Genomic DNA, 115,343 nt, shown 5'->3' on the forward strand with positions numbered 1-115,343 from the left:
TTTGTATATGTTTTATTTAACTGTTTGCAACCCCTCAAATTAAGTCAGCTTTACGCTGGCTTTTTTTGGTTCAGTGCATTAGCTTTATCTTATAGTCAAAATTAATGCTTAACTCTACTAAATCATTTCATTAATCAGCCTAGAACCTTAACGTATGAAACATTCCTCTCAGTCTTTGATGGCTAAAAATATCCAAGCTCCGTATATGGGCAATAGGGGCGACGCTGATGTTTCTGGTTGTAAGAGTCTAGATACTATCTGAAGTTACGCACCACTAATAGCCTTAAGCTGGGCAAAAGCCGACTGATTAGCAGAAATTAGTAACTTCGTACGCAAAGCGAAATGATTCAACTTGGTTTTGATTTTCAAACACTCAAGCTTAAACACCGCATACGTGGCTAAAAACATATGATTAAACCGAGCCCTTTGGCTATGAGCAGGCGACTTACCCAAATTGGCATTTTGCTTTAACGACTTATGATACACTTCAACCTGCCATCGTTTTTGATAGCCGTTGATAAATTTATCCTTGTTGCATTGCAAATCTGAGCATACTAGATATAACACCCCTATGCTACCGTCCTTGTTTGTAAAGACTCGGCGTAATAACAAGACTTCATCATGATAGTCATTTAAAAAGCCGCGAACAGGGGTATTATCGGGTAGATTAGATTCATCAATACGTACAAAGTTACCTTTTTCTCTATCATCCGGGGTTAAAGCCACCAAGCGATTTGACTTTAACACAAAGATGAAATGCTTGTTAGCTTTACGAATATGTTTGAATGTTGCTTTGGCTGAAAACCAAGAATCGGCTAATACATAGTCGAATTTGACTTGGTTTTTGATTGCCCTATCAAACATATCAAGCAGTTGCTGATTTTTGGTTTTATCACTTTTACGTTTAACGTTGCCTTTGTCATCGGTAAAGATATTGGGTTTGGTGATGATGTCAAAGCTTAAGGGTATGTCGATGTCTTTGCGATGATACAGACAGTTCAATAGGTTAATGCCTTTAACATTTTTGTTTTGGGTGTGGTCGTAGTGCCAGCAGTTGATGTCGTCGACGCTTGTGTGCGGTTTGGGCTGTATGGTGTCATCAAAGATGAGATAGCCGATGGCATTGGGTGTGGCATTTTCATGCTGTCTTAGCATGGGTTTAATCAGTTGCCATTGTTCTTTGGCGGCGAGTGTTTCACTGTTTAGAAAGCGGGTGATGCTGTCATGGTAGATGCTCCCTTGTAGTAGATTGGCAAGTCCTGTGGCGGTGGTTTGCCCAAAACTTGCGATGAGGTAGTCGCTGTAGAGTTCTATCATGTCTTTGTTCATTTGTTTACTCTCTCTGACTGCTTTTTTTGTTATGATAGCGCTTTTTTAAAGGGCTGCGTAACTTCAGATACTATTAAAGGTAGGCATAAATTAACCGTGAGGCATTTGAACATACGTCATTTTATTTCCAGTATTTCCGTCATTATCCTAAGTATTGTTTATCTGCCAGCTTATGCGGCTAGTCATTCAGCGAATGACAATGCAACGATCAACAATCAAAACGAAACAACAGCGCCCATCTCCGAGGCGCCAGAAAACATCGTTGACTATGCATCGCAACGGATTGATAAGCTCAAAAAAGAGGGAGTCAGTGTCTCTGCGCTTGCCGAAGAGGTCATTAGTCCGTTTGAGAAAAAAACCGAACAGCAAGCAGGAGTATTACAGGGTGATTCCGGTCTGACTGGCGACTATAACGAAAGTTATTATGCCTTAAATAAGCTCAATGTCGGCTTGCCGCCGATATCTGAGCCACCGAATTTATCGACACCACTGGCAACGCTAGAGTTTTTTCAATCGGCAGTTATCAAGCAGCAGTATGATTTGGCCGCTTATGCGCTCAATATGAACTTGATTGACGAGGAGTTGCAGCGTAATCAAGCAATAGAGCTTGCCAAACAGCTCGATTTTTTATTGATGGAAAAAAAGCTGTATGCGTTTGATAAGTTGCCCGACCGTCCTGATGGTTTGATAGAACCGCCGCTTGGTAGTAATAATAGTATCCAAGGCATCCCTCGGCGCTCAATCCAGTTGGGTTATATCGACTATCGAGATCGCCGTGTACCGCTGCATCTTGAGCGCGTACGTATCGATGACAGCCCGCCTTTTTGGGTGTTTTCCGCGCAAACGGTCGCCAATATCAATAATCTGTATGAGCAATATCAGCCTGCCAAGTTTGAGCGTTATTTGCCCGACTGGACCAAATTAAAAGTCTTTGGCATTGCCATTTGGGAATTTATCGCCTTATTTTTGTTCTTTTTCTTTACCATGGGTGCTGGTTGGTTGCTCAGTAAAGCCGCTGGTAAACTGCTCAATTGGTACGTTTTAGATAAAGAGGGCAATCGGCTCGCCACCATTCATCATAACGGCGTCGAGGACTTGGTCAATAAGCTGACCGTGCCTTTGACGTTTACCATCAGTTTTTCCGCGGTTTATACCTTGGTATCGGGCGGTTTTCCTTATCTAGATGCGCTTGCCTCATCGACACGCCCCATTATTTGGATTGGGTTGGTGCTAAGCGCTATGTGGCTGGGTACACGCGCCATTAATTTCTTTGCCAATCGTTATAAAGATTTGCAAATCGAGAATTTAAGCGAAGAGCAGTTTGATAAAGGCCGCAGTCGCCGCACCTATGTGTCTATTTTTCGCCGCGTTTTTATCTTTGTGATGATTTTAGGCGGTATTTGGATAGGTTTGAGTGAATTTACCAATATTGATGGTTTGGGTAAAACCTTACTCACCTCGGCAGGGATTGCGGGTGCGGTGATAGGTATTGCCGCCCAGCCTATCTTGGGTAATATCATCGCAGGCATGCAAGTCGCCATTACCCAGCCGGTGCGTATCGGCGATACGGTGATGATGGAAGGTGAGTGGTGCACAATCGAGGATTTGGGTTATACCTATGCGGTACTAAAAACTTGGGATGAGCGCCGTTTGATTGTGCCGATGCGGCATTTTATCACTGAGATTGTCGAGAACTGGTCACATACCGAGTCGCATCAAATCTCAGTGATTTATTTATATGTCGATTATGGCGCCAATATCGAAGCGATACGACAAAAATATATTGAGCTGGTCAAAGACAGTGAGCTATGGGATAGTGACACCGAGCCTGAGATGTATACGGTATCGGTAACAGAGACCAATATCAAGCTGCGCTGTAGCCAAGCGTCCGATAGTCCACTCAATGCTTGGTTACTTGAATGTGAAGTACGCGAGCAAATGCTAAGCTACTTATATAGCGAACAAAAGGATTATCTACCAGCGGAACGTTTTATCGTTAAAACAGAAACATAGTAACGATGTAAGAGCATGGCAAAATAAAGGCATCATCTAGCAAAATAAGCTGACAAATATGTTATGCGAAGGCTTGCTTTATTTGTTATAATATGGCGTTATTTTTAAGGGATAATTCAGTTATTAAGCGTCGGGTAATCAGATGTTAGAAGGTTTAGAAGCGCGATATTAGCAACTCTACTTTCCTAAGCATTTTATTACCGCTGATAAACAGATAACATGCCGAGTGATATCCGTATTTAAGGTTTGTTCCTCATGGTTTTTTCACAATTCTAGCCGCTTTATTTTGGCGTATTGATTTTGATAAAGCTTTTGTTTATCGACGTGATACTGCATTGCCCACCCATCAAAATAACCACCACTAGGGGTCTGTATGTTGCGAATTGTCGATGAAGCCTTAACCTTTGATGACGTTTTATTATTACCAGCTTATTCTGAAATCCTACCAAAAGCTGCTGATTTAACGACCCGCCTAACCAAAAATATCACTTTAAACTTACCGATGATTTCGGCTGCGATGGATACCGTCACTGAATCTGAGATGGCCATCACTATGGCGCAGCTTGGTGGTTTGGGTATTTTGCACAAGAGCATGGATATCGATAAGCAGGCCATGCAAGTACGTCGCGTGAAAAAATTCGAAGCCGGTACAGTTGTTGATCCCATCACCGTGCACCCAGAGATGACCATCGGTGAGCTATTAAGATTGACTCAAGATAACAACATCTCAGGGGTGCCTGTGGTTGAGAAGGGTACTGATAAAGTCATTGGTATCGTTACCCATCGTGATTGGCGCTTTGAAACCAATTTGTCACTACCAGTTAGCCATATCATGACGCCAAAAGATCAGCTGGTCACCGTCAAAGAAGGTGAGAGTAACGAAAATATCAAAAAACTTCTTCACGAGCACCGTATCGAAAAAGTGATTGTGATTAATGATGATTTTCGTTTGCGTGGTCTGATTACGGTCAATGATTTCTCTAAAGCAGAAAATAACCCTAATGCTTGTAAAGATGAGCAGGGTCGCCTGCGCGTTGGTGCGGCTGTCGGTACTGGCGCTGATACCCAAGCCCGTGTTGAAGCTTTGATTGCCGCTGATGTCGATATCATCGTTGTCGATACCGCGCATGGTCACTCAAAAGGCGTGATTGATAAAGTTTCTTGGATTAAAAAGCACTATCCAAACGTTCAGGTTATCGGCGGTAATATTGCCACAGGTGATGCCGCTAAAGCATTACGTGATGCTGGTGCAGACGCGGTAAAAGTAGGTATTGGCCCTGGGTCTATCTGTACCACGCGTATTATCGCGGGTGTTGGTATGCCGCAAATCTCGGCAATCGATAGTGTCGCAAGCGCACTACAAGACAGTATTCCACTGATTGCTGATGGCGGTATCCGCTATTCAGGCGATATGGCAAAAGCCATTGCTGCTGGCGCGTCGTGCATCATGGTTGGTTCACTAATGGCGGGTACCGAAGAAGCGCCAGGTGAGGTTGAGCTGTTCCAAGGCCGTTACTATAAAGCCTATCGCGGTATGGGTAGCTTGGGTGCGATGTCAGGTCAAAACGGCTCATCAGATCGCTATTTCCAAGATGCCAAAGACGGCGTAGAAAAGTTGGTACCAGAAGGTATCGAAGGCCGTGTTCCTTATAAAGGCCCAGTTTCTGGTATTGTCAATCAGATGATGGGTGGCCTACGTTCATCGATGGGTTATACTGGTTGTGCGACCATTGAAGAGATGCGCACGAAGCCGCAGTTTGTCAAAGTCACTTCAGCGGGTATGAAAGAATCTCATGTCCATGATGTGCAGATTACCAAAGAAGCACCTAATTATCGCGTTGATTAATCATTTCTTAACGCTAGTTATATGTAGGTTATCGGCTCTGTAGCGTTGCCGTGACACCAAGATACAAACAGCCAACAATGCTTTATTATTGTTGGCTGTTTTTTTTGTAAAATACAACATTAAACTCTTCTATCTATAACTTAGACGCCTTTTTATTATTTAGACGCCTTGTCTCGGTTTAAGGCTTATACTTGATGTATTTTAAAAACACTTCGCTAATGCTGGAGTGAGTTTTTAGTAGCCTTAAAAAGAACAAGGCGCATAGAAAGAGAGCAAAAAAAGAAAATTTATAGCAGCAGCCAGTTTTAAAAGAGTTTCTAAAAAAGCGATTGTCTATCAATTAGCTTCTTTTAAAACAATGACAGTCTGCGCGCCCGTTTGATTTTTTACTTTATAAAATTGAGGAATAATAATAATGAGTTACTTTGGCACTGATGGTATTCGCGGCAAATTTGGTGAGTTACCGATTACCCCTGATTTTATTTTGAAGTTAGGTTATGTGACGGGGTTGGTGCTGATAGAAAATAATAATAACCCTGCGCGCAAACCCAGTGTGGTGATAGGTAAAGATACGCGTCTGTCGGGCTATGTGATTGAAGGGGCGCTGCAGGCAGGCTTTAATGCGGCTGGGGTTGACGTCCATATGCTAGGGCCGCTACCGACGCCTGCTATCGCGCATTTGACCCGCAGTTTTAACGCCGATGCTGGTGTGGTGATTTCTGCTTCGCACAATCCTTATTTTGATAATGGCATCAAGTTCTTCTCAGGTGATGGCAAAAAACTAACTGATGAGATGCAAAGCGCGATCAATGATAAATTGACCACGATCATGGACGCCTCAAATTCCGCTAATAAAGCCATCATGCCAATCCTTGATCCAGCACAATTGGGCAAAAACAATCGTATTAATGATGCGAAAGGCCGCTATATCGAATTTTGCAAAGGCAGCTTTCCTTATCAATATGACTTGGACCATTTAACCGTCGTCGTTGACTGTGCCAATGGTGCAGGTTATAGCGTTGCGCCGCGTGTTATGCGTGAGCTTGGCGCCAATGTTATCGCAATTAATAACAAACCCGATGGTATCAATATCAATGCCAATTGCGGCTCGACCCATCCTGAGAGTCTGCAAAAAGCGGTACTCGAATATGAAGCCGATGTCGGTATTGCTTTAGATGGCGATGGTGACCGTATCGTGATGGTCGATGAAGCCGGTGAGCTGGTCGATGGTGATGGTATTTTGTATGTACTTGCTACCCAAGGTCAAACCAAAGCCGAAGGTGTCGTGGGTACCTTGATGAGTAACATGGGCTTAGAGTTGGCGTTAAAAGACGCTAATATCGCCTTTACCCGTGCAAAAGTAGGCGACCGCTATGTCATGCAAGAGCTTGAAGCCAATGGTTGGATATTGGGCGGTGAGCCATCTGGTCATATTTTATGCTTGGATAAAAGCCGCACGGGTGATGCCATTATCGCAGGCTTACAAGTGCTGGCAGTGATGCAAGCACGTGGTAAGGCACTTAGCGATTTGACCGAAGGCTTTGAAGTGTTACCACAAAAACTGGTCAATGTACGCTTATCGCAAATGCAAGATCCGTTTGAGCATGAAGAGCTTGTCGCAGCTTTTGATAAAGCGCGCGCTACTTTAGAAGGTCGTGGTCGCCTGCTTATCCGTCAGTCAGGTACAGAGCCGATGATTCGTGTTATGGTTGAGTCAGACGATGAAATTGAATGCGATGTGATGGCCAATGATTTGGCCGATAAAATCAAAACGGTTTTAGGCTAAACGTCTTGGTTAAATAGACTTATATTAATAATATTCGAAAGTTAGCGAGAAACAATCATGAGTATGGATTTTACTGATCAGCGCCTATCGTATGAGAAAGGGCAACTCGACCAGCAGTCAGTACCAGATTCACCATTTGAGCTGCTACACACATGGATGAATGAAGCGATAGCAGCAGAAGTGCAAGAACCTTATGCGATGAGTTTAGCGACGTGCGGCGCAGACAATAAGCCCAGCGTGCGTATCGTTTTGCTGCGCGAAATTACTGACGCAGGCATCGTGTTTTATACCAATTACGAAAGCGCCAAGGGCCAAGATATCGCCGAAAATCCCAATGCCGAAGCGCTGTTTTTTTGGCATAAGCTTGAGCGTCAAATCCGTATCAGCGGCAATATTGCTAAAATAGACGCTACTAAATCAGCGGCTTATTTCCAAAAACGTCCGCATGATAGTCAAGTGGGCGCTTGGGTTAGCCAGCCGCAAAGTGGCGAGGTTGCCAATCGCGATGTCATGGATCAAACGTTTGAGCAGTTGCAAAATGAGTATCCAGCAGAGAGTCAAGTGCCGACTCCTGAGTTTTGGGGTGGCTATGAGATTACGATTGAGAGTATTGAGTTTTGGCAAGGCCGCGCTAATCGTATGCATGACCGCATTGTTTATACGCAAGATAAGACTGGCACGGGCGACGCGGTAAAATGGACCACCAAACGTTTGTTACCGTAAGCTTGATCGTTTTAATGACAATCTATTACAAATAAAGAAGCCTCTTTAAAGCTGGTTTGACAGTTGTTTAAAGAGGCTTTTTTTTGCGCTGTTTTTTAGTCTAATTTCTTGCATTAACTTTTTGCTTTGGTATCGACATTCACTGACACTGACATACCTGGACGTAACTGCGCAAGGTTAGGCTGGTTTTGGGACAAGTCAATTCTAACGGGAACGCGCTGAGCAATTTTGATATAGTTACCCGTCGCAGGGTTGGCCGCGCCGGCACTAAATTCGCTGCCCGTCGCTGGTGAGATATTACTGACACGACCGCTAAACTTGGTACCGCCAAGGGCATCGACATGAATGGTGGCGGGCTCACCAATACGCATATTGGCCACTTGCGTTTCTTTAAAGTTAGCAATAATCCATACGCCTTTTGGTACGATATACATCAGCTGCGTACCTGCGCTCACGTATTGTCCTTCTTTGACACTGATTTGACTCAGCTGCCCAGATTCTGGTGCGCTAATAACGGTATTGTCTAAATTGATCTGAGCTTGCTTGGCACCGGCTTCTGCACTTTTAATATTGGCATCTAAAGATGAGCGGCTACCGCTGGTCTTCTCGCTTGCCTCACGAGCCACTTGTAAATTCGCTTCTGCTTGTTGCACGTTGGCCTGCGCTTTTGCAAGTTGCGCTTTGATATGCGCCACTTCTGCCTTTGATACCGCGCCGATAGCGTCTAAACCTTGATAGCGTTTGACATCTTCACGCGCACTGTCGACGCTGACTTTAGCGCTATATAAGTCCGCCTTGCGTGCTTCGATTTGCGCTTGGCTGGTTCCTGTATCCTGCGCATTACTAGCGCGATTGGTCACAGCGATTTCAATGTTTGCCTGCGCCTGCTCAAGCTGCTGCCTAAAAGTACGATCGTCTATTTTGATTAATAAATCACCTTCTTTAACATTGGCAAAATCCTCAACCGCCACCTCAGTCACGTAGCCAGATACTTGCGGACTGATAATGGTGGTTTGGCCTTTAACAAAGGCATTATTGGTCTGCTGGACCGTCGGGGTAAAAGGCGGCAGCTTCCAAGCGTACAAAATTAATGCCACACCAATAACAATCAAGGCGATTAGTATGCCTAAATTTAAATAAGACTTCTTCTTTGGCGACCAGCCGTCGCTGCTAGGAATCGGCTCCTTTGGGGGCATAGGCGGCATGGACGACTCATCACTGTCAGTAAGACTCTCATTAACAATACTCTCGTCATTAACAATACTCTCGTCATTTGCGAGACTGTCGTTAGCTGATTTATCTAGATTGACCGCAGCATTTGGATAATTTGTTGCATCAGGAGCATGATTGTCGTTGGTTAGCGCGTCAGAGGCGGGCTTAGGGTTTTGGTTAAGCTCATCAGATTTTTCTTGACTCATGCCGCGCTCCTAAAGTTTGAATAGTTATCATAAGTTTTTTGCATTAATTAATATGTTAAGTGGCATTTTTAAATGAAGAAAATGCTTTAATTATTTGGGCTATTTTGCTTCGCGCATTTTTGCAATCGCTGCCAATTCTTTAGCCAATGGATTACGTTTATGGTAGCGATGATACAAGTAATTTAGTAATAAAATCAGCGTTGTGATGGAGGCGATAGTTGCCATAAGAAAAAATAAATCAGCATAGGCGGCGACCGTCGCTTGGCGCTGAATGCCTTGCAATACTTGTCCCATCGCTGCGACATTTGCTTGATTGGCATCCGTGATTTGGGTAGATAACATACGACCTGCGCCTGCAACTTGTGCCATTAAGGCCGGGTCGCCTAAATTAAGTGAGCTGACCATATCAGCGTAGTGTATCTGTGTACGTATGGTGGTAAACGCTTGAATCGCTGCCGCGCCTGCAAGTCCGCCAATAGTCTGCGAGATGCTAAAAATAACCGAAAAACTTATAATGTAAGCGGGGCCGTTAGCGATAGCGCGAAACATCCCTTCAAAAACCATGGGACCCATAAAGTAAACGGCAGCAAAGGCAATCATAAATTGACTGACATAAAACATATAAGGGGCAGAATTTAGCGCAATATCTGTATCTAGCCAGGCGCCAACCGCAATCAGGGCGACAGCGAAAATGACTGGACGGCGTAAATCCATCGCATTGGTCCTAAAAATACTGATGACCAAGGCCAGAACGCTGGCGGCAAGTATCACCGCATAAAAGGTAATCAACTGATCATTTCCGTAGCCCAAATTGGCCAGTAAGCCTGCTGCACCGACATTTTGCTCGGATAATAAAATACGCATCACCGCGCCGGTTATCGTAAAAGCGATGATATTGCGGCTACGCATCCAGCGGACTTGTAACATTGGGTTTTTACGGTGCGTTTCAATCCATAAAACGATGCTAATTGTCACCAACGCAATGATGAGCGGATAGCTCAGCCAAGGCGTCGTCCACCACTGGATACGCCCTTGTACCAAAAAGACTGCTAACGCTGCAAGACCGCTGGCAAAAAACGCAAAGCTTAAAAAATCCAGTTTTTCGAATACTTTTTCGGTATTGCCAGGTGGTAGCTCTAAGATATTAATCAGGGCAAAGCAAATCAGGGTTAAGCCCAATTCAAACAAAAATAGCGTTTCAAGCTGGCCGTCGACCGCAAGATATGGCGAGATAATCCTTGAGAGAGGAATGCCAAATTGTACTAAGCCAAACCCCAAAATCAGACCGCTAATGCGTTTGGCGGTTGGCATACCTTGCAGGCAATAAAAAATAGCCAATACCGTCATGGCACTAGCAACCATACCACTTAAGCCGCGGGCGATGATTTCTAGATAATAAGGCTCAATGATAATAGCGCTGGTGTCTAAGAGATGGCTACTGACTAACCATTGTAAACTGGTGGCCGCCAACAGTGAGAACAGGGTGATTTTGCTAAAGAGCGCCATACCAAATTGCTGACGGATTTTGTATAGCAGCACGGTGATACAAGCATTGGTCATATTATAGGCGACCGATATCCAGCCACCTTCGACTGGCGTCAAGCCCATTTCACCTTGGATTTGGGTCAGATTCGCTACCAATAAACCATTTTGAAAGCTGGCGGTGATGCCAATAAAAATACCAATCAATAGATAAAATACTTTACGGCGAGTAGGATGGTCGGGTGTGGCGGGAGAACCCACCATAAAGGGTTGTTCGTGCGGTTTGAATTGGTATTCATTGCTCATTGTCTATCGCCACCTGCTAAAAGTAGAAAGATAAAGTGACATCGTAGGACTCTTAGACGAGCAATAATTGGACGAGCTATTATCAAATTGAGCCATAAGTGCTTCATTTAGTAGCTATAAAAAATAAAAAACAGTCAAAGGACTGTTTGCATTATTTTATCATGATTTCAATTTGAGACTACTTGGTGATTGTACTTTTTTAGTTTAAAAAGTGAGGGCATCAGAGTTATGTTTATGCTTAAAATTATAAATAATTCTACTTTTATTTAGAGTTTTTACTCGAAGGTCTTCTTAGCTAAACTTAATTTTAAGACTAACAAATGTCGATTTTTTATAAATATGGCGCTTGACTGAGCTAGGCTCTGGGTACAAACTATGATGCTGATATATCCTCTCTTTTAGAGGCGTAATGACAGTATGATAAGAAATACAAGGTCGTATTTAATGGTCGTTACAAGGAAAGTAAAATGGATTTTGCCCACATTATTCCGCCGAAAGCTCCGAGTGCGTGGCTTGATATGGACGCGCTCGATCATAATATAACACTGGTCAATCAAAAAACTAAGGCCGTGCAACTGCGCTTGGCGACCAAATCTATTCGCTCTATCGATGTTCTGCACTACATTAAAGACAAATCTCCTAACTTTATCGGCCTGATGTCTTATGCGGCCGACGAATCAGTGTATCTGTTAGAAAATGGCTTTGATAATATTCTCTGCGCCTATCCAACTCTAGATGCGAAAAGTGTCGCCGCAACTTTTGACTTTACCAAACAGGGCGCAACCATGATTTGGATGGTCGATCGCCCAGAGCATGTGGATGTGCTTAATGAAGTTGCCAAAGCGCACGATGTCATTATTGATGTTTGTCTCGATATCAATATGTCGATGCCGCTGCCCAAGCTGTATTTCGGTACCAAGCGTTCGGCATTAATGAGCATCAAAGACGTAAAAAAGCTACTACAGCATATCAAAAAATATCCCAATATTAAGGTCAGTGCGGCAATGGGCTATGAGGCACAAATTGCGGGTTTGCCCGAGCATTTACCGGGTAAAACTGTGTTGTCGCCTGCGATTCGTTTACTAAAAAGCCGCTCACAAAAACAAGTGAGTAAGCGCCGCCGCTCAATCGTTGCCTATCTGGATAAACAAGGTTATACGCTTAAGCTCGTCAATGGGGGTGGCAGTGGCAGTATGGGTTTCACTTCAAGCCAGCCTGAGGTTAGCGAAATAACGGTCGGTTCTGCCTATTATAAACCGGCGTATTTTGATTATATGGATAGCATGCATGAGTTTCAGCCTGCCGCGGGCTTTGTGCTGCCTGTGACGCGTCAGCCGGAAAAAGGCGTGATTACCTGTCATGGTGGCGGCTTTATTGCCTCAGGTGCGACAGGTGCCGATAAAGCACCGGACATTCATTATCCCAAACATTTATCCCTATTAAACGATGAAGGTTTTGGTGAAGTACAAACGCCGATGGCTATTGGCAAAACGGGCAATGATGATGAGATGCCGCGTCTTAATATTGGCGATATGGTTTGGTGCCGCCATGCAAAAGCAGGCGAGCTGTGTGAACATTTTAATGAACTCATTTGTTATCGACAATCTGGCCAGCCTACAGGGCCAGCAAACAAAGTAAAAAAACAGCAAATCATGATAACTTACCGAGGAGAGGGCAAATGTTTTCATTAAGGCAGTGGCAAGGAAGCAATGATTGGCAAAATTGGGTAGGGTACGAGCGTGCGGCCCCTGAGCAAAAACTCACGCCCTCATCGGTTGCAGAACTACAAGAGATTGTGAAAAATGCACGGGCAAATAAAAAGCGCGTTAGAGTCACCGGCGCGGCGCATTCTTTTAGTGGCTGCGCGAAACCTGAAGAAATTGCCGTCAGTTTATATAATATGCGCGGGCTTATCTCAGTCGATAAAGAGGCGAAGCTTGTCACTTTACATGCTGGTACTTACTTATATGAGATTGGCGCAGCGCTCAAAAAGCATGGTTTGGCGTTAGAAAACATGGGTGATGTGCAAGCGCAAACCATTGCTGGTGCTGCCAGTACCGCAACTCATGGCACAGGGATTACTTTAGGCTCGATTGCCAATCAAGTGGTAACGTGGGAGTGGGTCGATGGTAAAGGCGAGCTGCACACCCATCATCGCGGCGACCCGAAAACTGACGAGTTGGGTAATGCCTTACATGCCAGCCTTGGTATGCTTGGTATCTTTACCAAATTAACGCTTAAAGTGGTCGATATCTACGGACTTAAAGAGTCCAACGAAGTCTTAGGTTTTGAAGAAGGGTTGGCACGTTTTCATGAAACCGCGCACAGCCATCGTCATCTAGAATGGTTTTTGTTTCCCGGCACCAATAAGGTTCAGCAAAAGACGCTGTCAGTCATAGCACCCAAAGCGATGACGGGCACGCAAAAACTCAAAGATCATTTTGACAGTGTGGTCACTTTAAATGGTGCTTTTTATGTACTGTGCGAGCTGGCTCGTATGAAGCCGTCGCTGACCAAAAAGGTCAGTGAAATATCAGCAAGCTCCATTCCTAATACCAAGCGTGAAGGCTATAGCTACGAGGTGTTTCCGACACCGCGCGGCGTTAAGTTTAATGAGTCTGAGTATTTTATCAAGTTATCTGACTTTGATGAATGTATCTCAGAGGTCAATCATATTTTATTAAACGACAATAAAGGCTCGCACTTTCCTATTGAGGTGCGCACGCATAAAGGCGAGACAGGCATGCTTAGTCCTACGCAGGGGGAGGATTGCGCGGTATTATCGTTCCATGTCTATAAGGGTATGGACTGTGAGCCATTGTTTAAATGGCTGTACGAGTATATGAAAAAATGGCAGGGTCGCCCGCATTGGGGCAAAGTGAATAAATTGAGCCGTATAGAGCTGCAAAGCTTATATCCTAAGCTCAATCGCTTTTTAGAGATTCGCCGAGAGTTTGACCCTGATAATGTCTTTATGAATAGCTGGCTTGAGCAAAAGTTTTGCCTTAAGCCCTTAACAGCTTAGCCATAAAAAAACAGCTCATAAAGAGCTGTTTTTTCATATTAAACCATTGGGTGGTGTATCAGAAAGTATGCTGAGTTAATAAAGGAGAGTGACAGCCGAGGCAAGATGATATATTTGAGGTTATGAAGACACAAATAGATATCAACTGCCCCGACTGTCACAGTCCCAGTTTAAAGAAAAATGGCAAAAAAAGCTATGGCAAGCAAAACTACCAATGCAAAGCCTGCAAGCGTCAGTTCATTGGTGATCATGCCTTAACTTATAACGGCTGTCACTCTAGAATAGAAGATAAAATACGGCTAATGACAGTGAGAGGCTGTGGCATTAGAGACATTGCTATTATAGCCTCAGTTAGCATTGGTAAAGTGCTAAGCACCATAAGCTCATCCGTATATAAGATTGCGCCTAAGCAGAGCTACTATGAACGCTTAGAAGTTGATGAGTTCTGGACTTACGTGTATCGCAAGAAACGTAAAGTCTGGCTTATTTATGCTTATGACCGTGATACGGGTGAGATTGTCGCTTATGTCTGGGGCAAACGTGATTTGAGAACGGCTAAGAAGCTAAGAGCACGTCTAAAGCAGCTCAAAGTCAGCTATGACTCTATTAGTATGGACAATTGGGATAGCTTTATAACGGCTTTTAAACCAGATCATAAGCGAGTTGGCAAACAGCATACGGTAGGTATAGAAGGTAATAACTGTCGCTTGAGACACCGATTACGTCGAGCGGTTAGAAAGACTTGTTGCTTCTCAAAAAAGCTTGATAATCACTTTAAAGTATTCGATCTGGTGTTCTTTTATGTCAATTATGGCTACGTCTGATGCCAGCATACTTTTTAGAACACCACCAACCATTGAAATGTCTTACTTAGCGCTTAATAGAGTCATCATAGTTGGCTTCCAAACGCATGGCGCGTTGGTAGCTATCAATGCTCGTCAGTTGCAAAGCATACTGTTTGATATGGGTGTAGTCTTCTAACGCACCGCGTTTAGCGAGCATGATTAAATCAAACGACAGCATGAAGTCAGCGCCACTGAGTTTGTTGCCGACGATAAACGTTTTGTCTTTCAACTCGTCATCTAAGTAGCTCAGGAGTTTGTGCTTTTCTTGAGCGATATAACGGGTCAAAAACGCATTGTCGCCAACGCCTGCTTTAGTGGTAAACAGCTCAAGCAATAACGGCAACATCAGCGAGCTTTCGGCAAAGTGAATCCACTGCAAGTAATGACCATAATCAGTGCTGTCGGTCGCAGGGCGTAATTGCTCTGGCGCAAAACGCTCAATCAATAGCTCGATTATCGCCCCAGATTCTGCGTAAAGCTCGCCATCCATCTCAATAACCGGAGATTTACCGAGTGGATGAATTGCTTTTAGGCTATCAGGTGCTAGATGCGTGTTGGCATCGCGCTGATGGCTAATGATTTCATAAGGTTGCTCCAATTCTTCTAGTAGCCATAGCGTACGTAGTGAGCGTGATTGATTAAGATGATGTAAGCGAATCATGATGTCAGCCTTTTTGCTGTATTTTATATTAAGCGTTCAGTTTAGCCAGTAAGCGTTTGGCAGCTTCTTCTGATGAGGCTGGGTTTTGGCCGGTAATCAATAGACCGTCTTCGACGACATACGATTCCCAATCTGCGCCTTTTTGATAGTCACCACCATTGGCTTTTAAAACGTCTTCCAATAAGAAAGGTACGACGTCAGTGAGCTGTACACCTTCTTCTTCGGTATTGGTAAAGCCAGTAACTTTTTTACCTTTGACCAAATACTCACCGTCGATTTTGACGTTTTTCAGCGCTGCAGGAGCGTGACAAACAAAAGCAACCGGCTTGTCTTGCTTAACAAAGTTTTCAATCAACTCGATAGAATTTTTATCGACTGCCAAATCCCACAATGGACCATGACCGCCTGGATAAAAGACAGAATCGAAGTCTTCGGCTTTTACGTCAGCAAGCTTTTTGGTATTGGCAAGACGTTCTTGCGCCTCTTTGTCTTCTTTAAAGCGTTTGGTGTCCTTGGTTTGCGCATCTTCCGTATCGCTACTCGGATCGAGTGGTGGTTGACCGCCAGCAGGAGAGGCTAAGGTAATATTGACGCCAGCATCTAAAAAAGCATAGTAAGGGGCGGCAAATTCTTCGAGCCAAAAGCCGGTCTTTTTGCCAGTATCACCTAATTTATCGTGTGAGGTTAGTACCATTAAAATATTCATAACTGTCCTTATTTATTATTGATATTGGTATTGATGCTTGTTGGTATCCATCGTTAAGTATTGCTGAGAGATTCTATTGCTCTTAGAATTGCACTATTTAAAATGACCACTACTGAACGTCGGCAACTTTAACCACGGTTTTACCGAAGTTCTTACCCTCTAACATGTCAAAGAAAGCTTGCGGCGCTTGTGCTAAGCCATCGACGATATGCTCTTTGGTTTTAACTTTACCCGACTCAACCCATTCACCCATGGTTTTTAAGAACTCTGGGAAATAATCGCCGTACTCTTCAAAGATAATAAAACCTTTGATAGTCAGGCGTTGGCTCAGGATAAGACCCATCAACATACCGAGACGGTCTTTGCCATCAGGAAGGTCGGTCGCATTATATTGTGACACCAAGCCGCACACTGGGATACGCGCATGAGCATTTAGTAATGGCAATACGCCATCGAGTACTTTACCGCCAACGTTTTCGTAATAGATGTCGATACCATCTGGGCAAGCGTTTTTCAGCTGTTCGGCAAAGTCGTCGGCTTTATGGTCGATACAAATATCAAAACCTAATTCTTCAACTGCATAGGCACATTTTTCCGCACCGCCTGCTACACCAACGGTACGCAAGCCTAAATGCTTGCCGACTTGTCCGACCGTTGCGCCCACAGGACCAGTTGCTGCTGCGACGACTAAGGTTTCGCCTTGTTTTGGTTTACCGATATCGGTTAAACCCATGTAGCCGGTAAAGCCTGGCATACCAAGGACACCTAAACCATACGAAGGGTTGGACATATTCTTATCAAGTTTTAGCACGCCTTCGCCATCACTGACGCTATAATCCTGCCAGCCTGAATTTGATACCACCAAATCACCAACGGCAAATTTATCGATATTAGATTCGACCACTTGGGCGACCGTACCGCCAAGCATCACATCGCCGACTTCTAGTGGGTCAGCATAGCTTTTTGACGCGCTCATACGTCCGCGCATATACGGGTCAAGTGACATATAAACCGTGCGTAGTAGCATTTGCTTGTCGTTAGGCGTTGGGATGTCGCTGGTGGTCAGCTCAAAGTTATCTTTAGTAGGAGCGCCATTAGGGCGGCTGGCAAGTTTGATTTGACGATTTTGTTGCTGGTTTTGTTGTTCATTAAAGCTCATGTTAAAGCTCCTTATTCTAGTTATTGGTTGTAGTTATTGGTTTTTTAAAGTTTTAAAATTCTTAAAGTCAGTAGCCATACTAAGGTGGATGGCTACCGATTGTTGGGGATAAGAAAGTTACGATGATAAGACTTTAAATGATTAGGCTTTGCTCGTCACGGCGCGTTCTAAGATGCGGCGTGATACGTCTAAATCATTTTTACCATGTTCGCCCAATTTCACCATTTTGTGTGCTTCAAGTTGCTTAATGATAGGGTCAATCGCCGACTTATCTAACTCAGCATCTTCTAAGCTCACTGGCAAGCCAAGCTCGCGGAAGAAGTTCTCAGTGTGCACAATAGCAGTTTCGATGATGGTATCGTCGTCTAAATCTGTATCTGTAATGTTCCAAACGTTACGCGCATATTGGAGCAATTTGTCTTTTTTACTGTCTTTAAGCTCACGCATGACTGACGGCAGTACAATCGTGAGCGTGCGAGCATGGTCAATCGCGTGTAGAGAAGTCAATTCATGACCAATCATATGCGTCGTCCAATCTTGTGGTACACCAGTACCAATTAGACCATTCAACGCCATGGTTGCTGTCCACATGATGTTTTTACGCGTTTCTAAATTCTCTGGATCGGCTTTGACCGCTTTACCTTCCTCGATAAGGATTTTCAATAAACTCTCAGAAAAGGCATCTTGCACTTTGGCATTAATAGGATAGGTAAGGTACTGCTCCATGACGTGAACAAAGGCGTCAGCGACACCGTTCATCACTTGGCGCTCAGGTAATGTCAAGGTTTTGGTAGGGTCCAAAATTGAGAATTTAGGGAAGGTAAGCGGGTTACCAAAGGGTAGTTTTGCTTGACGTTCGCTATAGTTAATTACGCCGCCAGAGTTCATCTCAGAACCGGTCGCTGGAATGGTCAATACTGCGCCTAAATCAATCGCTGAGTCGATGTTTTTGCAATAGCTGGTCAATGCGTCCCACGCTTTTTCACGAGAAACCGTACCATCTGTGCTACCTTCTTCAGTTAATGAAGACACAAGGGCGACAAATTTACTGCCATCAATGACTGAACCGCCACCAACGGCCAATAAGAAATCAATATTATGCTCATTGACCATGTCAGCGGCTTTTAGCAGCGTGGTAAACTCTGGATTGGCTTCAATACCGCCAAACTCAAATACTTCACGGTTGCCGTTAGCACCTAGCGCATTTTTTACTTCATCTAAGGTGCCAGTACGCTGCGCTGAACCACCGCCATAAGTGATTAATACACGTGCATCGGTTGGCACCAGTTCTGACAATTTTTTGATTTGACCTTCGCCAAAGACGATACGAACGGGATTGTAATATTGAAAGTTATTCATAGTTTTCCTAATTTGCCTAGTTGCTAATGAGAAGTTTTAAGATGGTTTTAACCAATACAAATTTTAATGAGTATCGAGCTTTTTTATATTAAATATGGTTATAGCGTTTATTACTATCTGTGCGCATTGTACAGTAATTAGACCGGTCGTCTAGTAATTTATTATTAATTTTACAAAACTATCGTATAACCGAAAATCTTCATTGATTAGCTAGCGGTCTAAATAGTTGCTCATGGAAATCCTGAATAATATTTAGCGACCAAGTTGCGAGGTGGTCATCAGCCAAACTTCTGCCAATGGTGTATCGGTTTGACTGATTTTAGCGATTAAGCTGGCACCTAACCACGCAAAGTACCAACGCTTAGCCATACTTTCAGCGGCGATATTATCAGGATGAGGAATTGAACGATCTGCCCAGCCGGCTTTTATTTGCTCAGCAATCCAATTAACAGTTTGCTGATAACCTGCATACAAGGCTTTACGCATGGTTTCTGAGATATCAGCCACTTCAGCGCTGAGCTTAACTACCAAGCATTTTTCATGGTCGCAGCCGTTTTGCTGGGTGTCATACCAGTTCTGAAAATAGTTATAAATCTTTTGTTGCGCGCTAATATCTTCAGCTGCAATCGACTCTAAGCGCCTTTTATAGTTAGCAAAATAATGCTCGATGATGGCTTCACCAAAAGCTTCTTTTGAAGCAAAGTAATGATAAAACGAGCCTTTAGGTACACCGGCAGTATCGAGTATTTGTTTGATACCGACAGCGGTAAAACCTTTTTGGGCAATAAGCTTATAACCTATCGCTAACAGAAGCGCCTTCGTATCGGATGGAATAGGGGTGGTAATATCAGACATGAAGAGGATGTTCTCCTTAGGGTATTATTTGGTTATGTAATCGAATGGAAATCAGTTAAATAGAAACCAGGGTTGAGAGCACTACTTTGACAATAGTTTTAAGCGTTACGTTTTCTCAACAATACATAATGATATATTATTCTTGTTTTTGTGCTTACTATGGTAGCATTAGACCAGTCGTCTAGCAAGTTACGTTTGGTAAGAAGGCTTTTATTTATTAACGCAACTTATAAATGAATTCTTTTATCAATGAAACCTTTTATCAACGTTGAGCAGCAAGTTTTTTGCACAATAGTTGTGCCGACTGTTTATAAAGTGATACAACCTAGGGTTTTATACGCCAATCTCAACTTATCGTAGGCTTTTGATTTTTATAGAATTTAAAATTCTAATTGTTTTAACTGAAATTTTAAAAACTAAGTAAACCAATACCTTAGAAAAATAAGTTGAGAGTGGGGTGTTTTATATAAGTTTCTATCTAGAAAATACTTTTAATTGAATGGCTCTTAAAAACAAACTTAAAATAAATAAGGATAATTATGTCAACCGATACTAAGCATACTCAACAAAGCGCGTATAACGATTTTCATTTGCAATATATCGCCGGTACTTGGCAAAAAGGTCAAGACGATAGCGTCAATACCGATACCAATCCTTTTAATGGCGAAACCTTGGTAGAGATTCAGCAAGCAACCGATAAACAGCTCGATGAAGCTTTTCAGGCGGCAACCAAAGCACAGGCAGAATGGGCGAAGCAAACGCCAGCCCAGCGTGCAGCGGTATTATATAAAGTTGTCAATATTTTTGATGAGCGTCAAGAAGAAATCGTTGAGTGGTTAATTAAAGAGTCGGGCAGTACCCGTATTAAAGCCATGGTCGAGTTTGGTAGTGCGCGTGCGATTACGCTTGAAGCGGCTACTTTTCCTAACCGCGTGCATGGCGAGATTCGCCCTTCTAATACGCCGGGTAAAGAGAACTTTATTTATCGTGAGCCGATGGGCGTGATTGCCGTGATTAGCCCATGGAACTTTCCTCTACATTTAACCCAGCGTTCTATTGCGCCTGCGTTAGCCTTGGGTAATGCCGTGGTGCTCAAACCTGCCAGTGATACGCCGATTACTGGCGGTCTACTATTGGCAAAAATATTTGAAGAAGCGGGTCTGCCAAAAGGGCTGCTGAGCGTGGTCGTTGGCGCAGGTAGCGAGATTGGCGATGCGATTGTTACTCACGATATTCCAAGCTTGGTGTCATTTACTGGTTCAACGGCGGTTGGCAAACATATCGGCGAGCTTGCTAACAGCGGCGATTATATAAAGCAAGTGGCGCTTGAGCTTGGTGGTAATAGCCCATTTGTGGTGCTAAAAGATGCCGACATCGAACAAGCGGTAAAAGCAGCAGCCTTTGGTAAATTCCTGCACCAAGGACAAATCTGTATTGCGATTAATCGCATCATTGTCGAAGATGAGATTTATGATGATTTCGTTGAGCGTTTCCTCGCTCACGTAAAAACCCTAAATGTCGGTGATCCTAGCAAAGAAGACACCGCAGTTGGCCCTATCATCAATAAAAAACAAGTCGAATCGCTACAAGAAAAAATCGCCAAAGCGCAGAAAGAGGGCGCTAAGATGCTATTAAGTGGTGAGATTAAAGGTCAGGTGGTGCCGCCGCATATCTTTAGTGAAGTGACGCGTGAGATGGACTTATCCTGTAACGAAGTTTTTGGCCCTGTGGTTGGTATCATTCGTGCCAAGGATGAAGATGATGCGCTGTCGATTGCCAATGACTCTATGTATGGTCTATCGAGTGCGGTCTTTACCCAAGATATGGAAAAAGGTCTGCGTTTTGCGCGCGGTATCAAAGCAGGCATGACCCATATCAACGATATCTCGGTCAATGATGAAAGTAATGCGCCGTTCGGTGGCGAGAAAAACTCTGGTATCGGACGCTTTAATGGTGAGTGGATACTAGAAGAATTTACCACTTTGCATTGGATTTCAGTACAGCATAAACCACGTGAGTATCCGTTCTAATCAACGTATTTTGGTTAGACGTATTTAATTAAACGTACTGCTATGAAAAAAGACCGCCTTGATGGTGGTCTTTTTTCTTACTAATAATGTCGTGACTCTAAAAGTTGATTATTCTAATGTTGCTTAGTATGAAAACCCAATAACGCTTCGATTTCCTCGATAGACATACGGCGGGTCAGTGCTTGCTCTTCTACCGTCAAGCGATTGGCGTGCTCTTTAATCATGGTATGGATACTGCGCGCGACCTCTGATGTCGTGGCATAATACATTTGTGGTTGTTGTTCGGTCAGTAGGGTTAAAAAACGATTAACAATTTTGCGTTTTTCAATTGGTGCATGTGCTTCTGTCATGACATTCTCCTCAAGGTGGACCATTTATGTAGTCAAATTAGCCGTGGTCACTATTGATGATGGTAATAATGAAAGCAAATATCAAGGTGCTGGCTACTTTAGCGCTTAGTTCGTAGCGCGTCGCTTTTAGAATTTACATTTATACCGCCGTAAATTCGCCGATATCAGTCATTTGCGATAAGTTATTTAATAGCCGTGGTTTAGCATAAATGATAGAATATAGATTAATATAATATAAGTTATCTAGTGTAGCGCGTTATATGAGTCAAAGGTGTATATAATAGGTGCGTTAATCTACCGTAGCAGTCATATAGTTTCAGTTGTATTATGTATAACATTCATTTAAAATATATCTTTAAGACATACCTTCTAACTTTGACTATAAGAAGTCTGTTATGCAATCAATCAATTTACCTACCAAACCGCCAAGCTCGCCGCATCCTATTCTCAACTTGAGCTTTCGGATATTTTTTAGTGCCGCGACTTTGTTTGCTATTATCACAATGACGCTATGGGCGTTTGTGTTTACCGGACACACGGATATCGATGCGCAAACGTTAAATCCGCTGTATTGGCATGGTCATGAAATGATTTATGGTTATGCGCTGGCAGTCGTGGCGGGTTTCTTATTGACCGCAGTGAAAACCTGGACGGGTGTGATGATGCCGCATGGTTATAAGCTGCTCGGTATTTTTATGTGTTGGTTGCTGGCACGCTTGGGCTGGGTAGCTTTCGGCCTCGGTATCACGGTAGCTGGTAGCGGGGCAGCCTTACTATATGCCGCGGCGATATTTGATTTATTGTTTGTCGGCTGGATGGCGTTTGTGATTTCTCGGGCAGTGCTACAAGTAAAGCAATATAAGCAGATGGGTATTTTAGCCAAGCTTACGCTTCTAACACTCGGTAATGCGCTATGCTATTGGGGCATTATCAGCGCCAATATGAACTTGACCAAGTTAGGTATCTATTTAGGTTTTTACTTGATTATCGGCCTAGTGTTGACCATCGGTCGTCGCGTGGTGCCGTTCTTTATCGAGCGTGGTTTAAGTATTCCAAACGCTAAAGGTGAAAAAGAAGAAGTCACAGTACGTAATAATAAAGCACAAGATATCGCAAGTTTACTGTTTTTCTTTGTTTTTTTCCTCGTTGATTTATTTTACCCCAATAAATACTTGCTGACCATCAGTGCCCTTGGGGTCGCAGTGGTCAACATCGTGCGCTTGGCCGGCTGGTATCATCGCGGCATTTGGCAAAAACCGCTTCTATGGTCGTTATATATCGCGTTTTTAGGCATGTGTCTGAGTTTTGTGTTATACGCACTACAGCCATGGCTTGGTTACAGCCACAGTATCGCCGTCCATGGATTATCCATCTCTGGCGTTGGTATGATGACAGTGGCAATGATGGCGCGGGTATCGCTCGGTCATACAGGTCGCAGTATCCATCAACCGCCCAAAATCGTCAATCTTATGTTTGCACTGATGGTTCTGGCGTTTGTCAGTCGAGTATTTTTACCATTAGTCGATATGAGCCATTACTTGTTATGGATTATGACGGCGCAAGGTGCTTGGATTGCTTGTTTTGCACTATTTTGCATCAGTTATTTACCGATGCTGGCACGCCAACGGCCAGATGGCTTATTTGGTTAATAAGGTTTTTACGTGATCAACGTTATTTGACAACGTCAAGTTAATATTCATCTCAAACAGGGGAGCGCAAAAAATGCGACTGACCAACTATAGTGATTATGCGCTGCGCTCATTAATATATTTGGCGATTAAGCCTGAGCCGCATCTATTGGCAAACATCAGTGATATTGCCAACAGCTACAATATTTCTAAAAGTCATTTGACCAAGATTATCCACCAACTGGGGCAGCTTGGTTATATCGACAGCGTACGCGGTAAAAATGGCGGTATTCGCTTGGCTTGTCGGCCAAAGGATATCAATTTGGGCGTATTGATTAAGCAAATTGAGCCAGATTTTAATTTGGTTGAATGTTTTTCGACTGATTTATTAGTAACTGCCAAACCCGATGCTAATACTAATAGCACGGCGAATAGTCCGGTTATTAGTGAAGACAGCGGGGTCGCCAAAGATTTGGCTTTGACGCTTATCGACGAAGAGGCCAGTGCGGTGGTCAAATCAGGCTGTATCATTAGCCCTGTCTGTCAGTTAAAGCAGGTATTTTTTGAAGCGCTGACTGCTTTTATCAATGTCCTTGAGCGCTATACACTGGCGGATATTATCAGTAATGAGTCAGAATTGGCTGAGCTATTGTTTTATAGAAATAACCTCAATGGCTTTGTAAAATAGAAGCTTTATATAGTCAGTGCAAAATAAAAGCGATACGTTATAGCTATGTGCGACTGGTATAAATTTTCCTTGCTTGCTGTTATCACAGAGGCTACGAAAAATTCATCCCAGTCGCACTGTATCAATTTTAAAGTGATTCTACTATATATAAAATCGCCACAAAAAAAAGGCTGCCCCACTAGTAATAATATGGGTAGCCTTTTTTATTATCAATTTCTAATTCATTCAACTTAAGCATCTAAACGTTTAAGCTTTTTCAAGCTTAGGACGTGCTTTTTCGATGGCTTTTAATAAAGCGTTTTCAAACTCGCCTTCCTTAAACTTAACCAAATAAGAATGCGCGGCGCAAAAGTTTCGTACCTCACGCCATTCGTGGGCAAGATTGGTCGCCCAATCGCAGTATTGCTTGCCAGCATCAGGCTCATCTTTGAGCGCTTTTTTGGTGGTTGGGTGCAATAGTAGCTCAGGCAACACCGCTTCTAGGAGTTTGGTTGGCGGACTCATAAAGGTGTCATCGACGTGTAGGCTTTTACTGGCAGGATGAAAGGCCAACAGCGACCCTGCATGAATCATCTCATTAGGTGAGATATAGTGAATGCCTTCTGACATAGAAAACTTTAGCTCAGGATAACGCTTGGCGACGGCCTCGCTTTCGACCAAATCGTCTGCCCATTGCACCTCAGGGATTTTTTTATGATGACGGCGACTGCCATAAAAAGTCGCTTGCGGGAAATCTTTTACCATCTGCGCGCAGTGAATCGTATGAAAGGGATGGACGTTGAGCACAGCTTCAACATCTTGCCCATTATTGGTTAAGGTCATTACCTCATCGCGTACGTCGCCAGTAAGCTTATAGCTATCTAAAAAGACAAAACGCCCTGAATCTAACTTAATCAGTGAGCATTGGGTGCCTATATTAAGGACGCCGCCTATGCGAAACGTACCGCGAATATTCCAAAATCCTGCGCCTAAATCATGCATTTTATCGGTCATTAATATTCTTCCTTAATCATTATTTTATGAGTTTTTTTAATTGTTAGTCATAGCAATAAATATGGATAGTTTTTGATTATGGTTTTTTAAGCGTGCAAAGTCTGTAAGCAAAGGGATATCAGGACTATAAATATGTAAGTTTGAAAAAGATGAAGGAGAAAAAATATTAAATACAAGGCAAATTAAGAGCAGTGCTTATCCACAATCTTTATAATCGTAAGAAGATATACGGGGGCTGTTGCCATAGTTTTCGTTATGGCATAAAAATTTATCGAAGCGAGTATCACCATTGATGTAGCGATGCATCCAAGCAATACCCGGTTTGCTGAGTAATATCTCATTAAAGCGATAGCTTGGACAAAAGTGGCTGCCGTTTTTTATTTCAATCTTCATTTTTGGCCCAGCAGCATGATTATAAAACGGACTGCTGTACTTCTTATTAGAGGCAATGCGGTCATTTTGGCAGGTAATAAATAACGCGGGCGTGTCCATAGTGCCGTAGTCTTTATCATGATAAGGCGTTTGCGGAATAATGGCGCGAACGTCACTGCGCTGGGTTGCTAACTGCAGCGCGCCACCACCGCCCATTGACCAGCCGATGGCGCCCAAACGTGTGCTATCTATTTGCGCACCTACCGTACTATCGCTAAGAATATGATCGAGGGCGGCGCTCAACTGCGTCGCACGGCTATTTGGATCATCATAAATAGAGTTAGTGTCGATAGTAATCACCACAAATCCCCAAGATGCCAGACGCGGACCCCACCATTTAATCGATGCTTCATAAGACACATAACCGGGAATCACTGCGATGCCGCCTAACAGGCCGCAGTCTCCAGCATTGGTAGGATAATGAATGGTGCCGCCGCCAAAGCCATTTGCTAACTGACGAGGAATGGCTTTACTTGCCACCGTAAAAGGACCATTATCACGCGTAGCTGATAGCTCAGCTGCGGTAATGACACTATCAGCGATACAGTTTGATCTGGAGGCTGTAAATGTTGTGGTGGTTAAAGTTGCTTTACTTGCAGGCACTTTGGCTAATGATGCAGGGGTTAATAATATTTCGTTTGAAGTCGCTTTGGTTGCTGTAGTTGGTAAGGTAATGGTTGATTGCTCTTTAATTGAAAAGGTTTGAATTGAGTCTGTTGGTTGTGCTGCGACTGCTGCCATATTCACAGAAATAATCAGTGTGCCGGTTAGGGCAATCAATCTTAGATAAAAAGGGTTGTTTAACATGATAAAGGGTCTGTTAGATGATGGTTGGTTTTAATAGCAAAGCAAAATAATAGTAGACAGTAATCTATTCGCTGTCAAAAATAACAGTCACCTCTACAGTGCTAAAACGGCTTTTATAAAGCGGCATTTAAAAAGCTGGCGTGAATAACATACCGAAACCTGAGTCTGGTATTTGCTGTGATAAAATCACCAATCAGCCATCTTTTTATAGCCAGTTATAAGTTTTATGCTAGGCATGATGTAATTGCTACCACTTATTTCTATCACCCATGCGTCATTTAGTACGAGCCAGCACAAAAGTCAGCTCTAGCTAAAAAAGCACTCAATATAGTAAGTCATACTTTGAACAATCATATAAATAACAGTATAAATAATGATAGCGATGTTAATGGCAAAGCCGCTGGTATTAGCCAAGATAATAGCGTCAGCAATCGCCGTATGAACACACCCTTTGCCGCGCCTTCATGGGTACTTAAGCTGACGATTGGCTTGATTGGGGTGTTTGCTTTTTTGCAGGTCTATTCTATTCAAGCTATTTTACCGGTCTTGATGATGGATTTCACCGCAACTGAGGTGCAGGCGGGCATGATTGTTGGTGCCACCATATTGGCAATTGCTATCATGTCCCCATTTTTGGGCATGCTGTCTGATGCAGTAGGACGCAAGTCATTTATCGTTGGGGCGTTATTGTTTTTAGCGATACCCACTGCGTTAATTGCCCAAAGTCCAAATATCGGCTGGATGGGCATGTGGCGCTTTATGCAGGGATTGTCTGTGCCCGGTATTACGGTGGTGACGATTGCTTATATCGGCGAAGAGTTTGAGGGACGGGCGCTCACTGAGCTGATGTCATTTTATGTGTCAGGGTCGGTGCTCGGCGGCTTTATGGGGCGCTTTTTACTTGGGCACTTGCACGAGCTTATCGGTTGGCGCGCTGGCTACTATGTGATGGCAGGTATGACGCTGATCGGGGCGCTATGGGTGGGTAAAATGCTGCCCGCATCGCGGCACTTCGTTGCTAATCCCAACTTTCGCTCAGCCATGCAGACCCTCGGTGAGCATTTGGTCAATCGCTATGTTGTCACTTCCTGTTTGCTTGGTGCTTGCGTGTTGTTCTCGTTGGTTGGCTGTTTTACCTTTATTAATCTGCATTTGGCCGATACACCTTATGAATTAAGCACAGGTGCGCTTGCCAATATTTTTGCGGTGTATTTAATTGGCGTTGTCATCACCCCATTATCGACGACGTTGCTGCGCCGCTTTGGTTCAGCGCGTACGGTTCGCGTGGCAGTTATTATCTCGATGTTTGGCGTGCTCTTAACGCTCGTGACGCCGCTTTGGGGCATCGTACTGGGGCTTGCCATCATGTCTAGCGGCGTCTTTATTACCCAAGCGGCCACCATCAGCTATATTGCGGTCAATGTCAAAAAAGGACGCTCAATGGCGTCAGGCTTATATTATATGGGCTATTACGCGGGTGGCACGATGGGTGCGTGGCTCTGCGGCATCGCTTACGCGCGTGGACAATGGTCGCTGACGGTTTGGTTATTATTGTTTGTACAAGTGCTGGCTCTATTGGTCGCTAGCATTGGGATGGTCAAAACAACGGCTCGCGCGGAGTAATATAGATTTTTACTACCCTTTAACATACACTTTTAACCTCACTCGACCCTATAACCTAACTTGCCATAACACAATAACCTAAGTATTTAAACGTCAATCAAAGAACCTATAGTCGTCAGCGACTTACGCAAGCAGGCTTTACATGGCCTAGGTTTTTTCTTACTATCGATAGAGCTTATCAAGAATGACGATAAGTATTGCCATCCATTACAGCCACGCGTATACCGATAAAAATGCTCTGTTTTTATAGGTGTCTTAAACCCTATTAAAAGTGCTTTAAAATAATTAAAATCACCCACAAGGAAGTCAAATTTATGTCAAATATTTATCATAGTGCGCCGTCAGCCTACGATTATCCGTTAATCGTCAAGCAACTCTTAAACCGTGCCAAAACGGTGTCGCTAGAGCAAGAAATTATTTATGCCGATAAAAAACGCCTCACTTATAAAGAGTTGTTTGAGCGTATCAATCGTTTAGCTAATGTTTTAGCCGACCTAAATCTTGCTGCCGGTGATGTGATTGCGGTGATGGATTGGGACAGTCATCGCTATTTAGAATCGTATTTCGCCGTACCGATGTCAGAATATATTTTGCAAACCGTCAATATCCGCCTGTCACCTGAAAAAATCCTCTATACCATCAACCACGCTAAGCCAAAAGTATTGCTACTAAACTCTGAGTTTGCGCCATTGGTGAAAGACTATCAGTTTGAAAACTCTAGCATTGAGCATATTATTTGGCTTGATGACAATGGCGTGTCACATGAAGGCGTCTTTGGCGGTAACCAAAATCGCGTCACTGGAGAGTATGAAGCATTGTTAGAGGCCGCCAGTAGCGAGTTTGATTTCCCAGATTTTGATGAAAACACTATTGCCACGACTTTTTATACTTCAGGTACAACAGGCGATCCAAAAGGGGTGTTCTTTAGCCACCGCCAACTGGTCTTGCACAGTCTGACGGAAGCCGCGACCTTGGGTATGCTGCCCAATAAACAAGGCGTCAGTTACGGCGATGTTTATATGCCGATGACGCCGATGTTCCACGTTCATGCGTGGGGCTTCCCGTTTACCGCCACAATGGTTGGTTTAAAACAAGTCTATCCCGGACGTTACGCGCCTGATGCCTTGATGGATTTGATTATCAATGAAAAGGTCAGTATCACCCACTGCGTACCAACGATTTTGCAGATGGTACTCAAAGAAGCGCAAGAGCGCGATACCAGTTTTAATGGGTTAAAAATGATTATCGGTGGTTCGAAACTGACGGAAGGCCTAGCGAGAGCAGCATTAGCGCAAGATATTGAGGTTTATACTGGCTACGGCATGTCTGAGACTGCACCACTTATTAGCTTGACAGAATTTAGCCTAAATGAGCCTGAGATGTCTGAGGACGAAGATATCGCACGCCGCTGTATGACGGGTAAGCCAGTACTGATGGTGGACGCTCAAATATGGAATACTGATAATGAGTCCGTCGGTACGGGCAAAGACAATACCGGCGAGTTGGTGCTGCGCGCGCCTTGGCTAACACAAAGCTATCTGAAAAATGACGATGCTGGTAAAGAGCTGTGGGAAAATGGCTATATGCATACCCAAGATATCGCCTATATGCGTCCTGATGGTTATATTAAAATCACCGATCGTTTAAAAGACGTCATCAAGTCAGGCGGCGAGTGGATATCGTCATTAGAGATTGAAACGATTTTATCCTTGCATCCCGCAGTCGCTGACGTATCGGTGATTGGTATCCGTGATAAACAATGGGGCGAGCGTCCGCTAGCTTTGATTGTACTCAAACCTGCCTGTCAAGATACTAACGCCGATGACATCAAAGCGCTTGCCGAACAGGCGGTAGCGCGGGGAATTATTCCTAAATACGGCGTGCCAAGTCAGTTTAAGTTTGTCGACGAGCTGCCAAAAACCTCGGTCGGTAAACACGATAAAAAAGTCATGCGTGAAATGTACGATGAGCAGAAATAAGACTTCATTAAATAGTCAGCTGTTTAAAACGCTTGCGTTAAGCAAAATATCAAATGGCTGACATGCGTAGTAGTTGACCTTTATCTCTAGCTCTGCTACATTTCAAACCGATACATAATGTATCGGTTTCTCAGTTCTGGCAGGGACAGCCAGTTTTATACTATGATAGTATTGAATAAGAGCGTATCTTATAAAGCGTCATATTATAAATATGATCTCTATAAAAGCGCTTTTTATAGTTTATAAAATCATCTCTTATAAAAGCACTTTTTATAGTATCGCTTGTTATAAAAAATACAGCATTACCCATCGTTTACGCTAAGGACAGCCATTATGAACGAGCAAGCCATTCGTCGAAATTCTCAACAAACCAGCCAGCCAGCTATAAATCACAATAATAATCAAAACCTTACTCAATCCTCTAGCCAAGATTCTCACCCATCATTTGATAGCACGCAAAGCTTTGCCGACATTTATCAATCCTCTATTGATAATCGCGAGCAGTTTTGGGCGGAGCAAGCCAAGCGGATTTATTGGCACAAAGAGCCTGAGCAAACCCTTGATGACAGCAATCTGCCATTTGCCAAATGGTTCGTCGGCGGTGAAACCAATCTTTGCTACAACTGTGTCGATCGCCATCTTGCAGAGCGTGCTGAGCAAGATGCCTTTATTTGGCTATCCTCTGAAATTAACCAAGAGTTAATCGAAACTTTTCCTGCCGTAGTTGATGCTTTTAATGATTTGGGCAATAACGTTGAGCTTTATACTGATTATACTAAGCGGCGCCTGACTTATAACGACCTTTATAAAGAAGTAAATTACTTCGCCGATGTGCTACAGCGTCATGGTATCGAGAAGGGCGATCGCGTCATCATTTATATGCCGATGATTTTAGAAGCCGCTTATGCCATGCTCGCCTGTGCGCGTATCGGTGCGGTGCATTCGGTGGTGTTTGGTGGCTTTGCAGCCCATAACTTGGCCATCCGTATGGATGATGCTGAGGCAAAAATGGTCATCACTGTCGATGCGGGTCTACGCGGCGGTAAAGTGATTAATTATAAAAGCCTCGTTAATCAAGGTGTTGAGCAAGCGACAATCAAGCCCGAGCATGTACTAGTGGTCAATCGTGGTGTATTACCGTTCGAGCCAAAATCTATCGATGTCGATTATGCAGCCCAGCGCCGTATCAGTTGTGAGGCCAATGCTATTGTTGAGCCAGTTTGGTTAGAGTCCAATACGCCGTCGTATCTTCTGTATACTTCAGGCACCACTGGGACGCCAAAGGGTGTGCAGCGCGATACCGGCGGTCATGCAGTGGCGCTAACGACGTCGATAGACTATATCTATGATGGCAAAGCGGGCGAGACCTTTTGGGCGATATCAGATATCGGCTGGGCAGTTGGGCATTCTTATACCATTTATGCGCCGTTGCTGGCTGGCATGACCAGTGTCATGTATGAAGGCTTGCCGCATCGTCCAAACCCAGGTATTTGGTGGCGGATTGTCGAAGCAAATAAAGTGAATATTCTATTTACCGCACCGACGGGTGTGCGTATGCTGAAAAAACAAGATGAAACATGGATGACGCGCTATGATGTCTCTAGCCTTAAGTCATTCTTTTTGGCAGGCGAGCCACTCGATGAGTCAACGGCCAATTGGTTGACCAAGCATTTAGGGGTGCCGATTTTAGATCATTATTGGCAGACAGAGTCTGGCTGGCCAATTTTAAGCAATACGCCCAAATTTAATCATAAACCGCACAAACAAGGATCGCCTGGTTATCCAATGTATGGTTATGATGCCCACGTCATCAATGAAGAAACTGGCGAGCTTTGTAAAGCTGGTGAAAAAGGCTTACTCGCCATTCGCGCACCACTGCCGCCTGGTTGTCTCACGACTGTATGGCGTAATGATGAGCGCTTTATCAGCAGCTATTTTGGTCTGTTTGATGGCAAGCACTACTCAACCTCAGACTATGCCGTGACCGACGACGACGGCTATTTTTATATCTTAGGACGCACCGATGATGTGATTAACGTCGCCGGTCATCGTATTGGCACGCAGGAGATTGAGGAAGCCATCAGTACCCATCCAGAGATGGCCGAATGTGCGGTCGTGGGTATCAAAGATCAATTAAAAGGCGAGTTGCCGATTGCTTTTTGTGTGCTAAAAGACCATGAGCAAGTGGCAACGACCGAAAACCGTTTCCGTATTGAGCAGCAAGTCATCGGTGCGGTAGTAAAATCCTTGGGCGGTATCGCTCGTCCAGCGGCGATTTATTTCCCGCAAGCATTACCCAAAACGCGCTCTGGCAAAATCTTACGCCGCGCTATTCGTGCTTTAGCGGAAGGTAATGAAACGGGCGATATGTCAACGCTTGACAATCCAACGGCGATTGATGCGATTAAAAAATCGATGAAAGATTATTAATCTAATAGCGTATTAATTGAAAAAATTCAGTCATCTTAATATCGGGAAAAGCTCATGTACCATCATGGGCTTTTTGGTTTTTAGACTGATAAATTTTATAGATGGCGACTATCGCAAATAAAAGTTTGATAAAGCGCTTGACCCTAAAATTGATTTATTGCTATAGTCAATAACGATACGAAATAAATCATTTTAAAAAAATATTTAAAGGGTAATAATGGACAGTTTTTATCCCTTTTAACAATATACTTGTATGAATACTTTTTTATAAATACTGGCCCACCATTAAATGGTGAGCAAACAAACAAGATAAGGATATCTTATGCATCACGTTCAGCAGCTTATCGATGGTCAATTTGTTGATTCTAATACCAGCGAATGGATTGACATCACAGATCCCGCCACCCAAGAAGTCATCGCCAAAGTTCCGCAAACGACTGACGATGAAATCAATCAAGCCGTCGCTGCCGCCCAAAAAGCGTTTCAGACATGGCGTAAAACGCCTATCACCACACGTGCGCGTATTTTTTTAAAGTATCAAGAACTGATTCGCGAGCATATGGATGAGCTGGCAGAAATCTTAACCGCAGAGCAGGGAAAAACCATTGCTGATGCGCGCGGTGATGTATTTCGTGGTTTAGAAGTGGTCGAGCATGCCGCAGGTATTGCCAATCTGCAAATCGGCGACTTCGTTGAAAACGTCGCAACAGGCGTCGACACCTATAGTATCTGGCAGCCACTTGGTGTCTGTGCTGGTATCACGCCATTTAACTTTCCCGCGATGATTCCACTATGGATGTTCCCAATGGCGATTGCGACGGGTAACACCTTTGTCCTTAAACCTTCTGAACAAGATCCGATGGTAACCATGCGTTTGGTTGAGTTGGCAGTTGAAGCTGGCGTCCCTGAAGGCGTGTTAAACGTCGTGCACGGCGGTAAAGCAACCGTTGATGCCATTTGCGATCATCCAGATATCAAAGCAGTTTCATTCGTTGGCTCAACCAACGTCGGCAAGCATGTCTATGAGCGCGCTAGTCAATCTGGCAAACGTGCCCAGTGTATGATGGGTGCCAAAAACCATGGCGTTATCCTACCTGATGCCAATAAAGAACAAACGCTCAATCAGCTAGCGGGTGCCGCCTTTGGTGCAGCCGGTCAACGTTGTATGGCGCTGTCGGTCGTGGTGCTAGTGGGTGAAGCAGGTGAATGGATTGACGATATCAAAGCCAAAGCAGAAGGCTTAGTGGTTTCAGCAGGCAAAAACGACAAGGATCTAGGTCCGCTCATTTCACCTGCCGCAAAAGCCCGTGTTGAGCATCTGATTGGTACAGGGGTAGAAGAGGGCGCTAGTCTACTTCTTGATGGTCGCGGCATCACGGTTGAAGGGTTTGAGAAGGGCAACTTTGTAGGGCCGACTATCTTTGATAACGTCACCGCGGATATGCAAATTTATCAGCAAGAAATCTTTGGCCCAGTACTGTGTATCATGCGTGCAGCTGACCTTGATGAAGCGATTGAGCTGCTTAATGCCAATCCAAATGGTAATGGTACGGCTATCTTCACTCAGTCAGGCGCTGCTGCGCATAAATTTCAACAAGATATTATGGTTGGTCAAATCGGTATTAACTTGCCGATTCCTGTGCCACTACCGATGTTCTCATTCTCAGGCTCACGTGCTAGTAAGCTTGGCGATTTGGGTCCTTATGGTAAGCAAGCGGTACAGTTCTATACTCACACCAAGACGGTCACTGCCCGCTGGTTTGATGACGAGGCAAGCCGCAGCGTCAATACTACTATTTCAATGTAGTCGTCAATCGACTATATTTGCAGCGTCCAAGCAATATAGCGACACTCTTGCTCAGTATTTTTTAGCAAAAGCATGATTTATGATTGTCGTTATAGCGCTGCTATACTGTATAACCAGCACGGTTTAAACCACGGTAGACTGACGGCTTATAACCTTTTTTCCCATATTTGCTATACATGCACAAGGATGACCCTATGGATTTTTCATTGACCGAAGACCAAATCGCCTTTCGCCAAACTGCCAGACAGTTTGCGCAAAAAGAGCTAAAGCCCAACGCGGCTGAATGGGATCGTACTTCGCACTTTCCAGTCGATGTCATCAAAAAAACCGGCGAGCTTGGCTTTTTAGGGCTGTATACCAACCCAGAATATGACGGCTTAGGGCTACCACGCCTAGATTCTGCCATGGTGTTTGAGGAGCTGGCCTGGGGTGATACCGCCGTTGCCGCCTATATGAGTATCCATAATATGGCGGGTTGGATGATCGGGGAATATGGTAGCGACGCTTTGTGTAAAAAGTATTTGCCCCATATGGTCAGCGGTGAATGGCTTGGCAGTTACTGCTTAACAGAGCCGAATGCCGGTTCTGATGCCGCCTCATTACGTACCAAAGCCGATAAGCAAAGCGACTATTATGTGCTTAATGGCGAAAAAACTTTTATATCAGGGGCAGGTTCAACCGATGTGCTAGTGGTCATGGCACGTACCGGTGCTGCAGGGCCAAAAGGGATCTCGGCATTTGTGGTAGATGCCCACAGCGCTGGTATCGAATATGGCAAAAACGAGCATAAAATGGGCTGGAAAGCGCAACCAACGCGAACGATTAGTTTTAAAGATGTCAAAGTGCCCGCTGAAAATCTCATTGGCGAGGAAGGCCAAGGCTTTCGTATTGCGATGAAAGGCTTGGATGGCGGTCGTATCAATATTGGTATCTGTGCAGTTGGCACGGCGCAGTCGGCGCTAGAGACCGCGACCAATTATGTGCAAGAGCGTAGCCAGTTTGGCAGCCCGATTGCCAGCTTACAGTCAGTACAGTTTAAACTTGCTGATATGCTCACCCAAACCATTACTGCAAGGCAAATGCTATATTTAGCGGCTAGCAAAATCGATAATAATGACGCGCAAGCCTCTACCTACTGTGCCATGGCAAAGCGTCTGTCTACTGATCTTTGTTTCGATGTTGCCAATGAAGCCTTACAGCTGCATGGTGGTTATGGCTATCTCAATGAATATCCGCTTGAGCGCCATGTGCGAGACTTGCGTGTCCATCAGATTTTGGAAGGCACCAATGAGATTATGCGGGTGATTGTCTCGCGCCAGCTTATGCAAGATGATGCGTTGAGTCAATTACGCTAGCCCAACAATATTATAAAACTGCTTTATTAAGCGTTTTGAATAAAGCCATTTTATAGAAAGATAATAACAAGGATGTTCCATGACCGATTATACCAATTTAAAGCTCTCAATCGACGGCCATATTGCTACCGTCACACTGAATAACCCAACAGCCCATACCTGGACGATGGACAGTCTGCCAGCGCTCAAGCAACTGGTCACTGACCTCAATGCCAATGATGATGTTTATGCCTTAATTATCCATGGCGATGGGGAAAAGTTCTTTTCAGCAGGTGCAGATTTAAACAATTTTTCAGACGGTGATAAAGGACGTGCGATAAGTATGGCTATCGCGTTTGGTGAGGCATTCGAAGCCTTATCAGCCTATCGCGGTGTCAGTATCGCGGTTATCAATGGCTATGCGATGGGCGGTGGACTTGAGTGCGCGCTGGCTTGCGATATTCGTATCGCAGAAGCGCATGCACAGATGGCGTTACCAGAGACGGGCGTGGGCTTATTGCCCTGTGCAGGCGGTACGCAAAACCTACCTTTACTGGTTGGTGAAGGCTGGGCAAAACGGATGATATTGTGCGGTGAGCGCGTCGATGCCGAGACAGCATTGCGCATTGGCTTAGTCGAAGAAGTCACGGCAAAGGGTGGCGGCTTATTAGCGGCCCAAGCCTTAGCGCAAAAAGTCGCTAGACAATCTCCTGTTGCCGTCAGTTATTCGAAACAGCTTATCCAAGCGGCAAGAAATACCCCGCCTGCCCAAAACCTTATCCATGAACGTGAAGCTTTTGTTAAGTTATTCGACACCAATGATCAGCGCGAAGGCGTACAAGCATTCTTAGAGAAGCGCACACCCAATTGGCAAAATAAATAGCCTGTAGGGATGTCTTAATATTTACTTTACTCATTTTAATTTTGGTAGGTCTCTTTTATGACAGCAGTAACAGAAAACATAGAACAAGAAGCGCCGGTCCTATTCAATACTGAGCCGACAGAGTGCGGTCACCTGATTGGCATAATGATGTTAAATACGCCAAAGTCTCTGAATGCACTCAGCGTTGAGATGTGTCAATTATTAGCCAAGCAGCTAGAGCAGTGGCAAAACGACGATCAGGTAGTGGCATTGGTGTTAAAAGGGGCAGGTGACAAGGCGTTTTGTGCTGGCGGTGATATCCGTAAGCTGTATGACAGCATGTCCAGCAGTGTGCCGCTACCGAATCCTTATGCGACAGAGTTTTTTGGTCATGAATACCGTTTGTATCGGCAGATGCATTTTTATCCAAAGCCATTAATCCTCTGGGGTGACGGCATTATCATGGGTGGCGGCATGGGTCTGATGGCAGGTTGTAGTCATCGTTTAGTCACCGAGCGCACGCGCTTTGCCATGCCAGAAGTGACCATTGGACTGTTCCCTGACGCCTCTGGTAGTTGGTTCTTGCAGCGCATGCCTGCTAAAACAGGTTTGTTCTTAGGGCTAACAGGTGCGATGTGTAATGGCAGTGACGCTTTATTAGCCAATCTTGCAGAGTATGCTGTTGCCAGTAGTGATTACGATGCTGTCATACAACGTTTAAAACAGAGTAATTGGCAAGGAGCAGCTGACAACAATGATAAATATCGTAATAATAGCGCTCATAGTATCGTTAGTCGTGCGCTTACCGCACAGCCTGTTGCTGAGTTGCCTGCAAGTAAGCTTGCGATATATTGGAAACCTATCCAGCAATTAATGAACAGCGGCGGCTTAGGAGATATTGATGCACTTCTACAAAGTGACGAAGCGCTTGAAAAATTAGATACAGACTTTGCAGCAGATAGCTGGACGCAGCGCGCAGTAGCTACTTATCGTCACGGCTGCCCTGTAACTGCCGCTTTGACCTATGCGCTTTACCACAAAGTCACCGACTTATCGCTTGAGCAAGTCCTGTATTTAGAGACCAACGTAGCTGTGCATTGTGCCGCCAATCCTGATTTTAAAGAAGGCGTACGTGCGCTACTGATTGACAAAGACCGCAATCCGCAGTGGTCACGTTCACTGGCAGACTGTCTCAATAGCGAAGGGCAGGCGTATATACATCAGCACTTTGTGAATCCTTATGCTAAAGGTGAGCATCCGTTAGGCGATTGGTTGGGTGAAGACGCTTTAGGCAGCCAGCTTGTACGCTAAGAGCTTATCGGCTCATTATAAGAATCAGGTATAAATTAAAAAACGTAAAACTATGTGTAGCACTGTCTGCATAAGCAATCATCAAGGAGCGATGAGATGGGTACAAAGGATTTGAATTTAAGTAATAAAGACACAAATAATACCGCTGCGAGCGATAATCATACTACTAAGCCAAATATAGCCTTTATTGGGCTTGGCAATATGGGCGCACCGATGGCAGAGAACTTGTTAAAGGCAGGTTATACGCTATCGGTTTATGATTTATCTGAAGAGGCAACCGCGCGCTTGCAGCAAACAGGTGCCAGTGTGGCTGATAGTCCTAAAGATGCTGCGAGCAATGCACAAGTTATCATTAGCATGTTGCCTGCGGGCAAGCACGTCCATTCTGTTTATCTAGGAAATAATGGCGCTGATGGTTTACTAGCAGAATTACCTAAGGGTACGTTGGTCATCGATAGCAGTACCATCGCAGCAGCTGATGCAAGATTGGTGGCAGAAGCAGCAAGTAAGGTTGGTATCGACTTCTTAGATGCGCCAGTCTCCGGTGGTACAGGAGGCGCCATTGCTGGCACTTTAACTTTTATTGTCGGTGGTAGTGACGATGCATTCGCTAAAGCCGAACCAATACTCGCCGTTATGGGCAAAAACATCTTTCATGCAGGCGAGCATGGTGCCGGACAAGTGGCGAAAATCTGCAATAATATGCTGTTAGGTATTCTCATGGCAGGGACGGCAGAGGCGATTAATTTAGGCGTAAAAAACGGTCTCGACCCTAAAGTGCTATCAGATATTATGCTACAAAGCTCGGGCCGTAACTGGACGCTAGAGGTTTATAACCCTTATCCGCAGGTGATGGAAAATGTGCCCTCTAGCAACGGTTATAAAGGCGGCTTTATGAGTAAACTCATGCAAAAGGACCTTAATCTTGCGATGCAAACGGCTAGGGATACCGATGTTGAAACGCCGATGGGAGCCAAGGCTACTGAGCTTTATGAATCTCACATAGTAGAAAATGGCGATAAAGATTTTTCTAGCATCATGGCGCGTCATGACAGTTCGGTCTTGTCTTAAAGCACGAAACGCTTCAAATCCTTAATCAATTTTGCATAGAGTGTTTTTCTAATTGCCATCATGTTATTAACAAAGCATAAAAAAGGTCTGCGCTAGTTTTATGACGCAGACCTTTTTACTCAGTCATATTTTTTCTTAATGTCACACACCCTAGTTTTGTAGCTCATACACCAATGCTTGAATATCATGCGCTGCCTTTTGTAAGCGCGGCACATGCTCCATTAGCTCATCTAATGACACGCGAATGGTTGGTGCGTGGATATATAGTGACGCCAGATAGCGAGATTTTTTGTCTAGCACAGGCACTGACACCGCTACCATCTCTGAGATAAATTCCTCATTATCGATACCAATGCCTGTCTCTGCGATACGATCAAGCTCGGCATTTAATGTATCAATATCGGTAATCGTATTTTTGGTAAATTTATCTAACGGTAGGCCTTGTAGTATTTTAGCGCGGCTGGTCGCAGACAACTGGCTTAAATATAACTTACCCGTAGCCGTACACCACATCGGTGATTTCGCGCCGACAGGCAGATATATTTGCAAAGGCAGCGAGGTGTTAGCGCGATTGGTATACATCATGTCCATCTGGTAAGGAATGGCGATACCGCAAGTCTCCTTAATCTCATCAACCAATTTTTGTAAAATAATTTGCCGCTCATTAAAAAATTGACGTTGCTGCCAAAGCTCAACGCTCAAATTACGCACCCGCTTGCCAGGAATAATACCGCCGCCAATATCGACGGTCACAAACCCTTCATCGACTAAGTTTTGAATCAAGCGATGGATAGTAGGTTTTGGGATATCAAGCTCTTGCGACAGTTCAAGTGGTGAGAGGGGTTTTGACGCATAAGACACCGCTTCGATAATCTCTAAAACACGGGTAATCGACGAAACTTTTGGCATAAAAATGGCTCAATAAGAATAATAAAGGTAAAGCGAAAAGTAGAAAAAATCATTAATATGCTAATGAAAAGTCCAAAAATGCAAATACTAAAAAGACATCTATTAATAGCTCTAATTTAGCATAATAACGCAATCAAACAAGCTATCTTATTAGATATAAACGATATATTTACGTTTTTATAGTTCAGACTAATTTCCCGCACTTCTGTTCTAGATCTTATTTTGGGTAGCATTGGATACGTTAGCTCACAAACCACAACAAACTGTAGTAATAAACTCTATAACTGTAATTGAGTTAAAAGGGGAGGTAGGTCATTATACTGACATGTTTTGTAATACCTTTACATGAGCGTTAAGCGATTCAATATTCATGTTCTGACTATTCAGTGGCTTTGAGAGTATTGTGTAACAGGAAATCGAAGTTTTGCAGGTTGGTGTAGTAAATATTACAATATCTATGCAATCTTTACATAACGGCAAATAAAAAGTGCATTCATGGGGGTGACTTTTTAAGCCAAAATTGTTTTAATCTGCTCAACAAAATGGTTGTTTATAAAAAAGTTAAATTATCATTTTTTTACGGGCGAGTTATTTCACACTTTAGGAGAGTATTTATGAAACTTATTAAATTCACAGCAATTTCTGCTGCTGTATTAGCATCTACTGCTGCACTAGCAGCTGAACCAGTTATCGTTGTTGATAACAACGATGCGGTTGTATATGAAGCAGAGCCAGTTGCAGTAGCTTATCAAGCAGAGCCAGTTGCTGTCGTACAACCAGCAAACTCATATAGCGACAGAACTTTTTTCCAAACTGTGACTCATCCAGCGGCTGTCAGTGCTGAAGTAGGTACACTAGGTTATGGTGCTAATATCGGTTGGGCACTTAACGATAAAACTGAATTACAAGCTGGTTGGGCAGGTGGCGACGTTGCTGACCTATTCGGCGGTGACTTTGATGCAAACGATGTAAACTATGACGTTGATTCTGATTTTAGTAACCCGTACTTAGGCGTACAACTACGTCCTACAGGTAACTGGTTCACAGTGGGCGCTGGTATCATCGTTCCTGACAACGATATTACAGCTACGGCTAATGCTGAAGATTCTGGGGTCAACGGTTATTATCCTGTAGATGGAAGTAAGTATTTTGTCGGTACTCCTAATGCAGATGCAGATTATGATATTTCACGCGGTGACTTAACTGAAGTTGGTAGTGTTTCAGCAGACCTAGAACACCGCAATAAGCTAGCTCCATATTTAACCATTGGTTTCCGTCCTAACATTACTAATAACTTTGGTTTATTCGGTGAGCTAGGTGCAGCATATCTTGGTAAAACCACTGCAAATGTTAATGCTACTGGTGTAAATGGAGCAATTGCTGAAAATCAAATTAAGAAAGAATTGGAAGATGAAAAATATCTTGAGTGGTTGCCAATCGTTAAAGTTGGTGCAACTTACCGCTTCTAAGCTAATTACGGTTTAACGACTGTTATTAGAAGATAAGTAGCAATAAAAAACGATCCTTTTTAGGGTCGTTTTTTTTGTTTAAAATAAGGTAGCGCTACTTTGATTAAATTAAAGAATCATCAATAAATGATCACTGTTTGATAATGGCGTAAAATAGCGATACGGTAATTGCTTTTATTGTCGTTAATGGCCAGTAAGGGTGATTTGCTTGTAGCACCTTTTATTAAATCAGCAATGAGATAGGCGTAATCTTTTCCTAATCCGTGCGCCAGCTTATATTGGTATATTTTTATAAAACTTTCTTTTATTTGCCATAGTAGCTTGGCGATTATGTCTCTTTGCATAGGTGGTAAGGTCTGCAAGATAGCCATTTCATTAACATGGAAGAAGCGCTGCGCGACCTGCCATTTAACGGCATTTATTTCTATATCAATGCCCACAGGTCGATGAGCACTTATAACAACCGCGACTTTATTGTCTAAATAATCGAAAGGTTTATTTTTTTTATGCTGATTAGAAATAATTTTGTTATGGGTGCCAGTATGACTAAAGCAGACGTAGTATTGACTATTGGCAAGTCGATATGGAAAGCTTGCGTCATTCAAGGTATCAATCATCTCTAGCTTATTAAGTAGTGATTGTAATAATAATCGTACGCCAGTGCGCTGCTGTTGGCGCTGACGATGAGCTATCTCGCGTGTAGATAGAGACACGGTAGGAATGCGGTACCATTGCATGTGGCGCAATTCTTCCACCTTGTTCTTTGATAATAAATTAGGGTTGAATAACTGCTGCAAATTATTCAATAAATCGAAATAATTTAAAAAAGAAGGCGTGATAATCTGAGCGGATGCATACCAAGTAGTAGCGTCAAGTTGTTGGTAATGAGTATCACGTAATTTTAAAGTTGACATAATTTATCTGTAGAATGTGAATAGAATAAGAAAAGCCCAACAATAGATTGCTGGGCTTCTTTAAATTAGGGCTGATTAACGCTTATTAAATAATATTAGTAAGACAACTCAGCACGGCGGTTTTGGGCATATGCATCTTCTGTAGTACCGGCAACAGCAGGGCGCTCTTCACCATAGCTGATGATACGGACGTTGTTTACCGCAACACCTTGAGCGGCAAGATAATTACGTGCCGCTTGGGCACGGCGCTCGCCTAGTGCCATGTTGTACTCGCGGCTACCACGCTCATCGGTATGACCTGCAATAACGACACCAGCGTTTGGATTTGAGCTTAGGAGGCTAGCATGTTGGTTTAATACACTGGCAGCTTCTGAGGTGATTTCACTGCTATCGAAAGCAAAGTAAACCACGGCTTGGAGGTTTTCTGCACCAGTGATAACGGCATTTGAATTATCAACGATAACTGCACCGTTATAACCAACTTGACCACCTGGAATACCTAGTGGGGCAACGACCACTTCTGATGTCGCACGTTTGTTAGCACAACCTGACGCAAATACGACAGCGCTTGATAATACTGCGAGGGCAGCAACTTTTGCAATACTGGTAGACATATAAGCTCCTAAAATTTTAATAACATTAGTTTTAATGGCATTTGTTGTTTTTGAACTGCTTAGGGTAAAACTTAGGCAATTACTATCTATCATATACTAAATGTTACTTTATGTAAGTAGTATTACTGTAAATAGTTCGAGAGTTTACCTAAAGATATGTAGCATTCTGATTAAAACCTTTGAATTGATTTCTACCTTAACCAATTTAATTACTCATCGTACTTGAAATTTCATAGTTTAGGTCAATGTAACTATCTTAAAAACTCTGTTTATAACGAACACCGTGCTAATTAATAGGGCGCTGCAAAATAATCAATTAACTGTCTAAAACGTGAATAATAATAGGAATTTCCATGTCTACTACTGAAACTGACGCACAGATTATCAATCCTGACATGCCAGATGTGCCGCCACATGCGCCAAGTAAAATTCATTTGAAAGACTATCAACCGCCAAGCTTTGCGGTCGAAACCGTTGATTTGGATATTAAGTTATTCGATGACCATGCTATTGTGGATAGTACTTTGATGATGCAGCGTCAGACTGACGGCGACTTAGTGCTGTATGGCGAAGGACTTGAGCTGATATCTATTAAGCTGAATGATGAGCTGCTTACCAGTGAGTGCTATACGCAAACGGATGGTAAGTTAACCATTACCGATGCGCCGGAGCATAGCAAATTACAGCTGCAAGTACGCATCCATCCGCATACCAATACGGCGCTTGAAGGCTTATATATCGCCGGTAGTGGTGACGATACCATGTTTGCCACTCAGTGTGAGCCTGAAGGCTTTCGCAAGATTACCTTTTATCCGGACCGTCCCGATGTACTGGCGAGGTTTACCACGCGGCTTGAAGCCAATAAGCGTTTCCCGACGCTATTGAGTAATGGTAATTTGCTCGAAGCGGGTGAAGTGTCGGACGCGCCTGAGCGTCATTATGCGATTTGGCAAGACCCGACCAACAAACCAAGTTATCTGTTTGCTTGTGTCATCGCTGACTTAGATGTATTGACTGACAGCTATACCACGAGCGAGGGGCGTGAGGTGAAGCTTGAGCTCTATGCAAAATCTGAAGATATCGATAAATGTGCTGTCGGTATGCAAGCTTTAAAAGACTCGATGCAGTGGGATGAGGTCAATTATGGCCGCGCGTATGATTTAGACCGTTATATGATTGTTGCCGTCAGTCAGTTTAATATGGGTGCGATGGAAAATAAGGGTTTAAATATTTTTAACACCGCTTGTGTCTTGTCTAGTCCTGAAACGACCACAGATGCGCGCAGCTTTAGTGTCAAATCTATCATTGCTCATGAGTATTTTCATAACTGGACGGGTAATCGCATTACCTGCCGTGATTGGTTTCAGCTGTGCCTAAAAGAAGGTTTTACCGTTTATCGGGATCAATCATTTTCAGCCGATCAGCAGTCAAGTGCTGTCCAGCGTATCGATGACGTGGCAACCTTGCGCGCCCATCAATTTGCTGAAGATGCCGGACCACTAGCGCACCCTGTACGTCCTGAGAGTTTCGTTGAGATTAACAACTTTTATACCACCACCGTCTACGAAAAAGGCGCTGAAATCGTGCGTATGATTGCCAATACGCTAGGGCGTGATAACTTCCGTAAAGGTACGGACGAGTATTTCCGCCGTTATGATGGGCAAGCGGTAACGGTTGAGGACTTTTTATCGGCGCTTAGTATTACCGATAGCAAAATTGAAGACTTTATCGACTGGTATCGTCAGCCCGGTACGCCTGTGGTGTCTGGTTACCAAGATTATGACAGCGTGACGCAGACATTGACTATTACTTTGAGTCAGCAAACTCGTCAGGTTGCAGGTTTTGATGCACCAAAACCCTTGCCGATTCCTGTAGCGACCGCACTATTTGATAAAAATTCTGGTCATATCATCGCCGAGCGTATGTTGCTTCTCGATCAAGTCACACAAACCTTTACCTTTGAAAATATAATGAGCGAGCCAGTCGTATCCTTGCTACGTGATTTTAGTGCGCCCGTTCAGCTCAATTATAATTATCAAGATGAAGACTTGGCGTTTTTGCTCAAATATGAAACCAATGGTTTTAACCGCTGGCAAGTGACGCAAATGCTGGTCAATCGCATTTTACTGCAAGGTCACGGCGCGAAAAGCAGTCCTGAGATATATTTGCAAGTAGTGGCGCAGGCCTTACCTGAACTGGCTGCTAATGATGCGATGTTGGCGGCGCGTTTGCTTGATATTCCGTCAGCACAAGAGCTGGCATCTGCCATTCATAAAGATTACGATCCAGAGCTGGTAAAAGCACAGCGTGAAGGCTTATATCAACAGCTGGCTTTAGCGTTAAAAGATCAATGGTCTGAGCTTTATAAACAGCTACCAATACAGGCTTATGAAGACAGTGCGGAAGCTCGTGGCAATCGCGCTTTACGTAATGTGATGCTTGATATGGCACTGACCGCTAACGTCGATGGCGCTACTGAATGGGCAGAGCAGCAGTATGATAACGCCAGCTGTATGACCGAGCGTTTTGGCGCGTTAAAGGCGATGGTCAATCATCAACTGGCAAATGCTGATAAGTATCTGGCGGATTTTTATCATCGTTTTGAAAATAATGATTTGGTCATCGATTTATGGTTTAGTGTGCAAGCCTCTGCTGATGCGGTTACGCCCGATACTATTAAATCCTTACTTGCGCATAACGATTTTGATTGGAATACGCCCAATCGTGTACGTTCGGTCATCAGCGCCTTTACCTCGCAGCCTACGGTGTTGTGGACACCAGAGGGTTTAGATATTTATATCGCTGTGATTAAAAAGCTGGATGACGCCAATCCGGTGTTAGCGTCACGCTTATTGCAAGTGCTGGCACGTTGGAATACTTTGGCGGAACCACGTCGTCAAATGGCGCATGAGCAGTTGCTTGAACTACAAAAGCAAGCGACTTCTAAGCATGTAATTGAAAGCTTAAACAGTGTTTTAGGCGCGGCAAATGAAGGTTCTGCAAGTGCATAAAGAGCAGTACTTTATAAGTTAAAAAGCACAAAAAAGGCCCGTCTGATATCTGTTATCAAACGGGCCTTTTAGTGAGTGGTCAATCAGTATTCATTACCACCAAGCGCTTTTAACGATTCGGCAGAACGTCTTTAACCATATCACGTAGATTGTGTAGAGCGCTAACGGTGCTTTCCCAATCTAGGCAGCCATCGGTGATAGATTTACCATATTCAAGCTGGCTTAAGTCAGTCGTTAGCTTTTGATTGCCACCTTTTAAATGACTCTCAATCATCAAACCGATGATAGATTTATTACCATTTTTAATCTGCTCGGCAACGTTTTGAATGACCATTGGTTGCAGATACGGGTCTTTACCTGAGTTGGCGTGGCTTGAGTCAATCATAATTTTACTATTGGTTTTGCCTTTTGCCAGCTCGTTTTCAACTTGTGCAACAGCGGTTTCATCATAGTTTGGCTTACCATTACCACCGCGTAGGACTACGTGCGCGTAGGGGTTGCCTTTAGATTTGATGATAGAAACTTTGCCATCTGCTGATAAGCCGAGGAAGCTATGACCTTCTTTGACCGCTTGCATGGCATTAACCGCAACGGTCATGCCGCCATCGGTGCCGTTTTTAAAGCCAACTGGGCACGATAAACCTGAGCTCATTTCACGATGCGTTTGGCTTTCGGTGGTACGCGCGCCAATCGCTGACCAACTAATCAAATCCTGAATGTACTGCGGCGTATTTGGGTCTAATGCTTCGGTCGCGCACGGCAGACCTTTTTCATTTAAATCAAGCAGTAGCTTACGAGCGGTGCGTAGACCTTTTTCGATATCAAAGCTGTCGTTCATATCAGGGTCATTAATCATGCCTTTCCAGCCAACCGTGGTACGCGGCTTTTCAAAATAAACGCGCATCACAACGAAGATGCTGTCTTCAATCTCTTTGGCCAATACGGCTAAGCGATCGGCGTATTCGTGGGCGGATTTAATATCGTGAATAGAGCAGGGGCCGATAACCACAAATAAACGCTTGTCTTTGCCATCAAGGATATCTTGGATGGTATTGCGACCTTTTAGCACCGTGTTATAGGCGTCATTTGACAAAGGTAGCTCAGACTTTAGCTCAGCGGGTGTGATTAAAGGAATGAATTTTTCAATATTCACGTCGTCAATATCTGCATTATGAGTAGCTGGTGTTGTCATGATTATATATCGTCTAGCTGATTTATAGGGATATTCATTATGCGGACAAAAGCGCTGGTTGACAAGGGCAGTCGTACAGTTAATTGACTGCTAACTGGAATGTGGCGACCAAAACTTTGTTATACCTTATCGCTGCAACCCGTCTTAACATGCTGTCATTCATAGGTGTATAAGAATGATAAGGCAATGTAAAGCATAGGGAAAATGACGCTTTATCGCTAACCTAAGTCCAAATTTGCATTAAACACAACGTTTATAGGCAGATATAAATGAGTGATACTGACTGGATTTTGTGCACTAATTTAGCTATTTCCAGCACTGTCACGTATGATGGCGATATAAACGACTAAGTTCGAGCATCATGGAATGCTATCAAGATGCCTTTTAATGGGCATCTTATTACGGCTAAGCTATGTTATATTTTATATAATCATTCTTATGATAGACGCATTTTATCTTTTTTTGTTTAACTGTGCTACTTAAATGGCATCAATTAAATTGTACCACTTTAATATTGAGAGCTTATCATGACAGATCCTGCTACGCCTCACCAACCTGCTGATACAACGCCAGCACCAGATACTTATGGTGCTTTTGATAAATTGCCTGAGATGACGTGTTCGCCACTGGTGATAGGGATTGTCGCCGGTGAAGTGTCAGGCGACAGTTTGGGTGCAGATTTTATGCAGCAGATGAATAATCTGCGTGATGATATTATTTGGGTTGGGGTTGGCGGCGCAAAAATGCAGGCGCAAGGGCTGCAAAGTATTTTTCCGTTATCGCGCTTAGCTGTGATGGGTTTGGTCGAAGTGGTGTCGCAGTTACCGGATTTACTCAAAGCACGTCAAGAGCTGCTGACGGTATTTAAAGACGCAAGCATTGATTGGTTTATTGGCATTGATGCGCCTGATTTTAACCTCAGAGTGGCCAAGAAATTAAAGCCGCAAGAGGTGTTTTGCGTGCAGTATGTCAGCCCTTCTATTTGGGCGTGGCGTGAGTCGCGTATTCATAACATTATGGCAGCGACCAATCTGGTACTTTGCCTATTCCCATTTGAGCTACCCGTCTACGAGCGTTATAACCATCCTGCGATATGTGTCGGTCATCCGCTACTACGAACCATTGATCAGACCTTACTTGAGACGCCCATCAATCAGCGCCGTAGCGAATTGGTCTGGCATAATGATGGCTTGCAGCAGTTTTTTATCGATCGTTTCGATGAGGTCAGCCAACTTATTTGCGTCATGCCCGGCTCTAGGCGTGGTGAGATAACCGCTATTTTGCCGCTTATGCTCGATGGTATCCAAAGACTTTTGCTGTTAGATCCTAAGCTGTGCTTTATCATTCCAACTGTCGATCAAAACCATCAATATATCGTACAAGATGTGATCGATAAGCGCTCAGAGCAGCTGCGGGCGGCGATTGCGGTGGTCTATGATGAAAGTCAGCCAGCCTTTAGTCAGCTGGCAATGGCGGCATCAGATATGGTTATGTTGGCGTCGGGTACTGCAACCTTAGAAGCCATGCTGCTTGAGCGTCCAATGGTGGTGATTTATCAATTAAATCAGCTGACTTATCAGATAGCAAAACGTTTGGTCAAAGTCCCTTATGTCGGTTTGCCTAATATTTTGGCAGATAGCGCAATCGTGCCTGAGCTTATCCAAGAGCAGGCAAGTGGCGATAATATCTGTCGTACTGTGATGCGTTTGTTGCAGCCGCGCGCGTATGCAGAACAATTAAAAGCGCTGATTGATACCAAGTATGCATTGCAACAACAAAGCAATCATGACCCTGCGCATAGCGTCATCGAACAGTGGTTTATTCAAAACCGCGCCAGTCATCAAAATCATGATTTTAATGGACAAGACGGTCATGTCAGTCAAGAAAATTACGACAGCCAAGACAATTATCAAGCTCAGTAACCAAACGCTAATTATGTTAGGCACGCAAAAAACTCTTTAAACCGTAAAGTTAAGAAATAATAAAGTTATGAGTACTATGTCTTCTACAGAAAATAATCATATAAAAAGCCCAGTTATGCTTAAGCATAGCGTTCAGATTGAAAGAGTTATTGAGCAAATTGATATTAAAGGACAATATATACAACTGGCAGCGCCCATACAGTTATCAGGGCAAGTCAATATCTCAGAACTGATTGCGCAATACTCATTAAGTTTAGAAAACTTGCAACCAACAGCCATACAAATTGGCGTTGACGAAGCAGGGCGTGGACCGCTGCTGGGTAGTGTGAATGTCGCTGCGGCAATATTACCTGCGGCGTGGGCAGGTTTAATTGAAAATGAGCCACTAAAAAATACGCCATTGTCTATACTGACGGACTCAAAGCAGCTGAGTGAAAAAAAGCGCGATATTCTTTATCCGTTGGTTCAGCAGCATGCAGTCGCGCATATCGTCGCTGATATACCGCCAGCGGTCATCGACCAAGTCAATATCTTGCAAGCGACCATGCTAGGGATGCGCTTATGTACTGAGGTTTTATTGGCGGTAGTTGCTAAACACCTGAATACGGGTGACAAAACACTGTTTGAGATATTAATTGATGGCAATCGTTGTCCAGATTTAGATTATGCCAGTCTCACTAAATTTGGTATTCAAGAGTCAGCGATTGACTGCCAAGCATGGGTAAAAGGCGATGGCCGACATACCAGTATCGCGGCGGCCAGTATTTTAGCAAAAGTCAGCCGTGACCAAACCATGTATGCGCTTGATACTGAACATCCTGAATATGGCATCGCCAAGCATAAAGGCTATCCAACGCGCGCCCATATGGAAGCGATTGCAGCTCATGGCGTATTAGCCGCGCATAGACGTAGCTTTGCACCGGTAAGAAAAGTGCTCGAAAGCCAATATTGCCTGACCTAAAAATGATCATTAGCTAGCAGAATGAGACTGCTTAATGAAATAGCCTAAGCAAAATTAAATAAGAAAATGCTTTCAGTCATAAAAAAACCATCTGTTCATAATCAACAGATGGTTTTTTTATTTAAACCTTTAACAACAGAAATCTTCAAAGTCCCAAAAATACTTAGAACGATGAGTTCGGCTGCTTTAAAAACGCTTCTTTTTCGTCAGTCGTTTCACGATCCAACGTGTCGTTACGATGTGGATAGCGTCCAAATTTATCGATAATCTCTTTATGACGCTCTTCAAACTCTAAGGTTGTTGCATCATTTAATTGCTTAAACAGCGGCAGATAGCGCTCATGAATCATGGCCGATTCAGAATGCATAAATGGCATGATAATAAATTTGCGCCACTGCGCTGGCAGCGTATCAAAATATGGTTGTCCAATGGCTTCTTGTGCCAATGCTAGCGCCATGCCATCTTGGGCAAAAGCGCACGCTTGCTCACGGCATAAATTACGCGAAAACTGATCTAAAACGATAATTTCTGCCAAGCGTCCTGCTAGCGCCGTGACTGAGCTATTGCTATCAGTCGCTGCATCTGCGATACGCCACGACACGCATTCACCCTGTTTTGCTGCCTGCCAAATATTATAAAATTTGTCTTTTATCTGTTTATCAAAAGCATCATTTTGCGCAAACCAGTACTGCTCATTGTCTTTATCGAACCAAAAATCCAATACCGCACGCGCATCCGCAGCAAGATGTTCTAAGCTGATGTTTTGTGGATCTAGCTGGGATAGATTGGCTGGGTTTTTAGCCGTAGAATAATCGGTCGAGAGTGCCATAAGATATTCTATTTATGATGGATTTAATCTACTATAGCGCAATTATTTAGGTCTGTCATGATACCGTCCGCAGCTATTAGGTAACCTCTTATGAATACAAATTTACCGTTACAAACCAGTCACTCACCCTTGCCTGCAACGCCCTATTATCTGCTTGATGAAGCGGCAATCGTTGCCAATATGCAGATTATCGCGCGTCTGTGCGAGCTATCTGGCGCCAAAGCCTTGCTCGCGCTCAAATGTTTTGCCACTTGGGGCGTGTTTGATGTCATGCAGCCTTATTTGCATGGTACAACCTCGTCTTCATTGAATGAAGTGCGGTTGGGCTATGAGACCTTTGGTAAAGGTAAAGGCAGTGATAATAAAAAAGAAACCCATGCTTATAGCGTTGCTTATAGCGCAGATGAAATTGACGAAGTATTAAGCTATGCCGATAAAATTATTTTTAATTCTATCTCGCAATTGAATGCATTTAAAGGTAAAGCTGCTGCTCAGAATATTCCAGTAGGGCTACGCTTAAATCCAAAAACCAGCAACTCGTCCTTTATTATTGCTGATCCAGCTCGTCCCTTTAGCCGTTTGGGTGAGCATGATAAAGATAAGATTACCGCCGTACTTGCTGATATCACTGGCGTCATGATTCACAACAACTGTGAAAACGATAGTTTTGAGGCATTTAGCGCAAGCTTAGCCGATATCGAAAACAGGTTTGGTGAGGTGCTGGCGCAGCTTGAATGGGTGAGCTTGGGCGGTGGTATTCACTTTATCGCGCCTGATTATCCACTCGAAAAACTGGCTGATAGATTAAAAGGCTTTAGCGAAAAATATGGCGTGCAAGTCTATCTTGAGCCGGGTGAAGCGAGCATTCACGGCGCTGGCTCATTAGTGACAACCGTCTTAGACACTATGCACAATGAAAAAAATCTTGCCGTCGTCGATGCCTCTATCGAAGCGCATATGCTTGATTTGCTCATTTATCGCGAGTCTGCTCCCATTGTGTCCATTAATGAAGAATCAATAGATATGATGCCGGTAAATAAAGATCAAAAAGAGGGCGCTGCAGACAACACTATTATTTACGGTCGTTCTTGTTTGGCAGGCGATATTTTTGGTGAGTACGCCTTACCGAGTAATTTGAAAATTGGCGATACCATTGCGTTTGGAAATGCTGCCGGTTATACCATGGTCAAGAAAAACTGGTTTAATGGTGTGGGTATGCCTGCAATCGTTATCCGCCGTTTAGATGGGTCGATACATGTGCAGCGTGAGTTTGATTATCAAGATTATAAGGCCAGCTTGTCTTAATTTTGCTATTAAGATGACGGTGATGGTATTTGAGTAATAGAATTAGATGTCATCTTATCGATTAATTATTGCCGAAAGGTGGGTAAAAATTGTTATAATCGCCGCGGGCAAAAGCAAGTAGCCAAATACTGCTTTGCCCGACGGGTGCGTGGGTTTTCCTCGGTCTTCCTTTTTAATTCACGCATATCATTCACTCGTTTCTGTTTTGACTCGCCACCATCGATGGTATCGACAGGGACACAAAGGAGGATTGTTCATTGAACACAAATCAAACCAACCCTAACAAAAAAGACGTGCTCATCATCGGTGCAGGCGGTGTGGCGCAAGTGGTCGCGCATAAATGTGCGATGCATAACGATGTGCTCGGCGAGATTCATATTGCCTCACGCACGCAAGATAAATGTGATGCCATCGCCCAAAGCGTCAAAGACAAGAGTAGCTTTAAGCTGCCGGCGGTATTGCATACGCATCAAGTCGATGCGATGGATACCCAAGCGCTGATTCAACTGATTGAAGAGACGGGCGTGCAAATCGTCATCAATGTCGGCTCAGCATTTGTGAATATGACCGTGTTAGAAGCTTGTATCGAGACGGGCGCGGCGTACATTGATACGGCAATTCATGAAGACCCGCGCAAGATTTGCGAGACGCCGCCATGGTATGGCAACTACGAATGGCAACGCCGCGAGCGCTGTGCCGACAATAGTATCACAGCAATTTTGGGCGCAGGATTTGATCCCGGCGTGGTCAATGCCTACGCGCGCCTTGGTTATGACATGATGGATGCAGGCTCGGTGACCGATATCGACATTATCGATATCAATGCGGGCAGTCATGGTAAGTATTTTGCCACTAACTTTGATCCTGAGATTAATTTCCGTGAATTCACTGGTACGGTTTATTCGTGGCAGGACAGCAAGTGGCAGTCGAATAAGATGTTTGAAGTCAAGCGTACCGATGATTTGCCTGTTGTCGGTGTGCAAAACAGCTATTTAAGTGGTCACGATGAGGTTCATTCTTTATCAGCCAATTTAGACGTGCCAAACATTCGCTTTTGGATGGGCTTTGGTGAGCATTATATTAACGTCTTTACCGTGCTCCAAAACTTAGGATTGTTGTCCGAGCAGCCTGTTATGACCGCTGAAGGACAAGAAGTGGTTCCGTTAAAAGTGGTCAAAGCGGTGCTACCAGATCCAAGTTCGCTTGCGCCAAACTATACCGGCAAGACCTGCATTGGCGATAAAGTCAAAGGTAAGATTGATGGCGTCGATAGCGAGGTATTTATTTACAATATCTCCGACCATAAAGAAGCTTATAATGAAGTTGGTAGCCAAGGCATCTCTTATACCGCAGGCGTGCCACCTGTTGCTGCGGCGATGCTAGTTGCCACTGGCGAGTGGGACGCGGGCAAAATGGTTAACGTTGAAGAGCTTGATGCCAAGCCTTTTATTAATCTATTGAATAAGATTGGCTTGCCAACGCGTATCAAAGATAGCGAAGGCGATAGAGCATTAGTGTTCGATATTTAGTCAGTAAGTTTATCTAATAAAAAGCCTATCTTTAAAGATAGGCTTTTTTTTGTGTTTGGTTGGTTGTATTGTGACTTTACGGGAAGGTAAAGGAAGCTGATCCTGCCATTTCTGCTAGGAATTCTTATTTAAAAGAATTCCTCTTGCGAGTCTAAAATTGTAGTGCAATTTTTTTGCGGCTCTTAAGGCTAGCGGCTGCACTAGGTTCTTGCTACTATTTGTTATTCTTAAAACATCTAAATCATGGATTATGCTGAATCCAAAAATTAACCTAAGCCCTCTAACTTACTTTATATTTAAATCAGGCCCTTAAAATGACTAAAAAGAGAAATAAGAATTATAAAAAGCATCAAGTGATTGGAGGTTGGAAGTTACAGCATAGGCTTGGAACAGGTGGTAATGGGGAGGTTTGGTGTGCACAAAAAGATAACAACATCGGTGCTATCAAACTTTTAAAAAAGATAGAGCTAAATACATATAAGCGTTTCAAGTCTGAAGTACATGCTATTTCTAGCAATCAGAATATTTCTGGAGTAATAAGGATAGTTGATCAACATCTTCCAGAGGGTATAACAAGCGACATACCATGGTTTGTAATGCCCGTATGTATTAGATTTTCTGAGTGGAGAAAAGGTAGAAATATTTTGGATGTTATGAGAGAGATGTCATCTCTTGGTAAAACACTTCAGGAGCTGCATGATAATGAGTATTATCATCGTGATATTAAACCTGCGAATATCCTGTTTCATGATGAAAGACTTAACCTATCAGATTTCGGGCTAGTTAAATATCCAAATAGTAATAACTTTACTGGAAAGCGTGAAGATGTAGGTCCTAAATTTACTATGGCACCTGAAATGCGGCGTAATGCTAGCGAAGCTAATGGTGAACTAGCAGATATATATTCATTTGCGAAAACTTTATGGATCGCAATTACAGGCGATATGAAGTGTTTTGATGGACAGTATAACGTTCTTTCAACTGTTAGTATTAATCATCATTGTGAAGGGCTCTACACTAAGACTCTTAACGACTTATTGGCACAGTGTACAGAGCATACTCCTGAAAGTCGTCCAAAAATGGTTGAAGTGATTGAGCGATTAGATGAATGGATAAAAATTAATGAAGATTTTCATTCGCAAAATTTGACAGAGTGGTTTGATCTACAAAATCGAATTTTCCCAGCTGGTGCACCAAAGTCTGTTACATGGGTTGATAAAAATAGCATTCTTGCAATACTTAATGAAATTGCACATGTGAATAGTCTAAACCACACTTTTCTACCGGATGGTGGTGGGAATACTTTTATTGATGCTATTCCTGCTAATGAAGAAGACTTTATCGCTTTAAAGATAACAAATAAATGGTATTACACTTTTAAACCCAAGAAGCTAACCTACGAATCATTTGGTGTAGATGCTCAATGGAATTATTTTAGGTTAGAAGTAGAGACGACCCAACGTACTGATGTTTATGGAGCAAACAAATATGATTATTCTTTCGAAGAGGTTGTTGAAATTGAGCAAAATGTTTATGTAGAAAGATCTTGCTGGGATGAGAATGAGTATAAAGGCGAAATTTTACCAAAAACTGCAAAATTGTTATGTAGGTACATTAAAGGCTGTTTTGTGATATTTAGTACACGTTCAATTTATAATCGTGTATCTGAGACTTATGACGGTAGACATAACAAAATGAAAGAGGGCGAGTTTAGAGATTATATAGAGAGTAATGCTCGAAGCCATAAAAAATCTTAGTACAAAATGATGGCTAATAAAATAGTATAGTCGCTCGTTAAGGTAAGTATTATTTATTAATTGAATGTTTAAAAGTCTTGGTAAGTTATCGTAATCTTTATTATGTTGTTCTACATTCAGGCATAATTCAATCTACAAATTATGCCCTTAGCATTTCAAGAGTCTTCTATCATCCCTCACTAGGATTATACTTCCTCAACGCCGCAATACGATCATCAAGCGTTGGGTGTGAGCGGAAAAGGTTAGCGATACTAAAGCCCGTAGATTGTCCTGATGAAATCGCAAATGCCTTCATGCTCTCTGGCATTTGGTCTGGACGCTGTGCAGAAGGACGCAAGGCATCAAGCGCACTAATCATCTTGTCTTTGCTAGCAAGCTTAGCACCCATCTCATCAGCACGGAATTCACGCAGACGTGAGAACCACATAACGATGGCAGACGCCAAAAATCCAAGCAAAATATCCATCACAATACTCGTCACAAAGTAGCCAATGCCGGGGCTATCACTGGTATTTTTAAAGACAGTACGGTCGACGAAGCTGCCGATAATACGCGCAAAGAACATCACAAAGGCGTTTACCACGCCTTGGATAAGCGCAAGCGTTACCATATCACCATTGGCCACGTGACCGATCTCATGCGCCAACACCGCTTCTACTTCATCTTGATTCATATTCTGCAACAGACCAGATGAAACCGCGACCAGTGCTTTATTTTTATTCCAACCGGTTGCAAATGCGTTAGGCTGGGAATTATTAAAAATTCCCACTTCTGGCATCCCAATATTTACCGCTCGTGCTTGTTTAGCGACGGTATCTACCAGCCATTGTTCCGTGGCGTTGCTTGGCGTTTCAATAACCACCGTTCCCGTTGATCTTTTGGCCATCCACTTTGAGATAAATAGCGAAACCATCGAGCCAACCATGCCGTATATACCGCACATAATGGCAAGGCTGGTGTAATTTAGCCCGCCTGTGCCATGTACGCCACCAATCCCAAAAAATCTGGATAAAATACCAAACACGATGCTAAATACCACAATCACCGCTAAGTTGGTTAATAAAAACAATCCGATACGCATCATGACGCTAACTTCCTCATTAAATTCAACGACAGTCTTAGGGACAATTCCTTTACTGTAATAAAGACTAAAAATTAAACAGGGGACAATTATAACCTTCTAGAAGTAATATAGGCGCCAATTCTAGTATGAATAAAGTTTTATAATATGGAAAATACCAATGATAGCGGTGTGAAATGTGCAGTTGCTAGATACAGGCGCAGGTAGAAAAATAAACACACAAATAGTTAGCAGTTATAATAGATAATGAATGGTTTAGGTTCGTTATTTAAATTCGTTGTTTAGTCATATATAAGGTGCAACCATGAACGCTCTAGCGCTTAAAGTACCACCAGTAGCACAAGTCATTATTACGGCAGCTGCCATGTATGGCGTCTCTAAAATGGTTCCTGCTTTGACGTTCTCACTCAACGGCTCAACTGCACTGGCAGTGGGTTTGGGTATGATGGGAATGAGCTTAGGTGTCATGGGTGTGACGCAATTTAGAAAGGCGCAGACCACACCCAATCCGCAGGCGCTTGAGAAAGTATCTAGTCTAGTGACCAGTGGCATCTATGGATATAGTCGCAATCCGATGTATTTAGGCTTGGTGCTTATCTTATTAGGCTGGGCATTCTATCTGTCGCACTTTCTGTCGTTTGTGTTATTACCCGTTTTTATACTTTATATGACACGTCTTCAGATACAGCCAGAAGAGCAAATGATGGCACGAAAATTTGGAAAAACTTATCAAGCATATCTAAATAAAGTGCGGCGCTGGATTTGAATTATAGTAAGTAAAGAGAGTTATTATGCATAAATGATCGATTAAATCAGGAAGATGATGTCATGGAAATGAAAAACATACCTTTTGCTACTACCGACTGGACGACAGTAGAAGCAGTAGAAATCAAAGGCGAAACGGGCACAGGGTATTGGAAAACTCGTGAATTTGATACTATCAATGTGCATATGGTTGAGTATTCTGCCGGCTACCTTGCCGATCACTGGTGCGATAAAGGACATATTTTGTTTTGTATTGAGGGCGAGCTAAACACTGAGTTAAAGGATGGGCGTACTTTTACCTTAACAGCCGGTATGACTTATCAAGTAGCGGATAATACGATTGCACATCGTTCGTCAACGAAGACAGGCGCTAAGCTATTTATTGTTGATTGATATTGGCGGTAACCTCATAAAGCTATAAAACCATAAAACCATAAAACCATGAAGTTATAAAAAATAACAGCGAGAACATAAAATGCAGCTAGAAATCAATGTCATTGATGCTTTTACGGATACGGTTTTTAAGGGCAATTCAGCGGCGGTTATCATTACAGATGATTGGTTAAGTGATGATTTGATGCAGTCGATTGCCTTTGAGAACAATTTATCTGAGACGGCCTTTATTGTTCTTGAAGATGACGGCATTTATCATATCCGCTGGTTTTCACCATTGTCTGAGATTGCTTTTTGCGGACATGCAACCTTAGCGTCAGCCTTTGTGTTATTTAACAAAAATCCTAGTATAGAAGCCATTAAATTTTCCGCCAAAGCCGTTGGTGTTTTAACTATCGTGCAAACAGACGATGGCAAAATACAAATGGATTTTCCTAATACTAAGCCTGGAAAGGTCAAAGATATTCCCGAGAGTTTGCTGGCAGGATTGTCTATTGCACCAGTCGAAGTTTATAAAAACAGCCAAGCATATTTTGTGATTTATAATGCTGAAGCAGATGTCCTAAACGTAGAGCGCGATAACGAGCGACTAAAAAAGCTTGCGCCATTAGATGTAGTGGTCACCTGTCAGGCTACCTCTGCTGACTACAAAGATTACGATTTTATCTCACGTTATTTTTGGCCTGCTAACGGTGGCGATGAAGACCCAGTGACAGGCTCGGCTCATACTGCTTTAGCACCATTATGGGCGGAGCGTTTGGGTAAAAATGAATTGATTGCTTATCAAGCATCAAAACGAGGCGGTATTTTAGACTGTGTCGTCGCAGGTGACAGAGTAATGATTTCTGGCAATGCCGTACAGTATATGACAGGATTTATCACCGTTTAGGAGTAGATGGTTTTGACTGAGTTAAAAACCGTTGGATTGTTTGCGCTGACCGCATTGGCAGAAATTGCGGGCTGCTATTTGCCTTATTTATGGCTGCGAGAAGGTAAGTCGATTTGGCTGCTGGTTCCGGGTGCACTAAGTTTAGTTGCTTTTGTTTGGCTATTGTCTTTGCATCCAACCGCAGCTGGTCGAGTTTATGCCGCTTACGGCGGTGTCTATATTTCGATGGCTATTATTTGGCTGTGGACAGTGAACGGCATCAGGCCGACCACGTGGGATATATTGGGTTCTGTCGTCGCGCTGCTAGGCATGGCAATTATTATGTTTGCGCCGCGCAGTACTTAGCATAAAAACAGTAGTTAGTATGAAACAGTTCCTAGCATAAAAACAGTAGCTACTATAAAAACAGTACCTAGCATAAAAAATGCCAATCAAACCGTGAGGTTCAATTGGCATAGCTTTAATTAGTATGGTTTAGATTAATATAGCTTCAGTTAGCATACTGATGCACTAAATATTAATGTTTACCTAAGATACTGCCGTTGTCATCTTTCTTAGATTGCTTAGCGGCTTTTTTCTCTTTTGCCGTTAATAGCGGTTTCTTTTTTACGTTCTTTTTACTGTCTTGACCTTTACTCATGGTGTTTTCCTCTTGAGATAAGCCGTAATCCCTTTAAAGCCAGTGTAAACAAGCTTAAAGGTTAGGTTAAATGCTGATGACGCAAATTGTGCGTACTGCAATGAGTATAGGCTTAAGGTGTCGCAATAGATAGCGTCAGCACAATTCACCTACGATTGGATTTAGACATCTCTTTTTAATCCTGCTCCTCAAATTATTTTTGATAAATAGATTTGATAAAAGGGTGTTTAGTGTTATGGATTCATTTAGTCAATATGGCTATTAATAAGTGCTTACTTACGCAGTCATTACGATTTGCTATAATGAGCCGCACGCCGATGTGTCGTCGCGGTAAACCCTTATAATATTCATGTTTAACACAGTAAAGCTTACTGTTTTGGTCAATTATTATGCGTATTCGTAAACTGTTCAAATTTGAAAATGCGCATATCGTGCGTAATTGTAGCTCTGAGCGCTGCAAACATTCTATTCATGGTCATAGCTATCAGATTGAGCTGATTCTTGAAGCTAAGCGGTTAGACCATGGGCAAATGGTGTATGATTTTGGTCTATTAAAATCGTCTATTAAAGACATTATCGACAGCTTTGATCATGCGATTTGCTTTTGGAATAAAGACGACTCTGAATATATCGCCGCCTGTAAAAAATTCAGCGCGCGTTGGATCAGTTTGCCGGTATCGCCGTCAGCAGAGCAATTCTCACGCGTCATCTTCTTTTGGGCACAAGAAATTCTCAAACAAACCCAAATGCAAAACGGTGAATCTGATGTCAGCGTCTACTCGGTGATTGCCCACGAAACCGCAACCGGTTACGCACAGTGCTTTGCAGAAGATGTGGCAAACGCGCAAATGGGAGAGCTTCATCTAGAAGACTTTGAGTTCAGCGAGCAAGTAAAGGCAGAATGGCATGACCCCGAGCTATATGCCAAGCTGATTCGCGGTGAAAGCTTTATCAATCCAGCCGTGACTATGCAAGTACAGCCGCAAGTACAGACGCAAGTAAGGGAAGGTAAGCTTGATGCCTAATAATATAAAACAAGACCAACATGTGAAAACCTTGACGCTGCATTCTGAAGCAGATACTCAGCGCTTGGCGGTGCAATTGGCAGCGTTGCCCTTATCGGGTAGCGTGTGGCTGTCGGGTAATTTAGGCGCTGGTAAAACCACCTTGACGCGTTATTGGTTGCAGGCGCTCGGTCATACAGGTGCGGTCAAAAGCCCAACTTATACCCTGGTCGAGCCTTATAGTATTGAGCAAAATGATGGTTCAATTAAACCTGTTTATCATGCAGATTTATATCGTCTGCAAGACCCAGAAGAGCTATCTTTTATTGGCTTTGATGAATATCTAGATGAGCCGAATGCGCTGGTTATTATCGAATGGGCGAGTCGTGCGGACAGCTATTTACCACCACCGAGTTTGTTTATTGATATGACGCAAGCCGATCGCAATGATAATGATAAAGAGGCACGCCAAGTCGAGCTGCGACTATCGAAGGCGGGTCAAGCGCAGGGCTTAGATTTATCCTCTCTTAACCTTTAGGTTAAACCGCATCACAGCCTCTGAGGTTTTATAAAAGTATGACGCTCATTAATGCCAGATAATCCCTTCAATAGCCGCATCAAAAAACTATCGCCGCTGCTCATCAACCAATTAGCAGCAGGTGAGGTGGTGACGCGTCCTGCCGCTGTGGTCAAAGAGCTGCTTGAAAACGCGATAGACGCTGGCGCGAACAATATTGAGATACGTATTACCCAAGGCGGCATGGGTATGATTGAAGTGCTGGATAACGGCACGGGTATTCATCCTGATGATATGGTCATGGCCATTACTCGCCATGCAACCAGTAAAGTGGCCGATGTGGCTAATTTGCATGGTATTACCACACTGGGCTTTCGCGGTGAAGCGTTGGCAGCGACTGCGGCAGTTTCTCGTTTGACTTTAACCAGTAGTCATGACGACAGTGGGATTGGTCGCCAGTTGCAAGTTGCCGGTGTATTGGACGAGGTGCCAAAATTGCTGCCAGTCGTGCATCAACGCGGCACGACCATCACGGTTAAAGATTTATATTTTAATGTGCCCGCACGCCGCGGCAACTTAAAATCTATTGCGACCGAGTTCGGTCATATCGAAACCATTGTCCGCGAAGTGGCTTTGGTGCGTGCAGATGTGACGCTAACCTTGTTTCATGACAATAAAAAGCGGTTATCGCTGTCTTCAAGAGCAATGTCTACAAATGATAACGATAATACCAATAGCAGCAACAATAACGCTCATCGTCTGCCTTTATCACGTCTTGAACAAGCGATTGGTTTACCATTAACGGATAACGCTTTAGAAGTGGCAATTGCTCTCACCAGTTTGATGCAATTGCCTAAAGACTATGTGAATAATAACTTTGATGGTCAAGCGAACATCAACGGTTGGTTATGGCTTAGCAATGACTCTCAAAGTACCTTTCCAAAATTAATTTATGTGAATGGGCGATTGGTAAAAGAAGCATTGATTAGCAATCAGCTGCGTCAACTTGCCCAAAGTGCGCAGTTAGCAGGTATTGGCTACGCGCTTTATTTTGATCTGCCAACTGATTGGCTCAATATCAATGTCCATCCGTCCAAACAGCGTATCAAAATCAGCCCGCTAAATAACATCATGGCGCATCTTAGTCATGCGATTCAAGCAAAGCTTAAAACGTTTGCTACCAAACAGAACATCAATCAGACCATCAATTCCGCTGATGAAAGTAGTCAGGTATTAGATAATCATCTATCTATCAATAACGCCTTCGCTGCTAAAAGGCAACAGACGTCATCGGCTACTCATTTAACCAATCATTCAACCAAAACCCAACAAGTGCAAGCGCCCAAACAGCCATATCAGTTGTCAGAAAATACCGATAATGCTCAATCAGAACAGGCAACTTTTACTGAAAATATAAATCCAGGCAGCACATTAATAAGCACGGCCAATACGTCACAAAATCTATCGGTAAAAAATGCTCCTTTACCATATTGTTTGGAGGTTATTTTAAATACGGGTCATGATTTAGATGCAATTAAAAGTGTCAGTGAGAAAACACTACCATGGTTGCTGTTTTATAGTTGCAGCCAATTTTTTCTGATTGGCGCTGAAATATGGCAGGCGCAATTAAGCTTATTGTTTGAGTCGGATATATTTAGAGAGCAGGTTTCATTTAATGATGCGAATGCTGTCAATCAGCAGCTTACTGACTTAGCCACAAAAATGTCTACAGAAGATTTATGGGCATTTAACGCAGATATCGAAGACTTACTTGCTAAACATGCTTTTAAGTCTATAAATAACCAGCGTTTAATCGCATTGATGCTATCAGCTACAGCCATTTAGATGTCCATTGATTAGAGTGAGGGCACGTTTTAGTAGTCCTATAAACAATAAAGGTAATCCTATGCAAATCTCGTCTGCTAGCTCATCTTATCGCCTCAATCCCAATTTGGCAGATAATAGCGTGGTGTGTTTGATGGCACCGACTGCGAGTGGCAAGACAGCTCTAGCGTATGAGCTATACGATACTGGGCGTTATGAGCTGATTTCGGTCGATTCAGCATTGATATATCGTGATATGAATATCGGTACAGCCAAACCAACCGCTGCGGAGTTGGCACGCTATCCGCATCATTTGGTTGATATCATTGACCCGATGCAAAGTTATAGCGTCGCTGAATTCGTTAATGATGTTGCTCGTTTAATTGATAGCTGTCATAAGAAAGGTAAAATACCTTTGCTCGTTGGCGGTACTATGATGTATTACATGGCGCTTATTGATGGGCTATCGCCCGTGCCTGACAGTGATGATGACGTGCGCGCGCGTGTGGAGCAGTGGCGGCAAGACAAAGGTATTGGTGCACTATATGATTATCTAGGAAAAATAGATCCGATAAGCCACGAGCGTCTTAATGCGACCGATACTCAGCGTATCACGCGCGCGGTTGAAGTTTATCTGCAAACCAATATACCCATCAGTGACTGGCAGCAACAGCCCAAACATGCCTTGGCGCATAATCCCAATCAGCAATGGCATGCGCTGGCGGTGATGCCAGAACGTTCATGGCTACATCAGCGTATCGAGCAACGTTTGGATATAATGTGGCATGATGGGCTAGTGGCGGAAGTGATTAGATTGCTTGAGCAGTACCCTTTGACACCAAACTTACCCTCTATGCGCTGCGTCGGTTATCGCCAAGTATTAGAATACCTAGTCCATATTAAGCATCCAGTTTTTGAACAGCCGCACTTGGATAAAGCGCAATTTTATGACGCCTTTTCAGAAGTAGAAGCGGCGAGTGCAAGTAAACGACCACAAGACACCACTACTCAAGCGCTCGATCAGCCATTGACGCTCAGCGCTCAAACCGAGGCACTTGCTTGTCAGCAAATGCAAAATAAGGCATTATATGCGACCAGACAGCTGGCGAAGCGTCAATATACTTGGCTGCGCAAACTTACTCAGTTGCCCAATTTGCCTGATAATGCGTCAAATATTGCAATAAAGCTAAATGAAAACGATGACAAGCTTATGCGCGGTGATATAAAAATAAAAACGCTCGCTACTATGACCCAAGTAAGAGAGTATTTATACTAAAACCAAATCATATAAAGCGCGTTAATTAGCCCCGTAAAAAATAATGACAATTAGTTTCAAAATAAAGGTTGGATAACTGCTATAATTTAAATCATAGTAAGATAGTGTGAATTATATCGGTATCATTGCTTTTTGAACGGTCGTTAATTAACTTTTGTTGGTAAGAAATCTTAAAAAATAAGCGGTTACTTAATTATTTACAATAATAACGTATTCACGGTAAAGTGAAATTATTTAACAAGAATTAGTGCTTATTTAGATACGTTTTATAAATAAAACTTATTATTGTATCTGCCCTTAGCCATTATAATTAAAGCAATACTTATAATAATTGGCACTAAAAATAATTATATAATATTTAGGAGAGATGTCATGTCAAAAGGACAAACTTTACAAGACCCGTTTTTGAACTCGTTGCGCAAAGATCGCATTCCTGTTTCTATTTTTTTAGTTAATGGTATTAAGCTGCAAGGTCAAATTGAATCATTTGATCAATACGTGGTGCTGTTAAAAAACACAGTGAGTCAAATGGTTTATAAGCATGCCATTTCAACAGTCGTGCCCGCCCGTAATCCTAGAAGCAGCACGACGACTGGTACGGGTGCGCAAACCTCAACGGGTGCACCTACTGGTTACCAAGGTGGCATGAGTAGTGGTTTTGAGCGTGGTAGTAACCTTGCTGGTGGTGGCGGTTTTGAAGAGCGCGGCTTTGCCAATCGTAGTGGCTTTAATCGTGGTGGTTTTGGTCAAGGTCAAGATCGTGGGTTTGAGCGAGGCAGCTTTGGACAAGGTCAAGAGCGCGGCTTTGAGCGCGGCGGCTTTGGTCAAGATCGTGGCTTCGACAATTCTTCAGACAATGCTATGTTTGAAAACAAATCAAACGATGATATAGACGATAGCAATCAATAAATAACGCTATCTGGTGTGTATCTGATTGAAAGTATGTTATTAAAATGTTGTATAGCTGATTAAGACCTACTATTAATTATAGTGGGTTTTTTTTGTATAAATAGACGTATAATCATGGCTGCGCAAGCGACTATTTACACTGCTTAGTAAGTAGGCAATGATGAAAGCGACGTCTTGCCCTATATTATTAATATCAGCCATAGTATAGTAAAATGTTTCATTGATTCACCGAAAATATAGAGCTAACGTATGAGTAATCCGCACCGCAACCTGACCCATCAACAATTTATTAGCACTGCTATCGAAGCAATTCATACGGAGATGGCGGCACTAGAATTGTTAACGGAACAAATCGATGATAGATTTGCTCAAGCCTGCGATATTATCCTAGCTTGCAAAGGGCGTGTGGTGGTGACGGGCATGGGCAAATCGGGTCTGATTGGTCGTAAGATAGCCGCGACTTTTGCTTCTACGGGCACGCCAGCGTTTTTTATGCATCCTGGGGAAGCGGGGCATGGCGATTTGGGGATGTTGGTGCAGGGCGATGTCCTACTGGCTATCTCAAACTCGGGCGAGTCAGATGAAATTAGAATGCTGCTGCCCGTGGTTAAGCGTCTAAATATTCCCCTGATTAGTATTAGTCGAGACAAACGCGGTATGCTACCACGAGCGGCGGATATCATTTTGACGCTTGGTAAATCACAAGAAGCTTGCCCGCTCAACCTTGCCCCGACTTCTAGTACCACAGCGACCTTGGCATTGGGCGATGCGTTGGCTGTGGCTTTGGTACATGCACGTAATTTTACTTCAGAAGACTTTGCCTTATCGCATCCTGCAGGCGCCTTAGGACGCCAGTTGCTGACGCGGGTCGAAGATTTAATGCATACCAATTCAGAAAATTTACCGCTTATTAATCAACAAGCACCGCTACAAGACGCTTTATTGACCATGTCTTCTGGGCGTCTAGGTATGACAGTAGTGACTGATGACGAACAAAAAGTCGTCGGCGTATTTACCGATGGTGATTTGCGCCGCGGCTTAGAAAAAGGCATTGATTTGCAAACCCCGATGCGTGAGCTGATGGTCAGCAATCCACGCCGAGTCAGTAAAGATATGCGCGCTTCCGATGCTTTAAGTGTGATGAATGAAAATGGCATTAGCCAGCTGCTGATTATCGATGAGGAACAGCGTTTGGAGGCCATTATTACGGTACATGACTTATTACAAGCCGGTGTTAAGTAGCTCTATTTTAATAAACAATGTATTAATAATGGGCACAATTAAGAAGTAACATATTAAAAAAGCCTTAATAAAAGAGTATTTAATAAGAATACGTCTCATAATAAAATCATTAATAAGAGAAAATTGATGCAAGACTTAATAAAAAAGGCCGGACAAGTAAAGTTATTGGTCATGGATGTTGATGGTATCTTGTCAAACGGTCAAATTATTTATGATGCCAACGGTACTGAAACTAAAGCCTTTTCGGTACAGGACGGTGTCGGTGTCAAATCGTTGGCGCGCTATGGTATTTTGACCGCTATTATTACTGGTCGTAGCAGTCCTATGGTGGACAAGCGTGCTGCTGAAATGGGTGTCAATTATATCGTCCAAGGTCGTGATGATAAGCTGATTGCGTTGAATGAGCTATTAGCGACGCTTGATGCTGAGCTTAATATTACCGCTGCTGAATGTGCTTATATGGGCGATGATTTACCAGATATTAAAGCGATGCAAACGGTAGGCTTTGCGGCCACTGTCCCAAATGCCCATCAAGAGGTGATAAAGCGCAGTGATATGGTGACCACCCGCGCAGGTGGTACCGGCGCAGTACGGGAAATATGTGATCTTATTTTAAAAGGTCATGGTCACTATCAAGATTTTATCGCGCACTATACGCTTGATGCAGCGAAACCTGAGGATAACTTATCGTGAATACTCGTGTTTTAATCGTTTTGGCGTTGATTATTGCTGTGATTGCTGGCTGGTTCTTTAAGCAGCAAGGGGAGATTACGCCGCCCGTTAGTATGGAACCGACGGATGTGGATTATGAAGCCACTGACATTAAGGCGGTACAGACCAATGAAAAAGGTGAGACCGAGTACGAGCTGAGTGCAGAATCCTTGACCCATAATCCTGTGACCAATAAAGATGAGATGAAAGGCATCACCATGAATTGGGAGCCATCAGACGAGCAGCGTTACCGTGTTGAAGCGGGCAGCGCCGCCATCAGTCAACAGACAGGTGAGATGAGCTTATCAGGTGGTTTTACTTTAGTTAGCGAAGGCAAAGCGGGCGAGTCTGATATTGAGCCGATTAAAGTCATGGGCACTACCTTAAAAGGTAATACCAAAACAGGTCAAGTCTATAGTGATGCGCCAGTAAAAGTTGAACAAGGGATGAACCGCTTCGAGGCGTCGAGCATGAAAGCCAACCTTGAGACCGGCGACTATGAATTTGGTCAAGTCGCGGTTGCATTTACGCCCGCGAAACGCCAAGATAAAGCTTTATTTTAACAGCAGCACCTAGCAGGAAGTTTGCAAACGCCACTATCCATAATGATACGAGTAACTTTTATGAAATCTACTTTTTTGCCTACTTTACGCTTGCTATCGACACGCTCTATCCAAGTAACACACGGTTTACGAACGCTACCGATGCTAATGTTGTTAGCATTGCCGTTATACAGCCATGCCTTGCCATCAGATGCCAATCAGCCGATTAAGCTGCTAGCAGATAAGGCTACTTATAGTGAACGTACAGGTATCACCAGCTATTCAGGCACCGTTGTAATTACGCAGGGTACGTTCAAAATGACCGCCGATGATATTACGGTCAACCTCTCGCAAGGCCGTAGTATCAACTCGGCAGTCGCCACCGGCCGTCCAGCCACTATGCAGCAGGTAGTGACGCAAGAAAAGGGCTTGGCAAAAGGGCAGGCCAATAAGATTGATTATAATGCGGTCACGGGTATCGTGACGCTCACGGGCAATGCAAAATTGGTACAAAATGGCGCCAGTTTTGCCGGTAATGTCATTCGCTATAGCTTAAAAGCTGGCGATGTAGAAGCAACTGCTGGTGGCAGTCAGCGCGTAGAATTGGTCTTCCCGCCCAATAGCGGCAGCAACCGAAGCAGCATACGCTAAGCACAGTATTTTTAATATAAAAGTAAGCGATAGTAATACTAAAAATTTTGCAACTTTAACAGTAATTGACAGGTAAGTGATGAGCGATATTAAAAACAACGTTGTTAAGACCAATGAAATTCACAGCAACGAAATTCATAGCAACGAGCTTAATAATGGTTCTGTAGCGGCAACCAATAGCTCCGAGCCTGTCGCCCGTTTAACGATGCAAAATTTAGGCAAACGCTACGGCAAACGCTGGGTGGTAAAAGATGTGTCATTTTCTGTTGAGCAAGGGCAAGTTGTTGGATTATTAGGACCGAATGGCGCGGGCAAAACTACTAGCTTTTATATGGTGGTCGGACTGGTCAATATGGATAAAGGCCGCGTTACCTTAGGAAAAATGGATTTATCAAAATATGCCATGCATGAGCGCGCGCGTGCTGGTATTGGCTATTTGCCGCAAGAAGCTTCTATTTTTCGTAAATTATCCATTGAAGATAATATCTTAGCCATTCTGCAAACTCGTAAAGAGTTAAGTGCCGCTGAGCAGCGTCAAGAGCTTGAAAAGTTGATCGGCGAGTTCCATTTAGAACATGTACGCAAATCATTGGGTATGAGTGTCTCAGGCGGTGAGCGCCGCCGCTGCGAGATTGCGCGTGCTTTGGCGGCCAATCCAAAATTTATCCTATTAGATGAGCCGTTTGCTGGTGTTGACCCTATCTCTGTTAGTGATATTAAAGATGTTATTTTAACCCTAAAAAATCGCGGTATTGGTGTACTCATCACCGACCATAACGTGCGCGATACCCTGGCCATTTGCGAAAAAGCCTATATCGTTTCAGAAGGCGCCATCATTGCGGAAGGGACGTCATGTGAAGTGTTAGAGAATGATTTGGTAAAATCTGTCTATCTTGGTAAAGACTTTCGCGTATAAGCACTTCGCTATTTAGTAGAGGTGAGCCTGTATAAAGCCTTGTTTGAATCATTAGCCAAATATCTTATCATTGTAGGGTGTAACGAATATTTGTCTATTTTCTCTTAACATCCATGCCCACTATAAATTGCTATCTATCTCTCATAATCTAATGCCTGGTTATTAAAAAAGGCACGTTCATTCTTTCTCTTAGTCTCACACTTAAGCTCGTATAGAGCATTCTAGAATTCTATTTATTATTCGCGATTTATTACTTTCGATTGACCAGTTCAATAAGGTTCATACGCTATGGCAAAAAATAAAAGCAGTTATGTCTGTCAACAGTGCGGGGCGCATTTTGGCAAATGGGCGGGGCAGTGTACAGACTGCGGTGAATGGAACAGTTTGGTAGAAGCACCAAATGTCAGTATGCCGCACCATAATAAGAGTAGCGCAAAAGCGAATGCTAGCCGAGCGGTTTCTCGTAGTGCGGGTGCACCTGCTGGCAATTATTCAGGTACGCACAGTGCGGTCATGCCACTCAATGCGGTAAGCGTGACACTAGATACACGCCTGCCCACTGGCATTAGTGAGTTTGATCGAGTGTTGGGCGGCGGACTGGTGGCCGGTTCGGTCGTTTTGATCGGCGGTGACCCAGGAATCGGTAAATCTACGATTTTGCTGCAAACTGCGACCAATATGGCAAAGGCTGATTCATTGGCAGGTAGCGCGCTGTATGTGACGGGTGAAGAGTCGCTCGCCCAAGTAGCGATGCGCGCCAAGCGTTTAGATTTGCCAGCGGATAGATTACGTGTGCTCGCGGAGACCAATGTTGAAACCATTTGTGCGGCTTTAACCCAAGAGCAGCCGGCGATTGCTATTATTGACTCGATTCAGACTATTTATACCGATGCCATTAATTCTGCCCCAGGCGGCGTTAGTCAAATTCGTGAGTCGGCAGCTATTTTGACCCGTTATGCGAAGCAAACTGGCACGGCACTATTTTTAGTCGGGCATGTGACCAAAGAAGGGACGCTGGCAGGACCACGTGTCCTCGAACACATGGTTGATACGGTTTTATATTTCGAAGGTCAGTCCGATTCACGCTTTCGTATGATTCGCGCGGTAAAAAACCGTTTTGGTGCGGTTAATGAGCTGGGCATTTTTGGCATGACCGATATGGGACTCAAAGAAGTCGCCAATCCCTCAGCGATATTCTTAAGCCGTTATGATAAGCCCGTAGCGGGTTCTGTGGTGATGGTAAGCCGTGAAGGTACTAGACCCCTGCTGGTTGAAGTGCAAGCCTTGGTTGATGACTCACAAGGTTCACCAAGACGTATGGCTTTAGGGCTCGATTTTCAGCGCCTATCAATGCTGCTTGCGGTCATGCATCGTCACGGCGGTATCCATACCAGCGGACAAGATGTGTATGTAAACGTCGTTGGCGGCGTTAAGGTGATTGAAACCGGGTCTGATTTGGCCGTACTATTGGCTTGTGCTTCTAGTATCAAAGAAAAGCCTTTACCCTCATCACTTGCCGTTTTTGGTGAAGTCGGCTTATCAGGGGAGATTCGACCGGTTCCTAACGGACAAGAGCGCCTAAAGGAGGCGATGAAACACGGCTTTAAACACGCAATTATTCCTAAAGCCAATGCGCCTGCCAAAGATGCGCCGCAGTTTAAGGGTATCAATGTCATCGCGGTTGAGCGTCTCGATGATGCGATTGAAAGCGCATTTGAGTTATAGTTTTAAAAGCTATCCCATGTTAACTATTTAGCGTCAAACGTTAAAAACGAAAAAGCGCCTAACTTTAAATGAGTTAGGCGCTTTTTTTACAACTAACGTTAAGCAGTTTTTTCGATAAAAAACCGTTAAAGGTTTAAACCGCGAATGGTCTAAAACGTTAATGGTTTAAGAAGAGGGGCCTGAAACACGCTCAATAGAGACGTTACCCACACCTTTATTGGTAATACCAAGTTGCTTGGCAGCACCGTAAGATAAATCCATCACACGGTTACCATGGAATGGACCACGATCGTTTACTTTAACGACGACGCTTTTGCCATTAGTTTTATTGGTAACTTTAACGTAGCAGTTCAAGGGTAACGAGCGGTGAGCAGCGGTTAAACCATTCATGTCAAAGGTTTCGCCACTGGCAGTTTTGCGGCCATGAAACTGACGACCGTACCAAGAAGCCAAACCAGTTTGTTTAAATTTGCTTACAGAATTAGAAGCGACTGCCGTTAAGCGCTCTAAAACATCTTCATCATTGGATACTTGGGCAGTGTCGCTGGCGAGCAATGGGCTGCTAAGCGCTAATGAAGTAGGCTGACGAGCAGACTTAACTAAGCTTGATGCGCCGTCATGTTGACGACTAAGTTCACCGAGCACACGGTCAATACGGGAGGCGTTATCTTGCGAAATCGTTGCAAGGGAGGTTTTTGATTCTACAGCATTTGCATTAGTAGCGATTGCAGAGCCAGCAAATAAAACGGCTGACATTGTAAGTAAACCAGATAAACGCTTATTCATAAATACCTCTATAGCGTATACATTAGAACCTAACTCTAAAACCTCTTAGAGGGAGCGAGACAATATTAGACCACTCTAACAGTGCCGCAAACTCGAAAGCCGCTCTATCATCTATCTGTTTTATCACGATGATAGTAAATATGGGCTTTTATAAGCTCTAACATATGGTAATTTTCATTTATATCATCATAATTGGCTCGGGAATTATCGTTATATACGACTCGCAAAACCCACTTATGACACGCTCAAATGATAGTTAACAATAGTAATCAAACAACCAAAGTAAGGTTGCACCAATCGATAAAGGACTTTTTTGCATTGCTAAGTTAATAAAGGGTTTAAAGTATGTTGCGTATTACTTTGTTATTAAACCGTTAATTAAGTACTGACTTTGCAAGCCCAAAATCTACAATTTGCTAACTATACGGACGAGCTACAACTGCAATATAATTAAATGATATCTTTCTTAGTAGCTATGTACGCGTTGTGTATCAAACTACAATAAAAGGAGGGTAACGCAATTATTTGTAAAAAACAAGGAATAAAACCTAACAGTACTAATCGGTCACTAATAGGGCTTCATCTGGGTTTTGCCAAAACATAAGGAGAACAATAGCTATAAATAACAACAACTTATGGTTATTTCTAAAGCAAGAAAGTTAAGGTTTTAATAGTAATTTATGGAGAATTAATGACAAATAAGAAAGGCTTAAAAAAGTAGATATTCATTTAATTTGAGCAATTTCGCTATTACATTAGATTACTTAGGCAAGCACATTTTGCTTCAGTTTCTAGGCAAATTTGTTAACGTACCATTTTAACCCTGTCTATATAAGGGAGTTATATAGACATTTAAACCCAAGTTTATCGTGATTATCGAATGTAATATTGGTTATTAAAGATGAACTTTACAGGTGAATAGATTGTAAATAATACCTGCTATGGCTTAGCTGGATTTGTGAGTATGAATTGACATTAGTAGGCCAAAACCTGCCATTAACGTCACAATAGCAGTACCGCCATAACTGATAAAAGGTAAAGGCACCCCAACGACGGGTAAGATGCCGCCGACCATGCCGACATTGACAAAAACATACACGAAAAAAGACATCGCAATTGCACCTGCCAGCAATCGACTATAAACATCAGGGTGCGAAAATGCGATATATAAAGCACGCATAAGCAGGCAAGCATATATAAACATCAACAATATCACGCCAAGCAGACCGAACTCTTCGGAAAAGGCAGCAATAATAAAGTCAGTATGACCTTCTGGTAAAAAATGTAGATGCGACTGTGTGCCTTCTAAATATCCTTTACCGGTCAGACCGCCCGCGCCAATGGCGGTTTTGGACTGAATAATATTCCACCCGGCCCCTTGGACGTCAGCTTCAGGGTTGAATAGCGTTAAAACGCGCGTACGTTGGTAATCGTGTAATAAAAAGTTCCAAGCAAATGCCACTAATGGCACGGCTAAGGCTGCTGCACTAGCAATCAAGCGCCATGATAGACCCGCTAAAAACAATACAAAAATGCCACTGGCTGCGACCAGCAAGGAAGTACCAAGGTCAGGCTCTTTGGCGATTAATAATACCGGCACCACAATTAACGCTAAGGTGATGGCAATACTTGATAATGAAGGCGGTAAGTCACGTTTGGATAAAAACCACGCACACATCATTGGCATACCAAGCTTCATAAACTCTGAAGGTTGAACGCTACCAAAACCAGGTAAGTTAATCCAGCGCTGCGCACCCATACGCACCTCGCCAATGATATCGACCAACACCAACAATATCAGCCCCAATACATAAAATATGGGCGTAAAGGTACGATAAAGGCTAGGCGGTATCTGCGCCATAGTAAACATCACCGTAAATGCCACGCCATAACTAATGACTTGGCGGATGACCATATCAGTGTCTTGGCTTGCTGCGCTATATAAAATCGTCAAGCCAATGCAACAAACGGTCAATAGCAATAAGGTCAGCCACGGATCAATATGGATACGTTGCCAAAGCGTCGGCGCACGACCTCGACCAAAGTGATGGCTTTGACGAGAAAAACGGTACTGGAGGTTAGAAGGCATAGGTGATATGTGACTGATAATTGGCGTGAAAGAAAAGTCTGCTTTGACAAACGATAAGTAAGCAATCAGCGAGGGCAAAATATTTATCGGGCAGCTTAATTAAGAATTTGGTAGCAAAACCCTAATTTATCCGTAATAAAGTAACGACAATATAAACATTATAAGGATAAGTGTTAATAACGAATCAGTGACCATCAATTCGCTGCGATAGTTTAGCTTGCTTGCTTAAAATTTGATAGTATCGATAAAACGTTTTTAGCGGTAGTTTCTGGTAATGATAAAGACAAAAAAATTTATTTATAGGCACATTTATAAGCCTATTATCGTCCTAGGTATTTGTGCCAGCAGTATTTCTGTGCACGCCGCTATTATAAGTGATAATAGTGAGCGCCGCATCCAAATCCGTCATGGCAGTGGTACGAACAATAATAGTGGCAATGCTTATATCACACCCGCTAGCAGTTATGGCAGTCAAAGCAATAGCTATAGCGGCGGCGCAACCATCTTGAGTGAAGGCGCTCGTCGGTCAAATGGTATTAGCGGCGACAGTATGCAAGGGCTGATTCAACAAAAACAGCGCGAGTTTAACTTCGATAGCGCAGTATCGATAGAAGAAAACAAACGCGTCATTACCAATAGAGGGACGCCACGTTATAGCAGCGGTAATAATAACTTTGGAAATAGTAATTATAACGATTTTACCAGTATGGATTTTAATGTATGGTTAAATAGTAATAGTTACCGCGCAAGCCAAGTGGCCAATTATCAACAATATTTAAGCTCACGCGTCGGCGCAAGAAATGTACCGCCCTTATCTCAGCTTTTGACGACCGCTCGTAGTTGGGATAAATGTGGTTATGAGCCTTATCAGCTACCACCGCAGGAGTTATGGGCAAATATTGTACCGACCTTGCAGCTTTATAGTCAGCTAAAACGCCAAGGTATTTTACCTGCCAGTACCGAGATACGTTCAGTATATCGCAGTCCGGGGTTAAATAATTGCGCGGGCGGGGCGAGTGCGAGTAAGCACATGACCGCAGGCGCCATGGATATCTGGGTGCCTGAATATGAAGGCAACTTATGGCAGCTAAGTCGCATGCAAGATAGTCTCTGCGAGTTTTGGCAATATCAAGGGCAGTCGCATAACTTTGGTTTAGGACTGTATTCTACCGGTGCTATTCATCTTGATACCGATGGTTATCGCAAATGGGGCTTTAATCATGCCAGTAGCAGCTCCGCTTGCCGCTATTAAAAGCAGACTCTTCAATTTAAAAAGCTCAGCCAGTAATTACTGACCGAGCTTTTTTATTGAGCTATTCTTTAAACGTCTGTAAAAATAATATTGGCTCTACGACTTTTTCTTAGCTTTCTTTTCATCCCATGGATTGACCTCACCAACAGTCACAATCAAAAAGTTATCAGGCTTTAGAGTGTCGCGCAGGGTTTGGTTGACTTCTGAGAGTTTAACCTGTTCGATGCGATTGACATAATTGGTCAGATAGCTGTTAGGTAGCTGATAAAAATTCATCATACCAATTAAGCTGTTGATTCCAGCATTACTGGCAAATCCCATCGGAAAGCTGTTTTTTAAATTATCCGTGGTCAATTTCATCTCATCGCTGGTAATACCTTTATCTAATGTCTCATTAATCACGGCTAAGCTAGCATCAATTGCTGCGCGTGCTTTGTCATTACGGGTTGAAAATCCAATTTGATAAGGACCGCGCGCCAACATCGGGTTCATAGAACCTGATATGCCATAAGTATAGCCGAGGTTTTGCCTGACTTCGGTCATCAGACGCGCGTTAAAATCGCCCCCTGCTAGCACTTCATTACCGACGGCAAAGTTGGTTTGCTTTTGCTGCGCTTGCGGGTCGGTGGCACGCTTTTCGCCCAGTTGTCCCATCAATACCGTAGTCTGGGTGCTAGGAAACGGAATATGAATATGTTGAGGCTGGGTTAGTGGCTTTGGTTCGGGCAGGGCCGCCGCCGCTTGACCCGCTGGCAAGTCTGCCGTTATTTCTTCTGCCAAATTTTTCGCTTGTGCCAAAGTCAAATTACCCGTCATGGCAAGCGACGCATTGGCAGCGACTAGATAGCGATTTTTAAAATCAATTAGCTGTTGTCTATCAATATTAGGAACGCTTTCAAGCGTGCCAACCGATGGATGCGCATAAGGGTGGTCGTCATACAATGCCTTACTAAAGGCGATACTGGCAAGACTGCCAGGGTCTTGCTTTTGCTGTTGTAAACCGACCAATAAGCGTGCTTTATTACGGGCTAAGATTTGCTCATCAAAGCTCGGTTCAGTAAGCATTTGCGTCATTAAATCAACCGCAGGCAGCAAATGCTTATCATCAGATAAGCTGCGCAACGAAACAATAAACATGTCTTTATAGGCGCTACTACCTAAGCTGATACCCAAGGTTTCGACCGCCCGCGTGAACGCGTTTTCATCTAAGCGTTTGGAGCCTTGTTCAAGCATCGTCGCGGTCATATTGGCGATACCAAAGCCTGATTCACTAATACTGCCATCACGCGCGCTACCGGCATTAAAGCGCAAATCAATATCGACAATGGGTAAGGTGGTGGTCGGCACGAAAAGCACAGGAATACCGGCTTTGGTCTTAAAGCTCTGAATTTTTGGAACCGTGACTTCTAAAGGTTTGGCATTTTCAAGACTACTCAGCTTAGACAGAGCAGCAATTGGCGCACTGGTATCGACTGTAGCAGCTGGCGTACGAGCATCTTCGCCACCTGCCATATCTGCCTGCGCTACAGTGGTCAAGCTCATTATGCCAAAGAAGGCGCAAGCACTTACATAAGGCAGCTGCTTAAAATGTGATGATAAATTATTTTTTTTGAAAAAATGTATTTGCGTCATGTCTTTCTTCTTATTCATAAGGTCATCAGTATTGAGTTTTTGCCAAGTTAATTGGGTAGCACATTGATGTTATTTAGCTTTGCTAGCCGTTTCTTTAGTAGCGCTATCGGTAGCAATGTTTTTATTAACAGTGTCTTTGCTCATCTTATTTTGGCTAACGTTATCTTTAGCAGCAGTCTCTTTAGGCGGGATGATATGCATGACCGTTAAATTATCTTTAACCAAATACTTTTTACTTGCCGCTTGGATATCCGCAATGGTTACGCTATCAAGCTTGGTTGGCAATTTAGCCAGTAGCCTGTCATCAAGACCGATAGATTGCAGCGAGCCAATCATACGCGCCTGACCTTCCATACTATCCTGAGCATATACCAAACCAGTGACAGTATTGGTTTTGGCGCGCTCGATTTCATCGGCAGCAAGTGGGTCGGTTGATAGCTTATTAATCTCATTGATAATGGCTTGTTGTGCCTGCGCTAAACTGACGCCTTCGCGCGGGGTTGCTTGTATCAAAAACAGCCCATCGCCGCGATCGAGCAAATCGTAAGAGGTACCAACTGTGGTAAGCAGTCCTTGCTCGCGTACCAGCCTGCTCTCTAGCCGCGCTGATAAACCACCATCTAATACATCTTGCGCAAGCGACAGCGCATAGGCTTGCTTCTCATTGTTAGCGCCCGCTGTTACCAGACTGGGCACGTTATAACCCATCAGCAAAACAGGCACTTGTACCGCTTGCTCGGATTCTACTTGCTGATAACCGCGGAAGCCCTTTTGCGTGACCATAGGACGCTTAGGTAACGCGCTTGGTTTTAGCGTCCCAAAATAGCGTTTGACCTGCGCTAATACGTCGGTTGGCTCGACATCGCCGACGATAACCAACGTCGCATTATTGGGCGCGTACCATGTTTTGTACCAGTCTTTTAAATCGTTAAGGGTGATTGATTCAAGCTCATTCATAGGGCCAATGACCGATTCGCCTTTCGGACTGTTTGGCATTGCCAGCAAGCGAAATGACTCATAAGCTTTGGCAATCGGATTGTCATCCGTACGCTGACGACGCTCTTCCATGACCACTTGATGCTCTTTGGTAAATGCTTTGTCATCAAAGACCAAATTGGTCATGCGATCTGCTTCTAGCTCTAACGCTAACGGTAAGCGATTGGCAGGGAATAGCTCGTAATAACCGGTAAAATCGTAACTGGTAAAGGCATTATTGACGCCGCCAAATTTGGCAATCAAACGCTCATAATCGTCGCTGGACACATCAGCGGTGCCTTTAAACATCATATGCTCTAGCACATGGGAGATGCCGCCTTTATCAAGTGGTTCATCTGCTGAGCCGACGCGATACCAAATTTGGGTCATGACCACAGGCGCGCGGTGGTCTTCTTTGACCACTATCTTTAAGCCATTTTCAAGCTGGTATTCATGGCGACCAGACATATCCATGGTCAATGCTGAAGATTGTTCGGTATTTTCTAGCGTTTGATTTTTATTCACTACCTGTGTTGTTGCGGCATTTTTAGTCGTAGCAACTTCATTTGTCGAAGAAATTGCGCTGGTTTGGCAAGCCGCAAGGGTGGTCGCCATCGCTAAAGCGCAGGCAAAGCGTAAAGAGATAGTAGGTAAAGATGAGGGCATGATAGGTTCTACTTATATAAAAGGTAGCTGATAAGTGACTGAGTGATAAAATGAGAATGGTGCATGTTTATGCTTAGATGAATATGCCTATTTATGACAAACATAACGCTATTATAAAGACTTGTGTGCTCCCACCATGACGGTAGCAGTCGGTTTGAATTCTTGTGTAGTGCTACAGCCAGTTGAAGACAACGCGATAGTAGCAACAAGCAAGGCGGCGCCCATTTGGGTCATTTTTTTATAATCGTTCGATAGTGATAACATAGGTCATTTCCAATATAAGTGGACAAAAAAAGCAAATGAAATAGGGTGGTATAATCATGCTAAGGGTAGGCGAAGTTTGCCCTATCAAGGGTCGGATTTTTGTGTCCAAACCTTAAGCGAAACTTGCTTAGTTAGTTATAAGATTTATAAATCTCTCATTAGGAAGGTTATTCTTAATTACTAAACGTTTTTACTATGAATTTATGAGTTTTTATAATTTAACCATGCTCTGCGATGCTAAAGGCTAAGCGTCGCTTGAATTATGCTAAACTAGGCTAAAAATAATCGTCCGTTAAACACCAAAGGCGGGCGGCACATCATTTTAAAAACTACTGATAATGATAACTTTTAGGGCAAGCTTATGAATAATCCCAATAATAGCAATCGTGTGGTCATTAACCTCGACGGCGGTCTTGATGATTTGGATGACGATGATATTACCTTACCCAGTCTGCCAGCGCAATCGGTGCCTATCATCGAGGAGTCTGAAGATACTTCACTTACCGATACAGCGGCAGAGCTACCACTAGCGACGCCGATTATTGAGAAAGAAAAACAAAGCCCTGCTGCAAATATTATAGAGGGTACTGTAGAAACAACGGCAAAAAGTGCTACAAATACTGCTGCGTCGCAGTCTACAACTTCAATTCCTACGATGCCTCTGCAAGATCATCTGGGCGATAGTGCGAGCGTCACCTCTAAAAATAATGATAGCAGCGCTATTGATAAAGCAAAAACTGAGTTACAGCAGCCGACAACAGCGCCAGAAGAATCGCAACAGTCAGAACAGACTGAGGAAAATAAGAAAAAAGGCAGCTGGTTTAATCGCATGAAGACGGGGCTGAGTAAGTCACGTAAAAATCTTGCCGAAGGGATGGTTAGTATCCTTATCGGTGGTAAAGAGATTGACGATGAGCTCTTAGAAGAAGTGGAAGACCAGCTGTTGGTCGCCGATATCGGGGTCAATGCCACCAATCGTATTATTAAGAGCCTGACTGAGCAAACCGCCCGTGGCGATTTGATTTATGCCCATTCATTATATAAAGCACTGCAAACTGAGCTGGTCGATATCTTAACGCCAAAAGTTGCGCCCCTCGTCATTGATACCAGTAAAAAGCCCTTTGTTATCTTGGTAGTGGGCGTCAATGGTGTTGGTAAAACGACGACTATTGGCAAACTTGCTAAGCGCCTGCAAGGTGAAGGCAAATCCGTCATGCTAGCGGCTGGCGATACCTTCCGTGCCGCGGCGACCGAACAGCTACAAATTTGGGGTGAGCGCAATCACATTCCTGTCGTTGCTCAAGGTCATGGTTCTGATAGCGCCTCTGTTATCTTTGATGCCATGCAATCTGCCAAAGCAAAAAATATCGACGTGTTAATCGCTGATACGGCAGGGCGCTTGCAAAATAAAACCCACCTGATGGCCGAGCTTGAAAAAGTCGTGCGCGTCATGCGTAAAGCTGATCCAAGCGCGCCGCATGAAGGTATGATTGTCCTCGACGCTGGCACGGGTCAAAACGCCATCAATCAGGTCGAGTTATTTAATGAAGTCGTGCCATTAACCGGTATTACCATTACCAAACTAGACGGTACGGCAAAAGGTGGCGTGGTGTTTAATATCGCTGAAACCACGGATGTGCCGATTCGTTATATTGGGGTCGGTGAGTCGATTGATGATTTGCGCGCCTTTAGTCCAAAACAGTTTGTCGCGGCCTTATTTGAGACCGATGATAAAGAATAGCACTTGCTGATTTTTTTCAATGAATAAATAAGTGTCAAAAATATGAGTGTTTAGAGGAAAGAATCATGATAGTCACCATCGCAGCGGTTGAGTCGCACCAGTTGGCATTGATTGCTAGTAGGCATGGGCATAGCAGCCCTAAGTTGGTTGAAGTCAATTGGCTGCAGGTGGGCGATTCTTGGCACAGCTCAAAATCTATTCCCAAGCTTAAAAAGCATTATGGGCTTGTCGATAAGGATTTTACCTTTATCGCTCAAAATAATTTAAGCAAAAGCGAGCCTGCTGAGGCGCTACTTTTAGAAGCGCTTGAGCAATTAGCAGCCTATTTTAAAGGTAAGCGTCAAGCATTCGACTTGCCATTAGACATAAGCTTAGGCACTGATTTTCAGCAATGCGTCTGGCAACAGCTGCAACAGATACCGTATGGTGAAACGATTAGTTATGCCACACTGGCGCAGCGAGTCGGTAATCCCAAAGGCTTTCGCGCCGTCGCCAATGCCAATGGCAAAAACCCCTTTAGCATCATCATTCCTTGTCACCGCGTTATTGCGAGCGATGGTAAATTGGGTGGTTATACCGGCGGCTTGGATAAAAAAACATACTTGCTGACGCTCGAAGGGGTTGAGGTTAAACGCTAAGGTTTTTCTTTACTAAGCCAAAAATTCTGACTATAAGTTTTTTGGCTATTTAAAACATTTGCCGCAGCCATTGCAATCCTTCGACTTTTTAAATATCACCTTGGTCCATACGTAATAAATAGATAAAACCACCATCATAAACACCAATAAATACTCGACCCATGTACTCATCATTAGCTCTCTAAAATCCGAAAATTTGTCCTGTCACCCGATAGGTTAGCCACGCCATCGCATAAGCCAATATAAATAAATAGCTGGCGATGGCGATGGTTTGTTTCAAAGAATTGGTTTCGCGGCGAATAACGGCTAGCGTGGCCAAGCACATCGGCGCGTAAACATAAAATCCCAAAAATGAAAACGCAGTAGCCAATCCCCACTGCGTATGAATAATAGGAATAAGCGTCTGATTGACCGCTTCATCGCCGATGCTACCGACCGCATATACCGTGCCAAGCGCGGCAATAACGACCTCGCGCGCGGCAAGCCCTGGGATTAAAGCAATACACATCTGCCAAGTAAAACCAATGGGCGCAAAAATTGGCTCAATCATATGCCCAAGCATGCCCGCAAAACTATAATCAATCGCTGGGTTTGTCGCGCCAATCGGGGCTGCGGGAAAAGTCACCAATACCCACAATATTACCGTCAGCGCAAAAATGACTGTACCGGCTCGCATTAAAAAAGCACTTACCTTGTCCCAAAGCTCACTGGCAATATGTTTGATATTTGGCAGACGATAAGTAGGGAGCTCTATCAATAAGGGAAATGCTGCCGCTTTTGCCGTCGTGCTATGAAAGCGTTTGAATAGCCACGATACAAACGCCGCTGAAAAAATACCGGCGATATACAATACAAATAAGGTCATACCCTGTAAGTTGAAAACACCTAGGACGGTTTGATTGGAAATCACCGCTGCAATAATCAGCGCATAAATCGGCAAACGCGCCGAACACGTCAGCATGGGCAATACCGCAATCGCCACAAAACGTTCTTTATGACCGGGAATAGTACGGGTCGACATAACCGCTGGCACCGTACAAGCGAAACCTGACAACAAAGGGATAAATGAGCGTCCAGATAAGCCTACTTTAGACAATAAATTGTCCAGTAAAAAAGCGGCGCGCGGTAAATAACCTGAGTCCTCTAGTATTAATAAGAATAAAAATAGCAGGGTGATTTGTGGTACGAACACCACGACGTAATACAGTAAGTCAGGAGCAAGTCAGTAAATTAGACTGAACACTTACCTTGAATCTATAGCGATACAGCTGATTTTAATGAGCTCATCGGCGCGTAAGCTAAACTGCGCACCGGTACTCAGTTGCACCGCATAAGGCGGCTTGCCAAACAGACCTTTGGCAACGATTTGAATAGTGGTATTGGGCAGAAAGCCTAAATCTTTGAGTCGTTGACTGTTAACGCCGTCGATATCACCAAAGCGCTCATTAGCGACGATGTCATTAATAATGGCAGTCTGGTGCTTAGCCAAATCGAGTAACGAGCATAGATGAGTCGCTTTAGGGTTAAGCGTATGAATATTGACGGCAGTGGCGGTTGGATAAGAGGGCAGAAGGGACGTACGCATAAAGAATTCTTATCCATTCTTATATGTTAATGATAATTGTTACTGTTAAAATCGAATTATATGCCTCGCTTATTGACGATACAATACCCATAAAGGATGATGCAAATAACAAAAAAAACCAGAGAGTATGACACTGTCTGGTTTTTATTTTTTGCTAAGGATAATATGGTTTTTGACGTAAGCTAATTAAATTTGCCAAGGTTTTTTGCTGGTAAATCTTAGACTAAGCTCAGACACATTAGGCTACTGTTCAAGCTGCGCCATGACTGCATCGGTAAAGCTCACATTACTATAGACTTCTTGCACATCGTCAATATCTTCTAGCATATCGATCATTTTCATCACTTTTAGCGCGTCGTCGATATTATCAATCTCAGCGCTGGTGGCAGGTGCCATAGTGACTTCGGCATTATCAGAGACAAGCCCTGCTGCATTGAGCGCATCTTTTACTCGACCTAAATTTTCCCATTCAGTAATAACCAGCAAGCTTTCACCATCGTTTTCGATATCCAGCGCGCCAGCTTCCAAAGCCGCGAGCATGACTTCTTCTTCTAAGCTGACATCGTTAAAAACGATTTCGCCGCGTTTGGTAAACAGATAAGCGACCGAGCCTGAGGTACCAAGGTTGCCTTCATTTTTGGTAAAGGCATGGCGTACTTCACTGACCGTACGGTTCAAATTATCAGTCAAGGTTTCTACCAGTACCGCAACGCCGCCGACGCCATAGCCTTCGTAGCTGACTTCATCCATATTGTCATTATCATCGCCGCCTGTACCACGAGCCACCGCGCGGTTGATGGTATCTCGTGTCATATTGACTGATAAGGCTTTTTCGATAACCGCCCGCAAGCGTGGGTTTTTATCAGGGTCGGGGTCACCTTGCTTGGCAGCAGAAACAATTTCACGAATAATCTTGGTAAATATTTTACCTTTCACCGCATCCTGACGGGCTTTACGGTGTTTGATATTTGCCCATTTTGAATGGCCTGCCATATGACGTCCTTACGTTTTACGGGTTGTTTATAGTGCGTATAAAAAGTTAGTAGGCTATGCCTTGTTAACAACTTTTCATACTTGATAATGTATTGTTATTATATGATTGTGCGGTTAATAGAGTGTAATAGACCTATCGGCAAGTTAACGATATGTATGTCGTTTGGCGCACTTTTTTGCTACACTGCTATCTTCTTTGTTTTGAGCGGCTACTGTCTGAGACTATGAAAACCGCTAGTAAAATATTGGCAGTATTATAAACCACTTTAGCGCATTTTGACCAACCTTAGCTTGCCCATATCAGCTTAAAGCGTTCGGTTTTTTATAACCATTGATTTTGTGACTATACCGACTTTATGAAACAACCAACCGCCGAAGCCATTACCCATTTGCGTAACCGCATTCATATCATTATCGAAGGCACGGATACCCGTTTGGGTAAGCTGTTTGATATCGTATTGTTGATTACGATTTTGGCCAGTGTTGCCGTGGTAATGCTCGATAGTGTGCTATATATGCGTTTGCAATATGGTACGCTATTTCGTTATGCAGAATGGTTTTTTACCATTTTATTTACCATTGAGTATATTTTAAGGTGGTTTTCGGCGCCCAATCGCTTTCGTTATGCGTTTAGTTTCTTTGGCATCGTAGATTTACTGTCAGTATTACCCAGCTATTTAAGCCTTGTATTTGGCGGTGTGCAGTATCTGCTCGTCATTCGCATCCTGCGTATCTTACGGGTATTTCGGGTACTCAAGCTCAATACCTACATGCAGCAAGCGGGCTTTCTTGCCTCAGCACTTAAAACCAGCCAACAGAAAATCACGGTATTTTTCTTATCACTCGTTTTGCTAGTGACTATTTTTGGTTCAGTTGTCTATGTGGTAGAAGGGCCGGAAAATGGTTTTACCAGTATTCCTATCTCTATTTATTGGGCAGTGGTGACGGTTACGACCACGGGCTATGGTGATATGTCACCGAAAACGCCAATCGGCCAAGCAATTGCATCGATGGTGATGATCACCGGTTATGCGATTATTGCTGTGCCGACAGGTATTTTTACCGCCGAGCTGGCACGTAACATGCGCCCACAGCTAAACCCGATTGCCTGTCCAAACTGTGGCAAATTCGGTCACGCCGTAGGAGCGGATTTCTGCGATCGCTGCGGTCATGCGCTCCATGTTTAGTAGTCTATATATTCTGCAACCAGCGGCGATAAGTCGATAACCACGCCTAGATTGACCAAATTCCAATACTGACCTGAAATGGTACGGTCAAGCATCATCGTCGTTGCTGATGGCTGAAACTGACCAAAATACTTTAACGAGGTGCGCATTTGGGCAATGGCTTCATGATGGGTTTGGCTGCTGCCAAAATCAAAAGGGCATTGCTGATAAGGTTCTATGGATAAGGGTTTAAGTCCAATCTCTAACCACTCTTTATAAAATTCACCCGGCACGACTTTATCATCATCGCGGCGGATATCAAGGGCAATCAAGTCTTGCTCAAGCGCGGTCACATCGCCTTTTAAGGCATGCTTAGCAAAGCGGCGAAATAATTGTACTTCGCTGTCACTATAACTGCGGATACCACCAAAATCATAAGCGACAACGCTACCATCGGTGCGAAAGGCAAAGTTGCCAGGGTGGGGGTCGCAGTGCATACGATATAAACCAAATAGCTGTCCGGCGCTAAAATGAAACAGGCGCTTAGCGATTTTTTGCTTAACGTCGTTATCCCATGTCGCAGCGACGGTAAGCGGCTCACCCATCTCTTCGGTCAAGGTCAAAATGCGCTTGGATGAATGGCTACTGATCACTTTAGGGATAATTAGCCCTTCATCATCGGCATGAAAGGCGCCAAATACCTGTAGATTGTGCGCCTCTTTAACGTAGTCGAGCTCGTCATGCAAACTTTGGCGAATCTCATTAAACAGCTGCTCTTGTAACTGCTTACTCATATTGAGGACGCCAGCTATTTTTAGCGCCATGCGTACTTGTTTTAGATCGCTATCGCAGTTTTCATCAACATCAGGATACTGCACCTTTACCACCACCCTTTGTCCAGACAGCAAAACCGCTCTGTGCACTTGGCCGATTGACGCCGCGGCAAATGGCGCTTCTTCAAATTGGGTAAACAACTCAGCAATAGGCGCTTTTAATTCACGCTCAACTTGCGCGCGTATTTGTCCATAAGGCATCGGCGGCGCGTCTTTTTGGAGTTTTTCTAAAGCGGTCGCCACTTCAGGCGGAAACACGTCTTTATATTGGGAGGCGATTTGACCCACTTTCATCACCGCGCCTTTCATTTCACCAAGCGTTTCAGCGATTTGCACACCGACGTCTTGCATCAGCGCTGAGCGCGCTTCTAGACGTTTTTCTTCGTCACTTGAGAGGTGCTTTAATGAGTTTTTAGCAGCTTTACCGGCGATACTTGCGGTCATGCCAGCGAGTTTCATAAAGCGTTTTCCGGACGATTTTGCCATTCATATCACCATATCGTGGGTTGTTTTTCATGCGCTAATATTATTACTTTCATCATATCATTGCTGTTTGACTAATGTGCCAAAAGCAACTTGATCGCAACTTTAATGCTAGTAGTCTTGTGCTTATTTGACGTTTTCTTCATATAGATAAAGTCATAATCTCTACGTTAACCGTCTAATTTTAAAGCATAAGTATGGGTTAGCCAATAATCCAATGCCATCTGATAACCCAAATGTCCGAGACCGCAAATCACGCCGACGGCTATATCGCTTAAATACGAATGCTGCCGAAACGGCTCACGAGCATGAACATTGGATAAATGCACCTCTATAAAGGGTTTTTGTGTTGCCAATAGCGCATCGCGTATCGCCACTGAGGTATGGGTAAAAGCAGCAGGATTGATAATAATTGCATCTACTTGTACAGCGGTTTCTGCTAAAAGACCATAATATTGAATCTCATCGACCAGTTTGCCCTCATGGTTTGATTGGATACAAATCAGCTCGATACCGTATTTGGCGGCACGCTCGATCAAGTTTTTCTCAATATCAGCAAGGGTCGTATGGCCATAGATTTCTGGCTCACGTTTACCAAGTAGGTTAAGATTAACGCCATTGATCAGCAATAATTTGTGCGTCAACGTCTTATCATTTTGTTGTAGATTGCTATTTGCTTTTATTGGCTGAGAAGTGGTTGTCATAGTTATAGTTGGCTCTACAATTATTAAGGTAAGTGGGTTGCTATTATTAAAAATAAGCGGCGCCGTACTTTTATGACGGTGCTTTTTTGAAATTTTAAGAAAGAAAATACATCAAATATACGATGTTTTAGACCTTTATCATAACAGTTTGTCAGCATGGTTATAAAAATAACCGCAAAAACTGCCATAAGGGCTAAAAATCATATGAAAAGTCTTTATGTTGCCAAAAACCCATGCTATGATATTTTTTACGCAACAAATATTACTTGTTTGTTGCTAGCACTGATATAAGCAAATAATATAATGCTTAGAGTATTTTGATAGCTGCTTATGTTGGTGAGGATGAATTTACTATACGCTGATTCATAAAGAGAGTAATAACAGGCTTTATGAGGCGATGATGGTATGTAAAGTAGTACTCTTACATTTTGATTTCATAATCTTCAACCCCGTTTATATGCAATGTCGCAAAGGAATTTGGGGTTAAGTGACTTTTTAGGAAGTAATATTATGTCAGCTCGTGAGCAAGGTATCGTTAAGTGGTTTAATGACTCAAAAGGCTTTGGTTTCATTCAACGTGATAGCGGCGAAGATATTTTTGTCCATTTCCGCGCGATCCAGGGTGATGGTTATCGCTCTTTAAAAGATGGCGAAAAAGTCGAGTTCAGTGTGGTTGAAGGCGAAAAAGGCCTGCAAGCTGAAGAAGTCAGAAAAGTAGAAGAGTAATCGCTACCGACATTAATGCCGTTTGGCTATAATGTCGTTACAAACTACTGATATACTACTAAGTCAAGCCCGTCTGTCTTGCCTATGTTGAATAAAACGCAGCATATTTGGTAAGTTTAGATGTTAGGCTTGGCTTTTTTATGCATGCTTGTTTTATTGTTTGTCTGCTTAGCGCAGATATGCTATTAATGGCAGGCAAATTATACAAAAGGATATTTTTTTTGAGTACTTTTAAGACGTTTACCGATTTGCCGTTATCAAGTGCCACTTTGCGAGCTGTAAATGATTTAGGCTTTACTGAATTGACACCCATTCAAGCACAGATATTACCGCATACATTGGCAAATCAAGACGCTATCGGACAGGCGCAAACCGGTACTGGCAAGACGGCAACGTTTTTATTGACTATTATGGAAGCACTGCTTAAGCGCCCCTTTGCTGCCGATGAAAAACGCTATTTGGGCGAGCCAAGAGCCGTTGTTATGGCGCCAACGCGTGAGCTTGCCCAGCAGATATTTGATGACTGTATTGCTCTGACCAAATATACTTCGCTTCACAGCGTTTGTATCATGGGTGGTACCAATTATGAAACTCAGCAGCATGAGCTTGAGCGCCAATATGTCGATATCTTAATTGCCACTCCAGGGCGTTTGATTGACTTGATGCACAAGGGCATGGTTTATCTCGATCGCGTGGAAGTGTTGGTGTTAGATGAAGCAGATCGTATGCTCGATATGGGTTTTATCCCAGATATCAAACGCTTGGTTGGTCGTATGCCGCCCAATACCGATCGTCAAAGCTTGCTGTTTTCTGCCACCTTTAACCAAGATGTGATGAATCTTGCCTATCGCTGGTTACATGAGCCAGAATTTGTAGAGATTGAGCCTGAGCATAAAACCAGTGAATTGGTCGATCAGCATTTTTACTTATTAACCGAAGATCAAAAGCTCGCTGCGGTCGAGCGTTTCATCACTGATGAGACAGTAGAGAAGGTGATAATTTTTGCCAACCGTAAAGACCAAGTGAAGCGTTTGTATCATAAGCTGCGTCAAGCGCATAAAATCGTCATGTTATCAGGAGATGTGATTCAGCAAAAGCGTGAAAAATATCTGCAACGCTTTAAAGATGGTCATGCTTCTGTGTTGGTGGCAACTGATGTGGCAGGACGCGGCATTCATGTGGATGATGTCAGCCATGTGATTAATTATACCTTGCCAGATCAGCCAGATGATTACGTACACCGTATTGGTCGTACGGGACGCGCCGGACAAACCGGTATCAGTATCAGCTTTGTCAGCGAAGACGATGCTTTTAATATCCCAGCGCTAGAGAAGCATTTGGATACCAAGTTTCGTCTTCAACAGTGGCAGGAATGATTTTATTAAAACAACTTTTATTTTGATAAATATTGCTGCATAAAAAAGCCCTTAACGTCATCATGATGTTAAGGGCTTTTTTATAGGGTCATGATATTTTTTATGCTGCTATTGAGCAGTTTCTGGCATAGCTTCATGAGGATGGCTATTCATTTGCTGCTCATCTGTCATATTATGCATATTGTGATTCATAGCGTTATCTGCATTACCTGTATCATGTGGCATATCATGCATTGAGCCATTCATAGCGGGCGTCATCTCGTGCTGCATGTTGTTCATATTATGATGGGCGGTGGTCGCTGTTATCGCTTCAGAGGAAGTATTGCTATCGGCCATCATAGCGGCGTGGCTGCCATGATTCATTTGAGCATGCTCACCATGTCCATTACCGCCGCCGTGGCCACCATGCATGCTAGCCATTATCATAGGAACAAAAGCAACCGCTAAGCCAGATAACACCATGATAGCGCCATTAATTTGTCTTAAACGCATACGGCCAATTTTTTCACGTAGCCAACCGACCGTTTCGTGGGTAGCCACTAACATCGGTACAGTTCCTAAACCAAAGACAAACATCAATGCCGCACCACCCAGTGGGTTATGAGCAACGACAGCGATAAGTAGCGCACCATAAACCAAGCCGCAAGGTAAAAAACCCCATAATAACCCTGCCGCTAAAGCACGCGGAAAGGTATTAAGTGGAAATACTTTTTGGCGAAGCGGACTAAGGAATTGCCAAAAACGCATGCCGACGCGCTCAAGTTTGGCTAAAAATGGCGCGCCAAGCATGGTGACGCCCACAAAGACCAATACCAAACCTAATAAGATACGAGGCATACTGTTGCCCGTCATCAACGGCTCTAAAACAGTGGTGCCAACAAGTCCAGCAACCAAGCCCAAAAATGCGTAACTGCTTAAACGTCCGAAATGATAGGTCGCTATCAAAGCACGGCGCTTAGCAGGGCTGACATCTTTCATCGATAAACTAAATGCCGCGACCAAACCGCCACACATGCCTAAGCAATGCGGTGAACCTAAAAATCCCATTAGTAATGCCGCAACGATTAAAGCTGTGGTCATGGGGGTTTCTCCTAAAAATGGTAAAGGGTGAGCCTGCTTTTATCCTTGCCCTAAAGAAATGATAAAAACAGTCAGGTATAAATGAGATATAAAAGGCTAAAGGATTGAGTTTTATTGATAGATATTTGCTTTATTAAGACGATATCGGTAAAAGGTGAATCGGTAGCACTCAATCGTCGATTCTGTTGGAGTCTGCTGGATCATTGGTTTGCGGCGCTTGAGGGGTATTCTCGTTAGGCTCATGGGCTTGAATGGTTTGGCGACGCTCTTGTCGATCATCCAAGATAATGCGCTGCGATGCATTATCTAAATCTTCAAATTGGTTTGATCGAACCGCATAGCGTATTGCCCAGATAGCGACCACGAACAGCATTAAACTTAAAGGAATTAATAAAAATATACTGAGCATGGCAAACCTCTTTCATAGCAGTTTCTTATATTATACACTTATTGCAAGTGTTATAAATGTTCTATAAAGTTCAAAAATAAGACAGTGGATAATGGGGCAATAGTAGGTACCTAATGTTATTAAAACTAAAACAGTAAATGCCAGCTGGCTATTGCTCAGTAGGGTTTTTAGCGACATTACCCCTTGGGGTTAATAGTTGCTGCGAGGTCACATCGTTGGCATCACGACAGTTTGTTTGCGGACGAATGACATCACGTAAGTAAGCGGCAACTTCATAAACTGCCCGCCGCGAATGGCTTAAGTTTTGCGCTGGTTCCATCCAATCACGGCGTACCGGTAAGGGCGCATTAATTGGCGTACTATTAATGCCATTTAAAGCAAACTGTCTGCGCGCGCGCGCCATGTGATAGCTGTCGGTGATAAGGTACACATGATACAGAGGAATGCGCTTGGCAGTAAAACGCGCATTTTCACAGGTATTCATACTGGCGTTTTCGCTGATAAGCCCATCAATCCCATGGTCAATAAGCCACTGACCAAGCCAAGGCGCTTCGGCGCCGCTCAGGACAATAGGTAGCGGCAAGTCATGATAAGCGGTTGCCGCTGTATGAGCGCGATTAAGGCTATAACTATTGAGAATAGTTTGATTGTTATTGTCATTGGTCAAGCCGCCGCCCAACACCACATAAGCGGTCGGCGGAGAACTCATGGCGGCAGGTGGCATCTTTGGTAAGGGTAAATGTGCTAAGAGATAAACCACCGCTTGCGAAAATAGCGGGGTAAACAAACTGATAAGAACGAGAATGACGGCCGTTGAGCCAAGCAAAAAAGTGGCGTTAATAATACGAAACAGCTTTATCATACGCTCAGCTGAACGTAAGTAAGAGCGCCATAAGCGCTTGGACCATGATCGCTTAGACCACATGCTCATCAAATCCAATAGAGCCGTCAGCATTTACCCAAACCGGCTCGCGCGCCAATTCAATCGCAAACTTCTCATAGACAATGTCAGCGATATGCTGCTGCGCTTTTGCCACATCCGCTTGCGTCGCTTGATATGGGCTGTGATTAGTCAACACTAACGCTTGCTGCTGATGGGTGAGTATTGGCGCTAACCCATGCCCCTTTAGACCAGCCTGTTCAATTAACCAGCCAGCTGCCACCTTAACCATGGCATCGGGCATTGGATAGCCAACGATGGTAGGATGGATGGCTTTTAGCGCTATAAATTGCGCTTGAGGAATAATAGGATTTTGAAAAAAGCTGCCGCAATTGGGTAGCTGCTTAGGGTCGGGCAGCTTCTGCTGGCGAATATCTATAATCGCTTGCATGACATCAGCAGGATTGGGCTGGCTGCGTCCTCGCTGCTCGGCATAGCGCTGCGCGACCGTCTGCACATCGCCGTAGCTGGCAAGGATTTTGCTGGGATCGGTATGCAGACGAAAACCAACGCGCGTAATCAGCCAAGTATTGGGCGTACGCTTAAAGAGGCTGTCGCGGTAGCCAAACTCGCAGTCTGCTGCTGTTAGCTGATGCCAAGTTTGGGTTGGCAGATGATAAGCACGCACGTATTCTAGGCTGTCTTCTAATTGCACACCGTAAGCGCCGATATTTTGTACCGGCGCCGCGCCAGTCAAACCTGGTATCAGTGCCAGATTTTCAAGGCCATACCAACCTTGAGCAACCGTATGCATGACCAAGTCGTGCCAATTTTCACCAGCCATCACTTCGATATCGACATAACTGTCTGTCTGCGCTGTCACCCTAATACCGCGCATCTGTGGCCGCAAGACAATCGCATTTAGCTGTGCGGGCAATAAAACGTTACTGCCGCCCGAGAGCACAAACAACGGCTTAGTAGGTGCTGCCTCTTTTTCATAATTTGCCATAAAGGCATCAAGCTGTGCCTCATCCGTTAGTGTGACGACCACATCCGCTACAGATGCTAATGCCATGGTATTGCTATGCGACAAATCGACTAAATTATCCTGCGATATATTCACTGCAAGATTGGTTGATGTCGCAGGTTGAGCACTGAAATTATGGCGTAAAGCTGAGGTCATAACATAGCCTATAGGGCAAATAAACAAAAAATCATGCGGTGTTTATTATAAAGGATGAGCGGCATAAAAGTAGCAGAAATATAGCACTTTATCGCTAACTATTATTGAGTGTGGTTAAACATTTAGCGCTAAGAACTATTAAACTAAGCAGTTTTCCAACTTTCAATCCAAGCTTGTGAACTGGATTCAATACGTTCAATCACTTCTTCGAAAGCATCGGCGTCCCCTTGATAAGGGTCTGGTACATCGTCGCCGCCGTAAGTTGGGTCTTCTTCACTAAATAATGCCAGTTTGGCAAGCTTGCCATCTGTATCGCTGATACTGTCTTTTATGGCTTGTAGGTCAGCTAAGTTTTGCGCATCCATCGCCAAAATTAAATCAAACTTACGAAAATCATCAGCGCTCACTTGACGCGCGACCAGCTTATTGATGTTATAACCATGGGCTTTGGCGTGGCGCTGTGCCCGCTCATCTGGCGCATGACCAATATGCCAGTCTCCCGTACCTGCTGAATCCACTTTCATCGCCAGCCCTGCAATCGCTGCTTGCTGACGGAAAATCTCTTCGGCGGTCGGTGAACGGCAAATATTCCCCAAACAAACCACTAGAACAGAGGAAGGAGTAGACGCTTTGATTGGCATATAATGACCTTTTATCACAACAAAAAAACATGCCATCAAGACCAGCATAATAATGCGGTTGCTTAGCATGTTATCGAATAAATGAATTGGTGGTTAGCGTAACGGTTAATACCTTGAATGGCAAGAGCAGAGGTAAACAATAGGGTCACGCTAGGCAATAAATAATAGAATACTGCTGTTACTGGCAGCCTTTATTCTTGCTTGTTTTTAAAGCGTTGTAAATCACGACGCTCTTTTTTATTGGGTTTATTATCAGGGCGGGCAAGATTGGCCAGTTTGCGCTGTTCGGCATAGTAGGCGCGACGCTCTTCGCTTTCTTCAGTCTCAGAATACAGCGCTTGGGCGGCACTTGCATTACCACGTTGGGCGCTTAGTGCTTCGACAATCACAGTTTTTTCAGTCATGGCGGTGGCTAAGCCTTGGCGAATACTAAGCTCATCTCCGACAGCAATCTCTTTACTGGTTTTGACACGGCTCCCTGCATAATGGACGCGACCGCTTTCGATGGCTTCTTTGGCAAGGGTGCGGGTGCGATAAAAGCGTGCGGCCCATAACCATTTATCAAGCCGCATACGCACGGCATCCGGTTGGCTGTGGCTCGGCTGATTGTGGTTTTTATTATGTTTACTCATCAAAACCTCATAAATATCAATAAACTAAGATAATAATGGTGGTTTTTTTGGGAATTAAAAGAGTAATAAGTGATTAAAGTTTTTCAAAATGGGTTTTTATGGTGAATAAGTAAAATAAATTAACCATTGTTATGACGGTCTTGTATTGCATGAATAGGAAGTCTAGAACTTAAAAATCAATGACACCACTGTTTTTCACAAGGAATGCCGTCATTATTACCATCCATTTTTGTATTAGGACAGTGCTGTATAAAGTAAGTCGCTTCTGCGCATGAGGTCATCTGAGAACAATGTCGCCTGCCATCACACGCAAAGCTTGGCGCTACCGCTGATTGCGCTGTTAGTACTGGCTGTGACGTTACAGCTGGATTTGCTACTGAGCTTGAGGTTGAACTTGCCTCTAAATCCACATACGTTGGCGGGATATCATTCAAATCAGCCGCGGTAAAAGCAGGAACTGAAGTATCAGCCGTAACATGATTGCTAGTTGTGGTTTTAGGTTGCAGCATCTTATAACCCACGAGACCTAAAACTAGCAATAATATAAACATCAGTATCTTTTGAGTCACGGCTTATCACCTAATAATAGTCGCTGCAAATGAGTAAATACTGTCAGTAAGTGATCATTATTCATTTATCAGAGCCAGCTTTTTAATCGCTAAAAGACCGACCTGATAAATGAAAGATTACCTATGCTGTACTATATGGTGATTACTTTAAAAACAATTGATAGCCAATATTGTCATTGAGCATGGTGCAGTCATAACCAATATCAAGAAGCGCATCTTGTAGCTGGCGAGAGTTACCCTCAGAGGCTTGCAAGCCAACCAACACGCGACCTTCAGCAGCACCATGATTGCGATAATGGAATAAGGTAATATTAAAGTCATCGCCCAATTTTTCTAAAAAGGTCAATAAGGCGCCCGGCCGTTCTGGGAATACTACGCTTAATAATTGCTCATTTTCGACATGGGCATGACCGCCAATCAAATGACGAATATGAGATTTGGCGATGTCATCATCGGTTAAATCATGCGCTTCATAGCCATCGGCTGCCAATTGGTTGCTAATCGTTTGACGCTCTTTCTCACCTTCTTTTAAGGCGATACCGACAAAAATAGACGCAGGTTCCATAGAGTCGGGTGATTTTTTGCTATCGGCACGATAGTTAAACTCGGTGATATTACGGCCATGTAGACTGCGGCAAAAGTTTAAAAACGCGCCCGTTTGCTCAGGAATCGTTACGCCAAAGATGGCTTCTTTTTTCTCACCAATCTCCGTACGCTCGGCGATATAGCGCAAGCGATCAAAGTTCATATTGGCACCGCAGATGATACCAACGCAGTTTTTCCCTTGTAAATTGTTGGCTTCAATATATTTTTTCATGCCTGCAACGGACAAAGCACCAGCAGGCTCAACGATACTACGGTTTTCTTCAAAGATATCTTTCACCGCCGCGCAGACTTCATCATTGGTACAAGTAACCACGTCAGTCTCGACTAAAGGACCTGATGCATCGCCCTTTTGCATACGCACGATATCAAAAGGCAGCTCGCCAATTTGAGCAACGGCGACACCATCAACAAACAGTCCAACTTGTTTGAGTTTAACGCGTTCATTCGCTTCAAGCGCCGCTTTTAGTGAAGCTGATTGTTCCGCTTCGACGGCGATGACTTTGACATGCGGCGCCACTTCACCTAAAAATGCTGCCACACCAGAAATCAAACCACCACCGCCTACGGCAACGAAGACATAATCCATGTTGCGCCATTGCTGGGTCAATTCCAGACCAATAGTGCCTTGCCCTGCAATCACCAATTCATCATCATATGGCGGGATAAAGGTTAAACCCTCGGTCTCAGCACGATTAATTGCATAACGGTTGGCTTCATCAAAGCTGTCGCCATGCAAATCGACATTACCGCCAAGCGCGCGTACCGCATCGACTTTGATATCCGGTGTGGTGGTTGGCATCACAATGATGTTATTCAAGGCAAGCTTACGGGCAGAGTAGGCAACACCTTGCGCATGATTACCTGCCGAAGCACAAATAACGCCGCGTGCTTTTTGCGCATCGCTCAATTGGCTAATACGGTTATAAGCACCGCGCAACTTAAAGGATTTAACCGGTTGCAAATCTTCGCGCTTAAATCGAATATCATTAGCAAAACGTTGGGTCAGCTTCGGTGCAGCTTCAAGTGGTGTTTGAATGGCGACGTCATAGACGGTGGCTTGCAAGATGGCTCGTACCCAATGTGACAGCATAATGTTTCCTAAACAAAGTGAAGATGAATAAAAGAAGTGCAAATGGTTATAAATTGGTATTTAATAATAAACAGCAATAAACCAGTAAAGATAAGCACAAAAACGAAATAGATTAGCCTATGCTGATTTTCACTATCTTGCAAGACACAATTGCAAATTTCGTCGAGAGTTTATTAAAGTTTAAATGCTCATTTATGAATACATTAAAGTAAGTATGCGTAATGAGAGGGTTCAATGAGTATTTAGAATAGGTTTTACGCTAACATCGCTTAGAGCCATCGGTTATAATAAGCGCGCCCTTTACTTCCTTTATCATTTTAGCTCTTTTAGAGTAAGACGTTTATTTTTCCAAGGATTTATGATGAGTGATCAGCAAGCACAAAAGCAAGCCGCAGCCAAAGCTGCCCTCCGCTATATCGAAGATGACATGATACTTGGCGTAGGGACAGGCAGTACGGTAAATTGTTTGATTGAGTTATTGCCGACGTTAAGGCTTGCTGGCGCGGTCGCAAGCTCACAGGTCACCGAAGATAAACTACGCGCCTTGGGTATCGACATCGTCGATTTAAACTTTGCCGGTCAGCTTGATGTCTATATCGATGGCGCTGACGAGGTAAATGAACATTTGCAATTGATTAAAGGGGGTGGCGGTGCGCTCACACGTGAAAAAATCGTCGCTGCGGCTTCCAACAAGTTTGTCTGTATGGTTGATGAAAGCAAAAGTGTGCAATGCTTAGGGCGCGAATTTCCCGTACCGATAGAAGTACTGCCACAAGCGCGCTCGTATGTAGCAAGGCAATTAGCCCGTTTGGGCGGTGAGCCGGTTTATCGTGAAGATTTTGTCACCGATTATGGTAATGTGATTTTAGACACCTATGATTTGGATGTCAGTAATCCATTGGCGTTCGAACAAGAGTTAAATAATATCGTTGGCGTGGTCTGTAATGGTATTTTTGCTGCCAATCAAGCCGATGTGCTGCTTAGAGCGGGCAGTGATGGCGTGACCACTTTGACGCGTTAATGCATTAACTTATCGCTAAATAAAGTCATAAACAATAAAAAGGCAGCGCATTAAAATATGCGCTGCCTTTTTCGTATCTGTTCATCTGCTGCTTGCTGGTTTAGCAAAATATCACGATATGTTTTTAATAACCTATTTTTAGGCAGGTAGCTTAATTTTGTCTTTTAATAAAAACTCCATCAAGGCTTTTTGCGCATGTAAGCGGTTTTCCGCTTCGTCCCAGACCACTGAGCGCGGGTCATCGAGCATATCGTGAGAGATTTCTTCGCCGCGATGCGCAGGTAAGCAGTGCATAAATACCACTTCGGGGTCAGCTTTATCAAGCAGTGATGGCGTGACTTGATAGGGCGCAAAACGGCGTGCGCGAGTATTTTGCTCAGACTCTTGCCCCATGCTTGCCCAGACATCGGTGACGATTAAGTTTGAATCTTTTGCCGCATCTTGCACATCTTCGACCAAGCTCACGCAATGTGAGAAGCGCTCCATCAGCTCAGGATCAGGCTCGAAGCCATAAGGGGCAGCAACACGCAGCTCAAAGCCAAACTGATTGGCCGCTTGCATGTAAGAGGCACACATATTGTTGCCATCGCCAACCCAAGTGACGATTTTGTTTTCGATACTGCCGCGATGCTCATAATACGTTTGCATATCAGCAAGCAGCTGGCAGGGATGAAATTCGTCAGTCAGGGCGTTAATGATAGGCACACTTGAGTATTCGGCAAAGGTTTCAACTTTTTCGTGCCCAAAGGTACGAATCATAATGATATCGACCATGCTTGAGATAACGCGCGCCGAATCTTCTAGCGGCTCACCGCGCCCAAGCTGCGTGTCATTTGGCGACAAAAAGATAGCGCTGCCGCCAAACTGTCCCATACCCGTCTCAAATGAGATACGTGTGCGAGTGGATGATTTCTCAAATATCATGCCAAGCGTCCGCCCAACGAAGGGCTGATATATCTCGCCGGCATGTTGCATTTTGCGTAATTCACAAGCGCGTTTGATGAGGTTTTCTAGTTCTTGTTTGGTTAAATCAGATAGGGTCAAAAAATGGCGCAAACTCATAGTAATCCTAGCAGTCGATCACAATCGATGAAAAATCGATAAAAATGTTACGTTGTCAGTCAGTAATCATATCGCGTCAGTGCGTATACTGTGGTGACAACAAACTTTTAGTATAGCGCAATTGGGCTTAATGTAAATGTTCAATTTGCCATGATTTGGCGCTGTCTCTTTTATCTGGCAAACTGTCATGATGTTCATATCTAACGATTAGGATTCTGTTATGTTTCGAGTTGGGCGCGCGCTTAGGCGGCATAGCAGCTCATAGCTAATGGTTTCAGCATGGGCGGCGACTTCATCGACGTGCGGCGCGTCACCCCACAGTAATACTTTACTATTTAACGCCACGCTGTTTGGCACAGCGCTGACGTCAATGACAATCATATCCATGGCAACGCGTCCGATGACCGCACATGGGTAGCTTTGGTTGTTGGTCTCATCAATGACGCAAACATAGGCATCAGCACTCACCACGCGTGGATAGCCGTCACCATAACCGATGCTGACTAACGCTGTTTTGGTATCTTGCATCGCAGTCCAGCGGCTGCCATAACCAATGCCGTCACCTGCGTTGACTGTTTGTAGCGCGATGATTTGGGCGCTAAATTCCATTGCTGGCTGTAAGTCCAAATCACGCGCACTTTTATCAGTGACAGGCGTACTACCGTAAAGCATGATGCCCGGACGTACCCAATCGTGATGATGCTCGGGGAAATTGACGATACCTGCTGAGTTGCACAATGAGCCTTTTACATCGCTGCTCACCGTTTCTCGTAACGTCTGTAGCATGTCGTTAAAGCGCTGGATTTGAATGGCATTTAGAGGATGAGCGCGGTCGTCGGCATTGGCAAAGTGAGTGGTTAAAATCAGCTTATAACCGGCTTTATGCAAACGTTTGGCTGCTGGAATCAGCGTTTGGTCATTAAAGCCTAAGCGGTTCATGCCAGTATTATATTTTAGCCAAACCACTCGAGTGGCGCTGGTAGTCGGTGGGGTTTTTTCTAATGCCCACATTAATTGCGGCTCATGATGAATCACGCAGCTGATATCATGCTCTATCGCTAGCTGCCATTCCTTGGCGGTAAATGCGCCTTCGATGAGACCAATGGTTTTATCCCAGCCAAGTTGTCGCGCTTCCAAGGCTTCTATCAAGGTTGCAACGCCGATACCATCAGCCTGTTGCTCGCCTTGTTGCAATGCTGGTAGAACTGCAGCGACGCCATGACCATAAGCATTGGCCTTGACCATAGCAAGGATTTTTGCCGTCGGTGCCAGTTTTTTAACTTGCGCCACATTATGAGTAATGGCGGCTGGTTTGATTGTGATAGTGCGCATAATTGCCTTCTTTATTGACAAAGTTATTTTTTTTAGTAAAACGATTTCATTAAACAAATGGTGTTATTAGTAATGGGGTAAAGCAATAAAGCCAGTGCGTCATCAATTTGGCTGATGACGCACTGGCTAGTTTTATTCATAGTCGTTTTAAAGTTAAAGCTTATTATATGTATTGTTTAGTCAGCCGATTATTCATCATTCTCAAAGCTGACGTTTTGATAGTATTCTGGTGTCAGGTTAATAAAGCGGGTAAATTGCCCTTCAAAGCCTAAGCGGACGGTGCCGATAGGGCCGTTACGCTGTTTACCGATGATGATTTCAGCCACACCTTTGTGGTCTGAGTTTTCATTATAAACCTCATCGCGATAAATAAACATAATCAAATCGGCATCCTGCTCAATCGCACCCGACTCACGCAAATCCGACATGATAGGGCGCTTATTTGGACGGTTTTCTAGACTGCGGTTAAGCTGGGACAGCGCAATAACCGGACATTCAAGCTCACGAGCCAAGGCTTTTAAACTACGAGAAATTTCCGAGATTTCGCCCACACGGTTGCCGTCAAGACTAGGTACTTTCATTAGCTGTAGGTAATCGACGACGATAGCGCCAAGTTTACCATCATGATTTTTAGCAATACGGCGACAGCGCGAACGCAGCTCAGAGGGCGGCAGGGCGGTACTGTCATCGATATATAAATGCTTAGATTGCAAATGCTGAATGGCATTCATCATTTTTGCCCATTCATCTTCATTCATTTGCCCAGAGCGCAAGTGCGTCTGATTAATCGCACCCCAAGACGACAGCAAACGCATGACGATGGACTCCGCTGGCATTTCCATCGAAAATACCACCACGGGCAAATCTTCATTAAATAAAACGCCTTCTGCCAAGTTCATAGCAAAGGTGGTTTTACCCATCGACGGACGCGCCGCCACAATGATTAAATCGCCGGCTTGTAAGCCTTGGGTTTTGTTGTTTAGCTCGACGAATGGCGTTTGTAAACCTATCATGCCGTCAGGATTAGACTTTAACTCTTGAATCTTATCAATGACATTGGTCAATACTGAGGTAATACCAACGGGGCCGCGTTGCTCTGCGCGTTTATTATGCTGCTCATTGATACTAAATATTTTTGCCTCAACATTGTCCAAGATATCGCTTACCGTTTGGTCTTTGGGATTATAGGCAAGGGTCAGCATGTCATTGCCCGTGGTAATGAGCTGACGTAAGGTCGACAGCTCACGCACGCGCTGTGCATAAGCAGTGAGGTTAAACAAAGTGGCAGGACTTTGGCTCAAAATATCGGCCAAATAGCTGTCACCGCCGGCACCTTTAAGCAGTTTCTGTGCTTCCAACCAATCATGCACCATGACCGTATCGTAAGGCTCGTTGACCGCTGCCAAATGCGCAATCGCATCAAAAATATACTGGTGACGCCCCGCATAAAAATCGTCTTTGGTGACGATATCTGCAATCTTATCGTATGCCTCTTCGATACTCATCAAAGACGCCAGTAAGGCCTTTTCAATATCAATATTGTGCGGCGGTGTCTGATTGAGTAAGTCGTCGGTTTTTTCGTTGTCTGCCATGGGTGCCCAGTGTCTTAAAAGTCAGTTTCAAAAGTCGGTATAAAATTAATTATATAAGAGTATAAATAGCTATGTGCTATCAGTATTTATTTTAGGAGTGATACCGTCACGCAAGCGCGGCATAGCTCTACGAGAGAAGTACCAAAAGGTGGTCTCAGCGCTTGCTGGTAAATGCTACAATGAAAGGCGAAAGTTTAACACATTCTAGCGTTTTTTCGGCTGCTATCAGTAATTATCTATAAAAATGCCATCTGCTATGATATAAAATTTACGCCGGCTTAGACCCTCTTAAACGCTCGTTTTCATAATAATAAATCCAATAAAAACACATTCTTAATATCAAACTAGGATATTTTACTATGCAAAAAAGACTACCATTATTAATCACAACCGGTGAGCCTGCTGGCATTGGTATGGATATCGTGCTGCTATTAGCAGCTGAGGGTAAATTGCACAATTTTAAGCGTCCAATCTGGGTTACTGCCGATAGCACCGCAATGCAAAAGCGCGCTGATATGCTGGTAACAGCAGGCGTGCTCCAAAACTGTCCGCTTTGGCAAATTGTCGATTTGGAAATAGAGGCCGATGAATTTTTAAATCAAATGTCACAGCAAATTATTGATGACAATGATGATAATGCGTTTATTTTGTTAAATACGCCTTGTGCTGAAGCCGTTGTCTGCGGAAAAATTAATACTCGCAATTCGGCCATGGTTGCCAAACAATTGGACATCGCCCATCAGTTAGCGACTAATAAAACAGTCGCTGCCATCGTCACAGGGCCATTGCAAAAATCTGCCTTAATAGATGCGGATATTAAACTGCTCGATGGCACCATGTTTAGCGGTCATACCGAGTTTTTTATGCAGCAAAGTGGCTGTGAGAAAGTCGTGATGATGCTCGCCAATCAAGCCATGAAAGTGGCGCTTGTTACCACGCATTTAGCATTAAAAGACATACCTGCGGCTATCACCGCTGATAATGTACGCCAAACGGTGCAAATTGTCATTGACGATATGCGCGAGAAGTTTGGCTTAACGCAGCCACGTATTTTGGTTTGCGGTCTCAATCCGCATGCGGGCGAGGGCGGGCATTTGGGCGTTGAAGAGATTGAGATTATCAATCCCGTATTGCGTGAGTTTATCGACGTAGGCGTCGATATATCAGAAGCAATGCCAGCGGATACCTTATTTACCCCAAGACATTTAGCCAACTGTGACGCGGTCATTGCTATGTATCATGACCAAGGTTTGCCGGTGCTCAAATCGCACGGCTTTGGCGATACAGTCAATCTTACCTTGGGGCTGCCCTATATTCGTACCTCAGTTGATCATGGTACGGCGCTTGATTTAGCAGGGCGCGGCGGCGCAAGTGCAACCAGCTTATACCAAGCACTCCTGATGGCTAATGAGATGGCAGATGAATCGCTTATTGATAGATCTCTTGCATAAGTCGGTACCTTAGCGGCATTTGTCACGCAGTACTGGGTAACTTTGTTGTGAATAACGGCTATTTATGAATCATCAAGCACGGTCTAATATAAGTGGTTCTATTATACCAGTCTGTTATAAGTGGTCTGTTAATAGGTTTGAAGGGTGAAATTGCTGGTTCCGCTAGGGTATACCCTGCTGTTAGATAGTTAAACGAAAGTTCAAATGAGTTTCGGTATGAATACGCTGAAACAAATATCGTTTGATTATTATCTTCCTTCGAGCTGGTTGAACAAAGTGTGCTAAGTTGATGTTTACAGTATTAAGAGAATAGGTAAAATTGTTAATCAATAGTTATACATTGTAGGAAATAAATCTAATGAACTTTTATGAACCTAATAGTGACGAATACTATCTTGAATCTGATGAGTGGGCTACAGATAGGCAAATGCTAGTAAAAGAGAATTGTGATTTACTTAAAGTAGAGCAAGCGAATCAATTTAATTTGGAGCATTTTTTTGTTAAAGGTAATAACGATATTAAACCTACACCTAATCAAAATTTTAATTATTTCACATTGCCTTATGAATTAGGAGATGAACTAGATAATGGCTTAGATGCTGGCGACATTTGCATGAAAATTATTGAAGAGAACTTGAAGGGTGATATTTTGATAGCATCAACGGATAGAGATAAATGTTGCTTTATACAATGCTCTACTGTAAACGAAAGTGTGATCTATCAATTAGGGCAGATTCATATAAACACGCCTTTTATTATTTTTGATAATACTCAAGATTTATTTCTATTAATTGATTTTGATTTACCGCTTCAAATTATTGGATATAAACACGATATTATAGATAGTCATGGGTATATTCGTGAAAATATTGGCGTTGAAGGTTGGCAAACAATATTTAGGAGATATGGAAGTTACGTGAACATGCCAATGTTTTTTAAACAGTATTATTACTTTCTTTTACCCGAAATTGTCAAAAGATATTTGGCTGACAAAAAGTAAATACGGTAGCGTATCTCAATTATCTAGATAAACCATTTAAAATCAGCTAAAGCCTATTTATGATAAAACCTGTTCGGTGCCTGTATAGCGCGCCGATCACGAATAGAATATATATGTTAAGTACACCGCGAAGTACACTGTGACTATCCCGGCGTGTCAAAATATTGATACCATTAGCCTACAGCCCAAGTTTCGAGTCCTCACTAGGGTACCATGCTTATTCTCATGATCGTCGTTATAATAAAGGATTTTAGAACAAAAATAAGGCACTGTGTCGGTTGTGCTAAGGTATGGGTAGTTTGCTAATAAAATTTCTCAAAAATACAGTGTAATTATGAGCTGTGCTATAATTTCGTATTACAAAGCCAGCAAATAAAAGCGCATATAAATCCAGCACATTGCTGCCATAGCGCTATAGTCCATTTATCTTTTATCGATTAAGACCTTTTTATGTCCAAAACTACGTTTGATGCTCAATCTATTTCTAACAGCCTACGCGCTGCCAAACACCAACCGCGTAAACGCTTTGGTCAAAACTTCTTACATGACCGTAGTGTTATACGTGAGATTGTTGAGAGCATTCGTTTAGAGCGTGACGATAATTTGGTCGAGATTGGACCCGGTATGGGCGCGCTAACAGAGCCGCTATTAGCAGAAGTCGATGCGATGACCGTGGTCGAGCTGGATCGTGATTTGGCAGATAGTTTGCGCATTCGTATTGGGGCTAATAGCCATCCAAACTTTACGATTATTAAAGACAATGCCATGCATGTTGATTATCGTGAACTGTATAGCCCTGAGCGCGGCAAGCTGCGCGTCGTAGGTAATCTACCTTATAATATTTCTACGCCGATACTCTTTCATTTGCTCAGTTATGCTGATGTCATTCAAGACATGCATTTTATGCTGCAAAAAGAAGTGGTTGAGCGTATCACCGCTGAAGTTGGCAGCAAAACCTATGGTCGTCTATCGGTCATCATGCAATATCATTGCGATACCGATTATTTATTGACCGTACCGCGCGGTGCCTTTAATCCGCCGCCAAAAGTCACCAGTGCGGTTTTTCGCTTGACGCCGCATATCAATAAACCAATCGTAGCAGAAGATGAGGAATATTTCGCACTTGTGGTACGCGAGACCTTTAACCATCGCCGTAAGACGCTACGCGCTATTTTTAAAAATTCTACATTATTGCCGACGCTGAGCGAAGCCGATTTCGCCGCTTGCGACATCGATCCACAAGCGCGTCCGGAAGTGTTAAGTGTGAAAGATTTTGTCAATTTAAGCAATCAAGCGCGTCACTTAGCCTCTTAATTTATTAGACGCTTAATTTATCAAACAAAAATGATAGAGGGTTTATGAGTTTTCGCCATCAATATGTCATCGGTGATTTGCAAGGTTGCTATGCGGCCTACCTGCAATTACTTGAAACTTTAGATTTTGACCCAGCGCAAGATAAGTTATGGTTTGCCGGCGACTTGGTGGCACGTGGTGAGGATTCGTTAAGTACCCTACGTCATGTCAAAGCACTATGCGAACAAGGGGCTGCGGCAACGGTATTGGGTAATCATGATATCAATTTAATTGCGGTTTGGCGCGGGGCAACAGCGCTCAAGAAAAAAGATAAGACCGCACCTATCTTTGCTGCCGATGATTGCGATGAATTGTTAGAATGGCTACGCCATCAGCCACTACTGGCTTATCCTGATGAGCAGACGGTATTGGTACATGCGGGTATCCCCCCGCATTGGACGATTAAGGCTGCGGCGAAATATGCACAGCAGTTAGAGGCCCAGCTAAAAGGCAGCTTAGAACAGCTTGATCGTTTATTGCCGAATCTATATAGCAAAACTGCCGATGAATGGCATGCAGACATTCATGGCTATACCAAAATGCGAGCAATTGCTAATTATTTCACCCGTATGCGCTTATGCAAACAAGATGGCACGCTCGAATTTGATTTTTCAGCAGGATTAGATGAGCCCATGCCAAAAGATTTTTTGCCTTGGTTTGAATGGCAAGTACCACGTGCACGCAAGATTTTATTTGGTCATTGGGCGGCGCTTAAAGCTGAGGTTGATTTACCGTATGCGCGTGCGCTTGATGGTGGCTGTGTTTGGGGTAATCATCTATTTGCTTATCGCTTGGGCGACGGCAAAGCCATCACCTCAAACACTCACTGTATAGCACCAACAGAAGAGCCAACAGAACAATAGTCATGCCACTTTATATGCTATAGTGAGTGAAAAGTAATATCGATATATCAGCAATACCGTAGCGTTTTTAGGTTATTTTGACTATATTGTCTGAGATAAAATCTGTAAAAAAATAATTTATCATTTAATTCGTAAATTAAACAAACCGTTAGTTAAGCTGCTATTTAAGCCACCAATACCGTCCCCTTAACTGGGTAGGTTTGGTGGTTTTTTTGGTTTAGGCAAGGGCGTTTTGGCATCGCCAGCAGCTTTACTATCAGGATTGCTGTCGTCGTCTTTATACGACTTATCGTATTGGATGTCATTACTATAAGGGACGCTATTTAGCTCCTCATCTATTAGTCCATCATCGAGGTCGATCGTTTTTTTGGCGCTTACTGGCTTAGTAGTACTGTGCGTTTCTCGACTTTTCAGCGCCGCGTCGGCATAGCTATCCGATATATTATTATTATAATCTATATCAGTAATAGCTTGCTCATTTTGCATGCTTTTTTGCTTAGATTTGGGTAGGATTTTGACGTCAGATAAACGGCGTACCACATAGTTATGCGGTATGGTCTGTCCGCCTTTATGGGGGCTGGTATCATCAAAAATCATATGACCTTGGCTGTCGATACGTGCGTACTTCATAGGTTTGTCACGTGGCCAAAAAAAGTCGGACGGGTGGGTCAGCATATGACTAAAAAGCTGCTTGGTTAAACGGCTCCATTCCATAAACTTGACTTCTTTAGAGCGCAGGGCGACAAACAATGCCAGCGAGAAACTGACCATGAGGTTGACCATACCGATAAGGGCAACGCCCAAAATAGAGATGAAAAAAACCGTCCAATCCCATTGATTGGCAGGTATGTGAAATAGCCCATGCGCCAGATTCGCCGAGGCAAAAGCGATATGACGTATGTCAATCGGTAAGCCAAATATAAAACCTATGGTAGCCGTACTGCCTAAGAACACCCCGAATAAAAAGTTGCCCATAATGGCGCCGAGATTGGCTTCGATAAAGCCGCCTAAACGCTGAAGCCAAGCTTTGGGTAATAAGTATTGCAAAAGCTTATGACGCTGAATACGGGCGCCGATTTGGTTATAAACCGCCAAATTATCATAGTAACCCGCGATAAGACCGGCTAAAAATAAATACACGCCAGCGATAGCCGCATGAGGAAGCGCTAAGGAATGAAAAGGGTCAAGGTCATGCAATAAGTGTGCGGCCTTGTCAGTATTGATCATCGGAGTACCAGTATACTGTAACCACGCAAACGAGATAATCAGGGCAACAGGTATGGCTAACATAACGTTACCCATAATCGCGACAAACTGGGTACGTAAAATATCGACCACCAACTCTGATAACTTGTTTAATTGGTGCGATTTCTTACCAGAACCGTCAGAGATGGTAGAGGCGATTGCCGCCGCTGTCATAGCCGGCTGTTTGGTAGCGACTGTACCGTGGACAATATGAATAAATACAAAGCCTAAACCATAAATCATACTATTGATAAAGGCGCGTCCCATCGGCGCCAGCGCCAGATGGTACGCCAATATCTTAGTAGTCGCCATAAAAGCAATGATAAAGCCACCGATAGAGGCTTTTTTAAACATCTTCTGATAACCAGATTTATCGGTACTAATATAATGCTCACCAACGCGGCTGGCGTTTTCGGTGACTTTACGCGACAGCAGCTTGGTATTATTATCAATCAGATAGCCAATACTATAGCGGCGGCTAGCGGTGGTAATCAGCGCTTGAATAAGCTCAATAATAGCCTGATCACGCTTATCGTAGTTGTCTGCTACCAGCTCAGTTAAAATACGCATCCGTTGTAAGCTTTGATCCAAACGCAGCATCATGTTGGTTAGACGAATAGAAATACCAGTTTTATAGATACGTTTACGGATAGTGGCAACGATATCTTCACATTGCTCAATCATCACTAGTAATGGCGCAGGATCGACCGCTTTGTCAGGGATAATATCGGTCAGAGTATCAAGCTCATGCGCTTCTCGGTATTGATTGACGTAGAGGACAGCTTCTTGATTTTGTGCCACAAATGACGCCGAGTAATTGAGCATTTGCGGATAAAATTCCATCAAATCTGGATGCAAGCCGATGCCGCTAATCCGATACGATAAAATGATAATCGCGTTCAAGATACTGTTTTTTGCCGTTGCGACCAAGTTTAAATGCTGCTCATTGACCTTGAGTAGGCCGACCATCTCATCCCATTTGTCTTTGTCAATATTGGCAAGCCAGCGCTCATCAGAGCGTCTGTCAAACAAATAACCGACCAATTCTATGACAGAATCTTCTTGTGGCAGCAGGGGTAAAAAACGATGACCGATAAGGCGGCGCAGACTATTAAAAAAGCCTTGATCCGACATGATGCCCGTATCGGTATATAACGCAATTTGGCGATATTCAATGATGAGTTTTAAAACGAAGCTTGACAGTCCATCGGCATATTCTGGATGCTGACGTAAAATATCAATCAAATCTTGCATCTTTTGATTGGCCAATGCCGGCTCTTTGTCGCTGACACGTAGCTCATCGATTAAGCGCTTGAGTACCGCAGGATCTGGCACATCACTTAAGGCAGTAATCTGTTGTAAAATGTGTTTTATTTCTGACACATTGCATCCCTTATGGTAGTTATTTCAATCATTGTTATTATTGAGTATGGGCAAGGAGATATTTTTTTTAGCAAATGCTGTGTTTATCAATATTGCAATAAGTGAGGGGAGTTTTTGAGTGTTAATTTTTAGCGTGCCAAGGCATCACTTTACTGTTTAAAACTAAAAAACCCTTGTTAAAGTTAGGGCGTGTCCTCAATTCAAGCGCTTGTATCCAAAGGGGCTAAAAATGGCTAAATTTTGTCAAACATCGTCAAATAGCTGACTAATATCTCGATATTATTTGCGCTATTTTCCTCGTTTGACGGCAATTTATCTCATTTTTATCACCATTTTTAAAATGAGGACACGCCTTAATAAGCTTAGCTCTGCGTTATTTTAATCGTAACCATCTCTCGGCGCTTAATTATTTTGTTAGCAGTTATTCTGACCTTTACTATGCTGATTTCTCTTCTTTCTTTGATTCGTCTAATTTCTTTAATGGCTGCCACAATATTTTGGCAAAAAAAGGGACAGTAGCGTGACTGTCCCTTTTATCGTTGTACGGTATGGCTTACTTTATTATAAAAGTAAACAATTAGCTAGCAGGTACATCAAAGTAACTAAGATCAAAGTTCATCATTGGATCACTGCCAGCTTTTACCATCTGCGCGTGAGCGTCGATGCGTGGCAAGATACGACCGACGAAATAATCGGCAAGCTTGGCTTTATTGGTGTAGAACTCACCTTCTTTACCATTCGCAGCTTCGACCATGAGTGCAAACATATACGAGTAGGCAAGGTAGCCAAACGCATGCATGTAATCAACGGCACAGCCATTAATTTCACTCTTACGTGCGCCAATATTGCTAAGTACCGTGGTGGTTAACTCTTCAATCGTATCAGCAGCGTTTAGCGTTGCTTGCTTAATACCATGATCTGCTTGCATATTATTGACAAAGTCACGAATCTCACCTAAGAAATGAGTGACGTATTTGCCATTATTTTTCGCCACTTTACGACCTAATAGGTCAAGCGCTTGAATACCGTTGGTGCCTTCATAAATCTGGGCAATACGAGTATCACGAACGATTTGCTCCATACCCCATTCGCGGATATAGCCGTGACCGCCAAATACTTGCTGGCAATCAATGGTCGCTTCTAATGCTTTATCGGTCAAGAACGCTTTAGCAACTGGCGTCAGGAGGGCAACGCGCGCTGCTGCTGCTTGAGCGGCCTCAGGATCGGTACTAAATTTCTCTTGATCAAGGTTTTTGGCAACATACATCGCAAAACAACGTGACGCTTCAGTATTGGCTTTAGCATTTAACAGCATGCGACGTACATCGGCATGATGAATGATGGCATCGGCTGGTTTTTCTGGGCTTTGAATTTGCGTGTCGCTACGGCCTTGACCTCGGTCATTAGCATATAAAGCAGCGTTTTGATAAGCAAGCTCAGAACCACCTAGGCCCTGTAGACCCATGGTTACGCGCTCATAGTTCATCATAATGAACATTGAAGACAGACCGGTATTTTCTGCACCAACCATCCAGCCTTTGGCGTTGTCAAAGTTCATCACACAAGTGGCAGAGGCTTTGATGCCCATTTTGTGCTCAATAGAGCCAACTGCTAAAGTGTTGCGCTCGCCTAAGCTACCATCTTCATTAACCAAGAATTTTGGTACCACAAACAGCGAAATGCCTTTTGAGCCTTCTGGCGCATTCGGGGTTTTTGCCAATACCAAATGAATGATATTTTCTGTGAGGTCGTGTTCACCGCCGGTGATAAAGATTTTGGTACCAGAGATGTTATAGCTACCATCGTCGTTTGGCACGGCTTTGGTTTTGATAATACCTAAGTCAGTACCAGCATGCGGCTCAGTCAAGCACATAGTACCCGACCATTCACCGTTGTACATTTTCTCTAAGTAAGTTTGCTTTTGCTCTTCAGACGCCGCCGCATTTAAGCAAAGCGTTGCGCCTACGGTTAGGTTTGGATATAGAGCAAATGATTGGTTGGCGGTAAATACCATCTCTTCGGTCAACATAGTGACCATTTTTGGGAAACCTTGACCGCCGTACTCAGAGTTACCACTTAAGCCAACCCAACCTGATTCGGCATACTGCTTATAGGCGTCTTTAAAGCCAGTAGGGGTGGTGACAACGCCATTACCTTCAAAGGTTGCGCCTTCTTCATCGCCGCTACGGTTGATAGGTAATAAGACGTTTTTTGACAATTTTGCCATTTCTTCCAAAATCATATCGACAGTTTCCATATCGACATGAGCAAGGTTTTCGTTGTTTTGCCAAAATTCAGGCGCCTTAAATACGTCGTTTAGGATAAAGCGCATGTCGTTAAGAGGGGCATTATAAACAGCCATAAACATTCCTTTGGTTTAAATAAATAAAAGTGAGTAGGGCAAAGCGTTCAATTTTCTTGTGAGTGCAGCTTAAACATAGATAGTTAAAGTTTAGCAAATTAGCGTAACGACGGGTGGTTTTCTTCGTGAATTGTGCGTCCACCAAAAACTATTAGCAATAAAGCCGCTAAGAAAATCGGCAACACACCTAAGTATGTTGCCGATAGGAACTGCTTATTAAAATAGATACTACACTTGCAATGTTCTATACATTAAAACGCAAATTGATCAACGTCCATGGTCATGTACGGCTCAACACCAGTGCTGATGCGCTGTACGTGCGTGGTGGTACGTGGCAATAATTTTGCAAAGTAGAATTGCGCGGTTTTGATTTTGGCATCGTAAAAGGCTTTTTCGCCAGTACCGTCTGCCAATGCAGTTTGCGCAACCAAGGCCATACGCGCCCATAAATAAGCTAGCGTGACATAACCGCTGAAGTATAAGTAGTCAACTGCTGCACCGCCAACTGCATCTGGGTTTTCAGTCGCTTGCATACCAATACGCGCGGTCAAATCGCCCCATTCTTTGACGTGTTTGGCAAGTGGGCGGATAAATTGACCCATTTGATCGTTGTCTTTGTTCTCTTCGCAGAAAGTTTGGATGACTTTAACAAAGTTGGCCAGCATTTTACCTTGTGAGCCCAATACTTTACGGCCGAGTAGGTCAAGCGCTTGGATTTCAGTGGTACCTTCGTATAAGCAAGCAATACGGGTATCACGGACGTTTTGCTCCATGCCCCACTCACTGATAAAGCCGTGGCCGCCATAAACCTGTACGCCATGGTTAGCCGCTTCTAGACCAGTTTCAGTCAAGAATGCTTTAGCAATCGGTGTCAATAGTGACAGCATTTGGTCAGCAAACTTCAGGTCATCGCCTTCGCCTTTTGCAACAGTATCCGCAAAGTGTGAGAGGTAATAAACGAGGGCACGGCCGCCTTCAGCAAAGGCTTTTTCGGTCAATAGCATGTTACGAACGGCTGGGTGAACGATGATAGGGTCAGCGACTTTTTCTGGTGCTTTTGCCCCTGATAATGAACGCATCGCTAAGCGGTCTTTGGCATAGGTTAATGAGCCTTGGAACGCATACTCTGCTGCCGTTAAACCTTGAACGGCGGTACCGATACGGGCCACGTTCATAAAGGTAAACATGCACTGTAGACCGCGGTTTTCTGGGCCAATCAAATAACCAGTTGCGCCGTCAAAGTTCATCACGCAAGTCGCTGACGCTTTGATACCCATTTTGTGCTCGATAGAACCACAAACGACGTTGTTGTTTTCACCAAGGCTGCTGTCTGCGTTGACCATGACTTTAGGCACGATAAACAGCGAGATGCCTTTGGTGCCAGCAGGCGCGCCTGGTAGACGGGCTAGGACGATATGAATGATATTGTCGGTTAGGTCATGCTCGCCCGCTGAGATAAAGATTTTTTGACCAGTGATGCTATAAGTGCCGTCATCGTTTGGCTCAGCTTTGGTGCGAATAATACCTAAGTCAGAACCCGCATGCGCTTCAGTCAAACACATAGTACCTGACCATTCGCCGGTGACCATTTTTTCAAGGTAAGTTTGTTTTTGCTCTTCAGTACCATGGTGCTCGATGGTTTGAATCGCGCCATGTGATAGGCCAGGATACATAGAAAATGACCAGTTCGCCGTGCCAACCATCTCATTGATAACTGTTGATAATGAGAACGGCATGTTTTGACCGCCGAATGCCTCTTCAGCAGACAAGGCTGGGAAGCCAAGCTCGCAGTAGGCTTTATAAGCTTCTTTAAAACCTTTTGGCGTAGTGACAGTACCGTTGTCAAAATGACAGCCTTCCGCGTCGCCGCTTTGGTTTAATGGAGACAGCTCATTTTCCGCAAAGCTTGCCGCCATCTCAAACAGACTGTCCATCAACTCACGATCCGCTTCTTGGAACGCAGGTAAGGTTTTGTAGTGACTTTCGCTGTCAAGTAACTCATGCATCACGAATTGGATATCACGTAGGGGCGCTTTATATTGCATAACTTCCTGTCCTTTTTTAGGATGCGACCGGCAGTAAAACAGCAACTGTCATCGACTATTATGAATAGTCTGAGTTGCCAACTGTTTACTGTTAAAGGGTTTGTCTGTATCAATAACGGACAACAACACCGATCATATGAAATAAATTGAGAAGAGTGAAAAAGAATTATGATTGTATTCGTAAATTCTTGGTAAAAGATAGGCGTTCACTGACAAATATACAAGTTTGGTGACAATACTGATAAGTCATCAACCTGTATTGCATCCTATATATCATCGAGCTTATACGCCAAAAACTTAAGCATTATTTAACAATAAGGGTAGAAAAATTCAAACAATATCGCTTTAATAAATCTCGCTTTGATAGATAATCCTAAGGACGGTCATTTTTAGACAAATGTTGCTGCGTAAGCATCTTAGTTGCCTCGTCCGCCGTCATCGGTTTACCAAACCAATAACCTTGACCGTACTGACAACCCATACTAAGCAATAAATCACGTTGCTGCTCGTTTTCAATACCTTCGGCGATAACGTGCATATCAAGGGCTTCTGCTAAATCCAAAATCGCTTTAACAATGGCGCGCTGCGTACGGTCATTGGTAATCTTAGAGATAAAGCTTTTATCAATTTTAATAAAATCAAACGGATATTCTTGTAAATAGCTTAACGAGGCAAAACCTGTACCAAAGTCATCGAGCGCCAGACAGATGCCAAGTTCTTTGAGTGAATCCAGTTGTTTTTTGACATTGGCATGGCGCTGTATCAATGAAGATTCGGTCACCTCTATGTGCAGTTGGTGAGTGGCAAGTTTATGGCTGTCTAACAAGTTACTGACCAAGTCAAAAAAATCAGGATGGCTAAACTCGGCCGCATCAGCATTGATACAGATGTGCTGCTCAAAGCCCAAATCTTGCCAAACGGTCAATTGCTTAGCAATTTGGCTTGCCATTTGTGAAAATAGCTCAAACGATAATTTATGAGAAATGATGGCATCCATAAAGTCTATGGGTCTTAGTAAGCCGCGAGTAGGATGTTGCCAGCGCACCAACGCCTCAAAACCGCTAATCACACCCGTATCTAAGGCGAATTTTGGTTGGTAATACGGCACAAATTGACATTCGTTGCTGGCCGTCCTAAGCTCAGACTCTAACTGTATATCGTGTGCATTCTTCTCGTTAATCGATTTATGATACCAACAGACATCATCGCCGCCTTGCTGCTTGACGTAATTCAAGGCTTTTTCAGCCTTGGTCAGTAAGCCGATGAACTCATTGCCATTTTCAGGAAAATAGCTGACCCCAACCGAGATATGACAATAGACTTGTGCTTCTTTTGCCACACTGTCATTTAAGAAAAAAGGGCGCTCGCACATTTGCATTAAACTGTCTAATTGATGGCGCACCATGTTGGCATCATTACATTCGAATAATAAAGCAAAGTCGTCACCGCCAAAATGGGAAAAACAGCGTAAATTATCCAGCTCCAACTCGGTGATACGTAAGACAAAACTTTCTACCAGTTTGTTGATGCCATCTGGTCCCAATAAGATAGCAAGGTTGCGATAACGGTCAATGTTAAAACGCACGATCACCACTTCTTGGTAGCTTTCTATTAACAACTCACTGGTTTGACTTAAAAATACTTTTCGGTTTGGCAGTCCAGTTAGCTGGTCATAATTTAACAGATGGGCGACCTTTTTTCTGTTTTTAGCCAGCGTCGCCATATTACGTATGGTACCAACGTAATAAGGGGTGTCTTCTAAGTAAATTTTGCGATAGGTGATATGACAGTCAAGTATTTCGCCATAGCGATTTGCCATCGAAAAATCAATTTCACAAAATCCTGTACTGTCTAAACTGTTAATCAGATTTCTAAGCACACCTTGCTCTTCTTCAGACAAAAACTCGGCTGCATAGATACCAAGCGGACGGCCAAGCAAAAATTTTTCTGTATAGCCAAGCATCAGCTCATAGTTCGCATTAACGGATAGATAGCGCAGTTTGTCGTCCAGTATGAAGATAGCGTCTTCAAATTGCTCGCACAGCTTGACCAATAATTGCTGTTTATCCGATATTGGCATAGGGGTAAAATCGGTCATAATAGGACTCATAACATCAAATTGAATAATAAATGGCGATGTAGCGATGGCAATTTGATGCCTACATATGTAAGGTGTGCAGGGTTGCCAACGAAGCCAATGTCGCTAGGGCAACGACAGGCGCAGTTTCAGTACGCAGCACCCTTGGTCCAATTTGCCACGCTGCAAAACCAACGTCAGCAGCTTTGGCGCATTCATCAGCGCTGAGCCCGCCCTCAGGTCCGATTAGTAATTCAACATAAGGCGTCTGTTGTTTCAAAACGACGGGCAGCGCCTCAGGCATCAGCGGCTGTCCTGCTGCTGGCACGCTTAGCTGCAGACGTAAATCTGCTGGTTGCTGTAATGCTTGATAGTAGGCATCTTTACTTAGCTCAGCGACGATTGGGCTAACTGCCATCTCTTTGTCGTTTTCGTTGGCCGCTATATTTGACAGCCAGTCATCAATCGATAATGGCGCGAGAATAAGAGGCGGGCGATTAAGGCCGCATTGCTCACAGGCGGCAATCGCCACTTGCTGCCAATGTGCCAGTTTTTTCTCCACTTGCGCAGGTTTTAGATTGACCTCACCGTGGTGGCTGGCGAGCAGTTGAATAGCGGTGACGCCAAGCTCAGTGGATTTTTGAATGGCGTAATCCATGCGCTCGCCGCGACTCATCACCAGTCCGATTTTAGTTAAAATAGCGGCGTTACGGTCAGTTTCTAGGTGTGATAATAACGTCGCAGTGGCGTGTTTTTTGCTAATGCTATTGAGCTGTACCTGATATTCACCGCCAAAACCGTCAAATAAAATACCTGTATCGCCGTTATTGGCGCGCAGTACACGGCACCAATGATGGACAATACTTTCGGTCAACTCGACGTTAGCACCGACAGCTAAGGTGCTCAGTTGTGGGCAGGTTGGGGCATTTTTATCACTGCTATCGCTACTGGTGGCATAGAAGAAACGTCGCAAAATTACTTATTCCTATAATGGGAGTCATGATATTTTTCAATATCTTAGCAGAATATCATTTGGGTGGGTAAAGGGATTGTCATAAGTAGAATTGGCATAAATGCAATTCCCATACCAAAAAAGACCGGCGCCCCTAAGAACGCCAGTCATTCAGCAATACATTCGATAAATATTTAAGCAATCAAGCCTAAAGCTTCGACTAAGCGTTTATTTGGCTCAACCTTATTCAT

At 43.6% G+C, this 115,343-nt stretch carries 95 protein-coding genes and 1 pseudogene (1 of these 96 running past the window's edge); 51 read left to right on the top strand and 45 right to left on the bottom strand.

Going from position 1 to position 115,343, the window contains the following annotated elements:
- Positions 1-264 precede the first annotated feature (264 nt).
- Entirely contained in the window at positions 265-1,329 is a 1,065-nt protein-coding gene (locus IQ457_RS03475) for an IS701 family transposase (protein ID WP_200662110.1), read from the bottom strand.
- Between the two features lie 96 nt (positions 1,330-1,425).
- Between IQ457_RS03475 and IQ457_RS03480 the strand changes: the two genes are divergently transcribed.
- The 4 genes from IQ457_RS03480 to pdxH all read left to right on the top strand — a co-directional run bounded on the left by IQ457_RS03480 (position 1,426) and on the right by pdxH (position 7,697).
- Complete coding sequence (locus IQ457_RS03480) at positions 1,426-3,342, top strand: mechanosensitive ion channel family protein (RefSeq protein ID WP_446737527.1); 1,917 nt, start codon at positions 1,426-1,428, stop codon at positions 3,340-3,342.
- A 373-nt stretch (positions 3,343-3,715) separates the two neighbouring features.
- A complete protein-coding gene (guaB, locus tag IQ457_RS03485) occupies positions 3,716-5,188 on the top strand; it encodes an IMP dehydrogenase (protein ID WP_191691593.1) in 1,473 nt (490 codons plus the stop codon).
- 415 nt (positions 5,189-5,603) lie between these two features.
- On the top strand, positions 5,604-6,974 hold the full coding sequence (glmM, locus tag IQ457_RS03490; protein ID WP_200662111.1) for a phosphoglucosamine mutase: 1,371 nt from the start codon (positions 5,604-5,606) through the stop codon (positions 6,972-6,974).
- A 63-nt stretch (positions 6,975-7,037) separates the two neighbouring features.
- On the top strand, positions 7,038-7,697 hold the full coding sequence (gene pdxH / locus IQ457_RS03495) for a pyridoxamine 5'-phosphate oxidase (protein WP_200662272.1): 660 nt from the start codon (positions 7,038-7,040) through the stop codon (positions 7,695-7,697).
- A gap of 113 nt (positions 7,698-7,810) precedes the next feature.
- On the opposite strand, the gene IQ457_RS03500 is transcribed toward pdxH, so the two are convergent.
- Complete coding sequence (locus IQ457_RS03500) at positions 7,811-9,115, bottom strand: HlyD family secretion protein (protein WP_200662112.1); 1,305 nt, start codon at positions 9,113-9,115, stop codon at positions 7,811-7,813.
- A gap of 99 nt (positions 9,116-9,214) precedes the next feature.
- Positions 9,215-10,903, bottom strand: a complete 1,689-nt coding sequence (locus IQ457_RS03505) for an MFS transporter (protein WP_200662113.1) — start codon at positions 10,901-10,903, stop codon at positions 9,215-9,217.
- 467 nt (positions 10,904-11,370) lie between these two features.
- Between IQ457_RS03505 and IQ457_RS03510 the strand changes: the two genes are divergently transcribed.
- The 3 genes from IQ457_RS03510 to IQ457_RS03520 all read left to right on the top strand — a co-directional run bounded on the left by IQ457_RS03510 (position 11,371) and on the right by IQ457_RS03520 (position 14,752).
- Positions 11,371-12,594 carry an alanine racemase gene (locus IQ457_RS03510; RefSeq protein ID WP_200662114.1) on the top strand — a complete coding sequence of 408 codons (1,224 nt, stop codon included), beginning with the start codon at positions 11,371-11,373 and terminating at the stop codon, positions 12,592-12,594.
- The gene (locus IQ457_RS03515; protein WP_200662115.1) at positions 12,582-13,928 is read left to right on the top strand and encodes a D-arabinono-1,4-lactone oxidase; all 1,347 of its coding nucleotides are present in this window, start codon (positions 12,582-12,584) and stop codon (positions 13,926-13,928) included. The genes IQ457_RS03510 and IQ457_RS03515 overlap by 13 nt, the downstream gene beginning before the upstream one ends.
- A gap of 122 nt (positions 13,929-14,050) precedes the next feature.
- On the top strand, positions 14,051-14,752 hold the full coding sequence (locus tag IQ457_RS03520) for an IS1 family transposase (protein ID WP_200662116.1): 702 nt from the start codon (positions 14,051-14,053) through the stop codon (positions 14,750-14,752).
- Between the two features lie 46 nt (positions 14,753-14,798).
- Here IQ457_RS03520 and IQ457_RS03525 read toward each other — a convergent pair whose 3' ends face one another.
- From IQ457_RS03525 to IQ457_RS03545, 5 genes are all read right to left on the bottom strand, one after another.
- Entirely contained in the window at positions 14,799-15,434 is a 636-nt protein-coding gene (locus IQ457_RS03525) for a glutathione S-transferase family protein (protein WP_200662117.1), read from the bottom strand.
- A gap of 28 nt (positions 15,435-15,462) precedes the next feature.
- A complete protein-coding gene (locus IQ457_RS03530) occupies positions 15,463-16,140 on the bottom strand; it encodes a type 1 glutamine amidotransferase domain-containing protein (RefSeq protein ID WP_200662118.1) in 678 nt (225 codons plus the stop codon).
- 109 nt (positions 16,141-16,249) lie between these two features.
- Entirely contained in the window at positions 16,250-17,299 is a 1,050-nt protein-coding gene (locus IQ457_RS03535; RefSeq protein WP_200662119.1) for an NADP-dependent oxidoreductase, read from the bottom strand.
- Between the two features lie 141 nt (positions 17,300-17,440).
- Positions 17,441-18,658, bottom strand: a complete 1,218-nt coding sequence (locus IQ457_RS03540; RefSeq protein ID WP_144296300.1) for an iron-containing alcohol dehydrogenase — start codon at positions 18,656-18,658, stop codon at positions 17,441-17,443.
- 252 nt (positions 18,659-18,910) lie between these two features.
- On the bottom strand, positions 18,911-19,513 hold the full coding sequence (locus tag IQ457_RS03545) for a TetR/AcrR family transcriptional regulator (RefSeq protein ID WP_200662120.1): 603 nt from the start codon (positions 19,511-19,513) through the stop codon (positions 18,911-18,913).
- 539 nt (positions 19,514-20,052) lie between these two features.
- Between IQ457_RS03545 and IQ457_RS03550 the strand changes: the two genes are divergently transcribed.
- Positions 20,053-21,543: an aldehyde dehydrogenase family protein gene (locus IQ457_RS03550; RefSeq protein ID WP_144296298.1), complete on the top strand. Its 1,491-nt coding sequence runs from the start codon at positions 20,053-20,055 to the stop codon at positions 21,541-21,543.
- 113 nt (positions 21,544-21,656) lie between these two features.
- On the opposite strand, the gene IQ457_RS03555 is transcribed toward IQ457_RS03550, so the two are convergent.
- Complete coding sequence (locus IQ457_RS03555; protein ID WP_144296297.1) at positions 21,657-21,893, bottom strand: hypothetical protein; 237 nt, start codon at positions 21,891-21,893, stop codon at positions 21,657-21,659.
- 395 nt (positions 21,894-22,288) lie between these two features.
- On the opposite strand from IQ457_RS03555, the gene IQ457_RS03560 reads away from it, so the two are divergent.
- Positions 22,289-23,542, top strand: coding sequence for an NnrS family protein (locus IQ457_RS03560; protein WP_200662121.1), 1,254 nt, complete (start codon positions 22,289-22,291; stop codon positions 23,540-23,542).
- Positions 23,543-23,615: 73 nt separating this feature from the next.
- Positions 23,616-24,209, top strand: coding sequence for an Rrf2 family transcriptional regulator (locus IQ457_RS03565; RefSeq protein ID WP_144296295.1), 594 nt, complete (start codon positions 23,616-23,618; stop codon positions 24,207-24,209).
- A 246-nt stretch (positions 24,210-24,455) separates the two neighbouring features.
- On the opposite strand, the gene IQ457_RS03570 is transcribed toward IQ457_RS03565, so the two are convergent.
- Positions 24,456-25,202, bottom strand: coding sequence for a hypothetical protein (locus IQ457_RS03570; protein ID WP_200662122.1), 747 nt, complete (start codon positions 25,200-25,202; stop codon positions 24,456-24,458).
- A 195-nt stretch (positions 25,203-25,397) separates the two neighbouring features.
- Positions 25,398-26,441, bottom strand: coding sequence for a dienelactone hydrolase family protein (locus tag IQ457_RS03575; RefSeq protein WP_200662123.1), 1,044 nt, complete (start codon positions 26,439-26,441; stop codon positions 25,398-25,400).
- Between the two features lie 438 nt (positions 26,442-26,879).
- Between IQ457_RS03575 and IQ457_RS03580 the strand changes: the two genes are divergently transcribed.
- The 8 genes from IQ457_RS03580 (at position 26,880) to mmsB (ending at position 38,858) form a co-directional block, all read left to right on the top strand.
- A complete protein-coding gene (locus IQ457_RS03580; RefSeq protein ID WP_200662273.1) occupies positions 26,880-28,064 on the top strand; it encodes an MFS transporter in 1,185 nt (394 codons plus the stop codon).
- 314 nt (positions 28,065-28,378) lie between these two features.
- On the top strand, positions 28,379-30,043 hold the full coding sequence (locus IQ457_RS03585) for a fatty acid--CoA ligase (protein WP_200662124.1): 1,665 nt from the start codon (positions 28,379-28,381) through the stop codon (positions 30,041-30,043).
- Between the two features lie 333 nt (positions 30,044-30,376).
- Positions 30,377-32,473, top strand: coding sequence for a propionate--CoA ligase (locus IQ457_RS03590; protein ID WP_242465345.1), 2,097 nt, complete (start codon positions 30,377-30,379; stop codon positions 32,471-32,473).
- Positions 32,474-32,795: 322 nt separating this feature from the next.
- Complete coding sequence (locus IQ457_RS03595) at positions 32,796-34,280, top strand: CoA-acylating methylmalonate-semialdehyde dehydrogenase (RefSeq protein WP_200662125.1); 1,485 nt, start codon at positions 32,796-32,798, stop codon at positions 34,278-34,280.
- A 194-nt stretch (positions 34,281-34,474) separates the two neighbouring features.
- Positions 34,475-35,635 (top strand): acyl-CoA dehydrogenase family protein, encoded by a 1,161-nt coding sequence (locus IQ457_RS03600; RefSeq protein ID WP_200662126.1) that lies wholly within the window; start codon positions 34,475-34,477, stop codon positions 35,633-35,635.
- A 79-nt stretch (positions 35,636-35,714) separates the two neighbouring features.
- A complete protein-coding gene (locus IQ457_RS03605) occupies positions 35,715-36,497 on the top strand; it encodes an enoyl-CoA hydratase (RefSeq protein ID WP_200662127.1) in 783 nt (260 codons plus the stop codon).
- Between the two features lie 57 nt (positions 36,498-36,554).
- Complete coding sequence (locus IQ457_RS03610; RefSeq protein WP_200662128.1) at positions 36,555-37,787, top strand: enoyl-CoA hydratase/isomerase family protein; 1,233 nt, start codon at positions 36,555-36,557, stop codon at positions 37,785-37,787.
- 96 nt (positions 37,788-37,883) lie between these two features.
- Complete coding sequence (gene mmsB / locus IQ457_RS03615) at positions 37,884-38,858, top strand: 3-hydroxyisobutyrate dehydrogenase (RefSeq protein ID WP_144296287.1); 975 nt, start codon at positions 37,884-37,886, stop codon at positions 38,856-38,858.
- 150 nt (positions 38,859-39,008) lie between these two features.
- On the opposite strand, the gene IQ457_RS03620 is transcribed toward mmsB, so the two are convergent.
- Positions 39,009-39,767, bottom strand: a complete 759-nt coding sequence (locus tag IQ457_RS03620; protein ID WP_198327852.1) for an IclR family transcriptional regulator — start codon at positions 39,765-39,767, stop codon at positions 39,009-39,011.
- A gap of 614 nt (positions 39,768-40,381) precedes the next feature.
- On the opposite strand from IQ457_RS03620, the gene IQ457_RS03625 reads away from it, so the two are divergent.
- Positions 40,382-41,236: a hypothetical protein gene (locus IQ457_RS03625; protein WP_200662129.1), complete on the top strand. Its 855-nt coding sequence runs from the start codon at positions 40,382-40,384 to the stop codon at positions 41,234-41,236.
- 119 nt (positions 41,237-41,355) lie between these two features.
- Here IQ457_RS03625 and IQ457_RS03630 read toward each other — a convergent pair whose 3' ends face one another.
- Both IQ457_RS03630 and pal read right to left on the bottom strand, forming a co-directional pair.
- Entirely contained in the window at positions 41,356-42,150 is a 795-nt protein-coding gene (locus IQ457_RS03630; protein ID WP_200662130.1) for a 4'-phosphopantetheinyl transferase family protein, read from the bottom strand.
- A gap of 95 nt (positions 42,151-42,245) precedes the next feature.
- Positions 42,246-42,764, bottom strand: coding sequence for a peptidoglycan-associated lipoprotein Pal (gene pal / locus IQ457_RS03635; RefSeq protein WP_068404186.1), 519 nt, complete (start codon positions 42,762-42,764; stop codon positions 42,246-42,248).
- A gap of 395 nt (positions 42,765-43,159) precedes the next feature.
- On the opposite strand from pal, the gene pepN reads away from it, so the two are divergent.
- Positions 43,160-45,775, top strand: coding sequence for an aminopeptidase N (gene pepN / locus IQ457_RS03640; RefSeq protein ID WP_242465350.1), 2,616 nt, complete (start codon positions 43,160-43,162; stop codon positions 45,773-45,775).
- Positions 45,776-45,884: 109 nt separating this feature from the next.
- On the opposite strand, the gene IQ457_RS03645 is transcribed toward pepN, so the two are convergent.
- The gene (locus IQ457_RS03645) at positions 45,885-46,967 is read right to left on the bottom strand and encodes a 3-deoxy-7-phosphoheptulonate synthase (RefSeq protein WP_200662132.1); all 1,083 of its coding nucleotides are present in this window, start codon (positions 46,965-46,967) and stop codon (positions 45,885-45,887) included.
- Positions 46,968-47,578: 611 nt separating this feature from the next.
- Here IQ457_RS03645 and lpxB point away from each other — a divergent pair.
- Positions 47,579-48,889, top strand: coding sequence for a lipid-A-disaccharide synthase (gene lpxB / locus IQ457_RS03650; RefSeq protein WP_242465351.1), 1,311 nt, complete (start codon positions 47,579-47,581; stop codon positions 48,887-48,889).
- Between the two features lie 67 nt (positions 48,890-48,956).
- Positions 48,957-49,850, top strand: coding sequence for a ribonuclease HII (locus IQ457_RS03655; protein WP_242465346.1), 894 nt, complete (start codon positions 48,957-48,959; stop codon positions 49,848-49,850).
- Between the two features lie 163 nt (positions 49,851-50,013).
- On the opposite strand, the gene IQ457_RS03660 is transcribed toward IQ457_RS03655, so the two are convergent.
- Complete coding sequence (locus tag IQ457_RS03660) at positions 50,014-50,679, bottom strand: DUF924 family protein (protein ID WP_200662133.1); 666 nt, start codon at positions 50,677-50,679, stop codon at positions 50,014-50,016.
- A gap of 90 nt (positions 50,680-50,769) precedes the next feature.
- Here IQ457_RS03660 and IQ457_RS03665 point away from each other — a divergent pair, with 90 nt between their 5' ends.
- The 3 genes from IQ457_RS03665 to IQ457_RS03675 all read left to right on the top strand — a co-directional run bounded on the left by IQ457_RS03665 (position 50,770) and on the right by IQ457_RS03675 (position 55,270).
- A complete protein-coding gene (locus tag IQ457_RS03665; RefSeq protein WP_200662134.1) occupies positions 50,770-51,984 on the top strand; it encodes a carboxynorspermidine decarboxylase in 1,215 nt (404 codons plus the stop codon).
- Positions 51,985-52,241: 257 nt separating this feature from the next.
- A complete protein-coding gene (locus tag IQ457_RS03670) occupies positions 52,242-53,513 on the top strand; it encodes a saccharopine dehydrogenase family protein (RefSeq protein ID WP_200662135.1) in 1,272 nt (423 codons plus the stop codon).
- Between the two features lie 314 nt (positions 53,514-53,827).
- Positions 53,828-55,270, top strand: a complete 1,443-nt coding sequence (locus IQ457_RS03675) for a protein kinase domain-containing protein (protein WP_200662136.1) — start codon at positions 53,828-53,830, stop codon at positions 55,268-55,270.
- Positions 55,271-55,439: 169 nt separating this feature from the next.
- Here IQ457_RS03675 and htpX read toward each other — a convergent pair whose 3' ends face one another.
- Positions 55,440-56,354, bottom strand: coding sequence for a protease HtpX (htpX, locus tag IQ457_RS03680; protein WP_200662137.1), 915 nt, complete (start codon positions 56,352-56,354; stop codon positions 55,440-55,442).
- A gap of 301 nt (positions 56,355-56,655) precedes the next feature.
- Here htpX and IQ457_RS03685 point away from each other — a divergent pair, with 301 nt between their 5' ends.
- From IQ457_RS03685 to IQ457_RS03700, 4 genes are all read left to right on the top strand, one after another.
- On the top strand, positions 56,656-57,117 hold the full coding sequence (locus IQ457_RS03685) for a methyltransferase family protein (RefSeq protein WP_200662138.1): 462 nt from the start codon (positions 56,656-56,658) through the stop codon (positions 57,115-57,117).
- 62 nt (positions 57,118-57,179) lie between these two features.
- A complete protein-coding gene (locus IQ457_RS03690) occupies positions 57,180-57,509 on the top strand; it encodes a DHCW motif cupin fold protein (RefSeq protein WP_200662139.1) in 330 nt (109 codons plus the stop codon).
- An 82-nt stretch (positions 57,510-57,591) separates the two neighbouring features.
- Positions 57,592-58,398, top strand: coding sequence for a PhzF family phenazine biosynthesis protein (locus tag IQ457_RS03695; protein WP_200662140.1), 807 nt, complete (start codon positions 57,592-57,594; stop codon positions 58,396-58,398).
- A gap of 12 nt (positions 58,399-58,410) precedes the next feature.
- Positions 58,411-58,743 (top strand): YnfA family protein, encoded by a 333-nt coding sequence (locus IQ457_RS03700; protein ID WP_200662141.1) that lies wholly within the window; start codon positions 58,411-58,413, stop codon positions 58,741-58,743.
- A 172-nt stretch (positions 58,744-58,915) separates the two neighbouring features.
- Here the strand turns inward: IQ457_RS03700 and IQ457_RS13630 are convergent, their stop codons facing one another.
- Positions 58,916-59,038, bottom strand: coding sequence for a hypothetical protein (locus tag IQ457_RS13630; RefSeq protein WP_020443648.1), 123 nt, complete (start codon positions 59,036-59,038; stop codon positions 58,916-58,918).
- A gap of 389 nt (positions 59,039-59,427) precedes the next feature.
- Here IQ457_RS13630 and IQ457_RS03705 point away from each other — a divergent pair, with 389 nt between their 5' ends.
- From IQ457_RS03705 to radA, 11 genes are all read left to right on the top strand, one after another.
- Positions 59,428-60,063 carry a 6-pyruvoyl trahydropterin synthase family protein gene (locus IQ457_RS03705; RefSeq protein WP_200662142.1) on the top strand — a complete coding sequence of 212 codons (636 nt, stop codon included), beginning with the start codon at positions 59,428-59,430 and terminating at the stop codon, positions 60,061-60,063.
- The gene (gene tsaE, locus IQ457_RS03710; RefSeq protein WP_198327843.1) at positions 60,056-60,580 is read left to right on the top strand and encodes a tRNA (adenosine(37)-N6)-threonylcarbamoyltransferase complex ATPase subunit type 1 TsaE; all 525 of its coding nucleotides are present in this window, start codon (positions 60,056-60,058) and stop codon (positions 60,578-60,580) included. Before IQ457_RS03705 ends, tsaE begins: the two co-directional genes overlap by 8 nt.
- Before the next feature lie 51 nt (positions 60,581-60,631).
- Positions 60,632-62,404, top strand: a complete 1,773-nt coding sequence (gene mutL, locus IQ457_RS03715) for a DNA mismatch repair endonuclease MutL (RefSeq protein ID WP_200662143.1) — start codon at positions 60,632-60,634, stop codon at positions 62,402-62,404.
- Between the two features lie 61 nt (positions 62,405-62,465).
- The gene (gene miaA, locus IQ457_RS03720; protein ID WP_200662144.1) at positions 62,466-63,659 is read left to right on the top strand and encodes a tRNA (adenosine(37)-N6)-dimethylallyltransferase MiaA; all 1,194 of its coding nucleotides are present in this window, start codon (positions 62,466-62,468) and stop codon (positions 63,657-63,659) included.
- 372 nt (positions 63,660-64,031) lie between these two features.
- Entirely contained in the window at positions 64,032-64,568 is a 537-nt protein-coding gene (gene hfq / locus IQ457_RS03725) for an RNA chaperone Hfq (protein WP_200662145.1), read from the top strand.
- A 249-nt stretch (positions 64,569-64,817) separates the two neighbouring features.
- Positions 64,818-65,810: a KpsF/GutQ family sugar-phosphate isomerase gene (locus tag IQ457_RS03730; RefSeq protein WP_200662146.1), complete on the top strand. Its 993-nt coding sequence runs from the start codon at positions 64,818-64,820 to the stop codon at positions 65,808-65,810.
- Positions 65,811-65,936: 126 nt separating this feature from the next.
- The gene (locus IQ457_RS03735; RefSeq protein ID WP_068404217.1) at positions 65,937-66,503 is read left to right on the top strand and encodes a KdsC family phosphatase; all 567 of its coding nucleotides are present in this window, start codon (positions 65,937-65,939) and stop codon (positions 66,501-66,503) included.
- On the top strand, positions 66,500-67,084 hold the full coding sequence (gene lptC, locus IQ457_RS03740) for an LPS export ABC transporter periplasmic protein LptC (RefSeq protein ID WP_068404219.1): 585 nt from the start codon (positions 66,500-66,502) through the stop codon (positions 67,082-67,084). The genes IQ457_RS03735 and lptC overlap by 4 nt, the downstream gene beginning before the upstream one ends.
- A gap of 141 nt (positions 67,085-67,225) precedes the next feature.
- On the top strand, positions 67,226-67,714 hold the full coding sequence (gene lptA, locus IQ457_RS03745) for a lipopolysaccharide transport periplasmic protein LptA (protein WP_180952567.1): 489 nt from the start codon (positions 67,226-67,228) through the stop codon (positions 67,712-67,714).
- A gap of 205 nt (positions 67,715-67,919) precedes the next feature.
- The gene (gene lptB, locus IQ457_RS03750; protein ID WP_190295467.1) at positions 67,920-68,630 is read left to right on the top strand and encodes an LPS export ABC transporter ATP-binding protein; all 711 of its coding nucleotides are present in this window, start codon (positions 67,920-67,922) and stop codon (positions 68,628-68,630) included.
- 288 nt (positions 68,631-68,918) lie between these two features.
- Positions 68,919-70,355: a DNA repair protein RadA gene (gene radA, locus IQ457_RS03755; protein WP_068404223.1), complete on the top strand. Its 1,437-nt coding sequence runs from the start codon at positions 68,919-68,921 to the stop codon at positions 70,353-70,355.
- 165 nt (positions 70,356-70,520) lie between these two features.
- Here radA and IQ457_RS13715 read toward each other — a convergent pair.
- Together IQ457_RS13715 and rodA are read right to left on the bottom strand one after the other, a co-directional pair.
- A pseudogene (locus tag IQ457_RS13715) lies at positions 70,521-70,868 on the bottom strand (septal ring lytic transglycosylase RlpA family protein); the annotation flags it as partial.
- Between the two features lie 1,219 nt (positions 70,869-72,087).
- The gene (gene rodA, locus IQ457_RS03765; protein ID WP_200662147.1) at positions 72,088-73,230 is read right to left on the bottom strand and encodes a rod shape-determining protein RodA; all 1,143 of its coding nucleotides are present in this window, start codon (positions 73,228-73,230) and stop codon (positions 72,088-72,090) included.
- A gap of 274 nt (positions 73,231-73,504) precedes the next feature.
- On the opposite strand from rodA, the gene IQ457_RS03770 reads away from it, so the two are divergent.
- Positions 73,505-74,482: a D-Ala-D-Ala carboxypeptidase family metallohydrolase gene (locus IQ457_RS03770; protein WP_200662148.1), complete on the top strand. Its 978-nt coding sequence runs from the start codon at positions 73,505-73,507 to the stop codon at positions 74,480-74,482.
- A gap of 96 nt (positions 74,483-74,578) precedes the next feature.
- On the opposite strand, the gene IQ457_RS03775 is transcribed toward IQ457_RS03770, so the two are convergent.
- The 3 genes from IQ457_RS03775 to IQ457_RS03785 form a co-directional block, all read right to left on the bottom strand.
- Positions 74,579-76,132: a M16 family metallopeptidase gene (locus tag IQ457_RS03775; RefSeq protein WP_200662149.1), complete on the bottom strand. Its 1,554-nt coding sequence runs from the start codon at positions 76,130-76,132 to the stop codon at positions 74,579-74,581.
- A gap of 51 nt (positions 76,133-76,183) precedes the next feature.
- Complete coding sequence (locus IQ457_RS03780; RefSeq protein WP_200662150.1) at positions 76,184-77,755, bottom strand: M16 family metallopeptidase; 1,572 nt, start codon at positions 77,753-77,755, stop codon at positions 76,184-76,186.
- Between the two features lie 111 nt (positions 77,756-77,866).
- The gene (locus tag IQ457_RS03785; RefSeq protein WP_190295458.1) at positions 77,867-78,019 is read right to left on the bottom strand and encodes a hypothetical protein; all 153 of its coding nucleotides are present in this window, start codon (positions 78,017-78,019) and stop codon (positions 77,867-77,869) included.
- Positions 78,020-78,848: 829 nt separating this feature from the next.
- Here IQ457_RS03785 and ftsY point away from each other — a divergent pair.
- Together ftsY and IQ457_RS03795 are read left to right on the top strand one after the other, a co-directional pair.
- Positions 78,849-79,760, top strand: a complete 912-nt coding sequence (gene ftsY / locus IQ457_RS03790) for a signal recognition particle-docking protein FtsY (protein WP_223808455.1) — start codon at positions 78,849-78,851, stop codon at positions 79,758-79,760.
- A 65-nt stretch (positions 79,761-79,825) separates the two neighbouring features.
- The gene (locus IQ457_RS03795) at positions 79,826-80,398 is read left to right on the top strand and encodes a methylated-DNA--[protein]-cysteine S-methyltransferase (protein WP_200662152.1); all 573 of its coding nucleotides are present in this window, start codon (positions 79,826-79,828) and stop codon (positions 80,396-80,398) included.
- A gap of 181 nt (positions 80,399-80,579) precedes the next feature.
- On the opposite strand, the gene IQ457_RS03800 is transcribed toward IQ457_RS03795, so the two are convergent.
- The 3 genes from IQ457_RS03800 to IQ457_RS03810 form a co-directional block, all read right to left on the bottom strand.
- The gene (locus IQ457_RS03800; RefSeq protein ID WP_342343301.1) at positions 80,580-81,590 is read right to left on the bottom strand and encodes a ferrous iron transporter B; all 1,011 of its coding nucleotides are present in this window, start codon (positions 81,588-81,590) and stop codon (positions 80,580-80,582) included.
- Between the two features lie 51 nt (positions 81,591-81,641).
- Positions 81,642-81,983 carry a FeoA family protein gene (locus IQ457_RS03805; protein ID WP_200662153.1) on the bottom strand — a complete coding sequence of 114 codons (342 nt, stop codon included), beginning with the start codon at positions 81,981-81,983 and terminating at the stop codon, positions 81,642-81,644.
- Between the two features lie 243 nt (positions 81,984-82,226).
- Positions 82,227-82,976, bottom strand: a complete 750-nt coding sequence (locus tag IQ457_RS03810) for a YebC/PmpR family DNA-binding transcriptional regulator (RefSeq protein WP_200662154.1) — start codon at positions 82,974-82,976, stop codon at positions 82,227-82,229.
- A 356-nt stretch (positions 82,977-83,332) separates the two neighbouring features.
- Here IQ457_RS03810 and IQ457_RS03815 point away from each other — a divergent pair, with 356 nt between their 5' ends.
- The gene (locus tag IQ457_RS03815; protein ID WP_191689982.1) at positions 83,333-84,163 is read left to right on the top strand and encodes an ion transporter; all 831 of its coding nucleotides are present in this window, start codon (positions 83,333-83,335) and stop codon (positions 84,161-84,163) included.
- Here the strand turns inward: IQ457_RS03815 and IQ457_RS03820 are convergent.
- Both IQ457_RS03820 and aroQ read right to left on the bottom strand, forming a co-directional pair.
- Positions 84,160-85,461, bottom strand: a complete 1,302-nt coding sequence (locus tag IQ457_RS03820) for an ABC1 kinase family protein (protein WP_200662155.1) — start codon at positions 85,459-85,461, stop codon at positions 84,160-84,162. The two genes, IQ457_RS03815 and IQ457_RS03820, sit on opposite strands and share 4 nt — an antisense overlap.
- Positions 85,462-85,628: 167 nt before the next feature.
- Positions 85,629-86,162 carry a type II 3-dehydroquinate dehydratase gene (gene aroQ, locus IQ457_RS03825; protein WP_068405182.1) on the bottom strand — a complete coding sequence of 178 codons (534 nt, stop codon included), beginning with the start codon at positions 86,160-86,162 and terminating at the stop codon, positions 85,629-85,631.
- A gap of 510 nt (positions 86,163-86,672) precedes the next feature.
- Here aroQ and IQ457_RS03830 point away from each other — a divergent pair.
- Entirely contained in the window at positions 86,673-86,888 is a 216-nt protein-coding gene (locus IQ457_RS03830; RefSeq protein ID WP_068405185.1) for a cold-shock protein, read from the top strand.
- A 188-nt stretch (positions 86,889-87,076) separates the two neighbouring features.
- Positions 87,077-88,264 (top strand): DEAD/DEAH box helicase, encoded by a 1,188-nt coding sequence (locus IQ457_RS03835; protein WP_197488872.1) that lies wholly within the window; start codon positions 87,077-87,079, stop codon positions 88,262-88,264.
- 108 nt (positions 88,265-88,372) lie between these two features.
- On the opposite strand, the gene IQ457_RS03840 is transcribed toward IQ457_RS03835, so the two are convergent.
- From IQ457_RS03840 to ilvA, 8 genes are all read right to left on the bottom strand, one after another.
- Positions 88,373-89,344 carry a sulfite exporter TauE/SafE family protein gene (locus tag IQ457_RS03840; protein WP_200662156.1) on the bottom strand — a complete coding sequence of 324 codons (972 nt, stop codon included), beginning with the start codon at positions 89,342-89,344 and terminating at the stop codon, positions 88,373-88,375.
- Positions 89,345-89,513: 169 nt separating this feature from the next.
- Entirely contained in the window at positions 89,514-89,753 is a 240-nt protein-coding gene (gene ccoS / locus IQ457_RS03845) for a cbb3-type cytochrome oxidase assembly protein CcoS (RefSeq protein ID WP_068405191.1), read from the bottom strand.
- 148 nt (positions 89,754-89,901) lie between these two features.
- The gene (locus tag IQ457_RS03850) at positions 89,902-90,678 is read right to left on the bottom strand and encodes a YdcF family protein (protein WP_200662157.1); all 777 of its coding nucleotides are present in this window, start codon (positions 90,676-90,678) and stop codon (positions 89,902-89,904) included.
- The gene (gene murB / locus IQ457_RS03855) at positions 90,668-91,816 is read right to left on the bottom strand and encodes a UDP-N-acetylmuramate dehydrogenase (RefSeq protein WP_200662158.1); all 1,149 of its coding nucleotides are present in this window, start codon (positions 91,814-91,816) and stop codon (positions 90,668-90,670) included. Before murB ends, IQ457_RS03850 begins: the two co-directional genes overlap by 11 nt.
- 143 nt (positions 91,817-91,959) lie before the next feature.
- Positions 91,960-92,457, bottom strand: coding sequence for a low molecular weight protein-tyrosine-phosphatase (locus tag IQ457_RS03860; RefSeq protein WP_102077558.1), 498 nt, complete (start codon positions 92,455-92,457; stop codon positions 91,960-91,962).
- Positions 92,458-92,648: 191 nt separating this feature from the next.
- The gene (locus IQ457_RS03865; RefSeq protein ID WP_200662159.1) at positions 92,649-93,089 is read right to left on the bottom strand and encodes an RNA-binding S4 domain-containing protein; all 441 of its coding nucleotides are present in this window, start codon (positions 93,087-93,089) and stop codon (positions 92,649-92,651) included.
- 176 nt (positions 93,090-93,265) lie between these two features.
- Positions 93,266-93,598 carry an excalibur calcium-binding domain-containing protein gene (locus IQ457_RS13695; protein WP_200662160.1) on the bottom strand — a complete coding sequence of 111 codons (333 nt, stop codon included), beginning with the start codon at positions 93,596-93,598 and terminating at the stop codon, positions 93,266-93,268.
- Between the two features lie 202 nt (positions 93,599-93,800).
- Entirely contained in the window at positions 93,801-95,354 is a 1,554-nt protein-coding gene (gene ilvA, locus IQ457_RS03875; protein ID WP_200662161.1) for a threonine ammonia-lyase, biosynthetic, read from the bottom strand.
- Positions 95,355-95,715: 361 nt separating this feature from the next.
- On the opposite strand from ilvA, the gene rpiA reads away from it, so the two are divergent.
- Positions 95,716-96,375: a ribose-5-phosphate isomerase RpiA gene (gene rpiA / locus IQ457_RS03880; RefSeq protein WP_068405199.1), complete on the top strand. Its 660-nt coding sequence runs from the start codon at positions 95,716-95,718 to the stop codon at positions 96,373-96,375.
- 138 nt (positions 96,376-96,513) lie between these two features.
- Here rpiA and argF read toward each other — a convergent pair whose 3' ends face one another.
- From argF to dnaB, 3 genes are all read right to left on the bottom strand, one after another.
- On the bottom strand, positions 96,514-97,437 hold the full coding sequence (argF, locus tag IQ457_RS03885) for an ornithine carbamoyltransferase (RefSeq protein ID WP_144296248.1): 924 nt from the start codon (positions 97,435-97,437) through the stop codon (positions 96,514-96,516).
- Between the two features lie 207 nt (positions 97,438-97,644).
- Positions 97,645-98,769: an alanine racemase gene (gene alr, locus IQ457_RS03890; protein ID WP_200662162.1), complete on the bottom strand. Its 1,125-nt coding sequence runs from the start codon at positions 98,767-98,769 to the stop codon at positions 97,645-97,647.
- Between the two features lie 188 nt (positions 98,770-98,957).
- Positions 98,958-100,361: a replicative DNA helicase gene (gene dnaB, locus IQ457_RS03895; RefSeq protein ID WP_068405205.1), complete on the bottom strand. Its 1,404-nt coding sequence runs from the start codon at positions 100,359-100,361 to the stop codon at positions 98,958-98,960.
- A 359-nt stretch (positions 100,362-100,720) separates the two neighbouring features.
- On the opposite strand from dnaB, the gene pdxA reads away from it, so the two are divergent.
- From pdxA to IQ457_RS03915, 4 genes are all read left to right on the top strand, one after another.
- Entirely contained in the window at positions 100,721-101,812 is a 1,092-nt protein-coding gene (gene pdxA, locus IQ457_RS03900) for a 4-hydroxythreonine-4-phosphate dehydrogenase PdxA (RefSeq protein WP_200662163.1), read from the top strand.
- 358 nt (positions 101,813-102,170) lie between these two features.
- Positions 102,171-102,812: a hypothetical protein gene (locus tag IQ457_RS03905; protein ID WP_068405208.1), complete on the top strand. Its 642-nt coding sequence runs from the start codon at positions 102,171-102,173 to the stop codon at positions 102,810-102,812.
- A 450-nt stretch (positions 102,813-103,262) separates the two neighbouring features.
- Positions 103,263-104,126: a 16S rRNA (adenine(1518)-N(6)/adenine(1519)-N(6))-dimethyltransferase RsmA gene (rsmA, locus tag IQ457_RS03910; RefSeq protein WP_173239967.1), complete on the top strand. Its 864-nt coding sequence runs from the start codon at positions 103,263-103,265 to the stop codon at positions 104,124-104,126.
- 44 nt (positions 104,127-104,170) lie between these two features.
- On the top strand, positions 104,171-105,028 hold the full coding sequence (locus IQ457_RS03915; RefSeq protein ID WP_193032302.1) for a symmetrical bis(5'-nucleosyl)-tetraphosphatase: 858 nt from the start codon (positions 104,171-104,173) through the stop codon (positions 105,026-105,028).
- A 186-nt stretch (positions 105,029-105,214) separates the two neighbouring features.
- On the opposite strand, the gene IQ457_RS03920 is transcribed toward IQ457_RS03915, so the two are convergent.
- The 6 genes from IQ457_RS03920 to IQ457_RS03945 all read right to left on the bottom strand — a co-directional run.
- On the bottom strand, positions 105,215-107,656 hold the full coding sequence (locus tag IQ457_RS03920; RefSeq protein ID WP_200662164.1) for a site-specific recombinase: 2,442 nt from the start codon (positions 107,654-107,656) through the stop codon (positions 105,215-105,217).
- Positions 107,657-108,233: 577 nt separating this feature from the next.
- Complete coding sequence (locus tag IQ457_RS03925; RefSeq protein ID WP_144296241.1) at positions 108,234-110,018, bottom strand: acyl-CoA dehydrogenase C-terminal domain-containing protein; 1,785 nt, start codon at positions 110,016-110,018, stop codon at positions 108,234-108,236.
- 251 nt (positions 110,019-110,269) lie between these two features.
- Positions 110,270-112,063, bottom strand: a complete 1,794-nt coding sequence (locus IQ457_RS03930; RefSeq protein ID WP_198327822.1) for an acyl-CoA dehydrogenase C-terminal domain-containing protein — start codon at positions 112,061-112,063, stop codon at positions 110,270-110,272.
- 373 nt (positions 112,064-112,436) lie between these two features.
- Positions 112,437-114,161: a putative bifunctional diguanylate cyclase/phosphodiesterase gene (locus IQ457_RS03935; protein ID WP_200662165.1), complete on the bottom strand. Its 1,725-nt coding sequence runs from the start codon at positions 114,159-114,161 to the stop codon at positions 112,437-112,439.
- A gap of 61 nt (positions 114,162-114,222) precedes the next feature.
- Positions 114,223-115,113, bottom strand: coding sequence for a 16S rRNA (uracil(1498)-N(3))-methyltransferase (locus tag IQ457_RS03940; protein WP_200662166.1), 891 nt, complete (start codon positions 115,111-115,113; stop codon positions 114,223-114,225).
- Positions 115,114-115,286: 173 nt separating this feature from the next.
- A protein-coding gene (locus IQ457_RS03945) for a methylenetetrahydrofolate reductase (protein ID WP_198327819.1) crosses the window boundary here: on the bottom strand, positions 115,287-115,343 show its final stretch. It continues 792 nt past the right edge of the window; the window shows 57 of its 849 coding nt (coding positions 793-849); its start codon lies beyond the right edge, outside the window; it ends in the stop codon at positions 115,287-115,289.

Source organism: Psychrobacter sp. M9-54-1 (assembly GCF_016613355.1).
Taxonomy (GTDB): Bacteria; Pseudomonadota; Gammaproteobacteria; order Pseudomonadales; family Moraxellaceae; genus Psychrobacter; species Psychrobacter faecalis.

Excerpts from the sequence above, each read along its gene's own strand:
- IQ457_RS03475 (WP_200662110.1), bottom strand. The coding sequence starts at position 1,329 with ATGAACAAAGACATGATAGAACTCTACAGCGACTACCTCATCGCAAGT.
- guaB (WP_191691593.1), top strand. The coding sequence starts at position 3,716 with ATGTTGCGAATTGTCGATGAAGCCTTAACCTTTGATGACGTTTTATTA.
- glmM (WP_200662111.1), top strand. The coding sequence starts at position 5,604 with ATGAGTTACTTTGGCACTGATGGTATTCGCGGCAAATTTGGTGAGTTA.
- pdxH (WP_200662272.1), top strand. The coding sequence starts at position 7,038 with ATGGATTTTACTGATCAGCGCCTATCGTATGAGAAAGGGCAACTCGAC.
- IQ457_RS03500 (WP_200662112.1), bottom strand. The coding sequence starts at position 9,115 with ATGAGTCAAGAAAAATCTGATGAGCTTAACCAAAACCCTAAGCCCGCC.
- IQ457_RS03505 (WP_200662113.1), bottom strand. The coding sequence starts at position 10,903 with ATGAGCAATGAATACCAATTCAAACCGCACGAACAACCCTTTATGGTG.
- IQ457_RS03510 (WP_200662114.1), top strand. The coding sequence starts at position 11,371 with ATGGATTTTGCCCACATTATTCCGCCGAAAGCTCCGAGTGCGTGGCTT.
- IQ457_RS03515 (WP_200662115.1), top strand. The coding sequence starts at position 12,582 with ATGTTTTCATTAAGGCAGTGGCAAGGAAGCAATGATTGGCAAAATTGG.
- IQ457_RS03520 (WP_200662116.1), top strand. The coding sequence starts at position 14,051 with ATGAAGACACAAATAGATATCAACTGCCCCGACTGTCACAGTCCCAGT.
- IQ457_RS03525 (WP_200662117.1), bottom strand. The coding sequence starts at position 15,434 with ATGATTCGCTTACATCATCTTAATCAATCACGCTCACTACGTACGCTA.
- IQ457_RS03530 (WP_200662118.1), bottom strand. The coding sequence starts at position 16,140 with ATGAATATTTTAATGGTACTAACCTCACACGATAAATTAGGTGATACT.
- IQ457_RS03535 (WP_200662119.1), bottom strand. The coding sequence starts at position 17,299 with ATGAGCTTTAATGAACAACAAAACCAGCAACAAAATCGTCAAATCAAA.
- IQ457_RS03540 (WP_144296300.1), bottom strand. The coding sequence starts at position 18,658 with ATGAATAACTTTCAATATTACAATCCCGTTCGTATCGTCTTTGGCGAA.
- IQ457_RS03545 (WP_200662120.1), bottom strand. The coding sequence starts at position 19,513 with ATGTCTGATATTACCACCCCTATTCCATCCGATACGAAGGCGCTTCTG.
- IQ457_RS03550 (WP_144296298.1), top strand. The coding sequence starts at position 20,053 with ATGTCAACCGATACTAAGCATACTCAACAAAGCGCGTATAACGATTTT.
- IQ457_RS03555 (WP_144296297.1), bottom strand. The coding sequence starts at position 21,893 with ATGACAGAAGCACATGCACCAATTGAAAAACGCAAAATTGTTAATCGT.
- IQ457_RS03560 (WP_200662121.1), top strand. The coding sequence starts at position 22,289 with ATGCAATCAATCAATTTACCTACCAAACCGCCAAGCTCGCCGCATCCT.
- IQ457_RS03565 (WP_144296295.1), top strand. The coding sequence starts at position 23,616 with ATGCGACTGACCAACTATAGTGATTATGCGCTGCGCTCATTAATATAT.
- IQ457_RS03570 (WP_200662122.1), bottom strand. The coding sequence starts at position 25,202 with ATGACCGATAAAATGCATGATTTAGGCGCAGGATTTTGGAATATTCGC.
- IQ457_RS03575 (WP_200662123.1), bottom strand. The coding sequence starts at position 26,441 with ATGTTAAACAACCCTTTTTATCTAAGATTGATTGCCCTAACCGGCACA.
- IQ457_RS03580 (WP_200662273.1), top strand. The coding sequence starts at position 26,880 with ATGAACACACCCTTTGCCGCGCCTTCATGGGTACTTAAGCTGACGATT.
- IQ457_RS03585 (WP_200662124.1), top strand. The coding sequence starts at position 28,379 with ATGTCAAATATTTATCATAGTGCGCCGTCAGCCTACGATTATCCGTTA.
- IQ457_RS03590 (WP_242465345.1), top strand. The coding sequence starts at position 30,377 with ATGAACGAGCAAGCCATTCGTCGAAATTCTCAACAAACCAGCCAGCCA.
- IQ457_RS03595 (WP_200662125.1), top strand. The coding sequence starts at position 32,796 with ATGCATCACGTTCAGCAGCTTATCGATGGTCAATTTGTTGATTCTAAT.
- IQ457_RS03600 (WP_200662126.1), top strand. The coding sequence starts at position 34,475 with ATGGATTTTTCATTGACCGAAGACCAAATCGCCTTTCGCCAAACTGCC.
- IQ457_RS03605 (WP_200662127.1), top strand. The coding sequence starts at position 35,715 with ATGACCGATTATACCAATTTAAAGCTCTCAATCGACGGCCATATTGCT.
- IQ457_RS03610 (WP_200662128.1), top strand. The coding sequence starts at position 36,555 with ATGACAGCAGTAACAGAAAACATAGAACAAGAAGCGCCGGTCCTATTC.
- mmsB (WP_144296287.1), top strand. The coding sequence starts at position 37,884 with ATGGGTACAAAGGATTTGAATTTAAGTAATAAAGACACAAATAATACC.
- IQ457_RS03620 (WP_198327852.1), bottom strand. The coding sequence starts at position 39,767 with ATGCCAAAAGTTTCGTCGATTACCCGTGTTTTAGAGATTATCGAAGCG.
- IQ457_RS03625 (WP_200662129.1), top strand. The coding sequence starts at position 40,382 with ATGAAACTTATTAAATTCACAGCAATTTCTGCTGCTGTATTAGCATCT.
- IQ457_RS03630 (WP_200662130.1), bottom strand. The coding sequence starts at position 42,150 with ATGTCAACTTTAAAATTACGTGATACTCATTACCAACAACTTGACGCT.
- pal (WP_068404186.1), bottom strand. The coding sequence starts at position 42,764 with ATGTCTACCAGTATTGCAAAAGTTGCTGCCCTCGCAGTATTATCAAGC.
- pepN (WP_242465350.1), top strand. The coding sequence starts at position 43,160 with ATGCCAGATGTGCCGCCACATGCGCCAAGTAAAATTCATTTGAAAGAC.
- IQ457_RS03645 (WP_200662132.1), bottom strand. The coding sequence starts at position 46,967 with ATGACAACACCAGCTACTCATAATGCAGATATTGACGACGTGAATATT.
- lpxB (WP_242465351.1), top strand. The coding sequence starts at position 47,579 with ATGACGTGTTCGCCACTGGTGATAGGGATTGTCGCCGGTGAAGTGTCA.
- IQ457_RS03655 (WP_242465346.1), top strand. The coding sequence starts at position 48,957 with ATGAGTACTATGTCTTCTACAGAAAATAATCATATAAAAAGCCCAGTT.
- IQ457_RS03660 (WP_200662133.1), bottom strand. The coding sequence starts at position 50,679 with ATGGCACTCTCGACCGATTATTCTACGGCTAAAAACCCAGCCAATCTA.
- IQ457_RS03665 (WP_200662134.1), top strand. The coding sequence starts at position 50,770 with ATGAATACAAATTTACCGTTACAAACCAGTCACTCACCCTTGCCTGCA.
- IQ457_RS03675 (WP_200662136.1), top strand. The coding sequence starts at position 53,828 with ATGACTAAAAAGAGAAATAAGAATTATAAAAAGCATCAAGTGATTGGA.
- htpX (WP_200662137.1), bottom strand. The coding sequence starts at position 56,354 with ATGATGCGTATCGGATTGTTTTTATTAACCAACTTAGCGGTGATTGTG.
- IQ457_RS03685 (WP_200662138.1), top strand. The coding sequence starts at position 56,656 with ATGAACGCTCTAGCGCTTAAAGTACCACCAGTAGCACAAGTCATTATT.
- IQ457_RS03690 (WP_200662139.1), top strand. The coding sequence starts at position 57,180 with ATGGAAATGAAAAACATACCTTTTGCTACTACCGACTGGACGACAGTA.
- IQ457_RS03695 (WP_200662140.1), top strand. The coding sequence starts at position 57,592 with ATGCAGCTAGAAATCAATGTCATTGATGCTTTTACGGATACGGTTTTT.
- IQ457_RS13630 (WP_020443648.1), bottom strand. The coding sequence starts at position 59,038 with ATGAGTAAAGGTCAAGACAGTAAAAAGAACGTAAAAAAGAAACCGCTA.
- IQ457_RS03705 (WP_200662142.1), top strand. The coding sequence starts at position 59,428 with ATGCGTATTCGTAAACTGTTCAAATTTGAAAATGCGCATATCGTGCGT.
- tsaE (WP_198327843.1), top strand. The coding sequence starts at position 60,056 with ATGCCTAATAATATAAAACAAGACCAACATGTGAAAACCTTGACGCTG.
- mutL (WP_200662143.1), top strand. The coding sequence starts at position 60,632 with ATGCCAGATAATCCCTTCAATAGCCGCATCAAAAAACTATCGCCGCTG.
- miaA (WP_200662144.1), top strand. The coding sequence starts at position 62,466 with ATGCAAATCTCGTCTGCTAGCTCATCTTATCGCCTCAATCCCAATTTG.
- hfq (WP_200662145.1), top strand. The coding sequence starts at position 64,032 with ATGTCAAAAGGACAAACTTTACAAGACCCGTTTTTGAACTCGTTGCGC.
- IQ457_RS03730 (WP_200662146.1), top strand. The coding sequence starts at position 64,818 with ATGAGTAATCCGCACCGCAACCTGACCCATCAACAATTTATTAGCACT.
- IQ457_RS03735 (WP_068404217.1), top strand. The coding sequence starts at position 65,937 with ATGCAAGACTTAATAAAAAAGGCCGGACAAGTAAAGTTATTGGTCATG.
- lptA (WP_180952567.1), top strand. The coding sequence starts at position 67,226 with ATGCTAATGTTGTTAGCATTGCCGTTATACAGCCATGCCTTGCCATCA.
- lptB (WP_190295467.1), top strand. The coding sequence starts at position 67,920 with ATGCAAAATTTAGGCAAACGCTACGGCAAACGCTGGGTGGTAAAAGAT.
- radA (WP_068404223.1), top strand. The coding sequence starts at position 68,919 with ATGGCAAAAAATAAAAGCAGTTATGTCTGTCAACAGTGCGGGGCGCAT.
- rodA (WP_200662147.1), bottom strand. The coding sequence starts at position 73,230 with ATGCCTTCTAACCTCCAGTACCGTTTTTCTCGTCAAAGCCATCACTTT.
- IQ457_RS03770 (WP_200662148.1), top strand. The coding sequence starts at position 73,505 with ATGATAAAGACAAAAAAATTTATTTATAGGCACATTTATAAGCCTATT.
- IQ457_RS03775 (WP_200662149.1), bottom strand. The coding sequence starts at position 76,132 with ATGAATAAGAAGAAAGACATGACGCAAATACATTTTTTCAAAAAAAAT.
- IQ457_RS03780 (WP_200662150.1), bottom strand. The coding sequence starts at position 77,755 with ATGCCCTCATCTTTACCTACTATCTCTTTACGCTTTGCCTGCGCTTTA.
- IQ457_RS03785 (WP_190295458.1), bottom strand. The coding sequence starts at position 78,019 with ATGTTATCACTATCGAACGATTATAAAAAAATGACCCAAATGGGCGCC.
- ftsY (WP_223808455.1), top strand. The coding sequence starts at position 78,849 with ATGAAGACGGGGCTGAGTAAGTCACGTAAAAATCTTGCCGAAGGGATG.
- IQ457_RS03795 (WP_200662152.1), top strand. The coding sequence starts at position 79,826 with ATGATAGTCACCATCGCAGCGGTTGAGTCGCACCAGTTGGCATTGATT.
- IQ457_RS03805 (WP_200662153.1), bottom strand. The coding sequence starts at position 81,983 with ATGCGTACGTCCCTTCTGCCCTCTTATCCAACCGCCACTGCCGTCAAT.
- IQ457_RS03810 (WP_200662154.1), bottom strand. The coding sequence starts at position 82,976 with ATGGCAGGCCATTCAAAATGGGCAAATATCAAACACCGTAAAGCCCGT.
- IQ457_RS03815 (WP_191689982.1), top strand. The coding sequence starts at position 83,333 with ATGAAACAACCAACCGCCGAAGCCATTACCCATTTGCGTAACCGCATT.
- IQ457_RS03820 (WP_200662155.1), bottom strand. The coding sequence starts at position 85,461 with ATGGCAAAATCGTCCGGAAAACGCTTTATGAAACTCGCTGGCATGACC.
- aroQ (WP_068405182.1), bottom strand. The coding sequence starts at position 86,162 with ATGACAACCACTTCTCAGCCAATAAAAGCAAATAGCAATCTACAACAA.
- IQ457_RS03830 (WP_068405185.1), top strand. The coding sequence starts at position 86,673 with ATGTCAGCTCGTGAGCAAGGTATCGTTAAGTGGTTTAATGACTCAAAA.
- IQ457_RS03835 (WP_197488872.1), top strand. The coding sequence starts at position 87,077 with ATGGCAGGCAAATTATACAAAAGGATATTTTTTTTGAGTACTTTTAAG.
- IQ457_RS03840 (WP_200662156.1), bottom strand. The coding sequence starts at position 89,344 with ATGACCACAGCTTTAATCGTTGCGGCATTACTAATGGGATTTTTAGGT.
- ccoS (WP_068405191.1), bottom strand. The coding sequence starts at position 89,753 with ATGCTCAGTATATTTTTATTAATTCCTTTAAGTTTAATGCTGTTCGTG.
- IQ457_RS03850 (WP_200662157.1), bottom strand. The coding sequence starts at position 90,678 with ATGTGGTCTAAGCGATCATGGTCCAAGCGCTTATGGCGCTCTTACTTA.
- murB (WP_200662158.1), bottom strand. The coding sequence starts at position 91,816 with ATGACCTCAGCTTTACGCCATAATTTCAGTGCTCAACCTGCGACATCA.
- IQ457_RS03860 (WP_102077558.1), bottom strand. The coding sequence starts at position 92,457 with ATGCCAATCAAAGCGTCTACTCCTTCCTCTGTTCTAGTGGTTTGTTTG.
- IQ457_RS03865 (WP_200662159.1), bottom strand. The coding sequence starts at position 93,089 with ATGAGTAAACATAATAAAAACCACAATCAGCCGAGCCACAGCCAACCG.
- IQ457_RS13695 (WP_200662160.1), bottom strand. The coding sequence starts at position 93,598 with ATGCTGCAACCTAAAACCACAACTAGCAATCATGTTACGGCTGATACT.
- ilvA (WP_200662161.1), bottom strand. The coding sequence starts at position 95,354 with ATGCTGTCACATTGGGTACGAGCCATCTTGCAAGCCACCGTCTATGAC.
- rpiA (WP_068405199.1), top strand. The coding sequence starts at position 95,716 with ATGAGTGATCAGCAAGCACAAAAGCAAGCCGCAGCCAAAGCTGCCCTC.
- argF (WP_144296248.1), bottom strand. The coding sequence starts at position 97,437 with ATGAGTTTGCGCCATTTTTTGACCCTATCTGATTTAACCAAACAAGAA.
- alr (WP_200662162.1), bottom strand. The coding sequence starts at position 98,769 with ATGCGCACTATCACAATCAAACCAGCCGCCATTACTCATAATGTGGCG.
- dnaB (WP_068405205.1), bottom strand. The coding sequence starts at position 100,361 with ATGGCAGACAACGAAAAAACCGACGACTTACTCAATCAGACACCGCCG.
- pdxA (WP_200662163.1), top strand. The coding sequence starts at position 100,721 with ATGCAAAAAAGACTACCATTATTAATCACAACCGGTGAGCCTGCTGGC.
- IQ457_RS03905 (WP_068405208.1), top strand. The coding sequence starts at position 102,171 with ATGAACTTTTATGAACCTAATAGTGACGAATACTATCTTGAATCTGAT.
- rsmA (WP_173239967.1), top strand. The coding sequence starts at position 103,263 with ATGTCCAAAACTACGTTTGATGCTCAATCTATTTCTAACAGCCTACGC.
- IQ457_RS03915 (WP_193032302.1), top strand. The coding sequence starts at position 104,171 with ATGAGTTTTCGCCATCAATATGTCATCGGTGATTTGCAAGGTTGCTAT.
- IQ457_RS03925 (WP_144296241.1), bottom strand. The coding sequence starts at position 110,018 with ATGGCTGTTTATAATGCCCCTCTTAACGACATGCGCTTTATCCTAAAC.
- IQ457_RS03930 (WP_198327822.1), bottom strand. The coding sequence starts at position 112,063 with ATGCAATATAAAGCGCCCCTACGTGATATCCAATTCGTGATGCATGAG.
- IQ457_RS03935 (WP_200662165.1), bottom strand. The coding sequence starts at position 114,161 with ATGACCGATTTTACCCCTATGCCAATATCGGATAAACAGCAATTATTG.